The sequence below is a fragment of the Pseudomonas protegens genome, assembly GCF_013407925.2.
In the GTDB taxonomy this organism is placed as follows: Bacteria; Pseudomonadota; Gammaproteobacteria; order Pseudomonadales; family Pseudomonadaceae; genus Aquipseudomonas; species Aquipseudomonas fluorescens_AP.
This window is the reverse complement of the sequence record NZ_CP060201.1, coordinates 6349642-6464243: the sequence shown is the minus strand read 5'-3', so window position 1 is coordinate 6464243 and position 114602 is coordinate 6349642. Positions and strand designations below refer to the sequence as shown.

The window sequence follows — 114602 nt, the reverse complement described above, 5'->3', positions numbered from 1 at the left end:
GCACGCGTGCCCCAAAACAACAACAAGAGAGAAGCGCTCATGAGCCCGCAAGAAATAGACCGCATCACCCGCCACCCGGACTTTATCCAGCTGGTCCGGCGCAAGCAGCGACTCTACTGGTCCCTGACCCTGGTCATGCTGCTGGCCTACTACGGCTTCGTGTTGCTGGTGGCGTTCCATCCCGGTCTGCTGGGCCGCTCGCTGTCCGGCGGGGCCACCAGCGTTGGCATGCCGGTGGGGGTGGCAATGATCGTCCTGGCCTTTGCCCTGACCGGTTTCTATGTCTATCGGAGCAACCGGCTGCTGGACCCGCTGAACGACAAACTCAAGCGCGAGTGCCGGTCATGAAGCGCCTCGCAGGAGCCTTCCTGCTGCCCGGCCTGCTGGCCTGGGACCTGGCCCTGGCCGCCGACGACAGCGCCCGCCCGCTGAACTGGAACGCCATCGGCATGTTCCTGGCGTTCGTCCTGCTGACCCTGGGGATCACCCGCTGGGCCGCCCTGCGCACCCGCTCGGCCAAGGACTTCTACACCGCCGGCGGCGGCATGAGCGGCCTGCAGAACGGCCTGGCGATTGCCGGCGACATGATCTCCGCCGCGTCCTTCCTCGGCATCTCGGCGATGATGTTCCTCAATGGCTACGACGGCCTGCTGTATGCCCTGGGGGTTCTGGCCGGCTGGCCGATCATCCTGTTTCTGATCGCCGAGCGCCTGCGCAACCTGGGCACCTACACCTTCGCCGACGTGGTGTCCTATCGTCTGGCCCAGACCCCGGTGCGCCTGACCTCGGCCTTCGGCACCCTGACCGTGGCCCTGATGTACCTGGTGGCGCAGATGGTCGGCGCCGGCAAGCTGATCGAACTGCTGTTCGGCCTCAGCTACCTCCACGCGGTGATGCTGGTGGGCCTGCTGATGGTCTGCTACGTGACCTTCGGCGGCATGCTGGCCACCACCTGGGTGCAGATCATCAAGGCGGTGATGCTGCTCTCGGGCACCAGCTTCATGGCCTTCATGGTGCTCAAGCACTTCGGTTTCAGCACCGAGGCGCTGTTCGCCCGAGCCAGCCAGGTACACGCCAAAGGCAGCGCGATCATGGCCCCCGGCGGGCTGCTGTCAAACCCCATCGACGCCATTTCCCTGGGCCTGGGGATGATGTTCGGCACCGCCGGGCTGCCGCATATCCTCATGCGTTTCTTTACCGTCAGCGACGCCCGGGAAGCGCGCAAGAGCGTGCTCTATGCCACCGGGTTCATCGGCTACTTCTATCTGCTGCTGATCATTGTCGGCTTCGGCGCGATCGTCATGGTCGGCAGCGAGCCTGAGTATCGCGACGCCAGCGGCGCCATCATCGGCGGCGCCAACATGATCGCGGTGCACCTGGCCCAGGCGGTGGGCGGCAACCTGTTCCTGGGGTTCATCTCGGCCGTGGCCTTCGCCACCATCCTCGCGGTGGTCGCCGGGCTGGCGCTGTCCGGTGCCTCGGCGGTGTCCCACGACCTGTATGCCTGCGTGATGCGCCAAGGTCAGGCCAGCACCCAGCAGGAAATGCGCGTCTCGAAGATCGCCACCCTGTGCATCGGCGTCCTGGCGGTGCTGCTGGGGCTGTTGTTCGAGTCGCAGAACATCGCCTTTCTCTCGGGACTGGTACTGGCGATTGCCGCGTCGGTGAATTTCCCGGTGCTGTTTCTTTCCATGTTCTGGAAAGGCCTGACCACCCGGGGCGCGGTGGGCGGCAGCCTGGCCGGGCTGATTTCGGCGATTGTCCTGCTGATCCTCAGCCCGGCGGTCTGGGTCAATGTGCTGCACCACCCGCAGGCGCTGTTTCCCTACGCCAACCCGGCGCTGTTCTCCATGAGCCTGGCGTTCTTCACCGCCTGGGCCTTGTCCGTCAGCGACCGCTCGCCCCGGGCCGCCCTTGAGCGCGGCCGCTACCTGGCGCAGTTCATCCGTTCCATGACCGGCATCGGCGCTGGCGGCGCCAGCCATCACTGAGTCGCCTTCCGGCGCCCGGTACGGTGCGCCGGCCCTCAATTGACCCTTCGGAGCCTTTCTCCCATGCCACAGTCTTCTACCCTGCAAAGCTTTATCGGCGGCCGCTGGATCGGCCAGCACCCGGCCCAGGCCTTGCGCAGCGCCATCGACGGCCATGAAGTGGCGCGCACCCATGAAGAGCCCCTGGACTTTGCCGAGGCCCTGCAACATGGGCGCGTGAACGGTGCGCGGGCCCTGCTGGCCCTGGATTTCCAGGAGCGCGCCCGGCGCCTCAAGGCCCTGGCGCTGTACCTTGGCGAACGCAAGGAACAGCTGTACGCCCTGTCCCACCACAGCGGCGCGACCCGGGCCGACAGCTGGATCGACATAGAGGGCGGCAACAGCACCCTGTTCAGCTACGCCGGGCTTGGCGCCCGCGAGCTGCCCTCGGGCAACCTGCTGCACGAAGGCCCGGCGCAATCCCTGAGCAAGCTCGGCAGCTTTGCCGGCACCCATATCCTGGTGCCCCGGGGCGGCGTGGCGGTGCACATCAACGCCTTCAACTTTCCCATCTGGGGGATGCTGGAAAAGTTCGCCCCGTGCTTTCTCGCCGGCATGCCCTGCATCGTCAAACCGGCCAGCGCCACCAGCTACCTGACCGAGGCCGCGGTACGCCTGATGCATGAATCCGGCCTGTTGCCCGAAGGCAGCCTGCAACTGGTGATCGGCGGCACCGGCGACCTGCTGGATCGCCTGCAAGGCCAGGACCTGGTGACCTTCACCGGCTCGGCGGCCACCGCCGCCACGCTGCGGGCCAACCCCAACCTGATCCGCCACTCGGTGCCCTTCAACGCCGAGGCCGACTCGCTGAACTGCGCGATCCTGGCCCCGGACGTGACCCCGGACGACCCGGAATTCGAGCTGTTCATCAAGGAAGTGGTGCGGGAAATGACGGTCAAGGCCGGACAGAAATGCACCGCCATCCGCCGCGCCATCGTTCCGGCCAGACAGCTGGACGCGGTGACCACAAGCTTGCGCGAGCGCCTGGCGAAGGTGGTGGTCGGCGATCCCTCGGTGGAAGGCGTGCGCATGGGCGCCCTGGCCTCCCACGCGCAACAGCGCGATGTGGCCGAGCGCCTGGACAGCCTGCTGCACAGCAGCGACCTGCTGTTCGGCGCCCGGGACGGCTTCGAGCCCCGGGGCGACAACGTCAGCCAGGGCGCGTTCTTCGCCCCGACCCTGCTGCTGTGCCGTGATCCCCTGGCCCAGGGCGGCGCCCACGATATCGAGGCCTTTGGTCCGGTCAGCAGCCTGATGGCCTACGACGATCTGGATCAGGCCCTGGAGCTGGCCGCCCGTGGCAAGGGCAGCCTGGTGGCCAGCCTGGTGACCAAGGACCCGGGCATCGCCGCCCAGGTCATTCCCCGGGCCGCCAGCTGGCACGGCCGCCTGCTGGTCCTGGACCGCGAGTGCGCCGGCGAATCCACCGGCCACGGCTCGCCCCTGCCGCAACTCAAGCACGGCGGCCCGGGTCGCGCCGGTGGCGGTGAAGAGCTGGGTGGCCTGCGGGCGGTCAAGCACTACCTGCAGCGGGCCGCGGTGCAGGGTTCGCCCAGCATGCTGGCGGCAGTGACCGGTGAACACGTGCGTGGCGCCAAGGTCATCGAAACCGAGGTTCACCCGTTCCGCCGGCACTTCCAGGACCTGCGCATCGGCGAATCCCTGCTGACCCACCGGCGCACTGTGACCGAGGCCGACCTGGTGAACTTCGGCTGCCTGTCGGGGGACCACTTCTATATGCACTTCGACGAGATCGCCGCCAAGGAATCGCAGTTCGGCAAGCGCATTGCCCACGGCTACTTCGTGCTCTCGGCGGCGGCCGGCCTGTTCGTCTCCCCGGGCCCGGGGCCGGTCCTGGCCAACTACGGCCTGGACACCCTGCGCTTCATCAGCCCGGTGGGCATTGGCGACACCCTGCAGGCGCGCCTGACCTGCAAGCGCAAGATCGACCAGGGCAAACAGAGCCCCCAGGGCACGCCGCAAGGGGTGGTGGCCTGGGACGTGGAGGTGACCAACCAGCTGGGTGAACTGGTGGCCAGCTACGACATCCTGACCCTGGTCGCCAAGCGCACACACTGACCGCAGGCGCCGGCTTGCCGGCGAATGGCACCCGCGACGCAGTCGGACTTGGGAACGCCTTCGCCAGCGAGCTGGCTCCTACGAGAGGTGCCGGCGCCTTTGCGGAGGCTTGGGTCGGGCAGATTGTGGCAAAAGATTTCATCAATTCTTGATTCTCAATTCGCCATGCGGCAAGTTGCGCGCTTCTCAACACAAGGAGCAGCCCATGTCCGGCTCAATGGCCCAGGCGTTTGCGCACAATTTTCTCGGCCAGTCCCCACGTTGGTACAAGGCCAGCATCCTCGCCTTCCTGCTGCTCAATCCCCTGCTGTACTTCTGGGTCAGCCCGGCGGCGGCCGGCTGGTGCCTGGTGATCGAGTTCATCTTCACCCTGGCCATGGCCCTCAAATGCTACCCGCTGATGCCCGGGGGCCTGTTGCTGGTGGAGGCGCTGCTGCTGGGCATGGCCACGCCCCAGGCCCTGTATGACGAACTGGTGCACAACTTTCCGGTGATCCTGCTGCTGATGTTCATGGTGGCCGGCATCTATTTCATGAAGGAGTTGCTGCTGTTCCTGTTCTCCCGGCTGCTGCTGGGGGTGCGTTCCAAGGCGCTGCTGGGCTTGCTGTTCTGCTTTCTGTCGGCCTTTCTCTCGGCCTTTCTCGACGCCCTGACCGTCACCGCGGTGATCATCAGCGCCGCCGTGGGCTTCTACTCGGTGTATCACCGGGTGGCTTCCGGCAACGACCCGCGCCAGGACAGCGCCTTTGCCGATGACCAGCATCTGCCGACCCTGCATCACGACGACCTGCAGCAGTTCCGGGCCTTTTTGCGCAGCCTGCTGATGCACGGCGCCGTGGGCACGGCCCTGGGCGGCGTCTGCACCCTGGTGGGTGAACCGCAGAACCTGTTGATCGGCCATGAAATGGGCTGGCACTTCGCCGAGTTCTTCAGCCAGGTGGCGCCGGTGTCGATGCCGGTACTGGCCGCCGGCCTGGTGACCTGCGTGCTGCTGGAGAAACTGCGCTGGTTCGGCTACGGCACCCTGCTGCCGGACAACGTGCGCCGGGTGCTGGCCAACTACGCCGCCGAGGACGATGCCCAGCGCACCTCGCGCCAGCGCGCGGCGCTGCTGGTGCAGGGGCTCGCGGCCTTGATCCTGATTGTCGGCCTGGCCCTGCATGTGGCCGAAGTCGGCCTGATCGGGCTGCTGGTGATCGTGCTGATCACCGCCTTCACCGGGATTACCGATGAGCACCGGCTGGGCAACGCCTTCAAGGACGCCATGCCCTTTACCGCCCTGCTGGTGGTGTTCTTTGCCGTGGTGGCGGTGATTCACCAGCAGCAGCTGTTCGTGCCGCTGATCCAGTGGGTGCTGGCGCTGCCGGCGGAGCAGCAACCGGGCATGCTGTTCATTGCCAACGGCCTGCTGTCGGCCATCAGTGACAACGTGTTCGTCGCCACCATCTACATCACCGAGGTGAAACGGGCCTTCGTCGCCGGACAGATGAGCCGCGAACACTTCGAGACCCTGGCGATCGCCATCAACACCGGGACCAATCTGCCCAGCGTGGCCACGCCCAACGGCCAGGCGGCGTTCCTGTTCCTGCTGACGTCGGCGATTGCGCCGCTGGTGCGCCTGTCCTACGGCCGCATGGTGTGGATGGCCCTGCCCTACACCCTGGTCATGGGCCTGCTGGGCTGGTACGCGGTGAGCTACTGGCTGTAGGCAGCGCCGGCCACGCCCGGAACGGGACGTGGCCGCGCACTTGAATCAGCAAGCTGAGGGCCGTGGCCCGGCGCAACGCCGGCCATGGCCCTCAGCGCATGAGGATGTAGCGCTCGATGGCCTCGGCCGCGCCGTCTTCCTGGTTGCTGCCGGTGATCACGTCGGCCTCGCCCTTGACCTGCTCCGGCGCCTGGCCCATGGCAATCGACAAGCCGGCCCGGCGGAACATCGCCGAATCATTCCCGCCATCCCCCAGCGCCGCCGTGCGCTGCAGCGGCACGCCCAGGTACTCGGCCAGGGTGCTCAGGGCCTGGCCCTTGTCCGCCTCAAGGGCGGTGACATCAAGGAACCTGGGCTGCGAACGGGAAGCCTGGGCCTGCCCCGCGGTGCTGGCGTGCAGGCGCGCCTCCAGCTCCGCCAGCAAGCGATGGTCGCCACTGGCGGCAACGATCTTGTCGATGCGCGGCAGGTACTCCTCGAAACTGTCCACGACTTTCGGCGCATACCCCAGCGCCTGGCGTTCCTGGGGCATCAAGGCGCCATCGAGGTGGCGCAGCAGCCACTCGTTGTCGGCAAACACCCAGGTCTCGATCTGCGGCAACGCTTCGAACAGCAGCAAGGCGGTCACCGCCGCTTGCACGGGAACATGGTGGCGAGCCAGAAAACGGCCATCGGGCCCAACGATGCTGCCGCCGTTGAACCCCGCCGTCGGCAGGTCCACGCCCAGGGCTTCGATCTGCTGCTGCATGGCCCGCGGTGGCCGACCGGTGGCCAGGCTGAACGCCACTCCGGCCTCGCGCAGGGCACGAACCGCGTCGAGGGTACGGGGGCTGATGCTGTGGTCGGGACGCAACAGGGTGCCGTCCATGTCGCTGAGCAGGAACTGGATCGACGACGCCTTGGGCACGCTCATCCCAGGGGCCGCCAGACCCGCCCGTCCCGCGCCAGCAGCGCGTCGCCAGCTGCCGGGCCGTCGGTGCCGGCGGGATAAGGCTGGACACTGGCGTCCTGCTTCCAGGCATCGAGAAAGGGTTGCACCGCGCGCCAGCCGTTCTCGATGTTGTCGGCGCGCTGAAACAGGGTCTGGTCGCCGATCAGGCAGTCATAGATCAGGGTTTCGTAGCCGGTGGACGGCTGCATTTCGAAGAAGTCGCGGTAGGCAAAGCCCAGTTCGATGTTGGCCATGTCCAGGCTCGGCCCGGGCCGCTTGGCCAGCAGGTCGAACCATACGCCCTCGTTGGGCTGGATCTGGATCAGCAGGTAGGTCGGCGACAGGCGTTCGACCTCGGTGTCACGAAATTGCGCATAGGGCGCTGGCTTGAAACAGATGACGATCTCGGTGTCGCGCACGCTCATGCGCTTGCCGGTACGCAGGTAGAACGGCACCCCGACCCAGCGCCAGTTGTCGATCATCACCTTCAGCGCGACATAGGTTTCGGTGTTGCTGTCCGGCGCTACATTGGCCTCCTCGCGATAGCCCGGCACCGGCTTGCCGTCCACCATGGCGGCGCTGTACTGACCGCGCACCGAGTTGGCCCGAGCCTCTTCCACGGACCAGGGGCGGATCGCCCCCACCACCTTGGCCTTCTCGCCGCGCACCGCGTCGGCGCCAAAGGCCGCCGGGGGCTCCATCGCCACCATCGCCAACAGCTGGAACAGGTGATTGGGCACCATGTCCCGCAGGGCGCCGGTGTGTTCATAAAAGCTGCCACGGGTTTCGACCCCGACGGTTTCCGCCGCGGTGATCTGTACGTGGTCGATGTAATGATTGTTCCAGAACGCTTCGAACAGGCTGTTGGAGAACCGGCTGACCAGGATGTTCTGCACGGTTTCCTTGCCCAGGTAATGGTCGATGCGATAGATCTGCTTCTCGCTCATGACCTTGAGCAAACAGGCGTTGAGGGCTTCGGCGGTCTGCAGGTCGGAGCCGAAGGGCTTCTCGATCACCACCCGGCGAAAGCCGTCCTCGCGCTCTTCCAGCAGCCCCGCCGCCCCCAGCCGCCGCACCACTTCACTGAAGAAGCGCGGCGCGGTGGCCAGGTAGAACACCGCGTTGCCAGTGCCGCTGGCGGCAATCCGCGCTGCCAGCTCGACATAGGTGGCGTCGTCGAGGAAATCGCCCTGCACGTAGCTGATGCCACGGGTCAGGCGGGCCCAGACGGCGGCGTCCACGGACGCCCCCTGGCCTTGTTTGCTCAGCACTTCATCGCGAAGGAAGTCTTCCAGCAGGGTGGCGAACTCGGCGTCGCTCACCGCGTTGTGGTCGACGCCGACAATCCGCAGTCCCTCATCCAGCAAGCCGTCGCGGCTCAGGTTGTACAGCGCCGGGGTCAACAGGCGCTTGACCAGATCACCGCGGGCACCGAACAGGAACAGCGTGGTCGGCGGCGCCGGCAACGCCTTGGACTTCTTTCGCGTAGCGGTCATTTCTTACCAGTCTCCACATGGCCGCCAAAGCCGAAGCGCATGGCCGAGAGCAGTTTGTCGCCGTAGGTGCCCTGGCCGCGGGACCGGTAGCGGGAGAACAGCGAGTTGGACAACACCGGCACCGGCACCGCCTGCTCCATGGCCGCCTCGATGGTCCAGCGCCCTTCGCCGCTGTCGGCCACGGAACCGGAAAAGCCCTCGAGCTTCGGATCACCGGCCAGGGCATCGGCGGTCAGGTCCAGCAGCCAGGACGACACCACGCTGCCGCGACGCCAGACTTCGGCGATGTCCGCCACGTTGAGGTCGAAGCGCTGATCCTCCGGCAGGATCTCCGACGACTTGGTCTTGAGGATGTCGAAGCCCTCGGCGAAGGCCTGCATCATCCCGTACTCGATGCCGTTGTGGATCATCTTGACGAAGTGTCCGGCACCGGCGGGACCGGCATGGATGTAGCCGCGCTCGGCGCGGTCGTCCTCGGCGACCCGGTCCTTGGTCCGTGGAATCGAGCCCAGGCCCGGGGCCAGGGCCGCGAACAGCGGATCCAGGCGCAGCACTTCATCGGCATCGCCGCCGATCATCATGCAGTAGCCGCGCTCCAGGCCCCAGACACCGCCGGAGGTGCCGACGTCGATGTATTTCAGGCCCTTTTGCGCCAGATCCCGGGCGCGACGGATGTCGTCCTTATAGTAGGTGTTGCCGCCGTCGATGATCACATCACCCGGCTCCAGCAACTGGCTGAGGGTGTCGATGGTGTCTTCGGTGGGCGCGCCGGCGGGCAGCATGACCCAGACCGCGCGGGGTTTTTCCAGGCCGGCCACCAGGGCCGGCAGATCGGCGACGCCCTTGGCGCCTTCGGCGGCCAGGGTGCTGACGAACTCGGTGTTGCGGTCAAAGACTACGGTTTGGTGCCCATTGAGCATCAGGCGCCGTGCAATGTTACCGCCCATGCGGCCCAGTCCAATAATCCCCAGTTGCATGTGCTGATGCTCCTACTGCAAAAAATTCAGATCAAAAAATGTATAGCCCAATGGGCCGGTACCTACTTCAAGGGGCGCAACTATACAAGGCAAGACGCTCCAAGACAGCGCAATCTTCAGGCATCAGCGCAGTTTTTGCGGTCAACGGCGCCTGACACGTCCCGCCCGGCGCTGATCCGCGTCCCAGCGGGCAGGCAACGCGTGAAGATTAGTCCAGGCACCCGGGACGAAGTTTCGCAGAGACTGGGCGCATCACGACAGAAAACCCCAGGAAGACACGGCGACCGCGAAAAATAAAAAAGTTCCCATTGCCCGAAAAAGAAATAAAATCGCCGCCTGCGAGAGTGCTCCGCGTCAGGCATCGGCAGAGCACAGCATAGTTGAGGCACGCCATTTGCGAGGTGAAGCAATGGGCACAGTACAACCGGCACGACCTGCACAAACCCTTTATGTGACCATTCGTCGCGATGAATGGCGCGAGCTCAAGGAGCAACGCGATCAACTGCAACAAGAGGTCGCACAACTGCGCCGGATGTTGCAGGGCCAGGCTCAAGACGCCGTCGCCGCACTGGACCTTCCCTCCGCCAGCTGAACCCGCCCCTCGACGCAGGCCCGGCCTGCGTTTTTTGTCCGGCGGCGCATCCGCCCAAAGACCGCGCCAGCGGCGGCTAGCCGGACAAAAATCCCACGCCTGCCTCACAAACTTTTCACACTTGCCATTCGATACTCCAGGCCATTGTGGCCGTCTTGTGACAGACGGCCGGCTTCATTTGCGGCGCTTAACGGGCGACCAATGATCTTGGAACGGTGGGGAGCACTGAATGGCTTTGTTCAAACGCAGTAACACGTCTGCGGCAGGTTTCGACTGGATGGGCCTGCTCTGGCTGTTCCTGTTCTTCTGGTATTTCTCCGGCATCACTCAACTGCTGATCCAGCTGACCGACACGTCCGGCTTCGCCGGTTTCCGCCAGGCGTTCTTCATGAGTGCCATCTGGCTGGCGCCGATGCTGCTGTTCCCGGCCCGCACCAAAGTCTTGGCGGCGTTGATCGGCGTGGTGCTCTGGGCCTGTTCCATGGCCAGCCTGGGCTACTTCTTCATCTACCAGCAGGAGTTCTCGCAAAGCGTCATTTTCATCATGTTCGAGTCCAACCCCTCGGAAGCCGCTGAATACCTGACCCAGTACTTTGCCTGGTGGATGGTGGCGGCCTTCCTGGCCCACACCGCCTTCGCCATCTTCCTCTGGACCCGCCTGCGCCCGGTCTACCTGCCCCGGGGCCAGGCCCTGGTCGCCGCCGCGGCGATCCTGGTGGCGATTGTCGGCTACCCCCTGGTCAAGCAGATCTCCCGTGCGGACAACCTGGCCGACGGCCTGGAAAAATTCGAAACCCGCATCGAGCCGGCCGTGCCATGGCAGATGGTGGTCGCCTATCGCCGCTACCGTCAGCAGCTGGACGGCATGCAAGGCATGCTCGACAGCGTCAGCAAGATCCCGCCCCTGACCAACCTCAAGGACAGCATGGCCAACCAGCCGGCCACCCTGGTGCTGGTGATCGGCGAATCCACCAACCGCCAGCGCATGAGCCTCTACGGCTACCCGCGCCAGACCACTCCGGAGCTGGACAAGCTCAAGGACCAGCTGGCGGTGTTCAACAACGTCATCACCCCGCGCCCCTATACCATCGAGGCGTTGCAACAGGTGCTGACCTTCGCCGATGAAGAAAACCCCGATCTCTACCTCAAGACCCCATCCCTGGTCAGCGTGATGAAGCAGGCCGGCTACAAGACCTACTGGATCACCAACCAGCAGACCATGACCAAGCGCAACACCATGCTCACCACCTTCTCCGAACAGGCGGACGAGCAGGTGTACCTGAACAACAACCGCAACCAGAACGCCCGTCAGTACGACGGCGATGTACTGGAGCCCTTCTCCAAGGCCCTGGCCGACAGCGCCCCGCGCAAGTTCATCGTGGTGCACCTGCTGGGCACCCACATGAGCTACCAGTACCGCTACCCGCCGACCTTTGAAAAATTCACCGATCGCCAGGGCGTGCCGGCCGGCGTGCACGACGATCAGGTGCCGACCTACAACAGCTATGACAACGCCGTGCTGTACAACGACTTCGTGGTGTCCAGCCTGATCAAGGACTACGCCAAGACCGACCCCAACGGCTTCCTGCTGTACCTGTCGGACCACGGCGAAGACGTCTTCGACTCCGCCGGGCACGACACCCTGGGACGCAACGAGGGCAAGCCCACCGCGCCGATGTACACCATTCCGTTCCTGGCCTGGGCTTCGCCGAAATGGCGCGAAACCCATGACTGGAACTTTGCGTCCGACCTCAGCCGGCCTTACATCAGCTCCCAGCTGGTGCATACCTGGGCCGACCTGGCGGGCTTGAGCTTCGACCAACTGGACCACAGCCGCAGCCTGGTCAGCGACAGCTTCAAGCCGCGTCCCCTGCTGATTGGCAACCCCTACTCGCGCCAGAGCAAGCCGCTGATCGACTTCAGCCTGATGAAGCCCAAAGCCCCGGCCGACGCTGCCGTGGTGCAGCAGTAAGGCTCCGCCTCGGGGGCCGCCACGGCCCCCGTCCCGCAAGCTCCGGCTTACTGGCGCAAAGGCCATCGCGCCTTGCGCCAACCTCAGCCACGCCTTCTCCGACACGCCGCTACGCAATAGCCCCCTCCCCCGTAGCCGGCTTGCCGGCGAAAGCGCCATCGCCTCTTGCGCCGACCTGACCCACGCCTTGGCCACCGGTTCATGGCCGCCCGCACTTCGCCACGGACACATGTTGTCAAGAATGCAATTGTGCATTCAGGCTGACGTTAACCCTCACTTAATACACTTCGCTGAAACTTGCCCCATCACTTCTTGTACAGGGATGAAACAAGTGACCGAACACTCTTAAGTAGGAAACGCAGTATGAAACTTTCAACTTTGGTATTTAGCGGTTTGATTCTCGCCACTTCCAGCGCAGCCTTTGCCGAAGGCGGAGCCGAGCATATGCAACGCTTCTACGAGAACTTCCGGGTCAATCAGCAGCAAATTCACGGCGATAAAAACCAGAACCTCGCCAAGACCGAGCAAGACAAGGCCGGTACTCACTATTCCGCGCCGGACGCCAAGAAACAACAGCCCGACGCCTGATGCAAGTTCGACGCAGTACCCACTCTGGACATTGTGCTCCTGTGACAGAGATGGACGTTTGGCGCCCTATCGGGCGCCTTTTTTATATCCGCTGAAAAAGACTTCCTGTCACTGGCATGGCCCCTGCATTACAACTTTGTCATTTGCCAGCGTGCTTGTTGCAATTCAATTAGCATGCCTGCGCCCGATCACTCGGCGCTCATCGACTCAACGGCTAATCGTCTGAATCAATTGCATATTTTTATTGACCCTGTAGTGACTACAGGCTTCATCCTCCGCTCATTCGATACTTCCCAAGCACTCTGAAGAGAATCCGATAATGCGCATCCTGGTGGTTGAAGACGAACCCAAAACAGCGGACTACTTGCACCAAGGCCTGAGTGAAAGTGGTTATGTGGTCGACCGCGCCAACAATGGCGTGGACGGCCTGCACCTGATTCAACAACAGCCCTACGAGTTGGTCATCCTGGATATAAACCTGCCGGGCAAAGATGGCTGGCACGTGTTGCAGGATATGCGCGGACAATCTCAGGCACGGGTCATGATGTTGACCGCCCGCGGTCGCCTGGAAGACAAGGTCAAGGGACTGGATATGGGCGCCGATGATTATCTGGTCAAACCCTTTCAGTTTCCCGAGTTGTTGGCGCGAGTGCGTACCCTGATACGCCGTGCCGAACCGGCAGCCCCCTCGCAAGTATTGCAAGTGGCCGATCTGCAACTTGATCCGCGACGTCATCGGGCTTATCGCGGCGATCGGCGTATTGATCTGACCACCAAGGAATTCACCCTGCTGCATGTATTGATGCGCCACTCGGGGGAAGTACTGACCCGCACGCAAATCATTTCCCTGGTCTGGGACATGAACTTCGACTGCGACACCAATGTGGTGGAAGTGTCCATCAGCCGCCTGCGGGCCAAGATCGACGAGGCCCATGAAGTGCGGTTGATCCACACCCTGCGCGGTGTCGGTTATGTGCTGGAAGTGCGCCCATGAAAACCTCGCCCGCGCCCGCCACCCAGAGCAGCCTGTCCATGCGCCTGGGGCTGACCGTCAGCCTGATGGGCGCGGCGCTGGTGCTGCTGCTGGCGATCCTGGCCTACCTGGCCCTGAGCCACGAGCTGGACAACCTGGCGCGCAAGGGCCTGGACAGCAAGCTGGAGCAGATCCGCCACAGCCTGACCAGCGACCTCAAGAGCAGCGATCTGGCCGCCCGCCCCCACTCCCTGCTGGACCTGGTGCTGGGCCACGACAACCTGCAATTGAGCATCCTGGGCAGCGACCCGCTGGCCGAACCCTTGCTCAATGTCGGCGGCGATCTCCGGCAATCCCTGCCCGAAGCCCTGAAGAAGGTGCCCGACAGCGGCTACTTCGACTGGCGCGACCACCGCGGCACTCAGTTGCTGGGCGCCGCCCGAGCGATGAGCCTGCGCAACGGCGAACAGGTGCGGGTGATCCTCAGCCTGGACCGCAGCAACGATCAGGCCCTGCTCAGCGCTTACCTGCGCTCCACGGTGATTGCCCTGCCGCTGTTGTTGCTGCTGATCGGCATCGGCGCCTGGCGCCTGGTGCAGCGCGGCCTGCAGCCCCTGCAGCAGTTCACCCGGGTAGCCGCCAAGGTCACCACCCAGGACCTGACCCATCGCTTGAACCTGGAGCGCCTGCCCCGGGAGCTGGCGGAACTGGGCCAGGGCTTCAACGTCATGCTGCACCGCCTGGATGGCGGGGTGCAGCGCCTGTCGCAGTTCTCCGACGACCTGGCCCATGAACTGCGCTCGCCCATCAGCAACCTGATGGGCAAGGCCCAGGTGACCCTGTCCCGGGAACGTCCAGCGGAGCAATACAAGGCCGTGCTGGAGTCGAGCATCGAGGAACTGGAGCGGGTCACCCGGATCGTCGCCGACATGCTGTTTCTGGCCCAGGTCAGCCAGCCGGCCTCCCAGGCTCGCTTCACCCGGGTATCCCTGGCCGAAGAAGCACGCCGGGTCATGGACCTGTTCGCCCTCAGCGCCGAGGACAAGCAGCTGGCGCTGGAGTTGAGCGGCGACGCCTGGGTGCAGGGGGACCGCCTGATGATCCAGCGGGCGATCTCCAACCTGCTGTCCAACGCCATTCGCCATTGCCCGGAACAGGGACGGATCAGCCTGAGGATCGAACGCCAACTGCAAAACGTCAGCCTGACCGTGGGCAACCCGGGACCGGGCATCGCCGCCTGCCACCTGCCCCATCTGTTCGAGCGCTTCTACCGGGTCGACAGCAGCCGCACCCGGGCCGAAGGCGGGACCGGACTGGGCCTGGCGATCGTTCGCTCGATCATGAACCTGCATCAGGGACACACCGAGGTCACCAGCGATGCACAGCACCTCACCGAGTTCCGCCTGGTGTTTCCCAAGCCCGACCCCGCCTTGCACGAGGCCTAGAGCAGCCAGCCGCCCAGCGCCGCCCCCAGCAGCACCAGGGCCCAGGGCGGCACCCGGCCGCTGCGCAGCAACACCAGGGCCAGCAGCACCGCCAGCAACTCTGCCGGCCCGGTCACGCTGCTGGTCCACAGCGGCTGGTACAGCGCCGCCGCCAGCACCCCCACCACCGCGGCATTGACCCCGGCCAGCGCCGCCTGGATGCGCCGGCGTTGGCGCAAGGTCTGCCAGAACGGCAGCACACCGATCACCAGCAAAAAGCCCGGCAAGAAGATCGCCAGCAGACAGATCAAGGCCCCCGGCCAGCCGTCGATGGCCGCGCCGATGAACGCCGCGACACTGAACAACGGCCCCGGCACCGCCTGGGCGCTGGCATAGCCGGTCATGAACAGGGGATCGCTGATCCAGCCGGACGCCACGACCTGACTCTGCAACAGCGGCAACACCACGTGCCCGCCGCCAAAGACCAGGGCGCCGATGCGATAAAAGCCGTCGAACAGGCGCAGCCAGGTGTTTGGCCACAGCGCCGACAGCCAGGGCAGCACCAGCAACAACAGCGCAGCCAGCGCCAGTAGCAGCCCACCCAGGCGCCGGCTGCCCCAGGGCGCAAGGGCATCGACCTCGCTCCGGGCCGCCGGGGTGATCAGCCAGGTCCCGGCCAGCGCCGCCAGCAGCATCACCAGCAACTGGGCGCCCAGGCCCGGCCAGCGCAGCACCAGCCAGGCGGCCAGCAAGGCAATGGCGATGCGCAAGGCACCGCGACACAGGCTGCGGGCCATGCCCCACAGCGCCAGGGCGACCACGGCGACCGCCACCATTTGCAAGCCCTTGAGCACCCCGGGAGGCACGCCGCTGCCGATGCCCAGCGCCAGCAAGGCCAGCGCCAGCGCCGACGGCAGGGTGAAACCGAGCCAGGCGCACAAGGCACCCGGCAAGCCCGCCCGCGACAGCCCCAGGACAATCCCGACCTTGCTGCTGGCCGGTCCCGGCAGAAACTGGCACAGGGCAACCAGCTCGGCGTAGGCCGCCTCCCCCAGCCAGCGGCGGCGCTGGACGAACTCCTGACGGAAATACCCCAGATGCGCCACCGGCCCACCGAAGGACGTCAGCCCCAGGCGCAGGAACATCAGGAAAATCTGCCAGGGGCTGTCCCGGGTCGCGCTGGGGTCGGAGGCGGGGGTGAGATCGGCCATTACAAGGCTTTACTCCAGAACAGCATGCGGCCATGGGCCGGATCGAGCCTGGCATCGGTGAAACCGCAGGCCTGGTAGGCCGCCTGCGCCCGGGCATTGCCCTCCAGCACCTCGAGGGTGATCTTGCAGCAGCCCCGTTGCCGGGCGATGTCCTCGACCTTCTGCAGCATCCGCTTGCTCAGGCCCTGGCCGCGAAAGCCGTCGAGCACCAGCACATCATGGACATTCACCAGGGGCCGACAGGCAAAGGTGGAAAAGCCTTCGAAGCAGTTCACCAGCCCCACCGGCTGGCCGCCGGCAAAGGCCAGCACACTGAACGCCTGAGGTCGCTTGGCCAGCTCCGCCGGCAATTGCTGGAGCAGGTCCTGCGCCAGGGGCCGACCACCGCCCATGGGGTCCTCGGCATAGTGGTTGAGCAGTACACCTATGGCTTCGGCATGCACCGGATTGCTGTAACTGGCTTGCAGCACCACGACATCGGCAACGTCCATGTTCATCCTCGATCAAGGTATTGGAAGCGAGCGCTCAGGGCTCGGGCGGCCTGAATTGTAGGCCAATGGATTTGACCAAACGAAGAGAGCCCCGCCACTGGCGAGAGAAAAATCCTAAGCAATGGAAACCACTCGCATCAGCCGCAATCATTGCCCTTTCAAGCGCCTGGCTGCCGGGCAAAGCGCTGCAGCTGCATTTCCCGCAGGCGGCTGAGGGTGCGGCGGAAGGCAAACTCCAGGTAGCCCTCGGTGTACAGCTGCTCCATCGGCACCCGGGCCTCCAGGTACAGCGGCACTCCACGGTCGTAGCATTCGTCCACCAGGGCGATGAAGCGCCGCACGCTGTCGTCGTGGATCGACAGTTGCGGCAGCTCCCGATCTCCCGCCACCACCCGCTGGGCCCCGTCCTCGGTGCCCCGGGCAATGCGCCCCGGACGTTGCCGGGCACTGAGATTGGGCACCTCGCTGAGGAGGATGGCGCTGTAGCGGTCGCACAGGGCCATGAAATCCATGGCCGAGAACGGCTGCTCGCAAAGGTCGGCAAAGCGGCACCAGATCACCGTCGTGGCGGCCTTGACCACCCGTACCGGCCGATAGCCGATCAGCAGCGGCTCGCTGGACACCGCCTGCCCGGCACTCAACTGGCGAAACAGCGGTTCCAGGGCGCTGGGCTGGCCCTCGACACTCAGCCAGTAGCGCTGCGCGGCGGCGCCAGGGTGCAAGCGGTGGTCCTGCTCGCCGCCCACCGCCAGCACCTGCAGGTGCCGGCGGATGGCGTCGATGGCCGGCAGGAAGCGCTCGCGGTTGAAGCCATCGGCATACAACTGCTCGGGGGGCTGGTTGGAGGTACAGACCATGACCACCCCCTGTTCGAACATCACCTGGAACAGGCGCCCGAGAATGATCGCATCGCCGATATCGTTGACGTACAGCTCATCGAAACACAGCACCCGCACCTCTGCGGCAAGCTCCCGGGCCAGGGCCTGCAAGGGATCGGCGATGCCGGTGAGCTGGAACGAGCGCTGGTGCACCCAGCCCATGAAGTGATGAAAATGCTGACGCCGGGCCGGCACCCTGAGGCTCTGGTGGAACTGATCCATGAGCCAGGTCTTGCCACGCCCGACCGCGCCCCACAGATAGACCCCCTGCACCGGCTTGCGCCCCTGATGCAGCGCCTCGTGACACTCTTGCAAGGCCTGCACCGCACGCGCCTGGGCCGGATCGGCGACAAAGCCGTCCTGCTCCAGGGCATGCCGGTAGGCGCTCATGGGCGAATCGAATGGCATGGGCCGCAGGCCTCCTGGCAAAGAGCCGCAGTATGCCACCACCCGCCGCTCCAGGCCTGATCCGTGGCCGCCGCGCCCGCGAGGCTGCGCAATGACTGCCGGATCTTGCGGGCGTTCCCAGGACCCTTGCGCCCTGCGTGCCGTTCGCAGCCTGCGGCAGCGGCTAGATCAGCGCGAGATGTCCAGGCGCTCGATCCGGCCCTGGGCATCCAGGCGGAAGGTGTGACGCAAGACCTGGGGGCTGCCGGGGAAATCACCGCACACCCGGCTGTCGAGCAAGATTTTCCCGGTGCGCCGCTGAACCCCGAGGACTTCCAGGCGACGCGCGCCCGCGCCCATCCAGCGGGCAATCTGCTGCGGGCCCACGCAGTGCTCACGCTCATCGAAAATCTGCGCCCGGGCGGTGAAGATCGACGCCGCCACGCTGCTGTCGCCGCGGTTCACCGCGGCGACATAAGCGACGATGGCCAGGGCCAGGAAAGGGTCGGTGGTCGACATGACAAAAGCTCCTTGCTGTTGAACGAGGACGCCATGCTAAAGCGCCCTTGCGTCATTTCCTGTCAGCAGTGAATCGGCCCTGATCGTCTCCCTGCAGGCCCTTGCGCCAGGCCCGCAGCCAGTCGCTGCGCCGCCCCGGATACAACTGGCCCTGCTCCTGGGCCGCGGCGATGCGATCGGTGCGAAAGGTCCGGTAATCGCCCCGCAGCTCGCACCAGGCGACGATCACCCGGGCCTCATTGAGAAAGCCCAGGGCCAGCGGCCAGATCAGCCGCTGGCTGGGGTTGCGGTTGACGTCGGCATAGTCGATCAGCAGCTTGGCCTGATGGCGGATCGCCTGGCGGAACACGTTCAACGACACGCGGTTGTCGGGAAAGCCCCAGCCGGCGGGTCCCGGCAGCAAGGTCGGGTTGCGCAGCGCATCCTGGGCTGCCGGAGCCAGCACGGCGGCGATCTTGGCCATGGCATCGGCGGCCGCCTTGCTCAATACCTCGTCACCGCGCTGATCGACATAGCGCAAGCCCAGGACCACGGCCTCGGTTTCATCGGCATTGAGCATCAACGGCGGCAGGAACAGCCCGCTGCGCAACACATAGCCGATGCCGGCCTCGCCGTAGATCGGCGCGCCGAGGGAGGTCAGCTCGGCAATGTCGCGGTACAGGGTGCGCTCGGACACCTCCAGCTCCGCCGCCAGAGTGGCGGCGGTCACCGGACGGCTCTTGCCGCGCAGCATCTGCAACAGGGTGAGTAAACGACTGGCTCGCGACACGCAGGTGCACTCCGGAAAAAACACCGGCGCAGACTACCAGAGCCTCCTGACAGTTTCTGTCAGGAGGCTGAGTACTGGCGGGAGATTATGTAGCCGCTGCCGCAGGCTGCGAACGACCCGCAGGGTCGCAGAATCCTGGTGCCCTCCAAGGTGTCCGGCCGGGAATTGCCAAGCCTCGCCGGCGCTCGGCAGCGGCTACAGCAACATCAGTAGGCCATGGTCCAGGTCAGGGTGTAGGTGCGGCCCCGGCCCTGGTAGTCGTAGAGGTAGTCCGGGCCGTAGGTCGGCGAGTAGAACAGCTTGGCGCGCTGGCCCCAGACGGTGCTGTACTGTTTGTCCAGCAGGTTCTGGATACCGCCGCTGAAGGTGCCGAACGCGGTGTCGTGGCTGCCCAGCAGGTCGAAGGTGGTGTAGCCGTCGATGGTGTTGGGCGCGTCGACGCTGTGGGTGGCGTCGATCTGCTTGACCGCGTCGTCCTTAAGGGTAAAGGCATGGTTGCCCTGCAGGCGCACGCTGCTGCTGTCGCCCTTCCAGCCGACGAAGGCGGTGAGCTTGGACAGCGAGGCATACCGCGCATCACGCTTCTGCCAGCCGCCGTTCTTGCCCTCCTCCTCGGAACGCACCGCGTGCAGGGTGCCGCCCAACTCCCAGCCGCTCGGCAAATGCCGGGTCAGGGCGCTCTCGAAACCATAGTCGCGGCTCTTCTGGTCCTTGACGTCGATGGTCAGGGTGGCCTGGTCGGTGGTGATCACCTTGTCCGACCAGATGTAGTACAGCGCCGCCTGGGCGTCCCAGTCGCTATCAAAGAAGCGCCAGCCGGTTTCCACCTGGCGGCTCTTGATCCCGGCCAGCGGGTTGTCGTCCACGCTCAGCCCCGGCTTGCCGTAGAACTTGGCCGGGTCCGGCAGATCGAAGCCCTCGCCGTAGTTGACCCACAGCTGATGGCCGTTCTTGAAGTCGTAGATGCTGCCCAGGTTGTAGAGGTTGACCGCATAGTCGTTGCTGCCGCCGGGCACGTTCTTGAACTGGCCGACATCCACGTCCATCTGCTGGCGCCGGTAGCCGCCGGATACCGTCAGGTGGTCGGTGGCGTGCCAGTCCAGCTGGGCGTAGCCGGACAGGCCATCGACCCGGTAGCTGGGATAGCGCGGCGCCTTGCTCTGGGTCACCAGGTCGAGGCCGCCACTGCCCGAGGAAATGCCCTGGTCGAAAGTGCTCTGCTCGGCGTTGAAGCGCTCGCGGTCCAGGTCCACGCCGTAGGTCAGCTTGAACGCCTCGAACTCCTTGGCGAACAGCGCCTTGAGGCTGGTGACCTCGAAGTTCTGCTGCGAGGCGGCGAAGTACACGCCCTTGGAGCCGGCCGGGCTGCCGCTGTTGTAGTAAGGGAACGGGAAGAAGTTGTCGTCTTCCTTGCGGTACGAGGCCTGCAGGTAGAAATCCTGGCCGAGCACGTCGCTGTGGTGGTAGTTGGCGTTGAGCAGCAGGCGCTTGGTGCGCGGCTCCAGGTCGGTGGAATAGCCGCCGCGCAGCTCGGCGTCCTCCAGGTTGGACGGCGCCTTGTACCTGAGGTTGGGAAAGTAGATCCCGGTGCTGCCGTGGTTGCCGGAGTCGTAGTACTGGGCCAGCAGGTCCAGGCTCTGCTCCTCGTTGAACTGCAGGGCCAGGCTGCCCATCAGGTCCAGGGTACGGTTGTACTGCAGGTCGGTCTGGGTGTTGTCGATAAAGATCTGCTGGCCGGCACCGTCATAGAACGCCTGGTTCTGCTCCCCCGCCACTGCCAGCCGGCCGCTGATGGCCTCGTTGCCGCCACTCACCGATTGGGCGATGCGAGTGGTCAGGTCGTCGCTGTTGTTGAAGCCGCTGCTGGCCCCCAGCTGTGTCTCGAAGCGCGCCGGGCCCGGCTCGCCTTTCTTGGTGACGATGTTGATGATGCCGCCGGTGGCGCCGCCGCCGTAGATGGCGCTGGCCCCGGACAGCACTTCAACCCGCTCGACGTTGAACGGCGAAATACTGTCGAACTGCCGGGACAGGCCCCGGGAGCTGTTCTGGCTGACCCCGTCGATCATCACCAGGACGTTGCGCCCGCGCATGTTCTGGCCGTAGTTGGTGCGCCCTTCCGGGGCCAGGTCGAGGCCCGGCACCAGCTTGCCGATGGCCTCCTTGAGGCTGACCCCGGTGCTCAACTGTTCCCGTAGCTGGCTCTGCTCCACCACCCACACCGTGCCGGGAATCTCGCTGATGGCGGCGCTGGTGCGCGACGCCACGCTGACCTGGGTCGGCTTGAGATCCAGGCTCGCAGCCGGAGCCGCCGCGCGGCGCAGGATCACCGTGCGGCCGTCGCTGAACGACCAGCTCATGCCACTGCCGGCCAGCAGGCTCTGCAGGGCCTGGGCCACCGTGAGCTCGCCGTCGAGCGCGGTGGATCGCAGGCCCGCGACATCGCTGGTGGTGTACAGCAGGCGCAGCTCGGCCTGATCGGCGAAGCGGGTCAGCGCCTGATCCAGGGGCTGGGCCGGCAGGTTCAGCAAGACCCGCCGTTCCTCGGCACTGCCGGCCTGCGTGAGCGTGGCGGCCTCCTCGGCCAGCGCCAGAACCGGGCTCAAGGCCCCGGCGAACAGCGCCTGGGCCAGTAATGTGCGGCGCATGATCTGGTGGCCGCGCCCCAGTGTCGACAGCTTGAACATAGCTTTCACGTGTTCCTTCCCAGCCGGTTGAAATGACGTCAATGAGAATGATTGTCTTCTCAGTCTCACTACGACGATTTCCCGTCGAGGAACTTGCAATGCGTCGGGCAAAAAAATTTGCCTCAGTGCAAAAGCGCCAACCAGGGCAAGTAGGTCACTTGCAGCGGATAGCGCTGCTGCAAGGCCTTGAGCGAGCCTTGCGGGTCGTGCAGGTCGAACACCCCGCTGATCGCCAGGGCCGCCAACTGGCCGTCGGAAATCAGGATGCGCCCGTGCTGATAGCGCTCCAGCTCGGCGATCACCTCGCCCAGCGGGCGGCCGTTGAAGATCAGCTTGCCGCGCTGCCAGGCGGTCAGGCTGGCGGCGTCCACGCTCTGCTGGGCCAGCAGCGGCTGGCCGGGCTGGTACTGCAGGCGCTGGTCGGCCTGGAGCAGCACCGGTGCGTGGTCGCCACTGAACTGCACCTGGCCCTCGCGCACCACCACCGTCAGTTGGTCCTTGTCACGACGCACGCTGAAGGCACTGGCGGCGCTTTGCAGTTGCTGGGCCTGGGCCTGGACCACGAACGGCCGCTGCGGGTCGGCCAGTGGTTCGAACAACGCCTCGCCGGCGCGCAGGATCACCCGGCGCTCGTGCGCCGAATAAGCCACCGACAGCGCGCTGCCACTGTTGAGGGTGACCCGCGAGCCGTCCGCCAGGGTGATGCGCTGTTGCTGGCCGACCCCGGTGTGGTAGTCCGAGCTCAAGGCCGGCCATTGCTGCCAGCCGATGCCGCAACCCACCGCCAGCAGCAACGAAGCCGCCAGGGCCGGCCAGAAACGCCGTGGCCGGCGCCCCACGGCGGGCGGCGCCTGATGCGCCCGCGCGGTCTCGGTGTGCCCCAGGTCACCCCAGAGTTGCTGGGCCTCGGCGGCGGCGGCGGCATGCGCCGGGCTGCGCTGGCGCCACTGCTGGAAAGCCATGCGCTGGGCTGGCGTGGCGTGGCCGGAATGCAGCAGCACCAGCCAGTCGATGGCGGCGTCTTCGAGGTTTTCGCGGTGGTCGGTCATGGCGTCGGCAACCGGTGGCAAGGAATTATTCATGGTGGACCTTCAGCCAGTCGCGGCAATGGCGCAGGGCCTGGCCGATGTATTTTGCCACCATGCTTTCGGAAACCCCCAGGCGCACGGCGATCTGCGCCTGGGTCAAGCCTTCCAGGCGATTGAGCAGCAAGGCCTGGCGGGCGTTGTCCGAGAGTTGCGCCAGGGCCTGGTCGAGCAGCGCCAGGCGCTCCTTGGCCAGCAGCACCGCTTCCGGGGCCGGGCCCGGGTCCACCGCTTCGCGGTGTTCCTGGCCGTCGCTGAGGTTGGCCGCCAGGCGCTGCTCGCGGCGCAGGGTGTCGATGGCCAGGTTGCCGGCCACGCGGAAGATGAAACCGCGATCGTTGTGCACCTCCACCGTTTGCGGGTCGACCTTGAGCAGCTTGAGGTAGGTTTCCTGAGCCACGTCCGCCGCCCGCTGGCGGTCGCTCATGCGCCGGGTGAGAAACTTCAGCAGGTCGTCGTAGTGCTCTTGAAAGCTGCGCAGCAGGCTGGGAGTCGGCAGCATCGGGGGGCGGTCCGCAAATCGGGGAGGCGGATTATTCCACAAAGGCAAATGAGAAACAGTATCTTTCGTATCCTTTGCAACTTGGCTTTTTCCGCCTGTTTGCCCTTCTGACCGCGGCGCCTTTCTGGCATCCTGCGCCTCCTTTTTTCTGACCGGGTGCGCAAGTCTTGTCCATGCCATGGCTCTGCGGCCCAAGTCCCGTCCACTTTCCGACGTGTACCCCCGTTGTTTTCACACGTCACTGGCAGGCCTTTTCCCATGACCGCACCTGATCGCTCCCCGCCCCGCTACAAATCCGACCTGATCTACGGCCTCAATGACCGTCCGCATTTCAGCGCGGCGATCTTCGCCGCCCTGCAACATGTGCTGGCCAGCTTCGTCGGCATCATCAGCCCGACCCTGATCTTCGGCGGCGTGCTGGGGCTTGAGAGCGAACTGCCGTACCTGATCAGCATGGCGCTGTTCGTCTCCGGCCTGGGCACCTTCGTCCAGGCCCGGCGCCTGGGGCCCATTGGCTCCGGCCTGCTGTGCGTGCAGGGCACCAGCTTTTCCTTTATCAGCGTGCTGCTCAGCGCCGGGTTCATGGTCAAGGGCCGGGGTGGCAGCACCGACGACATTCTCTCGACCATCTTCGGCATCTGCTTTGTCGCGGCCTTTATCGAGATGTTCCTCAGCCAGTTCATCGGCAAGCTGCGCAAGCTGATCACCCCGGTGGTCACCGGCACCATCATTACCCTGATGGGCCTGTCGCTGATCAAGGTGGCGGTCACCGACATGGCCGGCGGCTACGGCGCCAGCGACCTGGGCGCGGCGAGCAACCTGGGCCTGGCGGCGCTGGTGCTGCTGACCATCGTGGTGCTCAACCGCTTCAACCACCCGATGCTGCGCCTGGGCTCGATCGTCATCGGCCTGACCCTGGGCTTCGTGGTGGCCTGGATGCTCGGCCGGGTGGACATGGCCGCCCTGCCCGAGGTGCCGCTGGTGAGCGTACCGGTGCCGTTCAAGTACGGCTTTTCCTTCGACCTGATCGCCTTTATTCCGCTGGCGGTGATCTTCCTGATCTCGCCCCTGGAAGCGGCCGGCGACCTGACCGCCAACTCGATGATTTCCCAGCAGCCGGTCAAGGGCCCGCTGTACATCAAGCGCATCAAGTCCGGGCTGCTGGCGGACGGTTTCAACTCGGCGGTGGCGGCGGTGTTCAACAGCCTGCCGATGGTGACCTTTGCCCAGAACAACGGGGTGATCCAGCTGACCGGCGTGGCCAGCCGCTACGTGGCCTACTTCATCGCCGGGCTGCTGGTGCTGCTGGGGCTGTTCCCGGTGATCGGCGCGGTGCTGCAACTGATGCCCAAGCCGGTGCTAGGCGGCGCCACGCTGATCATGTTCGGCACCGTGGCCGTGGCCGGGATCAAGATCCTCGCCGAAGCCGGGCTGCACCGGCGCAACGTGCTGATCGTGGCCATTTCCCTGGGCATGGGCCTGGGGGTGGCGGCGGTGCCGGAAGTGCTGCGCGAGCTGCCCAAGGCGCTGCACAACATCTTCGAGTCGCCGATCACCGTGGGTGCTTTCTGCGCGATCTTCCTCAATATCTTCCTGCCGGAGGAGTTCCTTGAGCTGGAAGAAGATGAGTTCGATCCGGAAGCGGCGACCCTCAAGGTCATGCAGGACCCGGACATGAGCGGCAAAGCGAACTCCTGAGGCTCGCGGGCGTCTATGCTGCGTGCGCTGGTGACCGGCCCTCGGCCTTGAGGTAGGTCGAGGGTTGGCCAGGCAAGGCCCTGCGGGCCTTGTCGCAGCCTCGCTGGCTCGGCAGCGGCTACAAGGTGCCGGGCAACCTTTCATTTCCCTTGCCGACAGGTATGCCATGCGTAGATTGATCGCCTTGACCCTGGTACTGCTCAGCCTCAGCGCCTGTGCGCTGTTGCCCAACCGCGACCCGCTGGCGATCAACGTGGTGGGCATCGAGCCGCTGCCGAGCCAGGACCTGGAAATGCGTTTCGCGGTGAAACTGCGCCTGCAGAACCCCAACGAAAGCCCCATCGACTACAACGGCGTGGCCCTGGACCTGGAAGTCAACGGTCGCCCGCTGGCCTCCGGGGTCAGCGACCAGCAAGGGCATATCGGCCGCTACTCGGAAGACATCCTGGTGATCCCGGTCAGCGTCTCGGCCTTCTCGGTGCTGCGCCAGACCCTGGGCCTGAGCCAGACCCAGAGCCTGGACAACCTGCCCTACGTGCTGCGCGGCAAGCTGGCCGGCGGCTTGTTCGGCACCCAGCGCTTTATCGATCGCGGGCAGATCAGCCTGAACAACCCGGGCGCCTGGTAAGTCCTAGAACACTGACCAGCCTATGCGCTGGCTGAGCAGCTCCAAGGCCGCCATGCCCACCAGCGAGTTGCCGGCGGTGTTGAGTTCCGGCGACCACACGCACACCGTGAACTGCCCCGGCACCACCGCGACAATCCCCCCACCGACCCCGCTCTTGCCCGGCAGGCCGACCCGATAGGCGAAGTTGCCGGCCTCGTCGTACAGGCCGCTGGTGGCCATGATCGAGTTGACCTGCTGGGTCTGGCGGCGGCTGAGGATCTGCTCGCCGCTGTGCTTGCAGAAGCCGTCGTTGGCCAGGAAGCAGAACGCCCGTGCCAGATCGACGCAGCTCATGCGCAGCGCGCAATGACTGAAATAGTTGCGCAGCACCGCTTCGACATCGTTATGGAAGTTGCCGAAGGACTGCATCAGGTAGGCCATGGCCGCATTGCGGGCCCGGTGCTGATATTCCGACTCCGCCACCCGGCCATCCACCAGCACCTGATGGTTGCCCGACAGGCGCCGGACGAAATCGCGCATGGACAAGGCCGGCGCGGCGAAGCGCGACTGGTTGATGTCGCAGATCACCAGGGCCCCGGCGTTGATAAAGGGATTGCGCGGACGGCCGCGCTCGAACTCCAGTTGCACCAGGGAGTTGAAGGGTTGTCCCGAGGGCTCGTGGCCCAGGCGTTCCCAGATCGCTTCGCCGGAATGGCCGATGGCCTGCACCAGGCTGAAGACCTTGGAAATACTTTGCACCGAGAATGGCGTGTCCGCGTCACCGGCGCTGAACACCTGGCCATCGTTGCCGTATACGGCAATCCCCAACTGGTTGGCCGGCACATCGGCCAGGGCCGGAATGTAGTTGGCGACCCGGCCTTGGCCGATCAGGGGGCGGACTTCATCGAGAATCTGGTTCAACAGGGCTTGCATGTTCAGGCTCATCATCACGGGCCCCGGTACGGCTGCGGGGCTATGGCTGCTAGACGCACGCCAGGGCCTGCGCAGCACACCCAAGTGCACATCTGCGCTACCAGCCGCGCCAACGCCATCCGTAGGAGCCAGCCGCACCCACGCCGTGCACAGGAAATCGAAATGCAATTGAGTTTCGATCATTTTCGTCAATCGCAAAATACCGAATCGGTGACCCGCATCAGCTTGAATTAAGGTTCAGGCGCTAGAATGGCCTCCGGTTACGCGCGAACAAAGCTGTCATATCCTGCTATGCCCCAGCGCCACACCACTCCACGCATCGCGCCTTTTGGCGTCGCCCCCATGACCACGGGGCCTGTGCGGCAATCGATGTTCATGCCATGACGGCATTTCCTGAGCGGAGTCATGCACCCTTGAAAACCTGGCACACGATAATCGGCGTTCTGCTGATCACCACCTTCACCCTCCTGCTGGAGATTCCTTCCGCCACCTGGCTGACCTCCGCCACCCTGAGCATGATCCTGGGCAGCACGGCCCTGGCCTACATGGCCCTGTCCTGCCTGCTGGCGGCCCGCTGGGGTTTTGTCGAGCGCCTGTTCGGTGGCCTCGACCGGGTCTACGAGGTGCATAAATGGCTGGGAATCTGGGCCCTGGCGTTCGCCAGCTATCACCTGGTGTTCAAGGCCAACCTGGACGAATGGAACAGCGTGCCGATCCTCGAACTGTCCAAATACTGGACCCGCCTGGTGCGCCAGTTGAGCTATGTGGCCCTGGGCCTGATCGTGCTCCTGGCGCTGAACCGCAACATCCCCTACAGCCAGTGGCGCTGGTGGCACAAGCTGTCCGGGCCGCTGTTCCTGATCGTCATCCTGCACGGCGTGAGCTTCAAGTCGCCGATCACCCTGGACTCGCCATCGGGCCTGTGGCTGGGCGCGCTGTGCGTCCTCGGGGTGCTGGGCGCCCTGTACAAACTGCTGCTCTACCCGTTCGTGGCCAAGGCCGGCGAATACCAGGTGAGCGCGGTCCGGGTGGAGAAGAACTCCCTGCACCTGGAACTGCGCCCCCTGGGCCGGGGTTTTCCGTTCAAGGCCGGGCAGTTCGCTTTTCTGTCGATGCAGGAAAAGGGCCTGCGCGAGCCGCACCCCTTCACCATCGCCAGCGCCCAGGCCGAGGATGGGCGCATCGAATTCGTGATCCGCGCCCTCGGCGACTACACCCAACGGCTGCGCAAACAGGTGAAGGTCGGCATGCGCGCTGACCTCTACGCGCCTTATGGCCGCTTCAAGCGGCCCCAGGAAGCGGCTCGGGAAATCTGGATCGGTGGTGGCGTGGGCATCTCGCCGTTCATTTCCTGGTTGCAGGACGCGGCCGCCGGAGAATTCGACAAGGCCACCCTGGTGTATTGCTACAACCCGTCCCGGGCCTTTCCCAGCGTCGACACCCTGCAAGGCATGGCCCAGGCCCGCGGCGTGGACTTCGTCGCCAACAGCGGCGGCACCGAGTCCCTGGCCCAGACCCTCAAACGCACGGCCACGGAAACCGACCCGCAGCAGATCCAGATCAGCTTCTGCGGACCCAAGGGCCTGCTGGCCCAGGTACGGGAACTGATGAACGAGTACCGGATTCCCGAAGCCAACCTGCACTACAAGTTCTTCGAGTTCCGCTGATCAGTTTCCAAGGCGGTGCGGGTGGCGCGGCTCATGCAGCGCCACCTTGACCACCAGGGCCGCCAGCAGGGTGATGAGCATCAACACCTGCAACAGCTGGCTGAAGGCCTGGGAGTAAAGGTGCAGCAACGCCTCCCGGGGCAAGGTCGGCAAGGACCCGGCACTGGCCGCCAGATCGCCACCGGCCAACTGCCGGGCCGCCAGCGCCAGGGATTCCCCCGGCGTCGCCTGAGGCCCAAGAGCGTGCTGCAACAGCCCCGCCAGCAACGCCACCACCAGGGCCAGGGCAATGCCCTCGCCCGCCACCCGGGTGGTACTGAAGATGCCACTGGCCATGCCGGCCCGCTCCTTGGGCACCACGCTCACCGACAGCCCATCCATCAAGCCCCAGGGCAATCCGCTGCCCAGGCCGATCACCAGCAATGGCCAGGCGCGCTGGACAGCGGCCTGCCCCGGCTCGATCCGACTGAGCCAGAACAGCCCGCCGGCGGCCACCAGCAACCCCAGGCTCGACAGGTTGCCGGCGCTGAACCAGCGGTTGAGCCAGCCCGCGGCAAAGGGCACCACCAGCATAGGGGCCGACAGGGCCATCATCAGGATTCCGGCGTCGATCTCGCTGTAGCCTTCGACACCGATAAAGCGGATCGGCAGCAGGATCAGCAGCACCACGTAGCAGTAGCAGGTGGCGATGGGCAGCACCTGCACCCCGACAAAACGCGGGTAGCGAAACAGCGACAGATCAAGCATCGGTCGCGCCGCCCGCCGCTCCACGACAATGAACAGCCCCAGCGCCAGCAGCGCCCCCGCCAGCAACGCCAGGACCCAGGGACTGCCCCAACCGCTTTGCGGCGCTTGCAGGATGCCCCAGGTCAGCAGCACCAGGGCCAGGGTGAAACTCAAGGTGCCGGGCCAGTCCACGCCCCGGGCCTCGGGATCCCTGGACTCCTGCATGCGCGGCACGCCAAAGGCCAGGGACAGGCCACCGATCAGCGCGCCGGAGACGAAGATCGCGCGCCAGCCGCTGTGTTCCACCAAGACCCCGGCGAGGATCGGGCCAAAGGCCAGGCCGACGCCAAAGGTGGTGCCCAGCAAGCTGAAGGCCCGAGTCCGCGTCGGGCCGTCGAAGGCCTGGGCCAGGGCCGCCGAACCACCGGCCAGGGCCGCAGCGCCGGCCAGGCCCTGGACCCCGCGCAGCAGGTTGAGCCACAGCAGCGACGGCACGAACACCAGGGCCAGGGAACTCAGGCCGAACAGCGCCACCCCCAGGCTGAACAGGCGCTTGCGACCGTACTCGTCGGCCAGGGTGCCGGCCGCCATCAGCACACTACCAAAGGCCAGCATGAAGGCATTGGTGGTCCAGCTCAGGGCCAGCGGGCTGCCCCCCAGCTCGCGGGCGATGGCCGGGGTCGCCACGGCCACGCCGACAAAGGTCAGGGGCAGCATCAGCGCCGCTAGGCACACCGCCGCCAATACACCGTAGGCACCCCGTTCGCGGGTGCGGGCCGGCAGCCCCAGGGACAGGTCGAGTTCAGGATTCACGGACACCTCTGCACGCCCTGGCAATCAGGGCCGATGGAAGAAAAACCCAGGATAGGCAGGCCGCAATCGATAAAAAACAGGGCATTATTCCGCTCTTTACCGACAAAAACGCTGCAATCGAGGTGCACCATGGACAACCTGAACGGCCTGCACGTGTTTGTCTGCGTGGTCCAGAGTGGCAGCCTGGTGGCCGCCGGCGAGCGCCTGGGGCTGTCCGCCTCGGCCGTGGGCAAGGCGTTGTCGCGCCTGGAACAGCGGCTCGGCGTGCGCCTGCTCAACCGCAGCACCCGGCGCCTCAGCCTGACCGACGAAGGCACGCTGTTCTACGAACGCGGCCAGCGCATCGTCGATCAGGTACAGGAAGCCGAGGCCGAACTGGCGCGGCTCAGCGATGCGCCCCGGGGGCGCTTGCGGGTCAGCCTGCCGGCCATCGGCTACCGCATGCTGCTGCCGATCCTCCCGGCGTTCTCCGCGCGCTACCCGGACATCGAACTGGACCTGGATTTCAACGACCGGCTGATCGACGTCATCGCCGAAGGGGTGGATGCGGTGATCCGCAGCGGCGAGTTGCCGGATTCCCAGCTCAAGTCCCGCAGCCTCGGGCCCTTCGGCTTCGTACTGGTGGGCGCGCCCGGCTACTTCGCCCGCCGCGGCACGCCCCAGACCCCCAGGGACCTGGAGCACCACGCCTGCCTGCGCTACAAGTTTCCCGGCGGCACCCAACTGCAACAGTGGCGCCTGCACCTGGCCGACAGCGCCGCGCCGCTGGTGCTGGGCAGCGCCTTGACCAGCAACAACCTGGAGTCGCTGATCCATGCCGCGACCCAGGGCCTGGGCATCGCCTACGTACCGGACTTCGTGGTTGGCGGCGCCCTGGCCGACGGCAGCCTGGTGTCGGTGCTGGACGACTACCAGCAAGAGCGCGGCAAGTTCTCTATCCTCTGGCCCAACAGCCGGCACCTGCTGCCCAAGCTGCGGGTGTTCGTCGACTTTCTCGGCGAGCACCTGCTGCTCGGCAAGCCGCACAAGGAGTCCTGATCATGATTGGCAGCCTGCCCACCCTGCACACCGAGCGGCTATTGCTGCGGCCCCTGGAACTGGCGGACGCCGAGGCCATCCAGCAACTGTTTCCACACTGGGAGGTGGTGCGCTACCTCAACGCCCTGGTGCCCTGGCCCTACCCGGCCGACGGCGCCTTGAGCTTCGTGCGGGACCTGGCGCTGCCGGCGATGGCCCGGGGCACGGAATGGCACTGGACCCTGCGCCTGCGCAGCAACCCCGGGCAGATGATCGGCAGCATCAGCCTGATGGATGAAACCGATAACCACCGCGGCTTTTGGCTGGCTCCGGCATGGCAGGGCCATGGCTACATGAGCGAGGCCTGCGAGGCGGTGGACCACTATTGGTTCGAGGTGCTGCAACAACCGCTGATGCGGGTGCCCAAGGCGGCGCCGAACCAGGGTTCGCGGCGGATTTCCGAGCGTGGCGGCATGCGCCTGATCCGCTCGGAAGCAGGCGAGTTCGTCAGCGGACGCTTCCCCGTGGACCTGTGGGAAATCACCCGCGAGGAATGGCGCCGGCTCAGGTAAAGCGCACCCCGGGACGGGGGCGCTGGTCCACGCTCAGTTCAAATACATCCGGGCGCGCGTAATGGCCGGCCACGTCGTAGTCATAACGCGCGCGCACCAGATCGGCGGTGTCGATCTCGGCGCTGATCAGCCCGGCACGGCCCACCAGCGGCCCGGCCAGCACATCGCCCATGGGCCCGACGATCACGCTGCCGCCGGCAATCAACGGCCGCTGCGCCGGCCAGTTGGCAATCTCCAGCCCCAGTTCCTCCGGCGAGGCCTGCACCTGACAGGCACTGACCACGAAGCAGCGACCTTCATGGGCAATGTGGCGCATGCTCACTTGCCACATTTCCCGCTCGTCCACCGTCGGCGCGCACCAGACTTCGATGCCCTGGGCATACATCGCGGTGCGCAGCAGCGGCATCATGTTTTCCCAGCAGATCACCGCGCCAAGCCGGCCGACCTGGGTGTCCAGCACCGGCAGGGTCGAGCCGTCGCCCTTGCCCCAGATCAGCCGCTCGGTGCCGGTGGGCATCAATTTGCGGTGCTTGCCCACCAGCCCCGCCTGCGGGTCGAAATACAGCGCCGTGCAATACAAGGTACTGCCGCTGCGCTCGATCACCCCCAGCACCAGGTTGGCCCCGGTCCGCGCCGACAGCCCGGCCAGGGCCTCGGTTTCGGCCCCGGGGACGTCGATGGCATTGGCAAAGTAGCGGGCGAAGGCCTCGCGCCCTTCCGGCAGGCGATAGCCCAGCTGGGTGCCGAAGCCTTCCCCCTTGGGGTAGCCCCCGAGCAGCGCTTCGGGCATCACCACCAGTTGCGCACCGGCCTCGATGATGGCGGCTTGGTAAGACAGGATCTGCTCCAGGGTGGCCGCCTTGCCTTCAGGCAGGGCACCGATTTGCAGGGCAGCGACGATGGACTTGGGCATGACGTGTTTCCTCGAAGGATCAGGTGTTGCGCATTCTGCGGGCGCCGCCGATCATCGATAAACCCCAACTCAGTGCTTAATGATATGAACCAGATGAATATCGCCAGCGTCGATCTCAACCTGCTCAAGGCCTTCGAAGCCTTGCATGACGAGTCCAGCGCCAGCCGCGCCGCCCTGCGCCTGGGGGTCACCCAATCGGCGATGAGCGCGGCCTTGCGCCGGCTGCGGGAGCTGTATGGCGACCCGCTGTTCGTGCGCACCGGGCGCGGGCTGGCACCGACCCTCAAGGCCAATCAGTTGAAGCCGGTGGTCAGCGATGCCCTGAACAAATGCCGCCAGAGCCTGGCCATGGTCGCCCCGGACACCGGCGATTATCAGGGGCGCTCGGTGACGCTCGGGCTGTCGGATGATTTCGAGATTGCCTATGGCCGGCAGATGATCGAGGCCGTGGCCCGGCGGGCGCCCAAGCTGCGGCTGATTTTCCGCCAGACCCACAGCCAGATCGTCGCCGAGGCGCTGTTGCAGCGCAGTGTCGACCTGGCCATCAGTGCCGGCGGTTTTGCCGAACGCCTGCTCAGCCGCCAGGTACTGGGGGAAGGGGCTTACCTGTGCCTGGCCGACCCGGCCAGCCTGGCTCCCGGGCAGCAAGGCATCAGCCTTGAAGAGTTCGTTGCGCGTGAGCACCTGCTGGTGTCGTCCCAGGGCTTTATCGGCATCACCGATGAAGGCCTGGCGAACCTGGGCCTCAGTCGCCGGGTGTGCGCCTCGACCACGCACTTTGCGGCGCTGCCCTTTCTGCTCAAGGGCAGCCAGGCGGTGGCGACCATTCCCGACCATGCCGCCCGGCGCATCGCCGAGCTCACCGGCCTGCAACTGCTGCCCTGCCCCCTGGCGCTGCCGCGTTATCCGATCGAGCTGGGCTGGCGCACCAGCCCGCAGACCGATCCGCTGCTGGTGAAGGTGCGCGAGGCGATCGTCGAGAGTTTCGCCCTTACTTGTTCGCCGCCATCAGGCGATTGACTTCGCTGCGCACCATGTTGGAGAACTCCGGCGGCGACATGCCGTCGAGTTCGGCACGGACCCACTCGGCCCACTTGCCCTTGCGCTTGCCGCGCTCGCCGAACAACCGCGCGCCCTCGCCCTTGGCCTTGCCCAGGTTGCTCTGCCACAGTTCGAACAGACGGGACTTCTCGTCCTCGATGGCGGCGCGTTCGGCCAGGGGCTTGTTAGCCAGATTGAAACTCATGGGAAATTCCTGCTGCGTAAAATAGGCGACATCTTACACTGTAGGGGCTGACGGGTTTACCCCGGGCTGGCGAGCAAGGGGCAAAATGGCTGCAACTTTTGCCCCGGCACCGGACTCCATTGCAGGTACCCGATCACTGCAGCCGCTGCCGCAGACTGCAATCGGCTTGAGCTGGCCTGGTGCTGCACAAGGCGCTCATGCACCACCGTTCACATTGTCCAAGGAAAAACTTCATGCCTCGTAAATCAGCCGCGCAAGCGGAAAACGATCAAATCAAGGATCAGGCCTTCAGCGAGTTGCAGGCGCTGATCGAAGAGTCGGAAAAACTACTCAAGGGCAGCGCCACCCTGGTGGGCGAAGAAGGTGAAAGCCTGCGCCGGCAGGTGAGCCTCAAGCTCAAGCAGGCGCTGGATTCGGTGAGCCATGTGCGCGAACGCAGCAAGCCGGTGGTGGATGCCACCGAGCAGTACATCGGTGGCCATCCGTGGCAGACCGTGGCCATCTCCGCCGGTGTCGGGCTGGTGGTCGGTCTGTTGCTCGGCCGTCGTTCCTGACCGCCCTGCAGGCCGGGCCCCTCGCCGGCCCGGCCTGCATTTCTGTGTCCTTCAGCCCCGCGCCAGATCCCGCAAGCGCTGCAGTTGCGCAGCGTCGATGGCAATCCCTTGTTGCAGCGAACGCTCGCGCTGCTGATGCCGGCGCTCCCCGGGCAGACGCTTGAGCCCCACCGCGTGCATCTGCCGCACCAGTTCCTGGCTGCGCTCGGCGAAGCTCTGCCCGGCGGCCTTGCTCGGATCGATGACGATCAGCAACTGCCCGGTCCAGGGCGTCTTGGCCCCGGGATGATTGGACCAGTCGAACTCGAAAGAGAAATGGCCGCCCGTCAGCGCCGCAGCGAGCAGTTCCACCATCATCGACAGCGCCGAGCCCTTGTGCCCACCAAAGGGCAGCAGCGCCCCGCCTTCGAGGATCGCCTTGGGGTCCTGGGTCGGCTGCCCCAGCCTGTCGACGCCAATGCCCAGGGGCAGGCGCTTGCCCTCGCGCGCGGCAATCTGCACATCGCCATGGGCAATGGCGCTGGTGGCCAGGTCGAAGACAATCGGCTGGCCCTGGGCCTGGGGCGCGGCGAAGGCGATCGGGTTGGTGCCGAACAATGGCCGGTCGGCCCCGTGGGGCACCACGCAGGTCATGCTGTTGACCACGCTCAAGGCCACCAGCCCTTGTTCGGCAAAGGGTTCGACATCCGGCCAGAGTGCGGCGAAATGGTGCGAGTTGCGGATCGCCAGGACGGCAATCCCGGCCTCGCGGGCCTTGTGCACCAGCAGCTCGCGGGCCGCCGCCAGGGCCGGCTGGGCAAACCCGTTGCCGGCATCGACCCGGACAAAGGCGGCGGCCACGTCTTCCACCACCGGTTGCGCCTGGCCATTGACCCAGCCACTGGCCAGGGTCGAGACGTAGCCGGGAATACGGAACACGCCGTGACTGTGGGCGCCGTCGCGCTCGGCGCCGGCGCAGTTCTCGGCCAGGCAACGGGCGACGTCGGCGCGACAGCCGTGGCCCAGGAAAATCGTCTCCAGCAACTGCACCAGCGCCGGAAAAGACAGGTATTCAGAGGGGGTATCAACAACCGGGGACGAGGCAGACATCTGAAGCTCCAGAGTAATTATTGGAGGGGGCAACAGCGCGTGACCCGCGATTAAACAACGCCGAGCCGCAACCCTGTCAACCACCGCCTGCAGCTTGCAGGGAAAGTGCCAGGATCCCCCCTTGCGGCGGTATCCGCAGCCCTGTCCGCAGCGCCGCCGAGGGCCGTCGCGGATGAAAATAACCCGAGGTTACTGGGCAATCGCCATCATGGTTGTTCTCCAAGGCTTGTCGCGAAGGGTAGAATGCGCGAAATCAGGAAGAGTCAATGAGCCAACAGATCCTCTCAGAAGCCGAGTACGACGCCATTACCCAGGCTGCGGCGCAATGGTGCATGCGCCTGCACGAAGCAGACTGCAGCGATGCCGAACGCCTGGCCTTTCAGCAATGGCATGATGCCGACCCACTGCACGCCTTCGAATACCAGGCCATGCGGGAAATCTGGGAAGTGGCCGATCAACTGCCGCCCTCCGCCCTGTCGACCCCGGCGCCCCAGCCTGCGCCACGGCGCAGTTGGCAGCGTTACGGCGTGGCCGCGGCCATTGCCCTGTGCGCCCTGCCCCTGGCCGCCTACAGCGGCTGGGAACTGGGCTGGCTGCCCTCGTCCTACGAACGCTTCGAAGCCGGCGACAGCCTGCGCAGCGTGACCCTGGCCGATGGCAGCCAGGTCGAGCTGAACCTGGGCAGCGCCCTGACCTACAGCAACTACAAGGACCAGCGCCGGGTCACCCTGAACAAGGGCGAGGCGTTCTTCAAGGTCAGCCACGACAGCGCCCACCCTTTCGTGGTCAAGGCCGCCCGCGGCCAGATCAAGGTCACCGGCACCCAGTTCAATGTGTGGATGTATGAAGACCAGGTGCGGGTCACCCTGCTGCAGGGCTCGGTGCTGGTCAACAGCAACACCGCCCAGCCTGGCGAGGGCTTCCGCCTGGAGCCCGGCATGCAGGCCCGCTATCAGGAAGGCGACTACGCGCCGCAGATCAGCCAGACCTACAGCAACGACAGTTCCCTGGCCTGGCGCAGCGGCAAGCTGGTGCTGGACAACCTGTCCCTCAGCGAGGCCCTGCCACTGATCAATCGCTATCTGGATACCCCGGTGCAACTGGCCGACAGCCAGACCGGCAGCATCCGTGTCGGCGGCATCTACAACACTCGGGAGGTCAAGAGCCTGCTGGCCTCGCTGCCCAAGGTGCTGCCGGTCTACCTGACGCGCAATCACCAAGGCAATCCGGTGATCAACTCGTTGCCCCAGTCCCCGCCAAAAAGCTGAAGGCCGCCCCGTTGCGGGGGCGGCCTCGATTCACTTCAACCTCTGACACCCACTACTTGGCCAACGGCTGGGAATCCTGTCGCGGCTCCTCGATCAGTTGCGACTGATACTGGCCATCGGCGCGGATCTGCGCCTCGGTAAAGGGCAGCACCTGCCACTGATGACGGGCGAACGCCTCGGTCTGGTCGCGAAAATGCGCCGAGGCCGGATCGCTGGACAGGGAGAACGCCAGCACCCCCAGGGCCCGCGGGCCCTGCTCGTCGAAGCTGACCACATTCAGGTAGCTGGTGCCGCTGACCACCTCGCGCTTGCCGTCCGCCCCCGGCACGCTCTGGATGGCGTTGTACACCCCCAGGCTTTCCGGACCGCCGGGCACCGGGGTCGGCCGTCCGCCCTGGCTCACCTGCTGGATATCGCCCCAACGCACATCGGCGCCCAGCCCGGCCTGCTCCACCTGCTGCGCCGAGGCCAGCATTGCCTCGCGCAGGGCCTGGGTCACCGGCGGACGACTGATGGCCAGTCCACGGGGCGTGTGCTGCGGGTCCTTGGGATCGAAGGCTACGCGCCAGATATCGGGACTCTGCAACAGCGGCTGCATGATGCCCTGGAAGTGCACGAGCCCCAGGCCCGCCTGCAATCCGGCGCTGCGGTCCCAGGACTTGAGGCTGGCGCACAGCGCGGCCAGTCGCTGGGCGTCGGGCCCCAGGTCCTGCGCGCAGAATTGCAGCAGGTCCGGCATCACCTGCCCGGCCAGGTACACCTGATCGTCCGTGACCATGTGCTGCAGATCGCTGACCTGGGCCTTGGGCATCCGGCTCAAGCGATCCAGGGCAAAACGCGCGCGCAGCTTCAGCGGCACGTCCTGCTGGCTGATCACCGGCGAGAAACCCCGCAGCGGCGCCGCCGGGTTGACCATCCAGGCCGAGTCATTGGAATGCTGCAGGTAGTCGTTGCGCGCCAGCTGCGGCAACTGGCTGGCGGCGAAGATCCCCGGCTGCGCCGCGGCCGGATCGATGTCCCAGGCACAGGCGCTGCGCGAGCCATCCAGAACGATCACCCGGGTCCCGGCCCGCGGGTCACTGCACTGCGCCAGCTTGGCCTGGGTCACGTTGGGCACCACCGACTGGTTCATGTACAGCGCACGGCCCTGGTCATCCACCGCCAGGGTGTTGACCCAGGGAATGCCCTGCAACCGGTGCACGCTGTCTTGCAGATCGCTGACGCTACCGGCCTGGTTCATCGCGTACCACTGGGCCAGCACCCGGCTGTTGTCGAGGTTGGCGTCGCGCAAGCTGTAGGCGTACTGGTGGTCCCAGTCCAACTCCCCCGGCCATTGCACGATGGGGCCAAACACCGAGCTGTAGAGGGTCCGCGACTGGGGTTGCAAGCGGCCGTCCGCGCCCTTGCCCTGCACCGTCACCACCTGACGCTGCAATGGCAGCGAGCGACCGTCCAGCAGGTAGCGGGTCGGCTCCTTGGGGTCCAGTTGCAGGCGGTACAGGGTGAAGTGCTTGGAGGTATCCACGGTGTGGGTCCAGGCCAGGTGCTGGTTGAAGCCGATATTGATCAGGGGCAGACCGGGCAAGGCGGCGCCCATCACATCCAGTTGGCCGGGAATGGTCAGGTGCATCTGATAGAAGCGCATGCCGCCGATCCAGGGAAAATGCGGATTGGCCAGCAGCAGGCCGCGACCGTTGAACGAACGCTCGCCGCCAATCGCCACGGCGTTGCTGCCCCGATCCAGGGCAAACCCCTGTTGCCGGGCCGCCGCCAGTTGCCACTGCTTGCCACTCAGCGCCGCCTGGGCAGGGGCTCCCGGGGGCGTGGCCGCGGCCAGGGCTTCGGCGAACTGGCCGGCGCCGCCCTCGACCAGCAGGCGCCGGGTCAGCTTCACCAGATCGGCGCTGGTCAGCGGCCGCACCCAATCGCCCTGACACTGCTCCGGCAAGCCCTGAGCGCGGCGCTCGAGCAACTGGCGGTTGAAGCCTTCGACATAGCCCTGCATGCGCTCGCGCAGCGCCGGAGTCTGCGCCTGCCAGAAAGCCGCCACCGCCTCGGGGGTATTCAGCCAGCTGAAAAACACATCGCTGGCCAGGTTGTCGCGCTGCTCCAGGGTCTGGCCCTCGGGACCGAAATACCGCGAGCGCTCGGCGTTGACCGTCAGCACTTCATTGGCCATCAGGCACAGATTGTCCTGGGCATAGGCGTAACCGATGCCATAGCCCAGTCCGCGCTCGTCGGCGGCACGGATATGTGGCACACCAAAGCTGGTGCGGCGGATCTCGGCCTGGACCGGGCCGGGCTGGGGCTGTGGATGGGGCTGGGCCTGAACGCCACCAGCGAGGCTCAGCAACACGGCGGCAAGGGCAACATGCGGGAACTGCCTGGAAATGATCACACCGACTCCTGATACAAAAAAATACAACCAGGACTGGTGCGCAGGCGGGGTTGGGCAATGCCGCCAGTCTGGGAATCCAGCCGCGCGCGGTTCAACCGGCGCATGCCTGCCCATAAAGACGAAGACCGCAAAAAAAATTTACTGCCACAGCGGCGGCCGCGGCGGCCATGACATGTCAGCGACTCGATACTGACAATTTTTCTACATCCAGGGCCTCATGATTGGGCGCGCTCGCTCGTCTAGTACTAGAGCACCCATCATTCTTTTCCTGATCAGGCTCTGATAAGGAGTTCTTGCATGTACAACCCGCAACTGCCAATGGATGGCACCACCGTGAACAACCCGCCCTCGCTGAATGCCGGCGCCGGCGTCTTCGGCCGCAGCGCCGAACGCAACAGCAACGAACGCATCAAGCAACTGCTCAAGAGCTTTGGCCTGCGCACCAGCCTGATTCGCCTGAAAGTCATCGACGCCCTGCTCACCGCCGCCCAGAGCGAGCGCTCCCTGGGCGTGCGCGGCATCCACAGCCACTTGCTGGAACTGGACATACCGCTGTCGTTTCTCAGTGTTCGGGAAGTGTTGAAACGCCTGTGCAGCGAGGGCGTGCTGACCCTCAATGCGGACAAGAGCTACAGCCTGCACCAGCGGGCCGCAGCGGTGCTCGACGGCCTCTCCTGAGGCCGCCGGCGGCTCAGGGCTTGACCTTGCGCCGCATCACGCCATTGATCACCACCACGACCACCGCCACGCCAATGGCGATGTACTGAAACAGTTTTTCGCTGATGACGCCGTGGTTCTGCAGGTAGGAAAGGCCAAGCATGATCCCCAGTACCACCAGGGAAATCAGAATCGAGTATTTCAAGCGTTGTGACTGAGTCATTGCGGGGTCCTGAAGCTGTAAATGTATCCGCTGTGTATCAAGGTCGATGCCAAGCACCTACCAGGTTTTGGGGATGGGCCGGGGAAATCGGGGTCACATGGTACAGGCGCCAAGGAGATTTGGCTTCCTTGCCGGCCTGTTGCGTTTTCCGTGCCCCTTGAGGATTGATCAATGTTCCGTCGAATCACACTGCTGATTCCCCTGCTGGCCATCCTGGCCCTGTCTGGTTGCATCATCATGCCCCGCGATGGCGGCCATCACCGTTACTACGACGGCGGTCCCGGCTACTACCACCGCTGAGGCGTGCGGCCAAGCCATCGGCCGCAACCCATCACCCACCAGCAACGCCCGCCCCGTCGCGGGCGTTCTGCTGTCAGGGCCCGGCGCTTTCAGGGGCGCGAGGTCAGATTGCCGGGGCGGGCGAACAGCTCCACCAACCAGTCGACCAGCACCCGCACCCGGGTCGACAGATGGCGCTGGGGCGGATACAGCGCGGTCAAGGGCAGCGTCGGCGCCGGGCAGTCCTGCAGCACCTCCTGCAGGAGGCCGGCCTGCAACTGCCGGGCAACGTTGTAGTACGGGGTCTGCACCAGCCCATAACCGGCCTCGCAGGCCGCCAGGTAACCGTCGGCGCTGTTGACCGCCACCTGCTTGGGCAACTGCAGCTGGCGCAACTGGCCATCGACGAAGAACTCCAGGCCGTAGCGCTTGCCGCTGACACTGGAGAAATACTCCACCATCTGATGCCCCGGCAGATCCGCCAGAGACCGTGGAATCCCCCGCTGGCGCAGGTAGCCGGGACTGGCGCACGTCACCTGCTGCAATTGCACCAGCGGCCGCGCCACCAGGCTGTCGTCCAGCGTCGGGCCGCCACGCAAGGCGCAATCGACGCCTTCGCGGATCAGGTCCACCGGACGGTCATTGAGGCCGATCTCCAGCTCGATCAACGGGTAGCGGGCAGAGAACTCCGGCAAGGCCGGAATCACCATCAGGCGACCAATGCCCACCGGCATGTCGATGCGCAACAGCCCCCGGGGATGGTGCCGGGTCAGGGAAAACGCCGCCTCGGTTTCCTCCAGGTCCGCCAGCAGCTGCAGGCAGCGCCGGTAATAGGCGGCGCCATCCAGGGTCGGACTGACCTGGCGGGTGGTGCGGTGCAGCAGTTGCACCCCCAGGTGGGCTTCCAGTTGCTTGATCAGGATGGTCACCGAGGCCCGGGGCATCTGCAGGTCGTCGGCGGCCCGGGCAAAGCCACCGAGCTCGACAATTCGGGTGAAGACGCGCATGGCGTTGAAACGATCCATGGAATACCGGCTCGCGATTATTTAGAAAATACCAATAGTGATAGCGTTTTTAGCCTGTTTATCGGTTTTTTGTCGAGTAGCAAACTGCACGCTCTTCCCCACTCACCGGAATAATCAGCGATGCACACTCGACAATTGGGTCACAACGGTCCGCAAGTTTCCGCCATCGGCCTGGGCTGCATGGGCATGAGCGACTTCTACACCCCCGACAGCGATCCCCGGGAAGCCATCGCCACCCTGCACCGCGCCCTGGAACTAGGGATCAACCTGTTGGACACCGCCGACATGTATGGCCCCCACAGCAACGAAGAACTGATCGGCCAGGCGATTCGCGGCAAGCGCCAGCAAGTGTTCCTGGCCAGCAAGTTCGGCATCGTCCGCGATCCGGGCGACGCCACGGCCCGAGGCGTCAACGGCCGCCCGGAATACGTGCGCGCCTCCATCGACGGCAGCCTGCGCCGCCTCGGCGTGGACACCCTGGACCTGTATTACCTGCACCGGGTCGATCCGCAAGTGGCCATCGAGGAAACCGTCAGCGCCATGGCCGAGCTGGTCCAGGCCGGCAAGGTGCGCTACCTGGGTCTGAGCGAAGCTTCGGCAGCGACCCTGGAACGGGCGCACAAGGTGCACCCCATCAGCGCCCTGCAAAGCGAATATTCGTTGTGGAGCCGGGATCAGGAAGACAACGGCTGTCTTGCAGCCTGCCAACGCCTGGGGATTGCCTTCGTGCCCTACAGCCCCCTGGGCCGGGGGTTTCTCACCGGCGCCCTGCAAAGCCCGGACGATTTCGCCGCTGACGACTACCGGCGCCAGAGCCCGCGTTTTCAGGGGCAGAACTTCCAGCGCAACCTGCAACTGGTGCAACAGGTGCAGCAACTGGCGGCGGACAAACAGGTCAGTGCCGGGCAACTGGCCCTGGCCTGGGTGCTGGCACAGGGCGACTACCTGATTCCGATTCCCGGAACCAAGCAACGGCGCTATCTGGAGGAAAACCTGGGGGCGCTGGAGGTGCGCTTGACTGCGCAGGAGCTGGCGTCGCTGGAGCAGATCTTCAGCCCGGGCAACACGGCGGGCAATCGTTATCCCGAAGAGGTCATGGCGCTGCTGACGCGCTGAAGCATGCGGTTTGCGCGCTCGCCGGGCGAGCGCGCAAGCATCCGCTCATCAGGCTTTGGCGGAAACGTTCTTGTCGGTCACCGTGGTGCCGTTGCCCTTGCCGTAGTTCTGCAGGCTCTGCAGCACGTAGATGGCCTTCTTGTACTCGGGCACCAGGTAGTTGGCGTACTTGTTGCCCTTGATGTTGTTGCTCTGGATGTCATCGAGCTTCATGGCGAAGTATTCCAGCGCATTGAAGGGCTCGTCCGGATTCTTCGGAATGCCGAAGCGGTCGAACTTGTCGCCGGCGTTGAGCAGATTCAGCGCGGTGACATCGGAAATCAGGCCGTTGTTCTTCAAAAAGGTGCTCATGCCGCCCAGGGACTTGGTGGTCACGTTGGTCGGATCAAAGCCCTTGATCTGCTTGTGCAGTTTCAACTGGTCCATCTTGCGGATGTCCAGCACCGTGGGGTTGCTGCCCACCAGGCTCAACATCTGCCGCACCTTGGCGCTCTGCGAAACCGGTTTGGAGGAACTGCCACCGCCGTCCTGCACCAACAGACCCGCCTTGCTGGTCCAGCCTCCAACGTATCCGATTGCCATGCTGACACTCCTGTAGTCCGGCTTGCCGATCCCCCTGTTTCGCCTATCGACCGCCAGAGCCTGAAAGCTCTGATGAGGGTCCTGAAACTGAGTGGAAGCCGTGTTGAATCATCTGAATGGGCGCCAGTATCAACGCCGGGGGAGCCCGGCAACAACGCTTTATTTCGACAATTTACAATTTTTGTACAAACTCGACACATTTCGCCCAAAGGCTTGATTTAAAGGGCGGGTGGAGAGTTACCCCTGCTCGAACCGTCATCTTTTCCTGGTTTTATAGCGCCTTTGCGCCCCCCCCCCAGCCCGGTGCCTTTGCGTACCCGTGCCGAGAAGGTTTTTTCGCCTCCGGCAACTTTTTTGCACGATCGTACTAAAGAGCTGAAAACCCGCGCCGACATCCTGTGGATGCCCTGACACGGCTCACCCCCCCGAATAATAAAAACGCTCGGTAAGGACAGGTCCCATGCCCGCTTTGCGCACCATTCAAGCCCGCTACACGCTGTTTCTGGTCCTGTTCATTGTCTTGATGCTGGTACTCACCGTCGTGGGCATCAGTCAGTTGGTCGCGCCCAAGCTGCGCCATACCGAAGAACAGGTGGCCCTGAACCGCATCGCCGAAGTGGCGGAACGCATCCAGGGCGAACTGAACAAGGTCCAGGCCCAGCAGCGCAGCATTACCCAGACCATTCCCCTGCTCGACAGCGACAGCATCGACAAGGTCCTGCCGGGGCTGGTGGACCAGTACGGCGAGCAGAAAGTCTTCGGTGGCGGCATCTGGCCCCTGCCGGGCCAGCGCACTCCGGGCCGCAACAAGCACAGCACCTTCTGGCACCGCGACGCCTCCGGCAAGCTGGTGGTCAATACCTTCTGGAACAGCGACCCGGCCCCCAACTACTACGACCAGTCCTGGTACAAGGGCGGCATGCAGACCGCTCCCGGCCAGTGCGCCTGGGCCGCGGCCTACAAGGACGACGCCAGCGCCGAGCCGCGGACCAACTGCGCCATGGCCATCCGCCGCGACGGCCAGCCCTGGGGCGTGGCCACCATCGACGTGACCCTGGGTTTCTTCAACGACCTGGTGGCCCGCCAGGAACAGGAACTCAACGCGCAGATGCTGATCGTCGAGGCCGACGGCAAGATCATCAGTAACAGCTCACGCATCAGTGGCCCGATCGTCCTCAAGAACATTCGCGAGCTGGCCGCCGCCTCGCCCTTCGCCGCCCAGGTCCAGGCCGCGCTGGGGCAGCGCGACAAGGGCGCCCAGCGCATCGAATTCGATAACGCCGGGGTGCCCAGCACCTTCTTCATGCGCGCCATCGAAGGCACCCCCTGGTTCCTCGCCAGCACCCTGCCCACCCAGCTGATCACCGCCCAGCGCGACGATGTCCTGAGCACCCTGAGCCTGTTGCAGATCCCCATGGTGATCCTGCTGGTGCTGTTGCAGGTCTATGCGATCCGCCAACTGGTGCAGCGGATGAAGATCCTCAAGGGCAACATCGATGCCCTGGCCACCGGTGACGCCGACCTGACCCGACGCATCGTGATCCGCGCCGAGGACGAGCTCGGCGCCATCGGCCATTCGGTCAACCGCTTCATCCAGTACCTGCAGCAGATGATCGGCGACGTGACCCAGGCCACCGACGCCATGGCCGGCAGCCTGGCGCAGTTGCAACAAAGCTCGGCCCACAGCCAGCAGATTCTCCTGCGTCACGCCTCGGAAACCGATCAGACCGTGACCGCCATCACGCAGATGAGCAGCACCGCCGACAGCGTCGCAGCCAACGCCGCGCAGACCGCGGACTTCACTCGCCGCGCCAACGAGCATGCCGAGCACTCGCGAGTGGTGGTGGGCCAGGCCTCCGGCAGCGTGATCGCCCTGATCGACGAAGTGGCCGATGCCACCCACAAGGTCGAAGCCATGCAGGCCGACGCCCAGCGCATCACCGAAATCCTCGGGGTGATCGGCGACATCGCCGGGCAGACCAACCTGCTGGCCCTCAACGCCGCCATCGAAGCGGCCCGGGCCGGAGAACAAGGGCGCGGCTTCGCGGTGGTCGCCGACGAAGTCCGGGCACTGGCGGCGCGGACCCAGGACAGCACCTCGCAGATCAACGAAATGCTCGGCCGCCTGAGCCAGGGCGTCAGCTCTTCGGTCAGCGCCATGGAAAACACCCAGGCCAGTTGCCAGTCGGCGGCGGACGCCACGGCGCGGGTCAACAGCGGCCTCGATCAGATGGCCGACTCGGTGAGCCAGATCAACAGCCTCAGCACCCAGATCGCCACCGCCGCCGAACAGCAGAGCGCGGTGACCGAGGAGATCAACCGCAGCATGGTGAGCATCCGACACATGGTCGAGGAACTGGTAGAGAGCGCCCGGGCTGGCGAAAGCAACACCCAGAGCCTGCTGCAAGCCAACGCCCAGGTCAGCCACCTGATGGGCCGCTTCAAAGTCCGCTGAACGGTCACCCGCCGTCGCTGGCAGCCCCGGGCGGCGGGACTATATTGGTGGCTCAGGTCACAAGGAAGTGGGGTGCGTCATGGGCCAGCGCCAAACACAGCTATTGCAGGAACAGATCCGCCACGAGCTGTACATCCGGGCCGGTATCGACACCGTCTACTACTACGTGACCCAGCCGGACCGCTGGCCGGAGTGGCACCCTTGCAGCCTGCGCGCCGACACCGGGCTCGGCGGCTCGCTGCCGGCCGGCCATCGCTTCAGTGAAACCATGGACCTGCTGGGGGTACAGATCCCCATGAGCTACCGGGTGCTGGTCGCGCAGTTTCCCAAGGAATTCAAGGCCGTGTTCAGCTCCGCCGCGCTGGATGGCTCGATTCACTACCAGTTGAGCAAACAGGGGGACGGTACGCTGCTGCAGCGCACCCTGGCGTTCTCCAGCGACCTGCATCTGAGTGGCCTGCGCCCGCGCATGGAGCAGCTGTCGGCCCAGGCCCTGGGCAATCTCAAGCAACGCCTGGAAGCCGCGGCCGGCTGATCAGAAGGCGCCGTTGGCATTGGCGGCCTTGTCCGGCAACACCTGGCTGGCGTCCCAATGCTCGACGATCTTGCCCTGCTCCAGGCGATAGATATCGATGATCGACTTGACCACCCCCGGCTCGCGGCCGGTGTTGCGCACCTGCACGATCACATAGTCGCCATCGACGAACAGGCGCTTGATCTCGCTGCGCGATTGCGGGTAGTGCTGCTTGAGAAACTCGATGAAGGTCCTGAATCCCTCGATGCCGTCCGCCACGGCCGGATTGTGCTGAATGTAGTGCGCGCCCAGGTAGGGTCGGGCAGCGGCGAAGTCCTTGTCGTTCAGCGCCAGTTGATAGAACGCCAGCACGTTGCGCCGGTTCTCCTGCTCCTGGGCGCTGTATCCGGCCAGCGCCGGAGTGGCCAATAACAGCAGGAGCAACAATGTCAGGTAGGGTTTCATGGAGCCTCGCTGGTGTGCTGCGGGCCATGCGTTCGGCCCTGTACAAGATTGTCCGCCCTGGCGCCCGCCACCTGACAGATCTGTCATCCAGGCCTCAGGTTGCTGACAGCCAGCGCCGCTTAGGCTGTGCCAAACCCACGGGACTCTATCGGCATGCCGGGCCCGCCCACAAGCCAGCGGGGCATCAAGCCCCGGACCGGTGGAACCCGGGCAGCGGTTTTGTATCACTTTGATACATACAGGCGCGCCAGAAACCGCGAAAAACCGCAAAAATGCGCGGCACCTGGCAATGGCCGGCGAATCCACACGAGATATTTCATGAAACACACTCTGCGTCTGGCGGCCCTGTCCGCCCTGTTCCTCACGTCCCTGGCCCAGGCCGCCGGCAGCCTCGACATCGATGTCCACCGGGACGCCAACTGCGGCTGCTGCAAGAAGTGGATCGAGCATTTGCAGGCCAACGGCTTCAACGTCCGCGATCATGTCGAGGCCGACATGAGCCCGGTCAAGCAGCGCCTGGGCGTGGCACCGCGCCTGCGCTCCTGCCACACCGCGGTGATCGACGGCAAGTTCGTCGAGGGCCACGTACCGGCCGAACAGGTGCTGGCCCTGCGCAAGCGCGACGACCTGCTGGGCATCGCCGCCCCCGGCATGCCCATGGGCTCGCCCGGCATGGAGATGGACGGTATGGGCGCCGACGCCTTCCAGGTCATCGGCCTGACCCGTGACGGTAAGGATGTGGTGGTTGCACACTACCCGGCCCGTTGATTCTCGGCGCCTACCTCGGCCTGTTCCTCGCGGCCTTCGCCGCCGCCACCCTGCTGCCCCTGCAATCGGAAGCGCTGCTGGTGGGCCTGCTGCATAACAGCCAACTGAGCGTGCTCGGGCTATGGCTGGTGGCGACCCTGGGCAATGTGCTGGGCTCCCTGGTCAACTGGTGGCTGGGGCGCCGTCTGCAACATTACAAGGATCGCCGCTGGTTCCCCGTCGGCCCACGGCACCTGGAGCGGGCCCGCCGGCACTATCAGCGCTACGGCCACTGGTCGCTGCTGCTGAGCTGGATGCCACTGATCGGCGACCCGCTGACCCTGGTGGCCGGCGTCATGGGCGAGCCACTCAAGCGTTTCCTGCTGCTGGTGAGCCTGGCCAAGGGCGCCCGCTACGCCGTATTGCTGTGGCTGACCCTGGGCTGGCTGGCCAGCCCGGGCACTTGACGGCCAGCCCCTAGCGGCCTGGCCATCCGCCTCCCGGAACCGGCTTGCCGACAGGCCGGCGCCGATGAATATCCGCGTGCGCATGGCCACAAATCTGCGCCATGATCGGCAACCTCAGCAGGCCCCGCCGGGCCGCTCGATCCCTCCCCGAATCAGGAGCCCGAACATGACGCTGCAGATTGCGGTAATCGACGATTGGCAAGACGTGGCCTGCGAGGTGGTGGACTGGTCGGTGCTGCAGGGCATCGGCCAGGTCAGCTTCCTGCATGACTATCCCGGCGACCGCGAGCTTCTGGTGCAGCGCCTGCTGCCGTTCCAGGTGATCTGCGTGATGCGCGAGCGCACGCTGTTCGACGCCGCTCTGCTGCAACGCCTGCCCCGACTCAAGTTGCTGCTGACCGGCGGCATGCGCAACGCCGCCATCGACCTGGAGGCCGCCAAGGCCCTGGGGATCCAGGTCTGCGGCAGTGACAGCTACCGGCAGGCCGCCCCGGAACTGACCTGGGCCCTGCTCATGGCCCTGACCCGCAACCTGCTCAACGAAGCCAATGCCCTGCGCGCCGGTCACTGGCAACAGGGCCTGGGCGGCGACCTGCACGGCAAGACCCTGGGCCTGCTCGGCCTGGGCAACATCGGCCAGCGGGTGGCGCAGTTCGGTCAGGTGTTCGGCATGCGGGTGATCGCCTGGAGCCAGAACCTCAGCGCCGAACGCGCGGCCGCCGCGGGGGTGACCCTCGTCGGCAAGCAGGCCCTGTTCGAACAGGCCGATGTGCTCTCGGTGCACCTGGTGCTCAGTGAACGCAGCCGCCACCTGGTGGACGCCCAGGCCCTGGCCTGGATGAAGCCCGACGCGCTGCTGGTCAACACCGCCCGGGGGCCGATCGTCGACGAAGCGGCGTTGATCGCCGCCCTGGAACAGGGCCGGCTGGCCGGCGCTGCCCTCGATGTGTTCGCCGAAGAGCCCTTGCCCGCCGAGCATCCGTTCCGGCGTCTGCCCAATGTCCTGGCCACGCCCCATATCGGTTATGTCAGTCGACAGAACTACCGAGTGTTCTTCAGCCAGATGATCGAGGACCTGCAGGCCTGGCACGCCGGCCGGCCCATCCGCCTGCTCAACTGACCCGCCTCCCCTGCCCATTTTCGGGCAAGGCGCCCCAGGCCCTGCACCAGCCGCTGGCAGGGCCCCGGCGTTTTCGCACCGCTAGCGCAGCGGCCACGCTCGCCGACGGTGCAGCCACGACCTTTCGTCGGCAGACGCCCATGCTCGCGCCAGCCCCCCCGAGGAAAACCCGGGGGGCCACGGCGACGCTCTAGGTTCTGTCCTAGACTGAAATTCGCCCCGTGACCGTTCGGTCACTTTGACACTGAAAAAGTCGAAACTTTTCGCTTCGGCCCAGGGTCAGGTTAAAGGTAGGGTCGCTGCCACTGGTGCATTCCTTGCAACGGCTCCTCCACCCTTTCTGCTTCAGCGCTCGAGCAGCTCAGGCTGATCGATGTGTGGCGCGTTTGCGTCCGGCCACAGGAATTGGCCGCCAGCACTTCAATAAAAACCGGAGAGACCTATGATCAGCGCCGTATTGAATACTCAGGGAGAGCATCCTCAACCGCAGGCCGGCGAACGCGCCGCCCAGCCGACTTCGGGGAGCAAGACGGTGCTGCCGCTGGCCCGGCACAATCCCAACCGCAAGCGGGTGCTGTTCGTCACCTCGGAAATCGCCGACCTGGTCAAGACCGGCGGCCTGGGCGATGTCTCCGCCGCCCTGCCCCGGGCCATGGCCCACCTGCACGATGTACGGGTGCTGATCCCCGGCTACCCCCAGGTGCTGCACAGCGAGAACCCGATCCACATCATCGGCGAGCTGGGCGGCCACGCGGCGCTGCCGGCGTGCAAGATCGGGCGCATGGACATGCCCGACGGCCTGGTGATCTACGTGCTGATCTGCCCGGAACTCTATGAGCGCGAAGGCACGCCCTACGGCGCCAACAATGGCCGCGACTGGCCCGACAACCACATTCGCTTCGCCCGCCTGGGACTGGCCGCCGCCGATATCGCCGCCAACCTGGCGCAGATCCACTGGTGCCCCGATCTGGTGCACGCCCACGACTGGCCCGCCGGTCTGGCCCCGGCCTACATGCACTGGCGCGGACAACGCACGCCGACCCTGTTCACCATCCACAACCTGGCCTACCAGGGCGTGGTCAGCCTGGCCTCTTGCCCGGAGCTGGGCATTCCCGAACACGCCCTGCAACAGGAAGGCATGGAGTTCTACGGCAAGCTGTCGTTCCTCAAGGCCGGCATGGCCTACGCCAGCCACATCACCACGGTCAGCGCCACCTATGCCCAGGAAATCACCACCCCGGCCTTCGGTTGCGGGCTGGACGGCTTCCTCGCCAGCAAGACCCAGCAGGGCCTGCTCAGCGGCATTCCCAACGGCATCGACGAGAGCTGGGACGCCGCCACCGACAGCCATCTGTTTCGCCCCTTCAGCATCGGCGACTGGGAAGGCAAGGCGGCCAATGCCGCCTATGTGCGGCAGATGTTCGGCCTCGACCCCAGCAGCGGCCCGCTGTTCGCCGTGGTTTCGCGGCTGGTCTACCAGAAGGGCCTGGACCTCACCGAGGCGGTGGCCGAGTTCATCGTGCAAGCCGGTGGCCAGATCGCCATCATCGGTCGCGGCGAACCGGAAGAGGAACAATCCATGCGCGCCCTGGCCCAGCGCTTCCCCGGGCGCATCGGGGTGCATATCGGCTTCAACGAAACCGACGCCCGACGCATGTTCGCCGGCAGCGACTTCCTGCTCATGCCGTCACGCTACGAGCCCTGTGGCCTGAGCCAGATGTACGCCCAGCGCTTCGGCTCGCTGCCGGTGGCGCGCAACACCGGCGGACTGGCGGACACCATCGACAATGGCGTCACCGGGTTCCTGTTCGACGAATCCACGGTCCCCAGCTACCAGCAGGCCCTGGCCCGGGCGTTCAAGGTGTTCGCCTACCCGGCACTGCTCAACGCCATGCGCTGCCGGGCCATGGCGGCACCGTTCAACTGGTGCAAGGCGGTGGAGCCCTACGCCGAGCTCTATGAGCAACTGGTGGCCAAATCCCTGGGGCAGGCCGTGAGGCCGTAAGGGGCCGGGGCCGATGTCACGCCATCACTCGGCGCGCCACGGCGCGCGTGTTCTGGACGCGGCGCGCACCCGCTTCGCCCTCTGGGCCCCGGATGCGCGCAGCGTCAGCCTGGAACTCGACGAGGGCCAGTCGCTGCCCATGCAGCCCCAGGCCGATGGCTGGTTCGAGCTTGAGGCGCCCTGCCCCCCGGGCAGCCGCTACCGCTTCAAGATCGACCAGCAACTGCTGGTGCCGGACCCGGCGTCCCGGGCCCAGGACGGCGACCTCAACGGCCCGAGCCTGGTGGTCGCCGCCGATGCCTATCAATGGCAGCACCCCACCTGGGCCGGCCGGCCCTGGCACGAAGCGGTGATCTACGAGCTGCATGTGGGCGTCATGGGCGGCTACCAGGCGGTGCAACAGGCCTTGCCGGGCCTGGTGGAACTGGGGGTGACCGCCATCGAGCTGATGCCCCTGGCGGAGTTCCCCGGCGCGCGCAACTGGGGTTACGACGGGGTGCTGCCCTACGCGCCGGAAGCCTCCTACGGTCCGCCCGAAGCGCTCAAGGCGCTGATCGACTGCGCCCACGGCCTGGGCCTGGCGGTCATTCTCGACGTGGTCTACAACCACTTCGGCCCCGACGGCAACTACCTGCCGCACTACGCCAAGGGCTTCTTTCGCCAGGACCTGCACACCCCCTGGGGCGCGGCCATCGACTTTCGCCGCCGCCCGGTCCGCGACTTCTTTATCGACAACGCCCTGATGTGGCTCCTGGACTACCGCTTCGACGGCTTGCGCCTGGATGCGGTGCACGCCATCGACGACCCGGACTTTCTCCTCGAACTGGCCCGGCGGGTGCGCCAGGCCGTGCCCCCCGGGCGCCATGTGTGGCTCAACCTGGAGAACGAACGCAATCAGGCCAGCCTGCTGCAACAGGGCTTCGACGCCCAGTGGAACGATGACGGCCACAACGCCCTGCACGTGCTGCTGACCGGCGAAACCGAAGCCTATTACGCCGACTTCGCGGACGATCCGACCGCGCAGCTGGCGCGCTGCCTGAGCCAGGGTTTTGCCTTCCAGGGGCATGCCGACCGCCACGGCAAGGCCCGCGGCGAACCCAGCGGCCACCTGCCCCCCAGCGCCTTCGTGCTGTTTCTGCAGAACCACGACCAGATCGGCAACCGGGCCTTTGGCGAGCGCCTCAACCAGCTGGCGGCGCCCCAGGCCCTGCACGCCGCGACGGCGCTGTTGCTGCTGTCACCGATGATTCCGCTGCTGTTCATGGGCGACGAGGTCGCCGCCCAGGAACCCTTCCTGTTCTTCACCAGTCACCAGGGGCCGCTGGCCGAGGCGGTGCGCGAGGGCCGGCGCAACGAGTTCGCCGCCTTCGGCGCCTTTGCCGATGCCCACCAGCGCCAGCGCATCCCCGATCCCAATGCCCTGTCGACCTTCCAGGCCTCGCGCCCGCAGCCCGACTCCGACCAGGGCGCCGCGACCCGGGCGCTGTACCGCAGCCTGCTGCAGATCCGCCATCGCCAGTTGATCCCGCGCCTGCCCGCAGCCCGGGCCCTGGACACCCGGGTACTGGCCGAGGGCGCCCTCAGCGCGCGCTGGCGCCTGGGCGATGGCAGCCGCCTGCGCATCGACCTCAATCTGAGCCCGCACCGGGTCGAGCTGGCCCCCGAGCCTGCGGGGCAACTCTGGTTCGAACACCCACCCCGCAGCCTCGACCACTGGCGCCAGGGCTGGCTGCCGGCCTACAGCGTGGTGGTGCAGCTGGACGACATACACGCCCCGACAGCCCCTGATGGAGAACGCCGATGAGCGATGCGCAACTGGAACTGCTGGCCAGCCGCGCCGGCCTGGCCGTGGATTGGGTCGATGCCAACGGCCGGGCGCAAAGGGTCGAACCCCGGGTCCTGCGGGCAGTGCTGGCGGGCCTGGGCCACCCTGCCGACAACGACCAGGAAATCCAGCACAGCCTGCGGCAATTGCAGGCACTGCAACAGAGTCGGCACCTGCCGCCGCTGCTCACCGCCGACGTCGGCCAGGGGCTGGACCTGTCCCGCTACTTTGCGGCGCAGACGCTCTGCGCCATCCATCTGGAAGACGGCAGCCAGCTGTCCCTGGCCCTGGATGAGGCCGGCGTGCTGCCCGGGGTGCTACCCCTGGGCTACCACGGGATACAGGTGGGCGACGAACACTTCGTCCTCGCCGTGGCCCCCGAACGCTGCTACAGCGTGGCCGACGCCGTGGACCAGGCCACGCCCCGCGCCTGGGGCCTGGCGGTACAGCTGTATGCCCTGCGGCGTCCCGGGGATGGCGGCTTTGGCGACACCCAGGCCCTGGAAGACCTGGCCCGCCAGGCCGCCGAGCGCGGCGCCGACGCCCTGGCCATCAGCCCGCTGCACGCCATGTTCGCCGCCGATCCCCAGCGCTACAGCCCCTATTCGCCCTCCAGCCGGCTGTTTCTCAACAGCCTGTATGCGGCGCCGGCGGCCATTCTCGGCGACCGGGCCTGGCGCAACGCCATCCAATCCTCGGGCCTCGGCGAACAGCTGCAGGCCCTGGAGCATCAGCCGCTGATCGACTGGCCCCAGGCCGCCAAGGCCAAGCAGCAGGCCTTGCGCGCCCTGTACGAGGGTTTCTGTCACGGCCAGCATCCGCTGCACGAGGACTTCGCCAGCTATCGCCGGACCGCCGGCGAAGCCCTGGAAAACCACTGCCGCTTCGAAGCCATCCAGGCCCAGCGGGCGGCCCGTGGCGAGGACCTGGACTGGCGCCACTGGCCAGAACAGTGGCGCAACCCGGCCAGCCCGGCCCTGGCCCGGTTTGCCGAGGAGCACGCCGAGGAAATCGGTTTTCACGCCTTCTGCCAGTGGCTGATCGCCCGCAGCCTGGAGCGGGCCCAGAGCGCGGCCCGCAGCGGCGGCATGGGCATCGGCCTGATCGCCGACCTGGCGGTGGGCGCCGACGGTGGCGGCAGTCAGGCCTGGAGCCGCCAGGAACAGCTGCTGGCGTCCCTGACCGTGGGCGCGCCACCGGACGTGCTCAATCGCCAGGGCCAGGGCTGGGGCATCTGCGCCTTCTCCCCCGAGGGTCTGCAGCGCCATGGCTTTCGCGCCTTCATCGAAATGCTGCGGGCCAACTTCGCCCACGCCGGCGGCCTGCGCATCGACCATGTGATGGGCCTGCAGCGCCTGTGGGTGATGCCCCTGGGCGCGCCACCCAGCGACGGCGCCTACCTCAATTACCCGGTGGACGACCTGCTGCGCCTGCTGACCCTGGAGTCCCATCGCCACCAGGCCATTGTCCTCGGCGAAGACCTGGGCACGGTGCCCGACGGCCTGCGCGACAAGCTGGCCGCCCGGGCCATGCTCGGCATGCGCGTGCTGCTGTTCGAACAGGAGCACGGCTGCCACTTCAAGCCGATCCTCGACTGGCCGGACAACGCCCTGGCCACCACCAGCACCCACGACCTGCCGACCCTCACGGGCTGGTGGCAGGGCCGCGACATCGACTGGAACCTGCGCCTGGGCCTGGTGGACGAACACGGCGCCCGGCAATGGGCCGAACACCGCCAGCGCGAGCGTGACGGCCTGCGCCAGGCCCTGGCCCGGGACCCGCAGAACTTTCGCCGGGACTGCCAGGAAACCGAGCAGGTGATCGACGCTGCCGTGCGCTTTCTCGGCCATACCCGGGCGCCGCTGGTGCTGCTGCCCCTGGAGGACGCCCTGGGCATCGACGAACAGGCCAACCTGCCCGGCACCCTCGACAGCCACCCCAACTGGCGCCGGCGCCTGGCCAGCGCGAGCCGCCGCCTGCTGGAAGACAGCGACGCCGCCCGGCGCCTGGAACTGCTGGCCTGCGCCCGCCAGCAAGCCCTTGAGCGTGACCGATGAGCCCCTGCCTGCCGCCGCTGCGGGCCAGCCTGCGCCTGCAGTTCCACCGGGGGTTCAGCCTCGACCACGCCGTGCCCCTGGTGCCCTACTTCGCGCGCCTGGGCATCAGCCACCTCTATGCCTCGCCGCTGCTGTGCGCCCGGGCGGGATCGATGCACGGCTACGACGTGGTGGACCCGACCCGGGTCAACCCGGAGCTGGGCGGCGAAGCGGCCCTCAGGCGCCTGGTGAGCGCCTTGCGCGCCCATGGCATGGGCCTGATCCTCGACATCGTCTCCAACCACATGGCGGTGGGTGGCAGCGACAACCCCTGGTGGCTGGACCTGTTGCAGTGGGGGCGCCTGAGCCCCTATGGCGAATTCTTCGATATCCAGTGGCACTCCCCCGACCCGCTGATGCACGGCCAGCTGTTGCTGCCCTTTCTGGCCAGTGACTACGGCGTGGCGCTGCAGCAAGGCAGCCTGCCCTTGCTGCTGGACGAGGATCTGGCGGGCTTCCATGTGCAGCACCACGCGCATCGCTTCCCCATCTGCCCCGCCGATTACGGCGAGCTGCTGCGGATCGACCCGACCCGGGCACCGGCGGCCGCGGCCGAGCTCAAGGCCCTGGCCGACGCCTTCGACGCCCTGCGCTCGGATGCCGCTGCCCACGCCCGGGCCCGGCCCCTGCAACAGGCCCTGGCGCGCCTGCTGCAACAGCCGGCGCTGCGCCAAGCGCTCACCCGGCGGTTGCAAGACTACGACGGGCGCCAGCCCGAAGGCCTGGAGCGCCTGCATCAGTTGCTGGAGCGCCAGAGCTACCGGCTGGCCAGCTGGCGCACCGCCGCCGACGACATCAACTGGCGGCGCTTCTTCGACGTCAACGAGCTGGGCGGCCTGCGGGTCGAGCGCCCGGCGGTGTTCGAAGCCACCCACGCCAAGATCTTCCAGCTGATCGAGGAACAACTGGTGGACGGCCTGCGCATCGACCATATCGACGGCCTGGCCGATCCCCGGGCCTACTGCCGCAAGCTGCGGCGCCGAGTCCAGCGCCTGCGCCCGGGCCAGCACCTGCCGATCTACGTCGAAAAGATCCTCGGCGCCGGAGAAAGCCTGGCCCGCGACTGGGGCGTGGACGGCAGCACCGGCTACGAATTCATGAACCAGCTGTCGCTGCTGCAGCAGGCCGCCACCGGCCAGCCACTGCTGGCCGAGCTGTGGAGCCGGCACAGCCAGCGGCCGGCGCAGTTTGCCCAGGAAGCGCAGTTGGCCCGTCAGCAAGTCCTCAATGGCTCTTTGGCCAGCGACTTTGAAAGCGTGGCCCAGGCCCTGCTGCAAGTGGCGCGCCTGGACCTGATGAGCCGCGACCTGACCCTGGGCGCCATTCGCCGGGCCCTGCAGGAGCTGATCGTGCACTTTCCGGTGTATCGCACCTACATCAGCGCCCGCGGCCGTGGCCCCCAGGACCAGCGGGTGTTCCAGCAGGCCATGCAGGGCGCCCGCGACAGCCTGGGCGAAACCGACTGGCCGGTGCTCGATTACCTGGAGCGCTGGCTCGGCGGCCAGGGCTGGCGGCAGCAGCCGGCGGGCCGCCCACGCAAACTGCTGCGCCACGCCGGCGTGCGCTTCCAGCAACTGACCTCGCCGACGGCGGCCAAGGCGGTGGAGGACACCGCCTTCTATCGCTCGGCGGTGCTCCTGGCGCGCAATGACGTGGGCTTCAATACCGAGCAGTTCAGCGCTGCGCCGGCGGCCTTCCACAGCGCCTGCGAACAGCGCCTGGAGCAGTTCCCCGACAACCTGCTGACCAGCGCCACCCACGACCACAAGCGCGGCGAGGACAGTCGCGCGCGCCTGGCGGTGCTCAGCGAGCGCGCGGCCTGGTACGTGCGCCAGGTGCAGGCCTGGCGGCCGCTGGCCGAGCCCTTGCGCCAAGGCCGCGCCGCGCCCTCGGCGGCGGATGAACTGATCCTCTACCAGACCCTCCTGGGCAGCTGGCCCCTGGACCTGTCGGCCGATGATCAACCGGCCCTGGCCGACTACGCCCGGCGGATCGGCCAGTGGCAACTCAAGGCCCTGCGCGAAGCCAAGCTGCACAGCAACTGGGCCGCGCCGAACCTGGAGTACGAAGAGGCCGTGCAAGGCTTTATCGAGCGCCTGCTGTGCGCGCCCGAGGGCCTGCCCTTGCGCCGCTCGATCGCCGACGCGGTGAACGCCATCGCCCCCGCCGGCGCCCTCAACAGCCTGGCGCAAACTTTGCTGCGCATGACGGTGCCGGGGGTGCCGGACCTGTATCAGGGCAACGAATTCTGGGACTTCAGCCTGGTGGATCCGGACAACCGCCGGCCAGTGGACTACGAGGCGCGGGAACAAGCACTCGACCGCCTGGGCGAGCCCCGCCAGTGGCTGGCCAGTTGGCGCGACGGGGGCATCAAGCAAGGCCTGATTGCCCGGACCCTGGGCCTGCGCCGCCAGTACCCGGAGCTGTTCCGGCGTGGCCGCTACCGGGCCTTGCCGGTGCTCGGCCAGGAGGCCGGACGGATCCTGGCCTTCATGCGTGAATACCAGGAGCAACGGCTGCTGGTGATCGTGCCGATCCGGGCCGCCGCGCTGCTGGAAGACAGCGCAGTGCCCAAGGTCGATGCACAACGATGGGGCGATACCCGGGTGCAACTACCGTTCACCGCCTCGCGCCGCAAACTGAATGGACTTTTTTCAAGCGCAGCAGTCACACCCCATGAGCAATTGCTGATCAGTGCCGTGTTGCAAGACTTTGCGCTCAACCTTTTGATTCAACATTGAAGCCAGCCCAGGAGCATTGCGATGAGTACCGACGACAAACGCATTCGTGAATTCGCCTATCAGATCTGGGAATCGGAAGGCAAACCCCAGGGCCAGGAGGCCCGGCACTGGGACATGGCGCGCAAGCTGGCCGAAGCCGAAGCCCTGGCGCCGCCGCCTCCGGCCAAGGTCGCCAAGCCCAAGGCCCGGACCGCCACCGCCAAACCCAAGGCCAAGCCGGCCGCCGCCGTGGTCCTGCCTCCGGGCGAGAAGCCGGCGGCGAAGAAACCCCGGGCCCCGCGCAAGCCGCCCGCCCACTGACGCCATTCCCCACCCGTTGATCGCCGTCGAACCGTGGCGCGTGTGGGCGCCACCCGGGGTTCCTGCGCCCGGAAAAAGTCGCGGGAGCACGGGTATCAGCCCCTTTCATCAGACCTGCAGGAGCAACCATGAGCCGATCCAAGCAGACTCCCGAGCACGAAGCCTCGCGCATCCGTGAAGGCCTGCCCTTCCCCCTGGGCGCCACCTGGGATGGCCTGGGGGTGAACTTCGCGCTGTTCTCGGCCAATGCCACACGGGTCGAACTGTGCCTGTTCGACGCCGCCGGCGAAGTGGAACTGGAGCGCATCGAACTTCCCGAATACACCGATGAGATCTTCCACGGCTACCTGCCCGATGCCCACCCGGGGCTGATCTACGGCTACCGGGTGCACGGCCCCTACGACCCGGTCAACGGCCATCGCTTCAACCCCAACAAACTGCTGATCGACCCTTATGCCAAGCAGTTGGTGGGGGAACTGAAATGGTCCGAGGCGCTGTTCGGCTACACCATCGGTCACCCGGACGCCGACCTGAGTTTCGATGAGCGCGACAGCGCGCCCTTCGTGCCCAAGTGCAAGGTCATCGATCCGGCCCACACCTGGGGCCACGACCAGCAGATCAAGGTGCCCTGGGACAAGACCATCATCTACGAGACTCATGTGCGCGGCTTCACCATGCGCCATCCGGCGGTGCCGGAGCACCTGCGGGGCAGCTTTGCCGGGCTGATGGTCGACGACGTGCTGGAGCACATCCGCAAGCTGGGGGTGTCGTCGGTGGAGCTGCTGCCGATCCACGCCTTCGTCAACGATCAGCACCTGCTGCACAAGGGCATGACCAACTACTGGGGCTACAACAGCATCGCCTTCTTCGCCCCGGACCCGCGCTACCTGGCCAGCGGCAAGATCGCCGAATTCAAGGAAATGGTCGCGCACCTGCACGAGGCCGGGCTGGAGGTGCTGCTGGACGTGGTCTACAACCACACCGCCGAAGGCAACGAGCAAGGCCCGACCCTGTCCATGCGCGGCATCGACAACGCCTCCTACTACCGCCTGATGCCCGACGACAAGCGCTTCTACATCAACGATTCCGGCACCGGCAACACCCTGGACCTGAGCCATCCGTGCGTGCTGCAGATGGTCACCGACTCCCTGCGCTACTGGGCCACGGAGATGCACGTGGACGGTTTCCGCTTCGACCTGGCGACCATCCTCGGCCGTTACCACGATGGTTTCGACGAGCGCCACAGCTTCCTCGTGGCCTGCCGCCAAGACCCGGTGCTGCGCCAGGTGAAGCTGATCGCCGAACCCTGGGACTGCGGCCCCGGCGGCTACCAGGTGGGGCGCTTTCCGCCGGGCTGGGTGGAATGGAACGATCGTTTTCGCGACACCGTGCGCGCCTTCTGGAAAGGCGACGACGGCCAGCTGGCGGACTTTGCCGGGCGCATGACCGCCTCCGGCGAGATGTTCAACCAGCGCGGCCGCCGCCCCTACGCTTCGGTCAACTTCGTCACCGCCCACGACGGTTTCACCCTGCGCGACCTGGTGTCCTACAACGACAAGCACAACCAGGCCAACGACGAGAACAACCAGGACGGCAGCGACAACAACCTGTCCTGGAACCACGGCGTCGAAGGCCCCACCGACGACCCCGAGATCAACGCCCTGCGCTTGCGCCAGATGCGCAACTTCTTCGCCACCCTGCTGCTGGCCCAGGGCACGCCGATGCTGGTGGCCGGCGACGAATTCGCCCGCACCCAGCACGGCAACAACAACGCCTACTGCCAGGACAGCGAGATCGGCTGGGTCAACTGGGCGCTGGACGCCGACGGCAAGGCGCTGCTCAAGTTCGTCAAGCGCCTGATCAAACTGCGCCTGAACTACCCGATCCTGCGTCGCGGACGCTTCCTGGTGGGTAGCTACAACGAGGACCTCGGGGTCAAGGACGTCACCTGGCTGGCCCCGGACGGCAACGAGATGAGCACCGAACAATGGCAAGACCCCCACGGCCGCTGCCTGGGCATGCTGCTGGACGGCCGCGCCCAGGAAACCGGGATCCTGCGCCCCGGGGCCGACGCCACGGTGCTGCTGGTGGTCAACGCCCATCACGACATCGTCAATTTCCGCCTGCCCGAGGTGCCGGCCGGCGAGTTCTGGAGCTGCATGCTCGACACCCACCAGCCGGCGGTGCGCGGCCAGGAGCGCTTCGCCTTCGGCCACGAGTACTCGGTGACCGGGCGTTCCCTGCTGCTGTTCGAGCTGCAACACGAACACCAGGAGTGATCCGCGCCCAGGCTTGCCGGGTGTTCGTCAGAAGCTCGGGCCCGGCGAGAAAATCCGACTACCCTGAGAAACGGGCCGCCGTCGACAAATTCACATGGATCCCCTGTGTCGGCGGCCTTGAGCTGAGTATGATTGCGCTCGGCTCACGGAGGGCCAAAGGTTGGCCACACCGGTACTTCACGCTGAGGCGGATGCCATGGAATCAGCGTGCGGCGAACCCAGGGGCGCCACTCGACGGCTGTTCAGCCACCCGAGCCGCGCCCCGGCAAACAAGGACGTGATACCCCATGAAAGCCATACCCGCAGTAGACAACAGCTGGCCCAGCCAGATATGGAACAGCGCCCGCCAACTGGCCGATGTCCCGGCCATCAACCTGAGCAATCTGGTTCCACCGGGCTCACGGGCGGTGATCGTCGCCCCCCATCCCGGTGACGAGGTGGTCGCCAGCGGCGGACTGCTGCAAGTGCTGGCCCACCACGGCCACCCCTTGCAGTTGATCTCCATCAGCGACGGCAGCGCCAGCCACCCGGGTTCGGAACGCTGGCCCAAGCGCCGCCTCAGTGTCTTCCGCCCCCAGGAAAGCGCCGAGGCCCTGCGGCGCCTGGGCTTGCCGCTGCACAGCCTGAAGTGGATTCGCGGCGGCTTTGCCGACAACGCCCTGAGCGAGCGCGAGCAGCAACTGGTGCCTTTCATCAGCCGCTACCTGCGCGACAGCGATGTGGTGTTCAGCACCTGGCGCGCCGACGGCAACCTCGATCACGAGGCGGTCGGCCGGGCGACCGCCAAGGCCGCGGCCCAGGTCGGCGCGCGCTTTTACGAAATTCCGCTGTGGGCCTGGCACTGGTCGCCCCGGGAGGAGCACCAGATCCCCTGGCAACGGGCGCGCAAACTGCGCCTGGACACCTGGACCGTGGCCCGCAAGCGGCATGCCGCCCACGCCTACGCCAGCCAGCTGCAGGGCGAGCCGGAGATCGGCCTGCAGCCTTCGCTGTCGCCGGTGCTGCTGGAGCGCATGCGCCTGCCCTACGAGATCATCCTGATGTAGACCGGGGCCGTTGCACATTCAGCTGAACGCGAGCGCCTGCCGTCAGTCCCATCAGTAACCGCCACGGATTCACAGGAGCCCGCGTGAGCAGCGATCGCCCCCTTCAGCCCGACCCGCCGAGCATCCAGCGCCTGCGGGTGCTGACCGTCAACACTCACAAGGGCTTCACCGCCCTCAATCGGCGTTTCATTCTTCCGGAGCTGCGCGAGGCGGTGCGCAGCACCCGCGCCGATCTGGTGTTTCTGCAGGAAGTGCTGGGGGAGCATGAGCGCCACGCCTCACGCCTGCACAACTGGCCCGAGCAGTCGCAATACGAGTTTCTCGCCGACAGCATGTGGAGCGACTACGCCTACGGGCGCAATGCGGTGTACCCCGACGGCCACCACGGCAATGCCCTGCTGTCGAAATTCCCCATCCGCCAGTACCGCAACCTTGACGTCTCGATCACCGGCCCCGAGCGCCGGGGCCTGCTGCACTGCGTACTGGAGGTGCCGGGCCACGCCGAAGTGCATGCCATCTGCGTGCACCTGAGCCTGCTGGAAAGCCACCGGCAACAGCAGTTGGCCCTGCTGTGCCAGTTGCTCGAATCCCTGCCCGCCGAGGCGCCGGTGATCATCGCCGGCGACTTCAACGACTGGCAGATGCACGGCAACGCCACCCTGGGGCGACGGGACGACCTGCACGAAGCCTTCGAGCGCCATCACGGGCGTCCAGCCAAGACCTACCCGGCGCGCTGGCCATTGCTGCGCCTGGACCGCATCTACCTGCGCAACGCCAGCAGCCATCGACCGCAGATCCTCGGCAACAAACCCTGGACCCACCTCTCCGACCACCTGCCCCTGGCGGTGGAAGTGCACCTCTAGCCGGGGCCGCGGGCCGGCCAGCGAGGGCCTGCGCCGTGGCCGCAGCAGGCTCAGCGCACGGCAAGCCGACGACTAAGGGATATCGCCGCTGTCGGGGCGCAGCACCAGCACCGCCAGGGGCGGCAGGTTGAGCACCAGGGACAGGGCCTGGCCATGGCTGCCCTGCTCCTGGCTGAAGGCCTCGCCGCCGTTGCCGTAGTTGGACCCGGCATACAGCTGCGAATCGCTGTTGAGCAGTTCGCTCCAGCGCCCGGCCAGGGGCACGCCGACCCGGTAGGCCGGGCGCGGCACCGGGGTGAAGTTGGCCACCACCAGCAACGGCTCGCCGCTGCGGCTCCAGCGCAGCCAGGCATACACGCTGTTGATCGCGTCATCGCCAATCAGCCATTGGAAGCCCTGGGGCACGTCGTCCTGGTCATGCAGCGCCGGGTACTGGCGATACAGCTGGTTGAGGTCGCTCACCAGCTTTTGCACCCCGCGGTGCTCGGGGTACTGCAGCAGGTACCAGTCCAGTTGCTGATCGTGGTTCCACTCGCGCCACTGGCCGAACTCGCAGCCCATGAACAGCAGCTTCTTGCCCGGATGGGTCCACATGAAGCTCAGGTAGGCCCGCAGGTTGGCGAACTTCTGCCAGCGGTCCCCGGGCATCTTGTCGATCAGCGAATGCTTGCCGTGCACCACCTCGTCATGGGAGATCGGCAGGATGAAGCGTTCGGACCAGGCGTACACCAGGCCGAAACTCAGCTCGTTGTGGTGATGGCCGCGGTACACCGGGTCCTGCTGGATGTAGTGCAACGAATCGTGCATCCAGCCCATGTTCCATTTGTAGGCAAAGCCCAGGCCGCCCTGGTCGGTGGGTCGGCTGACCCCGGGCCAGGCGGTGGACTCCTCGGCGATCACCAGGGCACCCGGGGCTTCCAGGGCCACCACGTCGTTGAGGTGGCGCAGAAAGTCGATGGCCTCCAGGTTCTCGCGACCGCCATGGCGGTTGGGCACCCATTGCCCGGCCTTGCGCGAATAGTCGCGATAGAGCATCGAGGCCACGGCGTCCACCCGCAGGCCGTCGACATGGAAATGCTTGAGCCAGTGCAGCGCCGAAGCCAGCATGAAACCGTGCACTTCGGTGCGCCCGAGGTTGTAGATCAGGGTGTCCCAGTCCTGATGGAAGCCTTCCAGGGGGTTGCCGTATTCATACAGCGCGGTGCCGTCGAACTGCGCCAGGCCGTGGGCGTCGGTGGGAAAATGCGCCGGCACCCAATCGAGGATCACCCCGAGCTGGGCCCGGTGGCAGGCATCGACAAAGGCGGCAAAATCCCGCGGGCTGCCATAGCGGGCGCTGGGGGCGAACTGCGACAGCGGCTGGTAGCCCCAGGAGCCGCCAAAGGGATGCTCCATGATCGGCATCAGTTCGATATGGGTGAAGCCCAGGTCCTTGACGTAGGGAATCAGGCGCTCGGCCAGTTCGGCCCAGCTGTACTGGCGGGCCACCTCCCCCAGGTCGTCCACCTCGCACTGCCAGGAGCCGGCGTGCAGCTCGTAGATCGACAGCGCCGCGTCGGGCCGCTGCAACTGGCCGCGTTGCGCCATCCACGCCTGGTCCTGCCAGTTGAAATCCAGCGGTTCGGCGACCCGCGAGGCGGTATCCGGCGGCAGTTGCGTGGCCAGGGCCATGGGATCGGCCTTGAGCGGCAGGATGCCCTGGGGCCCGAGAATCTCGTACTTGTAGGCCTCGCCGGGCTGCAACCGCGGGATGAACAGTTCCCAGACCCCGGACGGATGACGCAGGCGCATCGGGTGGCGGCGCCCGTCCCAGACATTGAAATCCCCGACCACCGAGACGCGCCGGGCATTGGGCGCCCAGACCGCGAAGCGCACCCCGGCGACGCCGTCGATGCAAGTCACCTGGGCGCCCAGGCAAGCACTCAGATCGCGGTGATTGCCTTCTGCGAACAGGTACAGATCCATGTCCCCCAGCAACGGGCCGAAGCTGTAGGGGTCCTCGCTGATCTGTTCGCCTCCGGCCCACTGCACCCGCAAAAGATAGGCCTGGCAGGTGTCGAAATGCCCGACAAACAGCCCCGGCGCCTCGGCGGCCTGCAGGCTGCCCAGCACCTGCTGCTGGTCCCGGTCCAGCACCTGCACGCTCAGCGCCCCGGGCACAAAGGCGCGGATGAACTGGCCGCCCGCGCCGTCCCCGTGGGGACCGAGAATGGCGAACGGGTCGTGATGTTCCGCCCGTACCAGGGCGTCGATGGCCTTGGCCGGGGGCAGCAATGCCGCTGTGGGCTTTCCCTGTTCCTTGTTCGAGACACTCATGACTGCTCTCCACCACGCTCAAGTTCGGAAAAAGCTTGCAGCTCACTCAACAACCGCACCAGGCCGTGCAAGGGCACGTGCAACCAGGTCGGTCGGTTTTGCGCTTCATAGGCCAACTCATAGGCGGCCTTCTCCAGGCTGAACAGGGCCAGGGCGGCGTCAGCGGCGCCGGGTTCCTGCCAGCCATGGGCAAGCGTAGCCGTCGCCAGCCGATACGCCTGGACAAAGGCCTGCCGCGCTTGGTCGAGGTAACGCCGCAGCACCCGCTCCCGCGCCGCCACGGCCGCAGGCGACCCATCGACCACCGGCGCCTCGCGGGCCATGGCCGCGGCATAGTCGAAGGAACGTAGCACCCCGCTGACGTCCTTGTACGGGCTGTGCTTGCCCCGGCGCTCGGCCAGGGACCGCGCCGGCTCGCCCTCGAAGTCGATCAGGTAGGCATCGCCCTGGACCACCAGCACCTGGCCCAGGTGCAGATCGCCGTGAACCCGGATGCGCAGGCCACCCACCAGCTGATTGGCCAGTTGCTGGATATGACCGAGGATCTGCGCCTTGTGCTGCAACAATCGACTCACCCATTGTCGGTCCTGTGTGCTCAGTTGGCCTTGATGCTGCTTGAGCAACTGCAACCCCCGTTCCAGTTGCCCGGCCACCTGCCGATTCCAGGCCTGGGTGTCCTTGCGGGTGCTCACTTGCGGTGCAAAGTCCGGGCCGCTGCCCGGGGCCGCCAGCAACCGGTGCATTTCGCCCAGGCGCTGGCCCAGCAGCCCGGCGAACTCGCGCAGTTCGCCAAGGGCGTTGTAATGCTGCTCCTGCTCGGACATGGCGTCCGCCAGCTCATCGTGGATGGCCCGTTGCAGCGTGTTCTGCGTCCACTCCCAGGCGTCGCCCTGATTGCTCAGGTAGCCCTGGGCGATCATCAGCAGGTGGTCCTCGCCCTGGGCATCGCGACGCAGCACCGCACCCAGCAGGGGCGAGATATGGGCAAAGCCCGCGGCGGTGAGGAAGGCGCCCATTTCCAGTTCCGGGTGCACCCCGGCGGACACCCGGCGCAGCAGCTTGAGCACCAGCCTGCCGCCGACCACCACCGAACTGTTGGACTGCTCCGCCGACAGGTAGCGCACCTCGGACTCGGCCCCCGGGCCCAGCCCGTCCAGGGCCGGGCTGCCCTCGAAGCGGATCTGCCCGGCCTCGCACTCCAGCCGGGTACGGGCCTGCAGGGCCTGGAGCACGTCGCGCACGAAACTGTCGAGAACGAAGGCATCGGTGATCAGCCCGACCTGGCGCCCGCGACGCACCCGGGCCATCGCCAGTTGCTGGGCCAAGGCACTGCCGGACGGTTCTTCGCCGAGCAGGCCGAAAGGCAACTGATAGCGCTCGGACTGGCCGTCGCGGCTGACCTCGATCTCGCTGAGCAGCACCGGATGCCGAGGATCACCAAAGCGCACGGCATAGGCGATATGCGGCGCTTGCAGGGCGCTGTCCTTGCCGGCGAACCAGCGGCGCTTGGGCAGCCAGAGGGGCAGCACCTCGTGCTCCAAGGTGGTGCGCGACGGCGCTTCGAGCAATTCTTCGAGGCGCTTTTTCAGGACCAGGGTGCGAAAGTCCGGCAGGCTCTGCGCCGGTTCCACGTGCCAGCTGGGCATCTGCTGCTCGGCGGCCAGGACGAACCAGTAGAAACCGTAGGGCGCCAGGGTCAGCAGAAAGTGCAACTGGCCGATGGGCGGGAAAGCATTGCCGCCGAGCATTTCCACCGGGACCCTGCCGGCGAAGGCCGACAGGTCCAGTTCCGCGGCCTGGGCACTGCGCGAGACGTTGGCCACGCACAGGATGATTTCCTGATGGCCGTCGGCGTCGGTGTATTCCCGGGTGTAGGCCAGGATCCGCCGGTTGCTCGGCGACAGCATCTTCAGGCTGCCGCGGCCAAAAGCCTTGGATTGCTTGCGCACCGCCAGCATGCGCCGGGTCCAGTTGAGCAGGGAGTGAGGGTCGCCGGACTGGGTCTCGACATTGACCGACTGATAGCCATACAGCGGGTCCATGATCGGCGGCAGCACCAGGCGGGCCGGGTCGGCCCGGGAAAAACCGCCATTGCGGTCGATGGACCACTGCATCGGCGTGCGCACGCCATCACGGTCCCCCAGGTAGATGTTGTCGCCCATGCCGATCTCGTCGCCGTAATACAGGGTCGGGGTGCCGGGCATCGACAGCAGCAGGCTGTTGAGCAGCTCGATGCGCCGCCGGTCGCGTTCCATCAGCGGCGCCAGGCGCCGACGAATGCCCAGGTTGATCCGCGCCCGGCGGTCGGCGGCGTAGTAGTTCCACAGGTAGTCGCGCTCCTTGTCGGTGACCATTTCCAGGGTCAGCTCATCGTGGTTGCGCAGAAAGATCGCCCACTGGCAGTGGGTCGGGATCTCCGGGGTCTGGCGCAGGATATCGCTGATCGGGAAGCGATCCTCCTGGGCCAGGGCCATGTACATGCGCGGCATCAGCGGGAAGTGGAAGGCCATGTGGCACTCGTCGCCGTCGGCGCCATTGGTTGACTGACCAAAGTACAGCTGGGTGTCTTCCGGCCACTGGTTGGCCTCGGCCAGGAGCATGCGGTCCGGGTAGTGGGCGTCGATCTCGGCGCGAATGCGCTTGAGCACGTCGTGGGTCTCGGGCAGGTTCTCGTTGTGGGTGCCATCGCGCTCGATCAGGTAGGGAATGGCGTCCAGGCGCAGGCCGTCGATGCCCATGTCCAGCCAGTAGCGCATCACCGAGAGCACCGCCTTCATCACCTGGGGGTTGTCGAAGTTGAGGTCCGGCTGGTGGGAATAGAAGCGGTGCCAGAAGTACTGGCCGGCCACCGGGTCCCAGGTCCAGTTGGACGTTTCGGTATCGAGGAAGATGATCCGGGTGCCGGCGTATTTCTGGTCGTCGTCGGACCATACATAGAAATTGCGCGCCGCCGAGCCCGGTTTGGCCTTGCGCGCCCGCTGGAACCAGGGGTGCTGGTCCGAGGTGTGGTTGATCACCAGCTCGCTGATCACACGCAGCTCGCGCTTGTGGGCCTCGGCGATAAAGCGCCGGACGTCGGCCAGGGTGCCGTAGTCGGGGCTGACCCCGCGGTATTCGGCGATGTCGTAGCCATCGTCGCGCCGCGGCGAGGGGTAGAACGGCAACAGCCAGAGGGTGTTGACCCCCAGGTCCTTGATGTAGTCGAGCTTGGCGATCAGCCCCGGAAAATCGCCGATTCCGTCGTTGTTGGAATCGAAAAACGACTTCACATGCACCTGATAGATCACCGCGTCCTTGTACCAGAGCGGGTCCTTGATAAAGGTCGCTGAGCGGGGTTTCTTGGCCATGTCGGACTCCTGAAAAAAATCAATTCGTACCGGCGCACCCGGCGATGCGCCACGACCACCGCAGGCGCTGGCTTGCCAGCGAAGGCGTCGGCCAGCCCGGCGCAAGGCTCAGGGGCCTCTTCGCCGGCAAGCCGGCTCCTACAGGGGGCTGATGCGCCAGATGCCGAAGGGTTGCGCCGGTTCCAGGCGCATGAACTGGGTCTTGCCGTACCAGGTCCAGCGGTGGCCGTTCATCAGGTCTTCACCCTGGGTCGGGGCGTCGTCGGGCAGGCTCATTTCCCACAGCGGCAGCTCGAAATGGGCCTCCTGCGGGTTGAACGGATCGAGGCTGACCGCCACCAGCACGAAGTTGCCGCCGTCGCTGCTGCGCTTGCCGAAATACAGGATCTGGTCGTTCCAGGCGTTGTACAGCTTGAGCCCCAGGTGACTGTGCAGCGCCGGGTTCTGCCGGCGGATGCGGTTGAGCTGGGCGATCTCGGCAATGATGTTGCCCGGGGCGCTGAAGTCCCGGGGGCGGATCTGGTATTTCTCCGAATCCAGGTATTCCTCCTTGCCCGGCAACGGTGCCGATTCACACAGTTCAAACCCGGAGTACAGGCCCCACAGCCCCGAGCCCATGCTGGCCAGCACCGCGCGGATCAGAAACCCCGGGCGCCCCGAGTCATGCAGAAACGCCGGGTTGATGTCCGGGGTGTTGACGAAGAAGTTCGGCCGGAAACACTCGCGCCACGGCGACTGGTTGAGCTCGCTGAAGTAGCTGGCCAGTTCGCTCTTGGTGTTGCGCCAGGTGAAGTAGGTGTAGCTCTGGGAGTAACCGATCTTGCCCAGGCGCGCCATCATCGCCGGGGTGGTGAAGGCTTCGGCGAGGAAGATCACCTCCGGGTGCCGGCCGCGCACCTCGGCGATCAGCCACTGCCAGAACGGCAGCGGCTTGGTGTGGGGGTTGTCCACGCGAAACAGCTTGACCCCCTCCTCGACCCAGCCGAGGACGATGTCGCGCAATTCCAGCCACAGGCTGGGGATGGCTTCGGCGGCATAGAAGTCGACATTGACGATGTCCTGGTACTTCTTCGGCGGGTTCTCGGCGTATTTGATGGTGCCGTCCGGGCGCCAGTTGAACCAGCCCGGATGCTGGGTCAGCCAGGGGTGGTCCTGGGAACACTGGATGGCGAAGTCCAGGGCGATTTCCAGACCGTGGTCGGCGGCGGCGGCCACCAGCCGGCGAAAGTCCTCCAGGCTGCCCAGTTGCGGATGGATGGCCTCGTGGCCACCCTCCTCGCTGCCAATCGCGTATGGGCTGCCGGGGTCGTCCGGGGCCGCCGTCAACGAGTTGTTGCGGCCCTTGCGGTGGCGGCGGCCGATGGGATGGATCGGCGGGAAGTACAGCACGTCGAAGCCCATGTCATGGATCATCGACAGCCGCCCATGGACATCGTCGAAGGTGCCGTGGCGCTGGGGATCATCGGTGATCGAGCGGGGAAACAGCTCGTACCAGCTGGCAAATTGCGCGCGCTCGCGCTCCACATCCACCGGGTACTCGAGGCTCAGGCTCAGGTAGGGACGGTGATCGGCCTCGGCCATCAGCCGGGCGCTGTGCTCAGCGAGAAACAACGCCACCTGCTCGGCCTCCAGCAAGCCGGCCAGTTGCTGCCGCAACGCCAGCAATTGCTCGCGCAACGCCCCCTCGCTGCGTTCGGCGGCCTGTTGCACCTGATTGCGCCCCTCCTGCAGTTCCAGGCTCACCGGCACCCCGGCCTGGTGCTTTTTCTGCAGTTCGTGACAGAAGCTGGCGAACTGATCGATCCAGGCTTCGATGCAGAAGCGGTAGCGGCCCACGGCCGGCACCGGGAAACGCCCCAGCCAGGCGTCGTTGCCCTGATCCTCCAGAGCCTGGCTGTACCAACGGTCCTGGCACTCGTTGCGCCAGCGCAGGCGCACCGCCAGTTGATCGTGGCCGTCGGTGAAGACCTTGCACGTCACCTCGACCTCCTGCCCCGCCACGGCCTTGACCGCGAACTGCCCGCCATCGAGCACCGGACGGGTGTTCTCGATGGCGATCCGCGGCAGCAGCAAGGCCTGGGACAAGGGCAGCGGCGACGGCTGGTCGTGCTGTTCTGTCGGTTTCTCTGCAGTCATCGAGCATCACCCCTCTTACACGTCCAAGACGCTCTGGTTGTGGAGCCGGCAGCCCCCGGTGAATCCGTGCACCTAGTGTCCGAGCCACAGGCCGCGGTGAAAGTTCAGCGCGATTGCTCGGCCAGGCGACGGGAATCAATTCCGCCCGGGCAGGGTCCACCGCAAGAGCCCGTGCATCGACAAGCACAAAGGAGGCCATAGCGATGAATATCCCGATCCCGGCAGAAACCCCCGACCCGAACCTCGACCAGCCGCCCCTGCCCCCCAGCGATCCGCCAGTGCCCGAGCAGGAACCGCCCGCCACCCCCGCGCCGCCCAAGGGCGACCCGCCCGCCAATCGGCCGCCGCTGGAGCTCCAAGCATAGCCAGCGGCCCCGCTACGCCGGCGGACGCTGCCGGCGGTCGGCGTCATCTGCACGCCACCGAAGGTGATTCGGTGATTTGCCTGACCTGGATCAGGGCCTCTGGCACAGGCCTGTGCCAGAGGCCCTGACGGCTATCCCCGGGGGTGCTGGAGGGGGTGCAGCAAGTTGTCGCAGGGGCCCGGAAAAGCTCATCTGATACGGTTTTTTATCAAATACCTGAGCCTGTTATGCAAACAGATCCGTGGTCATAGTTGCGCGGCCTGATGGAGGCTGATGAGCGAACGACCATGAGCGAAAGAATCCCCGTCCGATTAGTAGAGACCTTCGAACCTTCACAACCCAAACAGATGAAGTCGAAGACCACCGACAAACACGTTTACACCCGCAGCTTCACCGGTTTGTTCCGTACCCTGCGCATGACCGGCGCGGGTTTTCTGTTCCTGCTGTTCTTCGGCACGGTGTGGTTGAACTGGGGCGGCCGCCAGGCGGTGCTCTGGGACCTGGCCGAGAGCAAGTTCCACATTTTTGGCGCGACCTTCTGGCCCCAGGACTTCATTCTGCTCTCGGCGCTGCTGATCATCTGCGCCTTCGGCCTGTTCGCCATCACGGTGTTCGCCGGCCGGGTCTGGTGCGGCTACACCTGCCCGCAAAGCTCGTGGACCTGGCTGTTCATGTGGTGCGAGAAGGTCACCGAGGGCGAGCGCAACCAGCGCATCAAGCTGCAAGCCGCGCCCTGGGGCCTGAACAAGCTGGCGCGCCGGGCCATGAAGCACACCCTGTGGCTGGGCATCAGCCTGCTCACCGGCCTGACCTTCGTCGGCTACTTCACCCCGATCCGCCCCCTGGCCCACGAACTGCTGACCCTGCAGATCGGCGGCCTGAGCCTGTTCTGGGTGCTGTTCTTCGCCGCGGCCACCTATATCAACGCCGGCTGGCTGCGCGAAGCGGTGTGCATGCACATGTGCCCCTATGCCCGCTTCCAGAGCGTGATGTTCGACAAGGACACCCTGACCATCTCCTACAACCCGGTGCGCGGCGAAAGCCGTGGCCCGCGCAAGCGTGATGTGAAGCCCGCCGATGTCGGCCTGGGCGATTGCATCGACTGCCAGCTGTGCGTGCAGGTCTGCCCCACCGGCATCGACATCCGCGACGGCCTGCAGATGGAGTGCATCGGCTGCGCGGCGTGCATCGACGCCTGCGACTCGATCATGGACAAGATGGGCTATGCCCGGGGGCTGATCGCCTACACCTCCGAACACGAGCTGCAAGGGGGCAAGACCCACCTGCTGCGGCCGCGCCTGGTGGGCTACAGCGCGGTGCTGCTGGTGATGATCGGCGCCCTGGTGCTGGCCCTGGTGCAACGGCCTATGGTGTCCCTGGACGTGAGCAAGGACCGTGGCCTGTTCCGCGAGAACGCCATGGGCCAGATCGAGAACATCTACAGCCTGAAGATCATCAACAAGACCCAGGAACGGCAGAACTACCGCCTGGCCCTGGTGGACGGCGATGGCTTCGAACTGCAGGGCAAGACCGAACTGAGCCTGGCCCCCGGGGAAATCACCGACCTGCCGGTCTCGGTGGCCATGACCCAGGACCGTGCGCAAAGCAGCTCCCAGGCCATCAGCTTCAAGGTCGCCGACAGCGATGACCCAAGCGTCTACGCCGTGGCCAAGAGTCGTTTTGTCGCGCCGATCAACCGCTGAGCCTCTAGAATGCCGTGGCCGGGGAGCCTGCTGGCTTCCCCGGACCACGGGAACGCTGTACTCGACGCTGCCATGGGCCCGCCCTGGCCGTCGAGTCCCCCGACTCCCTCGCCACCGAACACCTAGACCCGATGACCAGACTGGATCTTGCCCCGCAGATGAAACGCTACGAAAAATTCGCCGATGACATCGCCGAACTGATCCGCTCCGGGGTCCTGGGCCCGGGACAGCGCGTGCCTTCGGTACGCTACGCCAGCCAGACCTACGGGGTCAGCCCGTCAACGGTGTTCCAGGCCTACTACCTGCTGGAGCGCCGCGGCCTGATCCGCGCCCGTCCGCGTTCCGGCTACTTCGTCAACGCCCACGCGCCGAGCCCGTTCTCCGAGCCGGTGATCAGCAGCGAAGTCAACGAATCCACTGAAGTCGATGTCAGCGAACTGGTGTTCTCGGTGCTCGACTCGATCAAGGACCCGAGCACCGTGCCCTTCGGCTCGGCGTTTCCCAGCCCGACCCTGTTCCCCCTGCAACGCCTGTCCCGCTCCCTGGCCAGCGCCAGCCGCGAGATGGACCCGCGGGTGGTGGTCACCGACATGTCCCCGGGCAACCCGCAACTACGCCGGCAGATCGCCCTGCGCTACATGGTGGCCGGGCTGATGCTGCCCATGGAGGAGCTGCTGATCACCAACGGCGCCCTGGAGGCCCTGAACCTGTGCCTGCAAGCGGTGACCGAACCCGGCGACCTGGTGGCGATCGAGGCCCCGGCCTTCTATGCCAGCCTGCAAGTGCTGGAACGGCTCAAGCTCAAGGCGGTGGAAATTCCCGTGCACCCGCGGGACGGCATCGACCTCGGGGTCCTGGCCCAGACCCTGGAACGCCACCCGATCAAGGCCTGCTGGTGCATGACCAGCTTCCAGAACCCCATGGGCGCGAGCATGCCCGAGGCCAAGAAGCAGGAACTGGTGGAACTGCTGCGCCAGCATCAAGTGCCACTGATCGAAGACGACGTCTACGCCGAGCTGTACTACGGCCAGCAGGCGCCGAAACCGGCCAAGGCCTTCGACACCGAGGGCCTGGTGATGCACTGCGGCTCCTTCGCCAAAAGCCTGGCCCCCGGCTACCGCATCGGCTGGGTGGCGGCCGGGCGTTATGCGCAGAAAATCGAACGGCTGAAACTGATGACCTCGCTGTGCGCCTCGATGCCGGCCCAGGCGGCGATTGCCGACTACCTGCAGCACGGCGGCTACGACCGCCACCTGCGCAAACTGCGCTACGCCCTGGAAGAACAGCAGAGCGCCATGCTGGCGGCGATTGCCCGCTACTTCCCGGCGCAGACCCGGGTCAGCCAGCCGGCGGGTGGCTACTTCCTGTGGCTGGAACTGCCGCCGCAGATGGACTCGCTGAAACTGTTCCAGATGGCCCTGGCCCAAGGCATCAGCATTGCTCCCGGGCCGATCTTTTCCCCGACCCAGCGCTTTCGCAACTGCATCCGCCTGAACTACGGCAGCCCCTGGAACGACGCCGCGGAACAGGCCATGGAAACCCTGGGCCGCATCATCCGCTCCTTTTGAGTGGTGCTTAGCGTCTACGGCGTCGGAATGCCGCCCAAGCCGTTCGCAGCCTGCGGCAGCGTCTACACAAATCCCCGATCGGCATTGGCCCTGTAGCCGCTGCTGAGCCAGGGCGAAGCTGCGCAAAGGTCCGCAGGACCTTGCTTGGCGATCTCCTGTCGAACGCGCAGCAACCTAAAGATCGTGGCGTCTCCTGCGGAGCCGTTCGCAGCCTGCGGCAGCGGCTACAGAGTATGTGCGTTCTGTAGCCGCTGCTGAGCCTGCGAAGCTGCGAAAAGGTCCACAGGACCTTCGGCCCTGCCAAAAGCAACGTCGCCCTGTAAAGGACAAATGAAACAAGGCCGGCCGGTAGGCCGCCGTCACGCTCTTGATCTTGATCTGACGGAGTGGAGGGGCAGAAGCGTTTTGCTCACTTTAGTCTGGGCCGGCATTCCGGCTTTTCCAAAGTGAGTCGCTGTAAGAGCGAAACCGCCAACCGCCCCACCCGCAGCAACGGATATGCCCCCACAACCACAACAATGCACACCTCCCAACATAAAAAAACCGCCAAGGCGCCTTGCCCCACCCCCTCAATTCATTCAGCATCCGCGCTCCATTTTTCCAGGGAAAGGAACACGTCATGGTCGAAGACCTGTATTACGACGACTACCCAGAGGCCAAGGCCGAACTGATCAAGGCCATCGAACGCGGCCGCCTGCCCCTGCTGACCCAGGAACTCAACGCCTACGACTGCATCCAGGCGATCTTCGAACTGGACGCCATCAACAACCCCAAGGACGAGGAAGACGCCTTCTTCGACCTGGCCCTGGCCCTGATCGGCTGGATCCCCGGCCCCGGGCACGGCCTGAAGATCCTTTTGCGCCTGATCAACCGCGCCCACCAGCGCCACGCCGAAAAACTCTTCGACCTGATCCGCCACACCCTGCTGGCCTGCCGCCTGAAAACCAGCCCCGAACAGCTGCTGGAAAAGTGCCTGGACCCCGTGCGCCTGGCCGAAGAACTGCCCGAGATCATCCGCGGCGTGAGCGCCTCCAGCACCTTCAACGGCCTCACGCCCGAGCAGCAGCGCCTGGTGCTGCACAACCTCAACGAAGCCTGCGAACACACCGAATTTCTCATGGTGACGGTGCAAGAACGCATCGCCCCGTGGATCGCCGAACAGCGCAACAACTCGGCCGCCGCCCACAGCCGCGGCCCGGCCCTGGCGCCCAAGCCGCAGTCGTCCCTGGAACCGCGGCCAACGACCATCAGCGCCGCGCCACAACCCGGCGCCCCCGATGCCGCAAGCCTCGCCCAGGACGTCAACCAGGGCCTGGAACACCTCAGCGGTGAGGGCCACTGGCTGGAACTGAACCTGCACTACCCGAACCTGGAGCCGGTGTCCGGCGCCGCCTACCGAGCGGTGTTCAGTGACGGCTCGCAAGCCGAGGGCAACCTCGACCAGGAAGGTTTTGCCCGCCTGGAAGGCATCCCCGAGGGCCCGGTGCAGGTCTACTACGGCGAAGACCCACGGCCCTACCTGCGTCGGCCAATCGTTGCCCTGCCCGCGGATGCACAGCAGTTGGAGGAAGAGCTGGAGCAGCTCGACCTGGAGCCCGCCGAAGTCGACCTGGCGACCCTGCTGCTGGAAACCTCGCAGCGCAAGGCGCCCTTCACCCTGATTCCCGTCTACTGAGACAAGGCACCGACATGAACCGCAGACAAGTGTTTCTCAGCCACAAGCAGTACCACGACTTCCTCGAAAGCCTGGCCGGCGAAGAGGCGCACTGGCAGACCCACTCGATGATGGCCGACAGCCCCGAGCAGGAAGCCTCCCTCAAGGCCTCCAATGTGCGCAGCGCGCGCCTGCACCACCTGATCCTGGGCTACACCGGCGGTGCACCCATGGAGCAACTGGCCCGGGAGCTGGATGGGGTGATCGAAGGCTACGAGGACTACCAGCGCAAGATGGGGGTTTACGAAGAACGGCCGGATATCGCACCGCTGAACATCCAGGACTACCCCGACGAGTACGAGGAATATGTCCAGGTCATCAGCCTGTGCATCCTGCTGCAACGCAGCGACCTGCTACCGCGTCTGGTGCTGCTGCAGGACCGTGCCGGCTTTAGCGGCCAGGACACCCTGATCGAGGACCTGCTCAAGGCCTACCTGCCGGATCGTGAAGACGTTGATCAGTGGTTCCACGACGTCTCCACGCCCCTGATCCGGGCCATCTACACCGAAGATCCGGATGAACCCCGGGAACTGCTGGTGGAGTACTGCAACCAGTGGTACGAGGCGTTCGAACAGGCCCCATGGCACGACAGCCACCTGGACGGCGACGAAGGTTCCTACTTCGGCTACTGGGCCTTTGAAGCCGCGGCAGTGGCCTACCTCTACGGCCTGGACGACAGCGCGGTCAAGCACATGGTCTTCCCCCGGGAGATGCTCGAATACGCCCGGCGCTTTACCCCGCCGCCGATGCCCCAATAGCTGGCGCAGCACTGATAGACCCCGTTTACCACCCCTTCTTAAAGGTTATGCATTGCCCATGAAATCCTGGATCAAGACCCTGCTGATCACCCTGCTCGCGGCCGCCCTGTGCCTGCTGTTCTCCCGCGTTGTGCTGCCCCCGCTGATGGTGCAGCTGATACCGCCGAGCTGGGAAGGCCTCCCGTGGTTCGGGGTCAATCTGCTGCTATCGGGTTTCCTGGCCGGGCTGGTGGTGGCGCCCCTGCTGCGGAGCCGGCGTTATTACCCGGTGCCGCTGCTGCTTGTGCTGTCCGTCCTGGTGGTGGTCGGCAATTGGGCGCATAACCGCTGCAACGACGCTCAGCTGCAGGCCATCGAACAGCTGGAAAGGCGCAGCGCGAGTCATTCGAACCTGGGGTTCTCCAATGAGGAACCCGTGCCTTCGGCGCCCGTGGACCTGAGCGCCACACCAGGCGTCTGGGCCGATGAACAAGGCTACGGATATGGCTACAGCTGCAACCGCCCGGGGGAAACCCTGGGGTTCCTGATGCCACAGTTGATGAGCTTTGGCATCAGCGTGCTGGGGCTGTTGCTGGCCCTGCTGTTCGGCCCCGGCCGCCGCCGCGCCCGCGGAGGAAACCGTAGGAGCTGGCTTGCCAGCGAAGGCGTTGGCAAGCCCGGCGCAAGGCTTGAGGGCCCCTTCGCCGGCAAGCCGGCTCCTGTGGGATAGGCTGCAGACTTGCGGGGGCTCAGCGGCCGCCGCCCAGGTCGATGAAGCTGCCGGTGGTGTAGGAGGCCTTGTCCGACAGCAGCCAGAGAATGGCCTCGGCCACTTCGTCGGGACGTCCGCCGCGGCCCATGGGAATCGCCGATTCCAGTTTGCTGACCCGGTCGGCGTCGCCGCTCAGGGCATGAACGTCGGTGTAGATGTAGCCCGGGCGCACCGCATTGACGCGGATGCCCTCGCCCGCCACTTCCTTGGACAGGCCGATGGTGAAGCTGTCCAGGGCGCCCTTGGACGCGGCGTAGTCGACGTATTCGCCGGGAGAACCCAGGCGCGCCGCCACCGACGACACGTTGACGATGCTGCCGCCCTGCCCGCCATGGCGCGGCGACATGCGCAGCACGGCGTGCTTGGCGCAGAGGATCGGCCCCATGACATTGGTCTTCATGATCTTCTGGATGCGGAATTCGGACATTTCATCGAGGCGGGACTGGTGCCCCACGGTCCCGGCGTTGTTGACCAGGGCGGTGACCCGGCCCAGCTCGCTGTCGACCCGCTGGAACAGGCCAATGACTTCATCTTCGATGCTGACGTCGGCCCGGACGGTGATGGCCTGGACGCCCAGGGCGCGGACCTGCTCCAGCACCTGATGCGCCGCCTGCTCGTCGGCCTGGTAATTGATGCACACCTTGAAACCCTGCTGCGCGGCCAGCAATGCCGTGGCCGCACCGATTCCCCGCCCGCCACCGGTGATAACGATGACTTTGTCCATACTGCCGACCCCCTGACTGATCATTTCAACGCCCGCCATTAAACACCCCACGGGCAGCGAAGAAAACCGCAGTGACATCAAACAGCCTCTATTCCGGGATCACAGGACCTCGCCTCTGGCGATAATCGGCCGAGGCCGGTCTCAGGCGTCGTGCCGGGCCTTTTGTTCCGCCTGGTGGATGCCCTGCATGAAGCTCTCGGGCGGTAGCGGGTGGCCCAGGTAATAGCCTTGCAGCGAGTCGCAGCCCAGCTGGGTGAGGAAGCTCTGCTGCACCCCGCTCTCCACCCCCTCGGCAACGATGCGCAGGCCCAGGGCCTGGCCCAGGGCGACGATCGCCGAGACGATGGCCGCGTCGTCGCTGTCGTGCTCCAGGTCGCGGACAAAACCACGGTCGATCTTCAGCTCGTTGGCCGGCAGACGCTTGAGGTACATCAGGCTCGAATAGCCAGTGCCGAAGTCGTCGATGGACAGGTCCACCCCCATGTCCGACAGCTGCTGCAGGACGATCATGCTGACATCGGCGTCGTTCATCGCCGTGGTCTCGGTGATTTCCAGGGTCAGGTTGTTGGCCGGCAGCTGATTGCGCTCCAGGGCCTGGGCCACGCTCTTGACCAGCCCCACATGGCAGAACTGCAAGGCCGAGAGGTTCACCGCGATGCGCCAGTCGGTGTAGCCCTGGACATACCACTGGCGCATCTGCCGGCAGGCCTCGTGCAGCACCCAGTCGCCGATGGCGATGATCAGCCCGCTCTTCTCCGCCAGTTCGATGAACTTGTCCGGCAGCAACAGGCCGTGCTGCGGGTGCTCCCAGCGCAACAGCGCCTCGGCGCCCACCGGACGACCGTCGCCGGCGTCGAACTTGGGCTGGTAGTACAGGCGCAACTGATTGTGTTCCAGGGCATTGCGCAGGTCCTGAAGCAACTGCAGTTGGCGCCGGGCATTGCTGTTCATCGAAGCGTCGAAAAAGCTGTAGCCGTTCTTGCCGGTGGCCTTGGCGTGATACATCGCCGCGTCGGCATTCATCAGCAGTTCCTGGGCGGTCAGGCCATTGCCGGGGTACACCGCGATGCCGATGCTGGCGGAAATCTGCAACTCGTGGTCGGCCACGCGAAACGAGCGGGACACCAGGCCCACCTGCCGCGCCGCCAGGCGCAGGGCATCATCCGGCTCGGCGAGCTGCACCAGCAGTACGAATTCGTCGCCGCCGATCCGCGCCAGGGTGTCTTCGCTGCGCAGGTCCTCGCGCAGGCGCAAGGCCACTTCCCGCAGCAACTGGTCGCCCATGTGATGGCCAAACGCGTCGTTAACCGGCTTGAAGCCATCCAGATCGATGAACATCAGCGCAAAGCAGCCACCATGGGCGGTGACCCGGTGCATGGCCTGGTCGATGCGGTCCGCCAGCAGAATGCGGTTCGGCAAACCGGTCAGGGTGTCGTGCAGCGCCAGCTGGGTCAGCTCCTTGTTGGCTTCGGTCAAGGATTGCGCCAGCACCGCGGTACGGGCTTCCAGGCGCGCGTCCAGCACCGAGGTCAGCAAGGCGATGATCAGCACCGCCAGGGTGGTGATCAGCACCAGATTGTCCAGGCCCCTGCCGCTCAGGCCGTTGCCCAGGGCCCCACAGAAACTGCCGTCACTGAAACGCGCCGCGGCCATGCCGGTGTAGTGCATGCCGACGATGGCAAAGCCCATCACAATCGCCGCGCCGGCGCGGGCCAGACGCACATGGGGGGTGTTCTGGCGCAGGCGAAAGGCGATCCACAGCGCCGCCAGCGAAGCACCAAAGGCGATCAGCAACGAGGCGCTGAACAGGCTCGGGTCGTAGTCGATACCCGGCTGCATGCGCATGGCCGCCATGCCGGTGTAATGCATGCCACTGATACCGACGCCCATGATCAAGGCGCCAAACAGCAGTTGCCACAGCGGCAGGCGCGGCTGGCTCACCAGCCACAGGGCGAAGCCGCAGGACAGGATCGAGATCAGCAGCGACAAGGCGGTCAGCGCAACGTCGTAGCCCAGCTCGATGGGCAGCTCGAAGGCGAGCATGCCGATAAAGTGCATGGACCACACGCCAATGCCCATGGCCAGCCCGCCGCCGCACATCCACAGGTAGGCCGCGCGGCCTTTGGTGGTGGTGATGCGTCCGGTGAGATCGAGGGCGGTATAGGAAGCGAGGATCGCCACGAAAATGGAGATCACGACCAGGGCGGGTGAATAACTACCGATGAGCATGGGGCATCTCTTGGCCGTTGTGCCGATGTTTGCCCGGCGGGCAAAAGCGCAGATTGTACTGATTGCGCAGAAGAACGCATCTACAAAGTGAGCAAAAAGCCAGTAGTCAGACAGAACGTCTGGCCCGGGCCTTTGATGCCCCTACAGCCCTTGTGGGCATGGGCTTTGCGCGGCGTGATCGAGGGCCTCGCGCGCCCCTGCGCGAGGCCCTGATGGCGGCCTATTTCTGCTCGCCGACCTGCAATTGGCCGTCCCAGCCGCCGCCCAGCGCGGCGATCAATTGCACGCTGGCAATCAGCCGGCTCTGCAGCAGGCTGAGGACGCTGCGTTCGTTGCTCAGGGCCGTGGTCTGGCTGGTGACCACGTCCAGATAACCGATGAGTCCGGCCTTGTACTGGTTCTCGGTCAGGCGCAGGGCCTCGCGGGCCGAATCCAGGGCCTGCTGACGCACCCCCGCCTCGTCCTCCAGGACCTTGAGCTGGATCATGTAGTTCTCCACCTCGCGAAAACCGTCGAGCACGGTCTGCCGGTACTTGGCCACGGTCTGGTCATAGGCGGCTTCAGTGCGATCCACTTCCGCCGAGCGCTGGCCACCGTCGAACAGGGTCATGGCCAGTTTCGGCCCCACCGACCAGAAGCGGTTCGGCAGGCTGATCCAGTTGGCGTAGGTACTGCTGCTGTAGCCGCCGGCCAGGCTCAGGGTCAGGTCCGGGTAATAGGCGGCCTTGGCCACGCCGATATTGGCGTTGGCGGCCATCACCGAACGCTCCGCCGAGGCGATATCCGGACGCCGCTCCAGCAACTGCGAGGGCACAGCCAGGGGCACCTGGGGCAGCGCCGGAATCCGCGGGGTTTCTGCCAGGTTGAATTCGGCCGGCGGCACGCCCATCAGCACCGCGATGGCGTTTTCGAACTGCGCCCGCTGCCAGATCAGGTCGATCAGGTCGGCCTGGGTGCTTTTGAGCTGGGTCTGGGCCTGGGCCACCGCATCCTTGCCGGACACCCCGGCCTGATACTGGTTCTGGGTCATGGTCAGGGAGCGCTGATAGGCCGCCACCGTGGCTTCCAACAAGCGCTTCTGTTCATCGATCACCCGCAGTTGCAGGTAGTTCTGCACCAGCTCCGACTGCTGGCTCAGGCGCATGGCCGCCAGATCGGCGAAGCTCGCCTCGGCGCTGGCTTCGTTGGCTTCCAGGCCACGGCGCAGCTTGCCCCAGACATCCGCCTCCCAGCTCACCCCCAACTGGGTGTTGTAGGTGTCGCGAATGCCGCTGCTGGAACTGCTCAGCCCCGAACTGCTGCTGCCGGTGCCCTGGCTGGCGCGGGTCTTGCCGGCGCTGAGGTCGACACTGGGGAAGAACGCCCCGCGGGAGCTGCGCACCAGGGCCTGGGCCTGACGGTACTGGGCCTCGGACTGGGCCACGCTCTGGTTGGAACTGTTGAGGCGCTCGATCAGGCCGTTGAGCTGGGCGTCACCGTACAGCTCCCACCAGGCGCCCCGGGCCAGGGCATCGCTGGGATTGGCCTGGCGCCAGCCCTCGGCCGCCTTGTACTGCACAGGCTCGGCCACTGGCGGGCGCTGGTAATCGGGCCCGATGGCGCAAGCACTGAGCAGCGCCACGCACAGGCCCAGGCTCAAGGCCCGCGAACCCCGGGCCATGGCCAGGCGCTGGGCGGACAGCAGAGTAACGGGACGGGACGATTGGTCGTTCATAGCGGCGTTTCCAGAGCGGCATCGGTACGGACCCCACGCCAGTGGTTGAACTTGTGGCGCAGGCGATCGAGGTAGAGGTAGACCACCGGGGTGGTGTAAAGGGTCAGCACCTGGCTGAAGACCAGGCCGCCAATGATGGTCAGGCCCAGGGGCTGGCGCATTTCCGAGCCCTCGGCGCCCCCCAGCAGCAAGGGCAAGGCGCCGAGAATCGCCGCCAGGGTGGTCATCAGGATCGGCCGCAGACGCTGCAGGCAGGCGCTGCGGATCGATTGCAGCGGGTCCAGGCCCTGGTGGCGCTCCAGTTGCAGCGCCAGGTCGATCATCAGGATGGCGTTCTTCTTCACCACGCCGATCAGCAGGAACAGCCCCAGCAGCGAGATCAGGCTGAACTCGCCGCCCAGCACGTAGATCGAGAGCAAGGCACCGACCCCGGCCGAGGGCAAGGTGGAGAGGATGGTCAGCGGGTGGATGTAGCTTTCATAGAGCACCCCGAGCACCAGGTACACCGCCAGCAAGGCGCCGAGGATCATGAACGGCTGGCTCTTCTGGGTGGCGGCGAAGGCGTCGGCGGTGCCGGCCATCTTGACGATCACGTCCTCGGGCATGCCCAGCTTGGCGATTGCCCGCTCGATGGCCGCGGTGCCCTGCTCCACCGTCACGCCTTCGGCCATGTCGAAGGAAATGCTCTCCGAGGCGAACTGCCCTTCGTGACTGACCCGGTCGTCTTCCAGGCTGTTTTCATAATGGGCGATGGTCGACAGCGGAATCCGCGCCCCGGTACTGGTGATGACCTGCACCTGATTCAGGGTGATCGGGTCCTGGGCGTATTTCGGGTTGACCTCCATCACCACCTGATACTGGTTGAGGCTGTCGTAGATGGTGGAAATCTGCCGCTGACTGTAGGCGTTGTTGAGCACCGCGGTGACCATGTCCATGTCCACCCCCAGGCGCTTGGCCTGGTCGCGATCGACCACCAGGGTCACCTGCTGGGCGCCACGGCCTTCGCGGGCGTCGATGGCGGTCAGTTCGGGCAAGGCGCGCAGCGCGCTGACCACTTTCGGGTACCACTGGCGCAGCTCGCCCAGGTCGCCGCTTTGCAGGATGTAGGAATACTGCGAGGTGGTCTGTTCGCGGCCGCCACCGAACTGCAGGTCCTGGTCGGCCATCAGCATCAGTTGCGCGCCGGGCACCTTGGGCATTTCCTTGCGCAGGCGCTCGATGACCTTCTGCGCCGAGATGTCGCGCTCCTTGATCGGCTTCAGGCGCACCAGCATGAAGGCGTTGTTGGTGCCGTTGTTGCCGCCGATAAAGCCGGCCACGCTTTCCACCGCGGTGTCCTTGAGCACGGCGCGGCGGAAGATCTCCATCTTCGGCTGCATCACGCTGAAGGACAGGCCGTCGTCGCCGCGCACGAAGCCGATCAACTGGCCGGTGTCCTGCTGCGGCATGAAGGTCTTGGGCACCACCACGTACAGGGCCACGTTGACGCCGATGGTCACCAGCAGGCTGAACAGGGTCAGGCGCTTGTGCCGCAGCACCCAATCCAGGCTGGTGGCGTACTTGCCCACCATCCACTCGTTGCTGCGTCGGCTCCAGCGTTGCAGGGCGTTTTCCTGGCCCGGGACATGGGGCTTGAGCCAGCGCGCACAGAGCATCGGGGTCAGGGTCAGGGACACCACCAGGGACACCACGATGGCCGCCGCCAGGGTGATGGAGAATTCACGAAACAGGCTCTCGATGATCCCGCCCATGAACAGGATCGACAGGAACACCGCCACCAGCGAAACGTTCATCGACAGCAGGGTGAAGCCCACTTCCTTGGCCCCCAGGTACGCCGCCTTCATTGGCGCGATGCCTTCGTCGATGTGCCGGGAAATGTTCTCCAGGACCACGATGGCGTCGTCCACCACCAGCCCGGTGGCGAGGATCAGCGCCATCAGCGACAGGTTGTTCAGGGAAAAGCCATAGAGGTACATGACGGCGAAAGTGCCCACCAGCGACACCGGCACCGCCAGGGTCGGGATCACCGACGCGCGGAAATTGCCGAGGAACAGGAACACCACCAGGATCACCAGGGCCACGGCGATCAGCAGGGTCATCTCCGCCTCGTGCAAGGTGGCCTTGATCACCGGCGAGCGGTCCATGGCCAGGTTGAGCTTGACGCTGGCCGGCAGCACCGCCTGCAACGCCGGCAACTGGGCCTTGATCTCGTTCACCGTCTCGATGATGTTGGCCCCGGCCTGACGGTTGATCACCAGCAGCACCGCTGCGTCATCGTTGAAGAAGCCGCTGTTGTAGCGGTCTTCCACGCCGTCGCTGACCTTGGCCACGTCTTTCAGGCGCAGGGCCGCACCGTCCTTGTAGTGGATGATCAGCGGCTCGTAGTCACGGGCCTTTTCCAGCTGGTCGTTGGCCTGGATCTGCCACAGCCGCTGGTCATCTTCCACCGAGCCTTTGGGCCGGCGCTGGTTGGCGTTGGCGATGGCATTGCGCACATCATCCAGGGCCACGCCGTACTGGTTGAGCAGTTGCGGCTCCAGCTCGATGCGCACCGCCGGCAAGGAGCTGCCGCCGACCTGCACCTCGCCCACGCCCTGCACCTGGGACAGGCTCTGGGACAGGATGGTCGAGGCCAGGTCGTACAACTGGCCCTTCTCCAGCACATCGGAGGTCAGCGACAGGACCATGATCGGCGCCTGGGACGGGTTGACCTTCTTGTAGGTGGGCATGCTGCGCATGCCGCTGGGCAACAGGTTGCGCGAGGCGTTGATGGCCGCCTGCACTTCCCGCGCCGCGCCATTGATGTCCCGGTCCAGATCGAACTGCAGGATCACCCGGGTCGAGCCCTGGCTGGAGCGGCTGCTCATGGTGTTGACCCCGGCAATCGCGCCGAACGAGCGTTCCAGCGGCGTGGCCACGGTGGACGCCATGACCTCGGGGCTGGCCCCCGGCAGGCTGGCCTGGACCACGATCACCGGGAAATCCATCTGCGGCAACGGCGCCACCGGCAGCAGGCCGAAGCTCACACCGCCCAGCAGCATGATCGCCAGCGACAGCAGCATGGTCGCCACCGGGCGCTTGATGAAAGGACCCGAAAGGTTCATGGGCGACCGCTCCAAGCTTCAAGCCTCAAGCTGCAAGAGAAAAGCGGGATCGGTGCGCACTCTTGCTTCTGCTTTAACTTGCAGCTTGCGGCTTGCAGCTTGCCGCTGCGCCGCTTCATACCCGCTCCTCCTGGAGGACTTCGTGCTTGCCGAAGCGCCGACCCAGGCGGTCGAAGTACAGGTAGATCACCGGCGTGGTGAACAGGGTCAGCACCTGGCTGACCAGCAGGCCGCCGACCATCACCAGGCCCAGGGGCTGGCGCAGCTCGGCGCCGGAGCCGGTGGCCAGCATCAGCGGCACGGCGCCGAACAGCGCCGCCAGGGTGGTCATCAGGATCGGCCGGAAGCGCAGCAGCGCCGCCTGATAGATCGCCTGCTCCGGGGCCATGCCCTGGTGGCGTTCGGCGTCGAGGGCGAAGTCGATCATCATGATCGCGTTCTTCTTGACGATGCCGATCAGCAGGATGATGCCGATGATGGCGATCATGCCCAGGTCGTTGCCGCTGAGGATCAGCGCCAGCAAGGCGCCCACCGCCGCCGAAGGCAGGGTGGAGAGGATGGTGATCGGGTGGATGTAACTCTCGTAGAGCACGCCGAGCACGATGTACATGGTCACCACCGCCGCCAGGATCAGCAGCAAGGTGCTCGACAGCGAGGCCTGGAAGGCTTCCGCCGCGCCCTGGAAGCGGGTCTGCACCCCCACCGGCATGCCGATCTCCTGCTGCACCTGCTCGATGACGTTCACCGCCTTGCCCAGGGCCACGCCCGGAGCCAGGTTGAAGGACATCATCACCGCCGGGAACTGGCCGATATGGGCGATGGCCAGTTGCGCCTGACGCTCTTCGACATGGGCCAGGCTCGACAACCGCACCTGCCCGCCGTCGGTGGTCTTGACGTGGATCTGCTCCAGGGCCTGGGGCCCGATGCGCTCGCCGGCCTGGGCCTGGAGCACCACCCGGTACTGGCTGGCCTGGGTATAGATGGTGGAGATCTGGCGCTGGCCGAAGGCGTCGTACAGGGCGTCGGTGATGTTGGACACCGAAACCCCGACCCGGGACGCGGCATCGCGGTCGATCACCAGGTACACCTGCAGCCCCTTGTCCTGCAGGTCGCTGGCCACGTCGGTGAGTTCCGGGCGCTGGGCCAGGGCTTCCACCAGGCGAGTGCTCCACAGGCTCAGCAGCTCGGCATCCGGCGACGACAGGCTGAACTGGTACTGGGTGCGGCTGACCCGGTCTTCGATGGTCAGGTCCTGCACCGGCTGCATGAACAGGCGGATGCCCAGCAGTTTGTCGACCTCGGGCTGGATCCGCGCGATCACCTGGGCCGCGCTCAGGTCGCGCTCGTTGTGGGGCTTGAGGTTGATCAGCAGGCGGCCGCTGTTGAGGGTGGCGTTGTCGCCGTCGACACCGATGTAGGACGACAGGCTTTGCACCGCCGGGTCCTGCAGGATGATCTTGGCCAGTTCCTGCTGGCGCTGGCTCATGGCGGCGAAGGACACCGACTGCGGCGCCTCGGAAATGCCCTGGATGACCCCGGTGTCCTGCACCGGGAAGAAGCCCTTGGGCACCACCAGGTACAGGAACACGGTCAGGCCCAGGGTGCCGACGGCGACCATCAGGGTCAGGAACTGGTGCTTGAGCACCCACTGCAACCTGCGCCCGTAGCTTGCGATCAGCCAGTCGATCCAGGCCCCGCTGGCGCGGTAGAAGCGCCCCTGCTCTTCAGGCTTGGGCTCACGCTTGAGCAGCCGCGCGCACATCATCGGGGTCAGGGTCAGGGACACCACCAGGGAAATCAGGATCGCCACCGCCAGGGTGATGGCGAACTCGCGAAACAGCCGCCCGACCACGTCGGCCATGAACAGCAGCGGGATCAGTACCGCGATCAGCGACAGGGTCAGGGAGATCAGGGTGAAGCCGATCTGCCTGGCGCCCTTGAGCGCCGCCTGCAGCGGGCTGTCGCCCTCCTCGATGAAGCGCGCGATGTTCTCCAGCATGACGATGGCGTCGTCCACCACGAAACCGGTGGCGATGGTCAGGGCCATCAGGGTCAGGTTGTTCACCGAGAAACCGGCCAGGTACATCACGCCGAAGGTGCCGATCAGCGACAGCGGCACGGCAATCGACGGAATGAGGGTGGCGCTGGCCCGACGCAGGAAGAGGAAGGTCACCATCACCACCAGGGCGATGGCGATGAACAGTTCGTGCTGCACATCCTTGACCGAGGCGCGGATGGTCTGGGTGCGGTCGGTGAGCACGGTCACGTCCAGGCCCGCCGGCAGGTTGTCGGTGATGCTTGGCAGCAGCGCCTTGATCCGGTCCACCACCTCGATCACGTTGGCCCCGGGCTGGCGCTGGATGTTCAGCAGCACCGCCTGGTTTTCGTTGGCCCAGGCCGCCAGGCGCTCGTTCTCGGCGCCGTCGACGATCTCGGCCACGTCCTTCAGGCGCAGGGGCGCGCCATTTTTATAGGCCAGGATCAGCTCGGCGTAGTCCTTGGGCGAAGTCAGCTGGTCGTTGGCATCGAGCATCGACACCCGGGTCGGGCCGTCGAAGTTGCCCTTGGGCTGGTTGACGTTGGACGCGCCGATCAGGGTGCGCACGTCCGCCAGGTTCAGGCCGTTGGCCGCCAGGGCCTCGGGGTTGACCTTGATCCGCACCGCCTGGCGCTGGCCGCCGGCGATGCTGACCATGCCGACGCCGCTGATCTGGGCGATCTTCTGCGCCATGCGCGTATCCACCAGGTCGTTGAGCTTGGGCAGCAGCATGGTCTTGGAGGTAATGGCCAGGGTCAGCACCGGGGTGTCCGCCGGGTTGACCTTGTTGTACACCGGCGGCGCCGGCAGGTCCTTGGGCAGCAGGTTGGTGGCAGCGTTGATCGCCGCCTGCACTTGCTGCTCGGCCACGTCCATATTGATGTCGAGGCTGAAGCGCAGGGTCAGCACCGAGGCGCCACCGGAGCTGGTGGAGGCCATCTGGGTCAGGCCCGGCATCTGCCCGAACTGACGCTCAAGGGGCGCGGTGACCGCGCTGGTCATCACGTCCGGGCTGGCCCCGGGGTACAGGGTCATGACCCGGATGGTCGGGTAGTCCACCTGGGGCAAGGCCGACACCGGCAACAGGCGATAGGCGATCAGGCCGGCCAGGACAATGGCCAGCATGCTAAGGGTGGTGGCTACCGGGCGAAGGATGAACAGCCGCGAGAAATTCATGCGCCGACCTTTTGCGCCTTGCCATCAGCCGGCTTGCCATCCGCGGCCGGCGCCCCGGCGGGCTTGCCCTGCAGGTGTTCGGTGGGGGTGGTGGGCACGGCCGCGCTGTCGTTGACCACTTCCACCTCGCTGCCGTCCTTGAGGCGGTCGGTGCCTTCCATCACCACCCGGTCACCGGCCTTGAGGCCGTCCTTGATCACCGTCGACTCGCCGTTGCTGTCGCCCACCTTGAGCTGACGGATCTTCACCTTGTTGTCGCCATCCAGGGCGTAGACGAAGGTGCCATTGGTGCCGAACTGGATCGCCGCCGAAGGCGCCAGCACCACGTTCTTCAGGGTGTCGGCCAGCAGCCGCACATTGACGAACTGGTTGGGGAACAGGCCCTGGTCGCGGTTATCGAAGCGCGCCTTGAACTTCAGGGTGCCGGTGGTGGTGTCGATCTGGTTGTCCAGGCTCTGCAGCACGCCGCTGGCCTGCAGCTTCACATCGCCCCGGTCCCAGGCTTCCACCGGCAGCTTGGCGCCGCTGTGGTAGCGCTTGAGCACGGTGTCCAGGCTGTTTTCCGGCAAGGTGAAGGCCACGCTGATCGGCTGGGTCTGGGTGATGATCACCAGCGCCGTGGTGTCATTGGCCGACACCAGGTTGCCCACGTCCAGCTGGCGCAGGCCCACGCGCCCGGCGATCGGCGCGCGGATATTGGTGAATTCCAGGTTGAGCTTGGCGTCGTTGACCGCCGCCTGATTGGTCTTGACCGTGCCCTGGTACTGGCCCACCAGCGCCGCGGCGGTGTCCAGGGTCTGCTTGGCGATGCTGTCCTGGGCATACAGGCCGCGGTAGCGCTCAAGGTCGACCTGGGCGTTCTTCAGCTGGGCCTGGTTCTGCAGCAAGGTGCCTTCGGCCTGGAGCAAGGCGTTCTGGTAGGGACGCGGATCGATCTGCGCCAGCAGGTCGCCGGCCTTGACCATCTGCCCTTCCTCGAAATTGACCTTGACCAGCTCCCCCGCTACCCGGCTACGCACATTGATGGTGTTCAACGCAGTCACCGTGCCCAGGGCCTTGAAGTACACCGCGAAATCTCCCTGGGTCACCGGCGCCACGCGCACCGGGATCGGCCCGCTGGCACTGCCGAAGCCAGGGCGCAGGCTGCCGCTGCGTCCGGTATGCCCGGCCGCGGCCTTCGCCTGTGCAGCCTCTTTGGGGGCGCTGCCGGCGGGCCAGAACTTCCAGCACAAGCCGGCCACCAGCAGCAGGACAAACAGGCCGAACAGCCAGCGACGAGAGTTGCGGGGAGCAGAGGATTGCATGGAGTGATCAACCATTGGGCGCGTGGGAGTCTTCTTTGGGGAAGGCTGAAAGATAAGCACTAGAGCGGTTTTAGCAAAGCGCCTTTACCGGCAATTTACCTTTGACTGACGTTTTAAGGTGCGGCGCTAAGCCACTGAAGCACAAATAAAAACGGCCTGGACAGAGCCAGGCCGTGAATAATTGTAAAAGCTGTTACTTGAGCACAGCCAGGGCCGCGTCGTAGTTCGGCTCCTCGGCGATTTCCTTGACCAGCTCGCTGTGCAGCACGGTGTCGTTTTCATCCAGCACCACCACCGCGCGGGCGGTCAGGCCGGCCAGCGGGCCGTCGGCGATGGCCACGCCGTAGTTTTCGATGAACTCACGACCGCGCAGGGTCGACAGGTTCTGCACGTTTTCCAGGCCTTCGGCGCCGCAGAAGCGCGCCTGGGCGAACGGCAGGTCGGCGGAGATGCACAGCACCACGGTGTTGGCCAGTTCGTTGGCCTGGGCGTTGAACTTGCGCACCGAGGTGGCGCAGGTCGGGGTGTCGACGCTTGGGAAGATGTTCAGCACTTTGCGCTTGCCGGCGAGGCTGCTCAGGGAAACGTCGGCCAGACCGGCGCCCACCAGGGTGAACGCAGGCGCTTTGGAGCCGACTTGCGGCAGTTGGCCATTAACCTGTACCGGGTTGCCTTTGAGAGTGACTTGAGCCATGAACGGAGTCCTTATTGAACAGTGATGATGGAACAGCAATGGGAAATTCTTGAGAGGCCGAAGTTAAGCATGAAACGGCGCGAGCACCTATTGCCCCACGGATAAATTGTCCAACAACCAGGCCGATTGCAGGCGCGGGCTTGCCAGCCAAGACGGTTTCCAAGCTTGCATCCGGCTCACGGCCGTCTTCGCCGGCAAGCCGGCTCCTACAGGTGCGCCAGCAGCAGGTCCGCTACGGGGCCGCCGGAGGCCGGGTTCTGCCCGGTGATCACCCGTTGATCTTCCACGGCGAACGGCGCCCAGGGCGCGGCGGCCTTCTGGTACAGGGCACCGCGCTTGAGCAGTTCGGTTTCGGTCAGGAAGGGCACGTACTGGTCAAGCTCGACCAGCTTCTCCTCCTCATTGGAGAACCCGGTGACCTGCTTGCCAGCGATCAGCAACGAACCGTCCGCCAGCTTGATGTTGAGCAAACCCACCGCGCCATGGCAGACCGAGCTGACGTAACCGCCCTGCTCGTAGATGTCCCGGCTCAGGGCCTGCAACTCGGGGTTGTCGGGGAAATCCCAAACCACGCCATGACCACCGGCGTAATAGATGGCCACATAGTCCCGGGCCTGGACCTGCGAGGGTTTCAAGGTGGCGCCCAGGCGGCTCATGAAGGCGCTGTCCTGGTACCACTGCCAATCGGTGTCGTCGGCCATGGCCAGGCTGTGGGGATCGATGGGCACGTAGCCGCCCTTGGGGCTGACGTAATCCACCGCGAAGCCCGCCGCCTCGACCTTCTTCACAAAATGCACCGCCTCGCCCAGCCACAGGCCGGTGGCTCGGTTCAGGTTGGGGTATTTGGCCACGCTGGTCAGGACCACCAGTATCTTCTTGCTCATGGGCATGCTCCTTGGAGTCGGAAAACAGAACACAGCAATGCAGCGACGCGATCAGCCCAGCAAGCGCAACATGTTGCGGTGCCGGGCATCGAAAATCCGCGCCATGTAGGCGTTGACCACCAACCATTCCAAAGGTGCGCCACCGATGGCCCGATAAGTCACCCGGTCGGTGTACAGGGTGCCCCCTTCGGCGGCCTCGACCCGATGTTCATGACGAAAGGCGCGCAGCGGTCCCTTGAGCATTTCATCGACAAAATGCCGCTCGCCGACCTCACGTATAACCACCGTCCATTTCGCCGGTATGACACCGAACATCCAGTGCAGGAAGCTGAACTGGCGCCCGACACTGATGCGCAGGTCATTGATGTCGATGCCGCCCAAGGGCGTCACGCGCTCGGGAAAGATTTTCGGAAAATTGACCCCTTCAAGGCAGAAATCCAGGACCTGGGCCGGACTGCGGCCCGGCAGAAAAGTCGTGCGTTCCACTACAGGCATAGCTGACAGCTCCTTGCTCAACCAGCATTAATTTCATATTCGACATTACAAACAATCTGTAAGCCTATGTTTTTATTTGATTTTTATAATCAATAAATCACTTTAACTAAACCATGTAAAAAACATGGAAATAGTTACAAATCACTTGAGCAATCATCTCCGCTTGCGGGCACGTCGCTGCGACTTGCCCTGCCTGCGTCCGGCGCAGAAGACTAGAACGCGCGCCCCCATGCCACCCGCACTGAATGGCCCAGCCCCCTCCCGCTGTTCAATAGACGGATTGGAGTCGGGGGACTTTTACCCTGGAAACCGGTAGGGTGCGCCCTTTCCTCCAGTCATGTCTGGATGTTGCCACGGGTCGCATGGAGTTCTATCGCCCAATGAGTTGCTGGACCCTACTCGGCCTGCCGGTCACCGCTGACACCCGCACCATCAAGCGCCACTACGCCAAGCTGCTGAAACAGACCCGCCCGGACGAAGATCCGCAAGGTTTCCAGCGCTTGCGCGAGGCCTATGAACAAGCCCTGGCCCACAAGGACTGGGAGCAGGACCCGCCCCTGGAAACCGACGCCGGCCACAGCCCGACCGCCAGCGAGCCGCTGATCCGGGCGCTGTCGCCGGTGCAAAGGGTGGCCGTCCTGCTCAAGGAGCTGCACGTCGAGCAGCTCGACCAGCGTTATCAGCAGGCCCAGGAGCAGGACTGCGCCTATGAGTTCGAACTGGCCCTGCTGCGCCATTGCGTCGAACGCCCGACACAGGCCGACGCGGTTCTGCGCTGGGGCTTGGAGCATCTGCGCTGGATGAGCGCCTGGCAACGCCTGGACCTGCCGGAATACCTGGTGCTGGAACTGCAGCAACAGCTGTATCAACAGGTCCAGGCACCGCTGGCCGCGGCCCTGCAGGCCAGGGATGAAACCGCATTCCTGCAGGCCTATGCCCAGCGCTCGGCGCATCCTTGGCTGCTGCACCTGCAACATCGACAATGGTTCAACCACTGGCTGGCGCAATTGCTGGCGGACAGCCCCTATTGGTCGGTGGCGATCTTCCAGGCGCTGTGCGCCGGCCAGGGTTGGCGATCCGCGGGCGACAACAGCTGCCCGGACCTGTTGTGGCCGCGCCTGCTCAAACGCCATCAGGCCCCGCTGTACCTGGCCCGCCAGCAACAACTGGCGAGCGAACCGCCCATGACCCCGCAACACCGCGCCGCGCGCTTGTTGCTGGCGCCCCTGAGCTTCAGTCAGCGCCGCGCCTGGGCCCGGCACCTGGGCAGCCAGGACTGGGAGGCCTGCCACAAGCTGGCGGCGAGCCTGTCCGCCGACTACCCGGACATCGCCGCCGGCATGCCGGCCGGCAATCCCTACTTCTGGCGTGACTGGGAGCACGCCATCGACAGCTGGCCGATGCTCCTGGGCGTGGTCCTGGCCTGCCTGGTCGGCGCCGTGAGCACGTACAGCGGGCAAGACACCAGCCCCTGGGAGATGATCGGGGTGACGCTGGTCTGGTCCTTGTGCTTCTGCGCCGCGGGCGAAGGGCTGCAGCGGCTCTGGCAACCCCTGAGCCAGCGCCTGTCGCTGTGGGACGAACGCCTCAGCCGGCGCCTGCCGTGGCGCCACGCGCCCTATCACTCCATGCAACTGATCCGCGACCTGTTGCCCGTCGCGCTGCTCGGCGGCCTGCTGGGCGCGGTGATCCACCCGGCGGCGGCCCCGGCTTATCTCGCGGTCCAGCTACTGGTCGCCCTGGGCCGCCAACGGCAGATCGACCCGCTGAGCGCCTGGCAACGCATCAACCCCTGGCCGCGCCGCCTGCTGCTGGGCACGGCGCTGATACTGCTGGTGGCCGCCCTTGCCACCTTCAAATGGTTCGACGAACGCCACACCGCCGGGCGCTATCAGGGCCTGCAGCCCTGGACCGAGCGCCTGTGCGCACGCATGCCGGCCCAGGTCGCCGAGTGCGCGGCGCCAGCCACAAAAGCCCAGTGGTACCTCCAGGAGGGCCAGCCATGAGCCAGCGTCCTTTGCTGATTTTCGGCTGCGCGCTGATTTTCGGCTTGTTTGCCCTCCTGGGCGCCGGCGCCCCGATCGCCCGCTTCGAACTCTGGCTGGCCGGCCTGGACAGCCGCGCCAGCGCCGAGGCCGCGGCCCGAGCGCCACTGATCGACTGCGTCAACCAGTACGACGTGCCCTGGCGCCTGGGCTATTACACCTACGGCGCGCAATCGGCCTGGCGCCTGGCATTCGACGACCTGATGAACAATGCCCGGGACTTCGCCGACAGCGCGAAAACCAACATGGACGCCCTGCCCGCGCGCGAATGCGAACCGCGCATGCTCTATCGCCTGCGCCACCTGCAACCCGATTCGCCGCTGATCGGCCTGGCCGAGCGCTACATAGACGCCCTGCACCAGGCCAACCTGGCCCGCCGCGCCCATTCCAGCGCGGTGCCCGGCGCCTACATGCCGGCCGAGGAAGATCCGGCCACCGTGGCCCGGCTCCAGCCCGACTTCGACCGCTACCTGCAAGCCTCCGCCGACCTGCGCGCCGCCCTGGCCAGCGCCGACATCGGCGCCCGCCGCGAACAACAGCGCTTGCTTGAGCAACGCCTGGGACAGGACATCCACTGGCACCTGCTCAACTACATGATCCAGGCGCGGCTCACGGTGGAGCAGCTCAGTCAGGGCGTGCGCGAGAAAACCCTGACCCCGCTGCAACTGGCCAAGGCCAGCGAGGATCTGCAGCAGGCCTGGGAGGCCGGGCAGCCCTTGCGCAACCGACCGCAGAACGGCCGCACCCAGCCAGCCCATTACCTGTGGAGCCAGATCACCCGGCCGGCCCTGCACTACCAGCGGGCCTTGCGCACTTTGCACGAGGACTGGCAGGAGCAGGCCGCGCCCGAGCGCCTGAGCGAGGACTATCACGCCGTGGTGCGGGCCTACGACTCGCTGCTCAGCTACTACAACAAGCAGGCCCAGGTGGATTACTGAACGGGGCGGCGGTGCGCTGGACCGCCGCCGGATGAACCGCGGCTAGCGCGCCTTGAGCTTGGCGAACGACTGGTGAAAGTCCGCCGCCCAGCCGTCGATGACGTTTTTCACGTCCTCGGCCTTCATCACCTGGCTGTCATTCGCCAGGGGCTTGCCGGTGCCCTTGCGCACCACCTGGGCAATCACCTGGCCGCTGCTGCCATCGAGAAACACCGCCTCGGTGCCGAGGGTGGTCTGCTGGTCGCGAATCCCGGTGGCGGTGCTCACCGCCGCCGCCACCAGCGCCACGGGAATCACTTCATAGGGTTTCAGGCCTTCGGTCTTGCTGCTGACCGCAGTGATTGCCGCCCGGACCACCACCACGCCCGGCCCGGGGCCCTGGGCCAGGGGCAGACTGCGGGCCGCCTCGCGCCTGAGGGCCTGGTCGTAGTACTGATTGATCGCGTTGAGGGTGCCCTGGGGAATCTTCGTCGTGGCCTGGGGCCGAGGGTAGAACTGGGTGGGTTCGATATAGATGGCCCGGTACCGGCTGACATCCAGCTTGGGATCGATCCAGCGCATCACCTCAACCCCGGAGGGCGACTTGGCCTCCTTGAGCCGGCTGTAATCCTGGAGAAACCCGGAATACTCGTCGGGCTGAGTCAGGTTGCTGGAGCAGCCGACCAGTGCCAGGGAGGCCAGGCACGCCGTGCCAATCATCAGTACAAGCTTCATGGGTAACTCCTGTAGGTGAAGCAGCCAGGAACTGGCCAGGGGGAGTTACAGGTATAGCCAAGGCCGATCGGCGAAGGCGTGTTTTTTATCGGCCACTGCCCCGGGCGACCTGGAGCGCCCTCGCGCCTTCAAGGACGTCAGCCAGGCGCGGGACTCGCAGGCCCTTTCGCCGGCAAGCCGGCTCCTGCAGGGCAAACCGCTCGGCGTAAAACCCGCAGGAGCGGGTGCTACTCAGGCCGGTGCGAGGTTCGCCGGCCCCTTGGCCGGCAAGCCGGCTCCTGCGCCAGGGCGGTCAGCGGCGGCGGAACAAGGGGCGCGGCTCGATCACCGAGCGGCCATACAGCACGCTCATGCCCGCCAACCCTTTGAGGGCATCCAGGGCGCATTTGTCTTCGCGCACGGCAAAGCTGTCGAAGCCGCATTGGCGCATGTGGCTGAGCTGGTCGCGCAGCACGTCGCCGATGGCGCGCAACTCGCCCATCCAGCCCAGCCGCGTGCGCAGCAGGTAAGCCTGGCTGTAGCCCCGGCCATCGCGAAAGCTCGGGAAGTCCACGGCAATCAGCGGGATCAGCTTGAGCCAGGGCTTGAGGCTCTCCACCTCGTCGTCCGGCCCGATCCACACCCCGTCCCGGGCCGGGTGATGCTCGATGCGGCGGATCAGCCACAGGGCCAGGGGCAGGATCAACGGCCCCTCGGGCAGCGCCTCGTCGACTTCGCGCACCAGGCTCCAGGCATCGTCCTCCACCAACTGGGCTTCACCTTCATGCAGACGCAGCAGATTGTTCATGCCAGCGCCTCCGCAGCCTTGGGATAGACCCGCTCCTTGAACGGCTCCAGGCCGATGCGCTGCAGGGTGTCGACGAAGGGTTCGTCGCTTTCGCGGTAACGCACGAAGGTGGCGATGATGCGTTCGATCACCTCGGGAATTTCCTCGGCGCTGAAGGACGGGCCGATCACCTTGCCCAGGGCGCTGTCCGTGCCCTTGGCGCCGCCCAGGGTGACCTGGAACCACTCGCTGCCGTTCTTGTCGACCCCGAGGATGCCGATATTGCCGATGTGGTGGTGGCCGCAGGCATTCATGCAGCCGGAAATGTTCAGGCTGATGTCCCCCAGGTCGTGGAGGTAGTCCAGGTCGTCGAAACGCTGCTGGATGGCCAGGGTAATCGGCAGCGAGCGGGCGTTGGCCAGGGCGCAGAAGTCGCCGCCCGGGCAGGCGATGATGTCGGTCAGCAGGCCGACGTTGGCGGTGCCCAGGCCGTGCTCAGAGGCCCGCTGCCACAGTTCGAACAACTGCGACTTGGGCACATCCGGGAGGACGATGTTCTGTTCATGGGCGATGCGGATCTCGCCGAAACCGAAGCGCTCGGACCAGTCGGCCACCGCTTCCATCTGCTGCCCGGTGACGTCCCCCGGCGGCGAGCTGGGCCCCGGTTTGGTCGACAGCACCACGCAGGTGTAGCCCGGCACCTTGTGCGGGTGCACATTGCGCGCCACCCAGCGGGCGAAGGCCGGCGACTCGGCCAGGTGACTGCCGTAGTCCAGGTCGGTGTCCGCCAGGCGCTCGTAGATCGGCGGCACAAAGGCGCTGGCCACCCGCTGGTACTCCTCGTCGGTGAGCTGCGCCGGACCGTCCTTGAGGTGCTGCCACTCCTCCTCCACTTCCTTGGCGAAGGCCTCGATGCCCAGGGCCTTGACCAGGATCTTGATCCGCGCCTTGTACTTGTTGTCGCGCCGGCCGTAGCGGTTGTAGACCCGCAGCACCGCCTCGACATAAGACAGCAGATGCTGCCAGGGCAAGCCGTCACGGATCTGCAGGCCGAGGATCGGCGTGCGCCCCAGGCCGCCACCGACGATCACCCGCAGCAGCATCTGGCCACGGCGGTCGCGGTACAGGTACAGACCGATGTCATGCATCATGATCGCCGCGCGGTCCTGCCTGGCCGAGCAGATGGCGATCTTGAACTTGCGCGGCAGGAACAGGAATTCCGGGTTGATGGTGGACCACTGCCGGAGGATCTCGGCAAGCGGGCGCGGGTCCAGGTATTCATCGGCGGCGACCCCGGCGAAGGCCTCGGTGGTGATGTTGCGCACGCAGTTGCCGGAAGTCTGGATGGCGTGCATCTCGACCTCGGCCAGACGCTGCAGGATGTCCGGCACCTGGGCCAGCTCGATCCAGTTGAACTGCAGGTTCTGCCGGGTGGTGAAATGGCCGTAGCCGCGGTCGAAGTCCCGGGCGATGCTGGCCAGGGTGCGCATCTGCCGGGCACTCAGGGTGCCGTAGGGAATCGCCACCCGCAGCATGAACGCATGCTTCTGCATATAGAGGCCGTTCTGCAGGCGCAGGGGCAGGAACTCCTCCTCGCTCAGCTGGCCGCCCATGAAGCGCTCGACCTGATCGCGAAACTGTGCCACCCGCTCAAAGACCAGGGCCCGGTCATATTCGTCGTACTGATACATATCCCTACCTCATCGAAACTGGTCGTGCTCTAACGGCGCGTGCTGTGAGGGGGCGACTATGCGCGTGCGGCGCAGAACGTTACAGATTCAGGTCAAAACTAAAAAACCATATCAGCCGTGACGGCGACGCCGTGGACACGAGATAAATCTGATCCGTATTAATGCGTTTTTTCTGAGCCTGTTTTGTTTCCTCGCTGATTCCTACAGTGCACCCCGTGCCAGACCGGGTGGCCTGGCAAGACTTTGCAACCGTGGAAGCATTGACCATGAACTCAGCAACAATCGGACAGGCCTACAACTACAAGGTGGTTCGCCAATTCGTCGTCGCAACCGTGGTATGGGGCGTGATCGGCATGGCCATGGGGGTGTGGATCGCCTCGCAACTGGTGTGGCCGGAGATGAACCTCGATCTGCCCTGGAGCACCTTCGGCCGCCTGCGGCCGCTGCACACCAGCCTGGTGATCTTCGGCTTCGCCGGCAGCGCCCAGTTCGCCGCCAGCTACTACGCCGTACAGCGCACCTGCCAGGTACGGCTGTACTCCGACACCCTGGCCGCCTTCACGTTCTGGGGCTGGCAGTCGGTGATCGTGATCATGCTGATCACCCTGCCCCTGGGCTACACCACCACCAAGGAATACGCCGAGATCGAATTCGCCGGCGCGGTGTGGATGGCGGTGGTCTGGGTGGCCTACGCCATCGTCTTCTTCACCACCGTGGTGCGGCGCAAGAGCCAGCACATCTATGTCGGTAACTGGTTCTTTGGGGCCTTCATCCTGGTGATCGCCATGCTCCACGTGGTCAACCACCTGTCGATCCCGGTGGACTGGTTCAAGTCCTACCCGGTGTATTCCGGGGCCACCGACGCCATGGTCCAGTGGTGGTACGGGCACAACGCCGTGGGCTTTTTCCTGACCACCGGCTTTCTCGGGATGATGTACTACTTCGTGCCCAAGCAAGTGGGACGCCCGGTGTACTCCTATCGCCTGTCCATCGTGCACTTCTGGGCGCTGATCACCCTGTACATCTGGGCCGGCCCGCACCACTTGCACTACACCGCCCTGCCGGACTGGGCCCAGTCCCTGGGCATGGCCATGTCGCTGATTCTCCTGGCCCCCAGCTGGGGCGGCATGATCAACGGCATGATGACCCTCTCCGGGGCCTGGCATAAGCTGCGCACCGACCCGATCCTGCGGTTCCTGGTGCTGTCCCTGGCGTTCTACGGCATGTCCACCTTTGAAGGCCCGATGATGGCGATCAAGACCGTCAACGCCCTCTCCCACTACACCGACTGGACCATCGGCCATGTGCATGCCGGGGCCCTGGGCTGGGTGGCAATGATCACCTTCGGTGCGATCTACCACATGGTGCCCAAGGTCTTCGGCCGCGAGCAGATGTACAGCGTGCCGCTGATCAACCTGCACTTCTGGCTGGCCACCATCGGCACCGTGCTCTACATCGCTTCAATGTGGGTCAACGGCATCACCCAGGGCCTGATGTGGCGCGCGGTCAACGAAGACGGCACCCTCACCTACTCCTTCGTCGAGGCCCTGGTGGCCAGCCATCCGGGGTTCGTGGTGCGTTTTGCCGGTGGTGTGTTCTTCCTCAGCGGCATGCTGCTGATGGCCTACAACACCTGGCGCACCGTACGCGTGGCCGATGAAAAACTGGCCCTGAGCGACGCGCAGGTCGCCTGACCCAACCAGTCCACGCCGGTCCCAGTGACCGGCGCTTTTTTTCAGGGAGCCGGATGACCGATGGATATTCTGTTCAACCTGCTGGGGGTGGCGTTTCTCTACCTCTGCATCGAGTACTGCCTACGCCACCAGAGCGCCAAGAGCCTGGATGACGCCAGCCTGATTCCCTTTGCCGATGATCCCGAGGTGGCCCGCCGGGTGGAGTTGGCCACGGGCAAGAAGATCAATGCCGTCGCGCCGGAAGAGCCCAAGCCGGGATGGATCAACCTGGACATGTAACGCACTCCGTAGGAGCCGGCTTGCCGGCGAAGAGGCCCGCAAGACGTGCACATGGCCGGCGGCCGCTTTCGCTGGCAAGCCAGCTCCTACAGTTGCCGGCGCTGCGTGTTGCCCCGTAGGAGCCGGCTTGCCGGCGAAGAGGCCCGCAAGACGTGCACATGACCGGTGGCCGCTTTCGCTGGCAAGCCAGCTCCTACAGTTGCCGGCGCCTACATCAGGCGCGCTCGCGGGGGATCAGGCTCTGCAATTGGGCGGCCAGGAAGTTGCCGTCGAAAACGAAGGTGTCAGGGTCCTTGAGGCCATTGGTCTTGCGCCATTGCCAACTGCCGGAGGCCTCGCCCACCAGGGAAACACTGCCCAGGCGCGCCGCCGTCAGGCCGATCACCGCCAGGGATATCTGTCCATTGGCCCCCATCACATCCGGGACGAACTCCACCGGCTTGCCCGCAATGGTGATGGTCAGTTTCTCGCTGTTGAAGGTGGAGCTTTGCACCGGCAATGCCGCACTGAAGGCCACATAGGGCTCGCGATGCAGCTCCAGCAGGTCCGGCTGCAGCACCGGTGCCAGCCACTCTTCAATCTGCCCGAACAGCTCATGAATACGCCGGGCCCAGACCAATGACTGGCTGTCGAACAGCTGCTTCTTGTGGGCTTCGCTGGCGGCATAGTGCCGGAGCATCTCGCCCAATTGCTGGATATCGTCCATTGCGGTGTGTCCCTGGCATCGACCCTTGGGAACTGCAGGTCGCCGGTATTGATCATGGCAGATGCCGGTGCCGGGCGTTGGGGTGTTTACCCCAGGGCCGGCCCATTCCTCTAGCCGCTGGCACCGGCCTTGCCCTGCCATGTCGCTGCGGGCCGTTTACTGCCCGCGGCTGGGATACCGGACAGGTGCAGGGAGACACAAGTGAAAACGCAGCCGGTACTGGCGCGGGGTCAGGCCGAGGCTTTTGCGCAAGGCGCTGCCCAGGTGCGATTGGTGGGCAAAGCCGCTGTCGTGGGCAATCGCTGCCAAGGGCAGGTCCGTGCGTTCCAGCAAGCGCCGGGCTGCCTGCAGCCGCACCTCGGTGATCCAGGCATGGGGCGTCATGCCGACGGCGCGGCGAAAGTCCCGCAGCAGTCGCAGTTCGTTGTGACCGTAAGTGAGTGCCAATTGCGCCAGGGACAAGGGCTGGGCGTACTGGTCGGCCATCTGCTCCAGCACCTGCCCCAACCGTGGTAACGGCGCCGTGGGAATGTGGCGAGACTGGGACAGACCGACAAAGGCCAGGGCACAGTGCTCCAGGGCCAACTCATCGGTGGCAGGCGCCAGCAACAGGCGCCGGGCTTCACGCCCCAGGGCCAGGGCCTGGGCATGCCCCGAACTCTGCAGACGGCGCTCGCCGGGGATCAGCGGCGTCTGCTCCTGCCAGCGCGCCAGCAGGTATTCACCGCCACAGGCAGATTCGGAGAACACTTCCACGCCCTTGGGCGTCAAGGCCAGGGTGCCGGGCCAGGTGTCGAAATCCTCACGCCGGTCGGAGTCGATGGCATGCACCCCGCGCTGGCGTTCCAGGGTCACGCCCAGGGTCTGCCACTGCGCCGGATCGCGCGCGCTGTAGGCGGCTGCGGGCAACAGTTGCAGAAGCAGCCGACCGCCCAGCAGACGGTGTTCGAGGACCTCGGGCATGTGAAATTTCCTGATAGATCACCAGCGCAGGCGAGACGAAACTGAAGCTCACTCACCCACACCACAGAGGAGTTGCCCATGCGCACCATCGGCCTGATCGGCGGCATGAGCTGGGAGTCCAGCGCCGAATACTATCGCCTGATCAATCAGCAGGTTCGCGATCAATTGGGGCCGCTGCGCTCGGCGCGGTTGCTAATGTACAGCGTCGACTTCGGGCCTGTCGAACAGGCCCAGCACGCCGGGCGCTGGGATGAAGCGGCGCGGATTCTGATAGACGCCGCCCAGCGTTTACAGGACGGCGGCGCCGAGTGCCTGGTGCTCTGTACAAACACCATGCACAAGGTGGCCGAGCAGATCCAGGCGGCCACTACCGTGCCCTTCCTGCACATCGCCGACCCCACGGCCCAGGCCGCGCTGGCGGCCGGCACCCTGAACGTCGGGCTGCTGGGCACCGCCTTCACCATGGAGCAGGAGTTCCTCAAGAGCCGCCTGAGCCAACAAGGACTGAATGTGCTGGTGCCCGATGCGCAGGAGCGCCAGGCGGTGCACCGGATCATCTATGAGGAATTGTGCGTGGGGATCATCAGCGACGCGTCGCGCCGGGTATACCAACAGGTGATCGAATCACTCAGGGCCCGTGGTGCCCAGGCCATCATCCTCGGCTGCACGGAAATCGGCCTGCTGCTCAAGCCAGAGCACAGCCCCCTGCCCCTGCTCGACACCACCGAACTGCATGCCCGGGCGGCGGTGGATTTCGCTTTGCGGGAGTGAACGTCAAGGCCCGTGAGGCCTTGCTTGGCGATCGCCTGTCGAACCTCGGGCGGCCTGAAGATCCCTGCGTCTCCTGCGTCGGAATGCCGCCCAAGCCGATCGCAGCCTGCGGCAGCGGCTACACGAACCCGGCATCAACGACGCAAGCGCGCCATGCTCAGCACATCGACATAACCGCCGTCGCGTACGGCGTAGTCGCGCAGTTGGCCTTCGGTCTCGAAGCCGAATTTCTGGTACAGCGCAATGGCGGCCTGGTTGTCGGCATACACCGTCAACTCCACCCGGCGCAGGTTCATCCAGTTGTCGGCCACCTCCAGCACCGCCGCCAGCAGCCGGCTGCCGACGCCCTGGCGTTGCCAGGCCGGGGACACGCCCATGGCCACGTCCGCGCAATGGGCGCGACGCACCCGCGCCACCTGGCTCAGGCTGCAACTGCCGATCACCGAGCCCTGGTGCAGCGCCACCAGGGCCACCAGCCCTTCATTTTCCTGCCCCAGTCCGACCCGCTTGCGCCACAACTCGCGGGACTGATAAGGCAGTAACAGAGTCTGGGCGGCCACGCTGGGTTCGCTGTACAGCGCGGCGAGGCCATCGATATGGGCTTCGGTGCAACGCTCGATAACGATGGAGGGCTGGGCGTCGGGCATGGCGAGATCGTCCTTGAAGTCGAAGTGACCGTGGAGTGTAAGACCATGAACCACTGCATGACGAGGGATGGCGCGGGTTCGCCGACCAGGCGTCGCGGTGGCTGCCCGTAGGCGCCGGCGTGCCACCCAAGGCGAGGCCGAGTCCGGCGCAAGGCTGGTGGGGCCTTCGCCGGCCAGCCGGCGCCTACAGGGTCGCGGCGTCGCGGGCGGGTCCGTTCAGACAAACCAGTCCTGGCGCTCGCTGAAGGTATTGAGGATCAGCTCCACCAGTTGCTGCACCTGTTCCTCATGTTCCACCCGGGCATTCACCGCCAGCCAGGCGCGGCGCTGCATGCTGTCCTGGAACAGCCCCGGCAAGGCGGTCAGGCCGCGGTCGAAGTGGCTCATGTACCGCGGCAGCAAGCCAATGCAGGCGCTGCAACGGATCATCTCCAGCATCAGTTCATAGGAGTGCACCTGCACCACCCCGCCCAGGCGCTGTTCCACCAGGCTGTTCCAGGGCCGGAACGGCTCTACCTGACGGTCGTGCTGCCACTGCACCAGCATGTAGTCGCTGAGGTCGTCGAGGCTGTCGGGACGCGCCGCCACCCGTGAGTAGCGCTTGGCGATGTGCGGCAGGTAGTCGATGCGCGCCAGGGGCACGGGTTCGCCAGTGGCGAAGCTGGGACCCGGCAGCGGCGAGTCTTCGGCCGCCAGCCACAGCACCAGGTCGGCGCTCAGGGCCTGCAGGGACAGGTCGCTGTCGATGGAGATGATCTCCAGACGCGCGCTGGCGTTGCGCCGCAGCAAGGCGATCAGGTCGCGGCCGAGGATGTCGTGGAGGATGGTTTGCGCCACGGCCAGGCGAATCAACGGCTGCTCCACCACCGGCAGCCGACGCTGGTGCGCCAGGGCCAGTAACTGGCCCTGCAGTTGCAGGCCTTCGCGGCTCAGGCTCAGGACATTGCCCTGATAACAGAACAGCGAACGGCGCAGGTGCTCTTCCAAAAGCGCCAGTTGCTTGCGCAACAGCGTGGCCTTGATGTTCAGGCTGCGCGCCGCCTGCATGAAGCAGCCGCAGCGGGCACTGACCAGAAAATACTGGGCAACCTCCGGATCGATCCCGGCGGCCAGGGCCAGCCAGGCCTCGCGGGGTTCCTGAGGTGCGATGTAGGGGGCTACCCCCTGAAGTGGAGCGGGTTCGAGAAATGCCATCGGTGACTCCCTGTCTTGTTGACTGTTGCTTCCTTGACTGGCGGGCGGTGGGGCCAGTGAGATCGCCTTCGCTGGCCAGCCAGCGCCTACAGTTTGTCCTCCAGGACCTGATTCAACACGGCGCCATCGATGCTCAGGGTCGCGGTGTTGAGCATGCCTTCCAGGTAGGCCTTGGCGATCTGCTCCTGGCGCTGGGCGCGCAGGGCCTGGGTCAGGCGCTCGCGCAACTCGTCCAGGGTCGCGGTGCGCGCCGGCTGCTGTTCGGTGAGCTTGAGCACGTGGAATCCCGCCGCGCTCTGCACCACGTCGGAGACGCCACCGACCTTGAGCCGGGCCACGGCGCTGCGCACTTCCGGCACCAGTTGCTGCAAGGGTTGCAGCCCCGAGTCGCCGCCGCGCTGGGCGCTATCGCGGTCCTGGGAGTACTGCGCCGCCAGCGCGGCAAACTCCCCCGGCGCGGCCTGGGCCTTGCGGCTCAGTTCCTGCGCCTGGCGGCGTACCTGCTCGACAGCCTGCGGGTCGGCGACGCTCAGGAAGATCTGGCTGACCCGGTACAGCGGCGGGGTCAGCCACGCCGCCTTGCCGCTGTCATAGGCCTGCTGCAATTCCGCCGCGCTGGGGTAGTCCGCCGGGACCTGGCTGACCGACTGCAGGTAGTCGCGAAACACGATCTGCTCGGTGGCGGCGCGGGTCTGCTGCTCCACCTCCGGGCGCTGGCGCCAGCCCTGGGCATCGGCCTGTTCCAGCACGACCTTTTCCGCCAAGCGCGAACGTATCCAGGCTTCCAGGGCCGGGCGGTTGCCGCGCAATTGCCCCCGGGACTCCTCGGGCAGGCTGGCGAACAGCGCCTTGAGTTCCTCGGCCGCCACCTGCTGGTTGCCCAGGCGCGCCACCGCCGGCGTGCTCGCCGATTGCTGCAACACGGCCGGTGCCGGCTGCTGCGCTGCCACCGGATCGTTGCCCGGGCGCAGGGCCAGCCCCAGCGCCAGGCCGAGCAAGGTCAGTGCCCCGGCACCGACCACCAGGGTCGGCTTTTTCACAGGCTCACCGCCTCTTCACGGGGTTGCTCCACCGACGTCTGAGGCTGCTCGACCTGCTCCTGCAAGCGCGCCGCCTGCTGGCTGTATTCGCGCAGGTAAACGATGAACTCCTGCAACAGCCGGTCCCACAGTTCCAGTTGGCTGCGCAGGTGAGTCTCGCCGACCCCGGCCACCACCACGTCCATCTCCATCACCAGGAATTCGCCCTGCAGCGACAGCCGGGCAAAGCGCCGCGATGCGTTCCACAATTGCGCCAGCCCCGCCGGCAGCTCACCCTGCACCCGCAAGGCGCAGCTGTAGGTGAAGTCCACGTAGTGCCCGGCCTCGCTGCCCGGGTTGCCGAAACGCACGGCGTAGCCGATGCCCTGGCTGGCGCTGAGCAGTTGCACGATGCCGTTCTGTTCGGTCTGGTTGACCCGGTAGCCGGCGCCTTGCAGCAGGTCGGTGAGGCTGTCGGTGGTGACGCTGGTAATCAAAGTCATGGTCATCTCTTCCCTGGTGATCAGTGGGCGCTCGCCGCCTGCGGGGCGTCGAACTGGGTCTGGTAAAGCTCGTCGCCAAAGCCCTGGGCCAGTTCCTCGAACTTGACCCGGGCGCTGCCGGCGAAGGGCTGACGGATTTTCACCAGCTCAGCCACATCGATCTTTTCGTAGGCCGCCAGAATCTGTTTGGCGACGCCGTACATCTGTTGATTCTTGACCGCGCATTGCTGCACTTGTGTGTCACGTTCGCTCAATTGCGCCTGCAATTTCGCCCGCTCGGCTTCCTTGCCCCGGGCCAGCACCAACAGGTCCTCGTAGGCTTTCTTGAACTTGCCCAACTGCTCGCTGCTGGCTGCGGCCTGGGCTTGGGCCTGGCTTTGCAGGTTCTGTTGCTGGCCGGCCAGTTGCTCGGCCACGCCGCGGGTCTTGGCCAGCTCGGCGCTCAGTTGCTTGACCTCGGCCTGGGCTTGCTTGGCCGCGTTCTCGGCGGCGATCCGCGCCGCCGCGGCCTGGGCCTGCTCGCTTTGCAGGGCCTGCAACTGCTGGGTGGTGCTGCGCAACTGGGTGCGCAGGCGCTCCTCCATGCCTTCGGCGCTAGCGCTGGCGCTGGCCAGCACGCCCCAGGCCACTAACAGGCTGACCGCCCCTGCCCTCGCTCGGCTGTTCATAACCTTCCTCCTGATGCTTAGAAGCGCGTGTTGAGTTCAAGCTGCATGACGTCGACTTCATAACGCGGCCCGTAGACTTCCGAGGCGCTCATGTAGCGGGCCGTGGCGTAGATGTTCTTGTCGATGCCGTAGTTGCCGCCGACGAAATAGCCCTTGGCGTTGGTGCCCCCCAGATGGAACGAGGAATCGTTGAAACCGTCCGGCAAGGCATCGGGCTGGATGTACTTGTAACCGGCCAGCAGGTTCCAATCGCCGGACTTCTTCATCTCCAGGGCGTTGCCCAGGGTGAACTGCACCAGCAGCGCGTTGCCGCCACTTTCGAACTGGCCGTTGCGGTTGATGTTGTTGACGATCTCGCCCTCGCTGCGCTTGAGCATCTCGCCCTTGTCGTAGGCCAGGTTGCGGATGAAGTTGGTCTGGCTGCGCAGGCGCAGGTCGTCCGGCAGCTCGGTGTCCCAGGCCAGGTTCAGGTCGAGCACGTCGAACTTCGAGGCCAGGCCGACGAACTGCGGCTGCGGGGTCAGGCCCGGCGTGGCCGGGTTGGGGGTGATGTCGCGCAGCAGGAACACGCTGTTGCCCTTCTGCATGAAGGCCACGCGTGAGCCGTCGGTGTCGCAGCCCGGAGCCCCGGCCCAGGGCGCGCAGGGACTGGAGCGCTGGCCTTCGATGTCGTCGAAGCGGTAGTAGGCCAAGGCGCCCTTGAGGCTGTTGCTGCGGTTGATCTTCCAGTTGGCGCCGATCTGCCCGCCGAACAGCCACTTGGTGTCGCTCTCGTTCTTGTCGAATCCGTTGCTGGTGGCGGTGTCGTTGGTGTACTCCACCGGGAACACGCCGAGGGTGCCAAACAGACCCCAGTCGCTGCTGAGCTTGTGGTTGAACAGCGCCGCCACGCCGTCGAAGTTCAGGTCGTTGGAATACAGCATGTCGGTGGAATAGAACGGGTTGGCGAAACGCCCGCCGGTCAGGGTCAGGTCCTGCCTGGCCTTCCAGGTCAGGTAGCCCTGGTCGAGCCAGATGTCCTTCTTGCCAAAGCCGCCGCCCAGGGTCTGGGTGGTGGACACCGGGTTGTTGTCCGAGCCGGTGCCGATGCGGATGCCGGCGGTCCATTCCGGCGAGATCACCGCCTTCATCCCCAGGCGCGCGCGCAGGCGGAACAGGTTGTCGCGGTCTTCGCGGCTGTTGAGCAGCGGCGGCAGCTTGCTGTTGGTGTCCTTGTTGACGTCGTAGGGGCCGCTGTCGTTGAGCTTGGCGTAGTCGACGATCTCGTTGCTGTTGTTGTCGGCAAAGAACCGCGATTCCTCGCGCAGGCGGATGTCGCCGTCAAAGCTGATGCGCGACACCCAGTCCGGAAAGGTGTTGGGCTGGGCCCAGTTCTCCTGCTTGGCGGTGGCCATGACCTCGGCCTTGACCTGATCGCGGATCTGCTCGCGAACGATCGCCGGCACGTATTGCACCCGCACATCCCCCGGCGCCGCCGTGGGGCCAGGGGCCGCCACGACGGTAGCGGCGCTGGCCTGCCGGGCCTGTTGGGCCTCCTGCTCGGCCTGGGCAATCAGCGCCTCGGCCTTGGCCTGCGGCAGTACCCCCTGCTGCACCAACAGACGGATCAGGTTGATCGTGGCGTTCTCCGAAGGCGCGGCCGCGGCGGCCGAGGCCTGTCCGGCCAGGGTCAGGGCGACCATGCCGAGCGCCAGGGTCAATCGATTCACGGTGGAAATCATCTGCACACAACTCCTGTAGAAACTGCAAATAGGGGTTCGCTCATTCCGGGCGCCGGCCCTTGAGGGACAGGCGCACCGGCAAGGTCAGGGACGCCGGCATACGTTCTTTCAGGCGCGGCGTGGCCCGCAGCGCCGCCAGCACCTGCTGGTCGGTCTCGGGGTTGCCGCTGGAGCCGGCCAGTTCGGCACGGGTCACTTGGCCGTCGGCGCCGAGCCACAGGTCCACCTGCAGCGCATAGGCCTTCTTGCGCAGCTCCGGGTCCTCGCGCAGCACCCGTTGAAAGGTCGCCGCCAGGTACTGTTTGTAGGTGCCGGTGCCCAGCCCGCCGCCACCGGCGCCAGCCATGCCGCCACCCTTGCCGGCGCCGACATTGAAGCCGTCGTTGCCGGACTGGGCGTCGCCGTCGATCTGCATCGGGTTGGCCAGATCGTCCGCCGGCGATGGCGGGGCCTCCTCCTCCGGCTTGACCTCCTCGGGGGTCGGCGTGGGCTCGGGCTCCGGCACCTTTTCTTCCACGGGCTCCGGCTCCTTGGGCTTCTCCGGAGGCGGCGGTGGGGGTGGCGGCGGAGGCGGCAGCGGGATGATGGTCGGCACCTTCGGCGCTTCGCGGCGCACCCCGGCCATGTCATTGGCCCACTGCCACAGCAGCCAGGCGGCCACGGCCCCCAGCAGCAGCCCGGCGCCCCACTTCAGCAGGCGCACGGCGCGCGGCTTGTGCTGCACCGGCGGCAGTTCGATCGGTTGTTGTGCGGTCATGGCTCAGCCCTGGCTCGATTTGCCGGTGACCAGGCCGACCTGGGACAACTCCAGGCGGCGCAGCAGGTCGAGGACTTCGATGACCTTCTGGTACTGCACCGTGGCATCGCCACGGACGATGATCGGGAAGTCCGGGTTCTGCGCCTTCTCGATGCGCAGACGCTCTTCCAGCTCGCCCAGGGTCACCGGGTAGGCATCGAGGAACACCTGGCCGCCGTCGTTCACCGAAATGGCCTTGGTCTTGGCCTCGGACAGCGACACCGAGGCGCTGGCCTTGGGCAGGTGGATCTGGATGCCCGAGACCTGGGCGGTGGCGGTGAGGATGAACATCACCAGCACCACCATCAGCACGTCCACCAGGGGCGTGATGTTGATGCTGTCGACAGCGGCGTCGTCTTCGTCGTCATGGGAGGCGTTTACGGAAGCCATGGCAGTTCTCCTCAGGCCGGAACCGACGCGTTGCTGTGACTGACCCGCCAGTGGGCGTTCTCGCTGTGCTGGCTCTCGCCATGCAGCTCCGCCAGCCGGGTGATGAACTCGTCGACGAACACCCGCATGTCGGCGCCGACTTCCTTGTTGCGGGTGATCAGGCGGTTGTAGCCAAACAGCGCCGGAATCGCGACGAACAGGCCCATGGCGGTGGCCATCAAGGCCGCGGCCATGCCCGGGGCGATCGCATTGATGTTGACGTCACCGGCCATGGCGGTGCCGAGGAACACCACCATGATCCCCAGCACCGTGCCCAACAGGCCGATGTAGGGGCCGCCGGCGATGGCGTTGGACAGGGTCGAGAGCTTGGAACTCAGTTGCTGGTTTTCCCGGGTGCGCACCCCGTCCATGGAGCAGCGGATGGCCTCAATGGTGGCCGCCGACACCGAGGAGGTATCGGCGCCCTGCTCGCGGCGGGTGCGGATCTCCTTCACCGCCACCAGGTACAGGCGCCACAGCGAGGAATGCTCCAGGCGACTGGCCAGGACCTGATCGTCGGCGAACATCTCCAGGCGCGTGCCGACCTTGGCGAACTGCTCGCGGAACAGCGCATTGGCAGCGCTGACCCGGCCGACCATGCGGTTCTTGCGCAGCATGATCACCCAGGACTGGATCATCATCCCCACCAGCACCAGGATGATCACCCAGGCATCCACCGGCACCGCCTTGAGCAGGAAGCCCAGGCTGCCGAAACCAAAACCCGACTGCTCTTCATCGACGCCATAGACCACCAGCTTCGACTCGGCGCCCTGGGCGCTGGCATCGGCCAGGATCAATGCCGCCGGACGCGCCACCTTGGACAGGCGCAGCTCGTCCAGGGCGCCGGTGAATGGCAGGAAGTGGCTGGCCTCGGCCCCGGCGACCGCGGGCAAATCGGCACCGATGGCCATGACCGAATTGAAGGTCGGAATGGCCTGGGCCAGGCTCGCGGTTTCCCGGCCATTGACGTACAGCGCCAGCCGGCTGCCCTCGCCGCTCAGGGCCAGGTGCTGCCACTGCCCCGGGTTCAGCGGCTGGGTGGAGGCGGCGCGCTGGCCGTCCACTTCGACGAAGGGCATGCCCTGGTTGATGCCGATCAGCAAGCTGCCGGCGCCTTCGCGGCGGGCCAGCAGCAGTTGTTCGCCGCTGGCCTGATCCAGGCGCACCCAGGCGCTGAAGCTGAAGGCGCCGCCGGCGTTGTGCTGCAGCGACGGGCTGGCCGGCAGCAGCAGCGGCTGGCCGCTGAACTGCAAGGCGCGGCCGATGACCCCGTCAATCGCCGCGCCGGTGGCGTTCTGCGCGGTGTTGCCGTAGGCCGTGGTGTCTTTGGCCGGCGTGCCGTTGCTACCGTCGAAGTGGTAGATCGCGGTGTAGCTGGGGTCGAAGGTCAGCTGGCCATTGGCGGTGCTCGGGGCCTTCTGGTTGCCGTAGTACATCCAGATGTCCTGGCGCTGGCCGCCTTCGACCTTGGGCACATCGACCCAGATCAGCGCCATGCCCATCAGCGGGTCGAAGCTTTCGATCTGGTGATTGAGCACGGTCTTGTCATCGGCGGCGACAAAGCGCAGGTCGGCGCCGTCTTCCTTGACCCCGTCGAAGGTGAAGTTGCCGGTGTGCAGGCGCACCAGCAGCGCGGTACGGCCCAGGGCCTCGTTGATGGCGGCGCCTTGGGGCGTGGTGTCCACGCTGATCTGCTTGCGGTAATGCCAGTCGTCCTGCCACCAGGCATGGGCCGTGGCCGGGAGCACGAAGCCCAGGCAGATCAACAGGCTCAGGAATAAGCGTTGCATGGGAAGGGTCTCCGTAAAGTCAGAACGTCGCTTGCACACTGAAGTGCAGGCGCGGGTCGTATTTCTGGGTGTTGGGGCCGTCTTTGAGCGGGTAGCCCCAGTCGAGGCTGCCGGACAGCCACTTGCTCAAACTGGCGCGGGTGCCGAGGCCAACGCTGGCCAGGCTGTATTGGTCTTCCTGCTCGGGCAGCGGCTCGTGCAGCGACAGGTGCGCGCCTTCGGCAAAGGCGTAGAAACGCCACTCCTGCACATAGCTGCCGAGGAACTTGGCCAAAGACGGCGTGCGCAGCTCCTGGGAAAACAGGTAGCCCTCGTCCCCGGTGCGCTCGGCGGCCAGATAGCCGCGCACCGACGTAGCGCCACCGGCGGAATACTGCTCGTTGGACACCAAAGGCCCCGAGGCCAGCTGGAAGGCGGTCTTGGACGCCGACTGCCAGTCGTTGGCGAAGGTGTAGGTGAAATTCAGGTCGCCCTTGAGCACCGAGAAACTGGCGCTGGCCTCGTCGCGCTTGTAGTGGAACTCCTCGGCGTCGCTGCCGTAGCCGAAGAAGCGCCGGGTGCCGACGATCAGGTTCAGGCCCAGGCCGAGCTGGGATTTTTCGCTGTAGCGGTAGCCGTTGTAGCCAAAGGTCACTGGCGCGTACTTCAGCGGAATCTGGTCGCTGCTGCGGCCAAAGCGCATCTCTTCGTCGAAGTCCTTGAAGTCCACGCCCACCGACAGCGAGTTGGCCCAGTTGCCGGCCGCGGGCAAGGTGTAGATCGCCGACACCCCGTAGGAATGGCCCTTGCCCAGCACATTGCTGCCACCGATGGTGGCGATGTTGCTGTCGGACTGGTAACCGGAGAACTGCAGGGCCCAGCGCTCGCTCAGCGGCGCGGTGTAGGAACCGGACCAGACCTTAGCGTTGTCGGTGTCCTGGGGCGCGGTGAAATAGGTCAGGGAAATGCTGTGGCCCAACTGCCAGAGGTTGTCGTAGCCGACATTGACCACCGTGCGCAGCTTCTCGGTGTCGGCGCTGTAATCGTTGTTCAGGCCGACGCTGGCGTGCCAGGGGTTCTGGTCTTCCACTTGCAGGTCCACATCCATGGTCCCCGGGCGCTGGCCTTCGCGCACCAGCGGCATGACCTGGCGCCCGGCGCCGCGATTGAGCACGGCCAGCTGGCTTTGCACCGTGGCAAAGTCCGGCACCTGGCCTTCTTGCAGCGCCGGCACCTGATCGCGAATCTCCACCGGCGAGTAATGCTTGGCCCCCACCACCCGCACCCGGCCGACCTTGGTTTCACTGACCTGCAGATAGACGATGCCGTCCTCGACCTTCTGCTCCGGCAGCTCGACGAACACCGACTGGTAGCCGCGCTCCTGATAGACCTTCTGCAGCGCATCGCGGGCGCCTTCGATATCGGCCAGAGCCTTCTGCGGCCCGAGGAATGGGTACACCGCCTCCTCGATGGCCCGGGCATCGAGCACGGTATTGCCGCGCACAAAGTATTCGTTGACGTCCACCAAGCGCGGTGCGGCCGTGGCTTCGACCGGCACCGGCTCACCCTCCTCGGCCTGCACCGCTGGCGCCAGCGCCAGCAACGTCAACCAGCCGCACAACGGCCACCAGCGCCCGCCACTGCCGGGTCGCCCTGATTTACCCAGATGCTCCACACCGCCCCCTAGAAATCTGAAAATTGGCGCGCACACGCGCATTGCCGTCGCCGTCTGCACAGCGTTTGGCCGCTTCAATTGCTGCTGATCGAGGTGTTTTCGTGGCGCGCCAGCCAGGTGTGCAACAGCGCAAAATTCAGCGAGAACTCGGGCATTTGCAGCAGAGCGCCGCAGAACACTTCACCGATGATTTTCTGGATCAGGCGCACCGCCCGCGGATCGTTCAACAAGGTGGCGATGTCACGACTCAGGACATTGAAGGCCCAGACCTTCTGGTTCAGATCCAGACCGACGAACCAGCGAAACAGCAGGTTGTAGCTGAGCTGCTCATACAACTGCTGCTCGCTTGGCACCGAGTACAGCAACTGCAACAACAGAATCTGCACCACCGTGCGCGGCGCAATCAGCAGCCCCGGCTCGGCATTGAGGCCCTGCAACAGATCGCCGTGCTGATCGAGCAACTCATCGATCTGCGGACGCAGCAGCACCAGCGAATGACCGGGCGGGATATAGCTCGACACCTCCTTCAAGGCGCCCTGCCAATCATCCTGGGACACGATCCAGACCCACGGCGCCCCATAGCGATAGACCGACACCGGCTTCTTGCGCGCGGCCTCGACAATCTTCGACAGCCGTTGATCCAGCTCCTGCATGCCCACTTTCGAGTAGCGTTCCATAGTCCCCATAGCCTCACTCCCGGCGTCCCGCCTCGGCTTAAAAAAGTGGCCTGGCGGCCCCCTCAAGCGCGTTACATACCCAAGACATGCGTGGCCATGTGCTACCGAACTTTTGTCATAAAAGCTTCATTCACAAGAGGAACGCGCAAACGTTGTAGGAGCCGGCTTGCCGGCGAAGACAGCCGGCCGGACAGCGCTGACCTGTCTTTACTCCGCGCACGACCAGACCGCCCTCTTCGCCGGCAAGCCGGCTCCTACGGAGGAGAAACTGATTGCTCTAACAAGACTGAAAAATGCGCCGCCCGGACGGGCGCGCCGTTTGCCGTGGCTTTGGCTCTGGCTTTTGATCTTGATCTTCAAGCCCCTTCCCAGCAGGCCGAGCGCAGGCGTTGCGCAGGGGGCAGCTCGGCAAGGATGCCGAGCTAGCCGCCACCCGGCCATGGATGGCCGGTTGGCGGCGTGCCCCCGGAGCAATGCCGGAGCTCGGGCACCCCGAGCCCCAGCGAGGGGCCGTATGGAGGGGCAAGCCCTTTTGGTTACTTTTACGGCGTTTGGTAAAAGTGACTCGCTGTAAGAGCGAAACCGCCAGCGGCCGCACCCGCAGGAATGGATATGTACCCCCAACAACCCAGAAAAACTGGCCGGCTCTCAGGCCGCCAAGTCCCCCTCCGCAATCCTACAAAACTTGCAGACGCGTCTGACTTGTCCCCCCAAGACCCACCGTCCATAGTCCCCACTCGCCCCAATGGCGACCGGGTTTGGCGACCTGGCAACTCACCCACAGGCACTTCCGCTTGCAAGCTTTGCCGAGGACCCTTTATGTTCACGGCGATCTTTCATGGCGGCTGTACGCGGGAGATCCTCGGATCTGCCGATTATTGTGGGATGAGTCGGCTCGCCAACCCGCGTATAGCTGCCACCTATTCGACTGGCGACGACAGGACAGCTCCCTTACCCACAAGCGGAGGTTCCCATGACTCAGCAATACATCCCCATCACCGGCATCGACTGCCTGATTCCCTGCCTGTTTATAGACAAGACCGCACCATTGGACGTGCTGCATGCCAACGGCACCGCACGTTTACTGGCAGTGACTCAACTGCTGGAAAGCCTCTCCCGCGCAGAGTTCAAGAGTGCTGACGACACCGATCTGCAACATATCTCCAACGCAGCGGCGATTCTGCTGCGTGACAGTTGCGATCTGTTGGGAGTGATGGGCTGGCGCCTTCAAGCCTGACGCCTGAGCGCTCCGCGCTGCTGGGTAGCGCGGAGCGTTTTAAATGGAGCCTTGGACTTTTTAGGGGGAAAAAGTCTTTTAAAAGTGGCTGCAATCGGCCAGAAGCGGACGCTCAGCAATGGCCGCACCATAGTGATCAATCCTCAGGCTGGCCAGCTGTCTATGTCGGAGCGAAGGATGCCCGGCACCGTGAGTGCAAAGTTAGCTCAAACTGATTTGCCATCCACGAGCCATCCTCCGCTTTCTTCGGAGACGAAAGCCGGTTCCTGGATCGAGTCTTGGAGCACATCAAGTGCTGGGAAGCTCAGCTGGCTGATCAGGCTGGGCAAGCTTTATGATGTCAGTTTGTGCAACTGGGCCCTGCGGGCCCCTTTCTGGAGGAAGGAATGTTCAGGTGGTGGTGGAAAGATCGCTGGGAAAGAAAGCTGTTTTATGGTTTTTTGGCAAGCCTTACCTTGCTCTTGATGGTGAAGATTAAGTTTCCCGTCCCTGCCTTCATGGCATCGCCTGACTGGGCATGCTTGATTTCAGCTCTCCAGTCCAAAGCCTTCGAGGACATCGTCGGCGACCTTATGACCGGTATCGCTGCGGCTTACATCTTCTACATCTTCATTGAAATTTTTCCGAGGCATCACCGGGAAAAAAACTCACTGCGCGCCCTGAATTACATTCTGGCATCTGTAGTGGACTCGTATGTAAATATCAGGACGTTCGGCCACGAAGATCTTATTAGCCATAATGATCTGGCGCTGCTTGAATCTCAGAGCACAAATAAACTGATTGACGAGCTACAAAGAAAGCGTGAAAGGCGGAAATTCAGCGTTCAAGATTTTGCTCGGCTCAGGGTGATGCTGGGGTGTGTGGACTCACGAATCCAAGACATCCGCTTAGCTCTCCCAATAGCTGCAAGCCTCTCTCCAGAGCATGCTCTTCAGTGGCTGCAACTGACAGACAGAGCCCGATTAATCCATGAGCAATTCGGCAAGGAGCCTGTTGGAATGGATGGCTGCTTTGAGCCCGAGCATGTCTTTGGAACCCCTAGTAAGGGAATGAATGACAGCAATGACTTGTATGTTGC

94 protein-coding genes and 2 pseudogenes (1 of these 96 running past the window's edge) are annotated in these 114602 nt (G+C 65.5%); 47 read left to right on the top strand and 49 right to left on the bottom strand.

Translation table 11 applies throughout. The features are described 5' to 3' along the window. Positions 1-39 precede the first annotated feature (39 nt). From GGI48_RS29775 to nhaB, 4 genes are all read left to right on the top strand, one after another. On the top strand, positions 40-348 hold the full coding sequence (locus GGI48_RS29775; RefSeq protein ID WP_016963258.1) for a DUF485 domain-containing protein: 309 nt from the start codon (positions 40-42) through the stop codon (positions 346-348). Next, positions 345-1991 (top strand): cation acetate symporter, encoded by a 1647-nt coding sequence (locus tag GGI48_RS29770; RefSeq protein ID WP_179601555.1) that lies wholly within the window; start codon positions 345-347, stop codon positions 1989-1991. The genes GGI48_RS29775 and GGI48_RS29770 overlap by 4 nt, the downstream gene beginning before the upstream one ends. A gap of 63 nt (positions 1992-2054) precedes the next feature. Then, on the top strand, positions 2055-4109 hold the full coding sequence (paaZ, locus tag GGI48_RS29765; protein ID WP_179601553.1) for a phenylacetic acid degradation bifunctional protein PaaZ: 2055 nt from the start codon (positions 2055-2057) through the stop codon (positions 4107-4109). A gap of 205 nt (positions 4110-4314) precedes the next feature. Next, positions 4315-5817, top strand: a complete 1503-nt coding sequence (nhaB, locus tag GGI48_RS29760; protein WP_016963256.1) for a sodium/proton antiporter NhaB — start codon at positions 4315-4317, stop codon at positions 5815-5817. Between the two features lie 91 nt (positions 5818-5908). On the opposite strand, the gene GGI48_RS29755 is transcribed toward nhaB, so the two are convergent. From GGI48_RS29755 to gnd, 3 genes are read right to left on the bottom strand one after another with little or no spacing between them, the layout of a single operon-like run. Next, the gene (locus tag GGI48_RS29755) at positions 5909-6730 is read right to left on the bottom strand and encodes a Cof-type HAD-IIB family hydrolase (RefSeq protein WP_179601551.1); all 822 of its coding nucleotides are present in this window, start codon (positions 6728-6730) and stop codon (positions 5909-5911) included. Further along, positions 6727-8244 carry a glucose-6-phosphate dehydrogenase gene (zwf, locus tag GGI48_RS29750; protein WP_016963254.1) on the bottom strand — a complete coding sequence of 506 codons (1518 nt, stop codon included), beginning with the start codon at positions 8242-8244 and terminating at the stop codon, positions 6727-6729. The genes GGI48_RS29755 and zwf overlap by 4 nt, the downstream gene beginning before the upstream one ends. Beyond that, entirely contained in the window at positions 8241-9221 is a 981-nt protein-coding gene (gene gnd, locus GGI48_RS29745; RefSeq protein WP_179601548.1) for a phosphogluconate dehydrogenase (NAD(+)-dependent, decarboxylating), read from the bottom strand. The genes zwf and gnd overlap by 4 nt, the downstream gene beginning before the upstream one ends. Before the next feature lie 409 nt (positions 9222-9630). On the opposite strand from gnd, the gene GGI48_RS29740 reads away from it, so the two are divergent. The 5 genes from GGI48_RS29740 (at position 9631) to GGI48_RS29720 (ending at position 14791) form a co-directional block, all read left to right on the top strand. Next, on the top strand, positions 9631-9813 hold the full coding sequence (locus GGI48_RS29740; protein ID WP_103740442.1) for a DUF6026 family protein: 183 nt from the start codon (positions 9631-9633) through the stop codon (positions 9811-9813). Between the two features lie 229 nt (positions 9814-10042). Beyond that, the gene (locus GGI48_RS29735; protein ID WP_179601546.1) at positions 10043-11785 is read left to right on the top strand and encodes a phosphoethanolamine transferase CptA; all 1743 of its coding nucleotides are present in this window, start codon (positions 10043-10045) and stop codon (positions 11783-11785) included. A gap of 363 nt (positions 11786-12148) precedes the next feature. Then, complete coding sequence (locus tag GGI48_RS29730) at positions 12149-12373, top strand: hypothetical protein (protein WP_016963250.1); 225 nt, start codon at positions 12149-12151, stop codon at positions 12371-12373. A 319-nt stretch (positions 12374-12692) separates the two neighbouring features. After that, positions 12693-13367 (top strand): heavy metal response regulator transcription factor, encoded by a 675-nt coding sequence (locus tag GGI48_RS29725; RefSeq protein ID WP_179601544.1) that lies wholly within the window; start codon positions 12693-12695, stop codon positions 13365-13367. Beyond that, entirely contained in the window at positions 13364-14791 is a 1428-nt protein-coding gene (locus GGI48_RS29720; protein ID WP_179601542.1) for a heavy metal sensor histidine kinase, read from the top strand. Before GGI48_RS29725 ends, GGI48_RS29720 begins: the two co-directional genes overlap by 4 nt. Here the strand turns inward: GGI48_RS29720 and chrA are convergent. From chrA to GGI48_RS29680, 8 genes and pseudogenes are all read right to left on the bottom strand, one after another. After that, positions 14788-15981 carry a chromate efflux transporter gene (chrA, locus tag GGI48_RS29715; protein ID WP_179601540.1) on the bottom strand — a complete coding sequence of 398 codons (1194 nt, stop codon included), beginning with the start codon at positions 15979-15981 and terminating at the stop codon, positions 14788-14790. The genes GGI48_RS29720 and chrA overlap by 4 nt on opposite strands. Beyond that, on the bottom strand, positions 15981-16472 hold the full coding sequence (locus GGI48_RS29710; protein WP_179601538.1) for a GNAT family N-acetyltransferase: 492 nt from the start codon (positions 16470-16472) through the stop codon (positions 15981-15983). Before GGI48_RS29710 ends, chrA begins: the two co-directional genes overlap by 1 nt. 158 nt (positions 16473-16630) lie before the next feature. Next, a complete protein-coding gene (gene zapE, locus GGI48_RS29705; RefSeq protein ID WP_179601536.1) occupies positions 16631-17758 on the bottom strand; it encodes a cell division protein ZapE in 1128 nt (375 codons plus the stop codon). Between the two features lie 168 nt (positions 17759-17926). Then, a complete protein-coding gene (locus GGI48_RS29700; RefSeq protein ID WP_179601534.1) occupies positions 17927-18256 on the bottom strand; it encodes a nuclear transport factor 2 family protein in 330 nt (109 codons plus the stop codon). A 52-nt stretch (positions 18257-18308) separates the two neighbouring features. Further along, the gene (locus GGI48_RS29695; RefSeq protein ID WP_179601532.1) at positions 18309-19025 is read right to left on the bottom strand and encodes a YafY family protein; all 717 of its coding nucleotides are present in this window, start codon (positions 19023-19025) and stop codon (positions 18309-18311) included. Between the two features lie 206 nt (positions 19026-19231). Next, positions 19232-21709, bottom strand: a complete 2478-nt coding sequence (locus GGI48_RS29690) for a TonB-dependent receptor (protein WP_179602188.1) — start codon at positions 21707-21709, stop codon at positions 19232-19234. 122 nt (positions 21710-21831) lie between these two features. Further along, a complete protein-coding gene (locus GGI48_RS29685) occupies positions 21832-22791 on the bottom strand; it encodes a FecR family protein (protein ID WP_179601530.1) in 960 nt (319 codons plus the stop codon). A gap of 7 nt (positions 22792-22798) precedes the next feature. Further along, positions 22799-23296, bottom strand: a pseudogene (locus tag GGI48_RS29680) (RNA polymerase sigma factor); the annotation flags it as partial. Positions 23297-23554: 258 nt separating this feature from the next. On the opposite strand from GGI48_RS29680, the gene GGI48_RS29675 reads away from it, so the two are divergent. Further along, positions 23555-24994 (top strand): nucleobase:cation symporter-2 family protein, encoded by a 1440-nt coding sequence (locus GGI48_RS29675; RefSeq protein ID WP_179601528.1) that lies wholly within the window; start codon positions 23555-23557, stop codon positions 24992-24994. Positions 24995-25160: 166 nt separating this feature from the next. After that, a complete protein-coding gene (locus GGI48_RS29670; RefSeq protein WP_016965208.1) occupies positions 25161-25622 on the top strand; it encodes an LEA type 2 family protein in 462 nt (153 codons plus the stop codon). Positions 25623-25625: 3 nt separating this feature from the next. Here the strand turns inward: GGI48_RS29670 and glsB are convergent, their stop codons facing one another. Further along, positions 25626-26534: a glutaminase B gene (gene glsB, locus GGI48_RS29665; protein WP_179601526.1), complete on the bottom strand. Its 909-nt coding sequence runs from the start codon at positions 26532-26534 to the stop codon at positions 25626-25628. A 413-nt stretch (positions 26535-26947) separates the two neighbouring features. Between glsB and GGI48_RS29660 the strand changes: the two genes are divergently transcribed. Beyond that, entirely contained in the window at positions 26948-28201 is a 1254-nt protein-coding gene (locus tag GGI48_RS29660) for a ferric reductase-like transmembrane domain-containing protein (protein WP_179601524.1), read from the top strand. Here GGI48_RS29660 and GGI48_RS29655 read toward each other — a convergent pair whose 3' ends face one another. Continuing rightward, positions 28202-29740: an MFS transporter gene (locus tag GGI48_RS29655; protein WP_179601522.1), complete on the bottom strand. Its 1539-nt coding sequence runs from the start codon at positions 29738-29740 to the stop codon at positions 28202-28204. A 129-nt stretch (positions 29741-29869) separates the two neighbouring features. Here GGI48_RS29655 and GGI48_RS29650 point away from each other — a divergent pair, with 129 nt between their 5' ends. Further along, positions 29870-30778 carry a LysR family transcriptional regulator gene (locus GGI48_RS29650; protein WP_179601519.1) on the top strand — a complete coding sequence of 303 codons (909 nt, stop codon included), beginning with the start codon at positions 29870-29872 and terminating at the stop codon, positions 30776-30778. Between the two features lie 2 nt (positions 30779-30780). Beyond that, on the top strand, positions 30781-31329 hold the full coding sequence (locus tag GGI48_RS29645) for a GNAT family N-acetyltransferase (RefSeq protein WP_181957016.1): 549 nt from the start codon (positions 30781-30783) through the stop codon (positions 31327-31329). On the opposite strand, the gene GGI48_RS29640 is transcribed toward GGI48_RS29645, so the two are convergent. Further along, the gene (locus GGI48_RS29640) at positions 31322-32242 is read right to left on the bottom strand and encodes a carbon-nitrogen hydrolase family protein (RefSeq protein ID WP_179601517.1); all 921 of its coding nucleotides are present in this window, start codon (positions 32240-32242) and stop codon (positions 31322-31324) included. The genes GGI48_RS29645 and GGI48_RS29640 overlap by 8 nt on opposite strands. 84 nt (positions 32243-32326) lie before the next feature. Between GGI48_RS29640 and GGI48_RS29635 the strand changes: the two genes are divergently transcribed. Continuing rightward, entirely contained in the window at positions 32327-33262 is a 936-nt protein-coding gene (locus GGI48_RS29635) for a LysR family transcriptional regulator (protein WP_103740453.1), read from the top strand. Here the strand turns inward: GGI48_RS29635 and GGI48_RS29630 are convergent. Beyond that, positions 33234-33488 (bottom strand): hypothetical protein, encoded by a 255-nt coding sequence (locus GGI48_RS29630; RefSeq protein ID WP_179601516.1) that lies wholly within the window; start codon positions 33486-33488, stop codon positions 33234-33236. The two genes, GGI48_RS29635 and GGI48_RS29630, sit on opposite strands and share 29 nt — an antisense overlap. A gap of 233 nt (positions 33489-33721) precedes the next feature. On the opposite strand from GGI48_RS29630, the gene GGI48_RS29625 reads away from it, so the two are divergent. Beyond that, entirely contained in the window at positions 33722-34042 is a 321-nt protein-coding gene (locus GGI48_RS29625; protein WP_016962600.1) for a YqjD family protein, read from the top strand. A 51-nt stretch (positions 34043-34093) separates the two neighbouring features. Here the strand turns inward: GGI48_RS29625 and GGI48_RS29620 are convergent, their stop codons facing one another. Then, complete coding sequence (locus tag GGI48_RS29620; protein WP_179601514.1) at positions 34094-35131, bottom strand: Ldh family oxidoreductase; 1038 nt, start codon at positions 35129-35131, stop codon at positions 34094-34096. Between the two features lie 266 nt (positions 35132-35397). Here GGI48_RS29620 and GGI48_RS29615 point away from each other — a divergent pair, with 266 nt between their 5' ends. Continuing rightward, a complete protein-coding gene (locus GGI48_RS29615) occupies positions 35398-36399 on the top strand; it encodes a FecR family protein (RefSeq protein WP_016966334.1) in 1002 nt (333 codons plus the stop codon). Between the two features lie 52 nt (positions 36400-36451). On the opposite strand, the gene GGI48_RS29610 is transcribed toward GGI48_RS29615, so the two are convergent. Beyond that, positions 36452-38797 (bottom strand): acylase, encoded by a 2346-nt coding sequence (locus GGI48_RS29610; RefSeq protein ID WP_179601512.1) that lies wholly within the window; start codon positions 38795-38797, stop codon positions 36452-36454. 297 nt (positions 38798-39094) lie between these two features. Between GGI48_RS29610 and GGI48_RS29605 the strand changes: the two genes are divergently transcribed. Then, the gene (locus tag GGI48_RS29605) at positions 39095-39475 is read left to right on the top strand and encodes a fe2+ zn2+ uptake regulation protein (protein WP_016966336.1); all 381 of its coding nucleotides are present in this window, start codon (positions 39095-39097) and stop codon (positions 39473-39475) included. 13 nt (positions 39476-39488) lie between these two features. Here the strand turns inward: GGI48_RS29605 and GGI48_RS29600 are convergent, their stop codons facing one another. After that, positions 39489-39677: a hypothetical protein gene (locus tag GGI48_RS29600; protein ID WP_042941707.1), complete on the bottom strand. Its 189-nt coding sequence runs from the start codon at positions 39675-39677 to the stop codon at positions 39489-39491. 171 nt (positions 39678-39848) lie between these two features. On the opposite strand from GGI48_RS29600, the gene GGI48_RS31255 reads away from it, so the two are divergent. Then, complete coding sequence (locus GGI48_RS31255; protein WP_016966338.1) at positions 39849-39977, top strand: hypothetical protein; 129 nt, start codon at positions 39849-39851, stop codon at positions 39975-39977. An 89-nt stretch (positions 39978-40066) separates the two neighbouring features. Here the strand turns inward: GGI48_RS31255 and GGI48_RS29595 are convergent, their stop codons facing one another. Further along, a complete protein-coding gene (locus GGI48_RS29595) occupies positions 40067-40981 on the bottom strand; it encodes a LysR family transcriptional regulator (protein WP_103740458.1) in 915 nt (304 codons plus the stop codon). 120 nt (positions 40982-41101) lie between these two features. Between GGI48_RS29595 and GGI48_RS29590 the strand changes: the two genes are divergently transcribed. Continuing rightward, positions 41102-42097, top strand: coding sequence for an aldo/keto reductase (locus tag GGI48_RS29590; protein ID WP_179601510.1), 996 nt, complete (start codon positions 41102-41104; stop codon positions 42095-42097). Between the two features lie 48 nt (positions 42098-42145). On the opposite strand, the gene GGI48_RS29585 is transcribed toward GGI48_RS29590, so the two are convergent. Further along, positions 42146-42679, bottom strand: a complete 534-nt coding sequence (locus GGI48_RS29585) for a hypothetical protein (RefSeq protein WP_016963803.1) — start codon at positions 42677-42679, stop codon at positions 42146-42148. Between the two features lie 460 nt (positions 42680-43139). On the opposite strand from GGI48_RS29585, the pseudogene GGI48_RS31710 reads away from it, so the two are divergent. The 3 genes and pseudogenes from GGI48_RS31710 to GGI48_RS29575 all read left to right on the top strand — a co-directional run. Next, a pseudogene (locus GGI48_RS31710) lies at positions 43140-44228 on the top strand (cache domain-containing protein); the annotation flags it as partial. A gap of 60 nt (positions 44229-44288) precedes the next feature. Continuing rightward, positions 44289-45134: a methyl-accepting chemotaxis protein gene (locus GGI48_RS31705; protein WP_409285529.1), complete on the top strand. Its 846-nt coding sequence runs from the start codon at positions 44289-44291 to the stop codon at positions 45132-45134. 79 nt (positions 45135-45213) lie between these two features. Beyond that, on the top strand, positions 45214-45669 hold the full coding sequence (locus GGI48_RS29575; RefSeq protein ID WP_179601508.1) for an SRPBCC family protein: 456 nt from the start codon (positions 45214-45216) through the stop codon (positions 45667-45669). Here GGI48_RS29575 and GGI48_RS29570 read toward each other — a convergent pair whose 3' ends face one another. Next, on the bottom strand, positions 45670-46113 hold the full coding sequence (locus GGI48_RS29570) for a nuclear transport factor 2 family protein (RefSeq protein WP_016966716.1): 444 nt from the start codon (positions 46111-46113) through the stop codon (positions 45670-45672). Positions 46114-46431: 318 nt separating this feature from the next. On the opposite strand from GGI48_RS29570, the gene GGI48_RS29565 reads away from it, so the two are divergent. The 11 genes from GGI48_RS29565 to GGI48_RS29515 all read left to right on the top strand — a co-directional run bounded on the left by GGI48_RS29565 (position 46432) and on the right by GGI48_RS29515 (position 61602). Then, positions 46432-46881 carry a DUF411 domain-containing protein gene (locus tag GGI48_RS29565; protein ID WP_016966717.1) on the top strand — a complete coding sequence of 150 codons (450 nt, stop codon included), beginning with the start codon at positions 46432-46434 and terminating at the stop codon, positions 46879-46881. Beyond that, entirely contained in the window at positions 46878-47327 is a 450-nt protein-coding gene (locus GGI48_RS29560) for a YqaA family protein (RefSeq protein ID WP_179601506.1), read from the top strand. Before GGI48_RS29565 ends, GGI48_RS29560 begins: the two co-directional genes overlap by 4 nt. A 166-nt stretch (positions 47328-47493) precedes the next feature. Continuing rightward, positions 47494-48447, top strand: coding sequence for a D-2-hydroxyacid dehydrogenase family protein (locus GGI48_RS29555; protein ID WP_179601504.1), 954 nt, complete (start codon positions 47494-47496; stop codon positions 48445-48447). Between the two features lie 442 nt (positions 48448-48889). After that, positions 48890-50452 (top strand): glycogen synthase GlgA, encoded by a 1563-nt coding sequence (glgA, locus tag GGI48_RS29550; RefSeq protein WP_016966720.1) that lies wholly within the window; start codon positions 48890-48892, stop codon positions 50450-50452. Positions 50453-50465: 13 nt separating this feature from the next. After that, complete coding sequence (treZ, locus tag GGI48_RS29545) at positions 50466-52256, top strand: malto-oligosyltrehalose trehalohydrolase (protein WP_179601502.1); 1791 nt, start codon at positions 50466-50468, stop codon at positions 52254-52256. After that, positions 52253-54334, top strand: a complete 2082-nt coding sequence (gene malQ / locus GGI48_RS29540) for a 4-alpha-glucanotransferase (protein ID WP_179601500.1) — start codon at positions 52253-52255, stop codon at positions 54332-54334. The genes treZ and malQ overlap by 4 nt, the downstream gene beginning before the upstream one ends. Then, on the top strand, positions 54331-57114 hold the full coding sequence (locus tag GGI48_RS29535) for a malto-oligosyltrehalose synthase (RefSeq protein WP_179601498.1): 2784 nt from the start codon (positions 54331-54333) through the stop codon (positions 57112-57114). The genes malQ and GGI48_RS29535 overlap by 4 nt, the downstream gene beginning before the upstream one ends. Before the next feature lie 21 nt (positions 57115-57135). Then, a complete protein-coding gene (locus tag GGI48_RS29530; RefSeq protein ID WP_179601496.1) occupies positions 57136-57414 on the top strand; it encodes a DUF2934 domain-containing protein in 279 nt (92 codons plus the stop codon). A 128-nt stretch (positions 57415-57542) separates the two neighbouring features. Continuing rightward, on the top strand, positions 57543-59693 hold the full coding sequence (gene glgX / locus GGI48_RS29525; RefSeq protein WP_047304567.1) for a glycogen debranching protein GlgX: 2151 nt from the start codon (positions 57543-57545) through the stop codon (positions 59691-59693). Between the two features lie 287 nt (positions 59694-59980). Next, entirely contained in the window at positions 59981-60739 is a 759-nt protein-coding gene (locus GGI48_RS29520) for a PIG-L deacetylase family protein (RefSeq protein WP_016965830.1), read from the top strand. Positions 60740-60822: 83 nt separating this feature from the next. Then, positions 60823-61602 carry an endonuclease/exonuclease/phosphatase family protein gene (locus tag GGI48_RS29515; protein WP_047304568.1) on the top strand — a complete coding sequence of 260 codons (780 nt, stop codon included), beginning with the start codon at positions 60823-60825 and terminating at the stop codon, positions 61600-61602. A gap of 72 nt (positions 61603-61674) precedes the next feature. Here the strand turns inward: GGI48_RS29515 and glgB are convergent, their stop codons facing one another. The 3 genes from glgB to GGI48_RS29500 form a co-directional block, all read right to left on the bottom strand. Continuing rightward, on the bottom strand, positions 61675-63918 hold the full coding sequence (glgB, locus tag GGI48_RS29510) for a 1,4-alpha-glucan branching protein GlgB (protein WP_179601494.1): 2244 nt from the start codon (positions 63916-63918) through the stop codon (positions 61675-61677). Continuing rightward, on the bottom strand, positions 63915-67265 hold the full coding sequence (gene treS / locus GGI48_RS29505) for a maltose alpha-D-glucosyltransferase (protein ID WP_179601492.1): 3351 nt from the start codon (positions 67263-67265) through the stop codon (positions 63915-63917). The genes glgB and treS overlap by 4 nt, the downstream gene beginning before the upstream one ends. Positions 67266-67403: 138 nt before the next feature. Continuing rightward, positions 67404-69401 carry an alpha-1,4-glucan--maltose-1-phosphate maltosyltransferase gene (locus tag GGI48_RS29500; RefSeq protein WP_179601490.1) on the bottom strand — a complete coding sequence of 666 codons (1998 nt, stop codon included), beginning with the start codon at positions 69399-69401 and terminating at the stop codon, positions 67404-67406. 203 nt (positions 69402-69604) lie between these two features. Between GGI48_RS29500 and GGI48_RS29495 the strand changes: the two genes are divergently transcribed. From GGI48_RS29495 to GGI48_RS29470, 6 genes are all read left to right on the top strand, one after another. Further along, positions 69605-69766 carry a hypothetical protein gene (locus GGI48_RS29495; protein WP_179601488.1) on the top strand — a complete coding sequence of 54 codons (162 nt, stop codon included), beginning with the start codon at positions 69605-69607 and terminating at the stop codon, positions 69764-69766. Positions 69767-70053: 287 nt separating this feature from the next. After that, a complete protein-coding gene (gene ccoG, locus GGI48_RS29490; protein WP_047304572.1) occupies positions 70054-71469 on the top strand; it encodes a cytochrome c oxidase accessory protein CcoG in 1416 nt (471 codons plus the stop codon). A gap of 158 nt (positions 71470-71627) precedes the next feature. Continuing rightward, entirely contained in the window at positions 71628-73037 is a 1410-nt protein-coding gene (gene mapR, locus GGI48_RS29485) for a GntR family transcriptional regulator MpaR (RefSeq protein WP_047304573.1), read from the top strand. A 619-nt stretch (positions 73038-73656) separates the two neighbouring features. Further along, the gene (locus tag GGI48_RS29480; protein ID WP_179601487.1) at positions 73657-74712 is read left to right on the top strand and encodes a hypothetical protein; all 1056 of its coding nucleotides are present in this window, start codon (positions 73657-73659) and stop codon (positions 74710-74712) included. 14 nt (positions 74713-74726) lie between these two features. Next, positions 74727-75509 (top strand): PoNe immunity protein domain-containing protein, encoded by a 783-nt coding sequence (locus GGI48_RS29475; RefSeq protein WP_179601484.1) that lies wholly within the window; start codon positions 74727-74729, stop codon positions 75507-75509. A 58-nt stretch (positions 75510-75567) separates the two neighbouring features. Next, the gene (locus GGI48_RS29470; RefSeq protein WP_260620564.1) at positions 75568-76218 is read left to right on the top strand and encodes a hypothetical protein; all 651 of its coding nucleotides are present in this window, start codon (positions 75568-75570) and stop codon (positions 76216-76218) included. Positions 76219-76237: 19 nt separating this feature from the next. On the opposite strand, the gene GGI48_RS29465 is transcribed toward GGI48_RS29470, so the two are convergent. From GGI48_RS29465 to GGI48_RS29425, 9 genes are all read right to left on the bottom strand, one after another. Next, entirely contained in the window at positions 76238-76984 is a 747-nt protein-coding gene (locus GGI48_RS29465; RefSeq protein WP_179601482.1) for an SDR family oxidoreductase, read from the bottom strand. Between the two features lie 141 nt (positions 76985-77125). Then, complete coding sequence (locus GGI48_RS29460) at positions 77126-79213, bottom strand: bifunctional diguanylate cyclase/phosphodiesterase (RefSeq protein ID WP_179601480.1); 2088 nt, start codon at positions 79211-79213, stop codon at positions 77126-77128. Between the two features lie 220 nt (positions 79214-79433). Then, positions 79434-80927, bottom strand: coding sequence for an efflux transporter outer membrane subunit (locus tag GGI48_RS29455; RefSeq protein ID WP_179601478.1), 1494 nt, complete (start codon positions 80925-80927; stop codon positions 79434-79436). Further along, the gene (locus GGI48_RS29450) at positions 80924-84031 is read right to left on the bottom strand and encodes an efflux RND transporter permease subunit (protein WP_179601476.1); all 3108 of its coding nucleotides are present in this window, start codon (positions 84029-84031) and stop codon (positions 80924-80926) included. Before GGI48_RS29450 ends, GGI48_RS29455 begins: the two co-directional genes overlap by 4 nt. Positions 84032-84146: 115 nt before the next feature. Next, positions 84147-87245, bottom strand: coding sequence for an MdtB/MuxB family multidrug efflux RND transporter permease subunit (locus GGI48_RS29445; RefSeq protein WP_179601474.1), 3099 nt, complete (start codon positions 87243-87245; stop codon positions 84147-84149). Next, complete coding sequence (locus tag GGI48_RS29440) at positions 87242-88564, bottom strand: MdtA/MuxA family multidrug efflux RND transporter periplasmic adaptor subunit (RefSeq protein WP_179601472.1); 1323 nt, start codon at positions 88562-88564, stop codon at positions 87242-87244. The genes GGI48_RS29445 and GGI48_RS29440 overlap by 4 nt, the downstream gene beginning before the upstream one ends. A gap of 178 nt (positions 88565-88742) precedes the next feature. Further along, positions 88743-89243 carry a thiol peroxidase gene (tpx, locus tag GGI48_RS29435; protein ID WP_016963124.1) on the bottom strand — a complete coding sequence of 167 codons (501 nt, stop codon included), beginning with the start codon at positions 89241-89243 and terminating at the stop codon, positions 88743-88745. Positions 89244-89449: 206 nt separating this feature from the next. Continuing rightward, complete coding sequence (locus tag GGI48_RS29430) at positions 89450-90127, bottom strand: type 1 glutamine amidotransferase domain-containing protein (RefSeq protein ID WP_179601470.1); 678 nt, start codon at positions 90125-90127, stop codon at positions 89450-89452. Between the two features lie 51 nt (positions 90128-90178). Continuing rightward, on the bottom strand, positions 90179-90622 hold the full coding sequence (locus GGI48_RS29425; protein WP_016963122.1) for a polyketide cyclase: 444 nt from the start codon (positions 90620-90622) through the stop codon (positions 90179-90181). Positions 90623-91002: 380 nt separating this feature from the next. Between GGI48_RS29425 and GGI48_RS29420 the strand changes: the two genes are divergently transcribed. Together GGI48_RS29420 and GGI48_RS29415 are read left to right on the top strand one after the other, a co-directional pair. Then, a complete protein-coding gene (locus tag GGI48_RS29420) occupies positions 91003-92628 on the top strand; it encodes a J domain-containing protein (RefSeq protein WP_179601468.1) in 1626 nt (541 codons plus the stop codon). Continuing rightward, on the top strand, positions 92625-93605 hold the full coding sequence (locus GGI48_RS29415; protein ID WP_179601466.1) for a DUF3829 domain-containing protein: 981 nt from the start codon (positions 92625-92627) through the stop codon (positions 93603-93605). Before GGI48_RS29420 ends, GGI48_RS29415 begins: the two co-directional genes overlap by 4 nt. A gap of 42 nt (positions 93606-93647) precedes the next feature. Here the strand turns inward: GGI48_RS29415 and GGI48_RS29410 are convergent, their stop codons facing one another. The 3 genes from GGI48_RS29410 to GGI48_RS29400 form a co-directional block, all read right to left on the bottom strand. Then, positions 93648-94319, bottom strand: coding sequence for a DUF3313 domain-containing protein (locus GGI48_RS29410; RefSeq protein ID WP_179601464.1), 672 nt, complete (start codon positions 94317-94319; stop codon positions 93648-93650). A 292-nt stretch (positions 94320-94611) separates the two neighbouring features. Further along, complete coding sequence (locus tag GGI48_RS29405; protein WP_103742335.1) at positions 94612-95106, bottom strand: DUF934 domain-containing protein; 495 nt, start codon at positions 95104-95106, stop codon at positions 94612-94614. After that, complete coding sequence (locus GGI48_RS29400; protein WP_103742336.1) at positions 95103-96776, bottom strand: nitrite/sulfite reductase; 1674 nt, start codon at positions 96774-96776, stop codon at positions 95103-95105. The genes GGI48_RS29405 and GGI48_RS29400 overlap by 4 nt, the downstream gene beginning before the upstream one ends. Before the next feature lie 266 nt (positions 96777-97042). Here GGI48_RS29400 and ccoN point away from each other — a divergent pair, with 266 nt between their 5' ends. Both ccoN and GGI48_RS29390 read left to right on the top strand, forming a co-directional pair. Beyond that, complete coding sequence (gene ccoN, locus GGI48_RS29395; RefSeq protein ID WP_179601462.1) at positions 97043-98470, top strand: cytochrome-c oxidase, cbb3-type subunit I; 1428 nt, start codon at positions 97043-97045, stop codon at positions 98468-98470. Between the two features lie 60 nt (positions 98471-98530). Beyond that, complete coding sequence (locus GGI48_RS29390) at positions 98531-98749, top strand: cbb3-type cytochrome c oxidase subunit 3 (RefSeq protein WP_179601460.1); 219 nt, start codon at positions 98531-98533, stop codon at positions 98747-98749. 214 nt (positions 98750-98963) lie between these two features. Here GGI48_RS29390 and GGI48_RS29385 read toward each other — a convergent pair whose 3' ends face one another. Together GGI48_RS29385 and GGI48_RS29380 are read right to left on the bottom strand one after the other, a co-directional pair. Beyond that, positions 98964-99455: a hypothetical protein gene (locus tag GGI48_RS29385; RefSeq protein WP_179601458.1), complete on the bottom strand. Its 492-nt coding sequence runs from the start codon at positions 99453-99455 to the stop codon at positions 98964-98966. A gap of 156 nt (positions 99456-99611) precedes the next feature. Beyond that, positions 99612-100418 (bottom strand): helix-turn-helix domain-containing protein, encoded by an 807-nt coding sequence (locus GGI48_RS29380; RefSeq protein WP_179601456.1) that lies wholly within the window; start codon positions 100416-100418, stop codon positions 99612-99614. Positions 100419-100496: 78 nt separating this feature from the next. Between GGI48_RS29380 and GGI48_RS29375 the strand changes: the two genes are divergently transcribed. After that, complete coding sequence (locus GGI48_RS29375) at positions 100497-101189, top strand: aspartate/glutamate racemase family protein (RefSeq protein ID WP_179601454.1); 693 nt, start codon at positions 100497-100499, stop codon at positions 101187-101189. Positions 101190-101323: 134 nt separating this feature from the next. On the opposite strand, the gene GGI48_RS29370 is transcribed toward GGI48_RS29375, so the two are convergent. The 11 genes from GGI48_RS29370 to GGI48_RS29320 all read right to left on the bottom strand — a co-directional run bounded on the left by GGI48_RS29370 (position 101324) and on the right by GGI48_RS29320 (position 112287). Further along, the gene (locus GGI48_RS29370; RefSeq protein ID WP_016963112.1) at positions 101324-101836 is read right to left on the bottom strand and encodes a GNAT family N-acetyltransferase; all 513 of its coding nucleotides are present in this window, start codon (positions 101834-101836) and stop codon (positions 101324-101326) included. Positions 101837-102052: 216 nt separating this feature from the next. Further along, a complete protein-coding gene (locus GGI48_RS29365; RefSeq protein WP_016965944.1) occupies positions 102053-103030 on the bottom strand; it encodes a LysR family transcriptional regulator in 978 nt (325 codons plus the stop codon). An 86-nt stretch (positions 103031-103116) separates the two neighbouring features. Continuing rightward, on the bottom strand, positions 103117-104070 hold the full coding sequence (locus tag GGI48_RS29360; RefSeq protein WP_179601452.1) for a peptidylprolyl isomerase: 954 nt from the start codon (positions 104068-104070) through the stop codon (positions 103117-103119). Next, the gene (locus tag GGI48_RS29355) at positions 104067-104552 is read right to left on the bottom strand and encodes a YbjN domain-containing protein (protein WP_123390598.1); all 486 of its coding nucleotides are present in this window, start codon (positions 104550-104552) and stop codon (positions 104067-104069) included. The genes GGI48_RS29360 and GGI48_RS29355 overlap by 4 nt, the downstream gene beginning before the upstream one ends. 20 nt (positions 104553-104572) lie before the next feature. Next, positions 104573-105220 (bottom strand): DNA repair protein, encoded by a 648-nt coding sequence (locus GGI48_RS29350; RefSeq protein WP_102879161.1) that lies wholly within the window; start codon positions 105218-105220, stop codon positions 104573-104575. 17 nt (positions 105221-105237) lie between these two features. Next, the gene (locus GGI48_RS29345; protein WP_179601450.1) at positions 105238-106941 is read right to left on the bottom strand and encodes a putative porin; all 1704 of its coding nucleotides are present in this window, start codon (positions 106939-106941) and stop codon (positions 105238-105240) included. Between the two features lie 40 nt (positions 106942-106981). After that, positions 106982-107698, bottom strand: coding sequence for an energy transducer TonB (locus tag GGI48_RS29340; protein WP_047304609.1), 717 nt, complete (start codon positions 107696-107698; stop codon positions 106982-106984). 3 nt (positions 107699-107701) lie between these two features. Further along, complete coding sequence (locus GGI48_RS29335; RefSeq protein ID WP_179601448.1) at positions 107702-108127, bottom strand: biopolymer transporter ExbD; 426 nt, start codon at positions 108125-108127, stop codon at positions 107702-107704. 11 nt (positions 108128-108138) lie between these two features. After that, positions 108139-109956, bottom strand: coding sequence for a DUF2341 domain-containing protein (locus tag GGI48_RS29330; RefSeq protein WP_179601446.1), 1818 nt, complete (start codon positions 109954-109956; stop codon positions 108139-108141). Positions 109957-109975: 19 nt separating this feature from the next. Beyond that, complete coding sequence (locus tag GGI48_RS29325; protein WP_409565333.1) at positions 109976-111652, bottom strand: ShlB/FhaC/HecB family hemolysin secretion/activation protein; 1677 nt, start codon at positions 111650-111652, stop codon at positions 109976-109978. Positions 111653-111684: 32 nt separating this feature from the next. After that, a complete protein-coding gene (locus tag GGI48_RS29320) occupies positions 111685-112287 on the bottom strand; it encodes a transposase (RefSeq protein ID WP_047304612.1) in 603 nt (200 codons plus the stop codon). Positions 112288-113260: 973 nt separating this feature from the next. On the opposite strand from GGI48_RS29320, the gene GGI48_RS29315 reads away from it, so the two are divergent. Together GGI48_RS29315 and GGI48_RS29310 are read left to right on the top strand one after the other, a co-directional pair. Beyond that, positions 113261-113524 (top strand): hypothetical protein, encoded by a 264-nt coding sequence (locus GGI48_RS29315; protein WP_060843717.1) that lies wholly within the window; start codon positions 113261-113263, stop codon positions 113522-113524. A 386-nt stretch (positions 113525-113910) separates the two neighbouring features. Then, positions 113911-114602 carry the 5' portion of a hypothetical protein gene (locus tag GGI48_RS29310; RefSeq protein WP_179601442.1) on the top strand. It continues 136 nt past the right edge of the window, so only the first 692 of its 828 coding nucleotides appear in the window; it begins with the start codon at positions 113911-113913; its stop codon lies off the right edge, out of view.

Bases quoted from the DNA above. Each gene is read 5' to 3' on its own strand.
- nhaB (WP_016963256.1), top strand. From the start codon at position 4,315: ATGTCCGGCTCAATGGCCCAGGCGTTTGCGCACAATTTTCTCGGCCAG.
- GGI48_RS29755 (WP_179601551.1), bottom strand. From the start codon at position 6,730: ATGAGCGTGCCCAAGGCGTCGTCGATCCAGTTCCTGCTCAGCGACATG.
- GGI48_RS29440 (WP_179601472.1), bottom strand. From the start codon at position 88,564: ATGGTTGATCACTCCATGCAATCCTCTGCTCCCCGCAACTCTCGTCGC.
- GGI48_RS29465 (WP_179601482.1), bottom strand. From the start codon at position 76,984: ATGGACAAAGTCATCGTTATCACCGGTGGCGGGCGGGGAATCGGTGCG.
- glgB (WP_179601494.1), bottom strand. From the start codon at position 63,918: ATGAGTGTCTCGAACAAGGAACAGGGAAAGCCCACAGCGGCATTGCTG.
- GGI48_RS29615 (WP_016966334.1), top strand. From the start codon at position 35,398: ATGAGCCAACAGATCCTCTCAGAAGCCGAGTACGACGCCATTACCCAG.
- glsB (WP_179601526.1), bottom strand. From the start codon at position 26,534: ATGCAAGCCCTGTTGAACCAGATTCTCGATGAAGTCCGCCCCCTGATC.
- GGI48_RS29350 (WP_102879161.1), bottom strand. From the start codon at position 105,220: ATGAACAGCCGAGCGAGGGCAGGGGCGGTCAGCCTGTTAGTGGCCTGG.
- GGI48_RS29620 (WP_179601514.1), bottom strand. From the start codon at position 35,131: ATGTCTGCCTCGTCCCCGGTTGTTGATACCCCCTCTGAATACCTGTCT.
- GGI48_RS29720 (WP_179601542.1), top strand. From the start codon at position 13,364: ATGAAAACCTCGCCCGCGCCCGCCACCCAGAGCAGCCTGTCCATGCGC.
- GGI48_RS29420 (WP_179601468.1), top strand. From the start codon at position 91,003: ATGAGTTGCTGGACCCTACTCGGCCTGCCGGTCACCGCTGACACCCGC.
- GGI48_RS29570 (WP_016966716.1), bottom strand. From the start codon at position 46,113: ATGAAACCCTACCTGACATTGTTGCTCCTGCTGTTATTGGCCACTCCG.
- GGI48_RS29355 (WP_123390598.1), bottom strand. From the start codon at position 104,552: ATGACTTTGATTACCAGCGTCACCACCGACAGCCTCACCGACCTGCTG.
- GGI48_RS29470 (WP_260620564.1), top strand. From the start codon at position 75,568: ATGAAATCCTGGATCAAGACCCTGCTGATCACCCTGCTCGCGGCCGCC.
- GGI48_RS31705 (WP_409285529.1), top strand. From the start codon at position 44,289: ATGATCGGCGACGTGACCCAGGCCACCGACGCCATGGCCGGCAGCCTG.
- GGI48_RS29555 (WP_179601504.1), top strand. From the start codon at position 47,494: ATGACGCTGCAGATTGCGGTAATCGACGATTGGCAAGACGTGGCCTGC.
- tpx (WP_016963124.1), bottom strand. From the start codon at position 89,243: ATGGCTCAAGTCACTCTCAAAGGCAACCCGGTACAGGTTAATGGCCAA.
- GGI48_RS29630 (WP_179601516.1), bottom strand. From the start codon at position 33,488: ATGAGTTTCAATCTGGCTAACAAGCCCCTGGCCGAACGCGCCGCCATC.
- GGI48_RS29725 (WP_179601544.1), top strand. From the start codon at position 12,693: ATGCGCATCCTGGTGGTTGAAGACGAACCCAAAACAGCGGACTACTTG.
- GGI48_RS29330 (WP_179601446.1), bottom strand. From the start codon at position 109,956: ATGCAACGCTTATTCCTGAGCCTGTTGATCTGCCTGGGCTTCGTGCTC.
- paaZ (WP_179601553.1), top strand. From the start codon at position 2,055: ATGCCACAGTCTTCTACCCTGCAAAGCTTTATCGGCGGCCGCTGGATC.
- zwf (WP_016963254.1), bottom strand. From the start codon at position 8,244: ATGACCGCTACGCGAAAGAAGTCCAAGGCGTTGCCGGCGCCGCCGACC.
- GGI48_RS29690 (WP_179602188.1), bottom strand. From the start codon at position 21,709: ATGTTCAAGCTGTCGACACTGGGGCGCGGCCACCAGATCATGCGCCGC.
- GGI48_RS29740 (WP_103740442.1), top strand. From the start codon at position 9,631: ATGGGCACAGTACAACCGGCACGACCTGCACAAACCCTTTATGTGACC.
- ccoN (WP_179601462.1), top strand. From the start codon at position 97,043: ATGAACTCAGCAACAATCGGACAGGCCTACAACTACAAGGTGGTTCGC.
- malQ (WP_179601500.1), top strand. From the start codon at position 52,253: ATGAGCGATGCGCAACTGGAACTGCTGGCCAGCCGCGCCGGCCTGGCC.
- GGI48_RS29640 (WP_179601517.1), bottom strand. From the start codon at position 32,242: ATGCCCAAGTCCATCGTCGCTGCCCTGCAAATCGGTGCCCTGCCTGAA.
- GGI48_RS29380 (WP_179601456.1), bottom strand. From the start codon at position 100,418: ATGCCCGAGGTCCTCGAACACCGTCTGCTGGGCGGTCGGCTGCTTCTG.
- GGI48_RS29700 (WP_179601534.1), bottom strand. From the start codon at position 18,256: ATGTCGACCACCGACCCTTTCCTGGCCCTGGCCATCGTCGCTTATGTC.
- GGI48_RS29520 (WP_016965830.1), top strand. From the start codon at position 59,981: ATGAAAGCCATACCCGCAGTAGACAACAGCTGGCCCAGCCAGATATGG.
- chrA (WP_179601540.1), bottom strand. From the start codon at position 15,981: ATGGCCGATCTCACCCCCGCCTCCGACCCCAGCGCGACCCGGGACAGC.
- GGI48_RS29590 (WP_179601510.1), top strand. From the start codon at position 41,102: ATGCACACTCGACAATTGGGTCACAACGGTCCGCAAGTTTCCGCCATC.
- GGI48_RS29635 (WP_103740453.1), top strand. From the start codon at position 32,327: ATGAACCAGATGAATATCGCCAGCGTCGATCTCAACCTGCTCAAGGCC.
- GGI48_RS29645 (WP_181957016.1), top strand. From the start codon at position 30,781: ATGATTGGCAGCCTGCCCACCCTGCACACCGAGCGGCTATTGCTGCGG.
- GGI48_RS29585 (WP_016963803.1), bottom strand. From the start codon at position 42,679: ATGGCAATCGGATACGTTGGAGGCTGGACCAGCAAGGCGGGTCTGTTG.
- GGI48_RS29670 (WP_016965208.1), top strand. From the start codon at position 25,161: ATGCGTAGATTGATCGCCTTGACCCTGGTACTGCTCAGCCTCAGCGCC.
- GGI48_RS29315 (WP_060843717.1), top strand. From the start codon at position 113,261: ATGACTCAGCAATACATCCCCATCACCGGCATCGACTGCCTGATTCCC.
- mapR (WP_047304573.1), top strand. From the start codon at position 71,628: ATGAAACGCTACGAAAAATTCGCCGATGACATCGCCGAACTGATCCGC.
- GGI48_RS29400 (WP_103742336.1), bottom strand. From the start codon at position 96,776: ATGTATCAGTACGACGAATATGACCGGGCCCTGGTCTTTGAGCGGGTG.
- GGI48_RS29425 (WP_016963122.1), bottom strand. From the start codon at position 90,622: ATGCCTGTAGTGGAACGCACGACTTTTCTGCCGGGCCGCAGTCCGGCC.
- GGI48_RS29575 (WP_179601508.1), top strand. From the start codon at position 45,214: ATGGGCCAGCGCCAAACACAGCTATTGCAGGAACAGATCCGCCACGAG.
- GGI48_RS29450 (WP_179601476.1), bottom strand. From the start codon at position 84,031: ATGAACCTTTCGGGTCCTTTCATCAAGCGCCCGGTGGCGACCATGCTG.
- GGI48_RS29455 (WP_179601478.1), bottom strand. From the start codon at position 80,927: ATGAACGACCAATCGTCCCGTCCCGTTACTCTGCTGTCCGCCCAGCGC.
- GGI48_RS29775 (WP_016963258.1), top strand. From the start codon at position 40: ATGAGCCCGCAAGAAATAGACCGCATCACCCGCCACCCGGACTTTATC.
- GGI48_RS29340 (WP_047304609.1), bottom strand. From the start codon at position 107,698: ATGACCGCACAACAACCGATCGAACTGCCGCCGGTGCAGCACAAGCCG.
- ccoG (WP_047304572.1), top strand. From the start codon at position 70,054: ATGAGCGAAAGAATCCCCGTCCGATTAGTAGAGACCTTCGAACCTTCA.
- glgA (WP_016966720.1), top strand. From the start codon at position 48,890: ATGATCAGCGCCGTATTGAATACTCAGGGAGAGCATCCTCAACCGCAG.
- GGI48_RS29730 (WP_016963250.1), top strand. From the start codon at position 12,149: ATGAAACTTTCAACTTTGGTATTTAGCGGTTTGATTCTCGCCACTTCC.
- GGI48_RS29460 (WP_179601480.1), bottom strand. From the start codon at position 79,213: ATGCTCATCGGTAGTTATTCACCCGCCCTGGTCGTGATCTCCATTTTC.
- GGI48_RS29320 (WP_047304612.1), bottom strand. From the start codon at position 112,287: ATGGAACGCTACTCGAAAGTGGGCATGCAGGAGCTGGATCAACGGCTG.
- GGI48_RS29770 (WP_179601555.1), top strand. From the start codon at position 345: ATGAAGCGCCTCGCAGGAGCCTTCCTGCTGCCCGGCCTGCTGGCCTGG.
- GGI48_RS29605 (WP_016966336.1), top strand. From the start codon at position 39,095: ATGTACAACCCGCAACTGCCAATGGATGGCACCACCGTGAACAACCCG.
- GGI48_RS29410 (WP_179601464.1), bottom strand. From the start codon at position 94,319: ATGAAGCTTGTACTGATGATTGGCACGGCGTGCCTGGCCTCCCTGGCA.
- GGI48_RS29480 (WP_179601487.1), top strand. From the start codon at position 73,657: ATGGTCGAAGACCTGTATTACGACGACTACCCAGAGGCCAAGGCCGAA.
- GGI48_RS29710 (WP_179601538.1), bottom strand. From the start codon at position 16,472: ATGGACGTTGCCGATGTCGTGGTGCTGCAAGCCAGTTACAGCAATCCG.
- GGI48_RS29685 (WP_179601530.1), bottom strand. From the start codon at position 22,791: ATGAATAATTCCTTGCCACCGGTTGCCGACGCCATGACCGACCACCGC.
- treS (WP_179601492.1), bottom strand. From the start codon at position 67,265: ATGGCCAAGAAACCCCGCTCAGCGACCTTTATCAAGGACCCGCTCTGG.
- GGI48_RS29565 (WP_016966717.1), top strand. From the start codon at position 46,432: ATGAAACACACTCTGCGTCTGGCGGCCCTGTCCGCCCTGTTCCTCACG.
- GGI48_RS29475 (WP_179601484.1), top strand. From the start codon at position 74,727: ATGAACCGCAGACAAGTGTTTCTCAGCCACAAGCAGTACCACGACTTC.
- GGI48_RS29325 (WP_409565333.1), bottom strand. From the start codon at position 111,652: ATGCGCGTGTGCGCGCCAATTTTCAGATTTCTAGGGGGCGGTGTGGAG.
- treZ (WP_179601502.1), top strand. From the start codon at position 50,466: ATGTCACGCCATCACTCGGCGCGCCACGGCGCGCGTGTTCTGGACGCG.
- GGI48_RS29385 (WP_179601458.1), bottom strand. From the start codon at position 99,455: ATGGACGATATCCAGCAATTGGGCGAGATGCTCCGGCACTATGCCGCC.
- GGI48_RS29365 (WP_016965944.1), bottom strand. From the start codon at position 103,030: ATGGCATTTCTCGAACCCGCTCCACTTCAGGGGGTAGCCCCCTACATC.
- GGI48_RS29500 (WP_179601490.1), bottom strand. From the start codon at position 69,401: ATGACTGCAGAGAAACCGACAGAACAGCACGACCAGCCGTCGCCGCTG.
- GGI48_RS29675 (WP_179601528.1), top strand. From the start codon at position 23,555: ATGACCGCACCTGATCGCTCCCCGCCCCGCTACAAATCCGACCTGATC.
- GGI48_RS29530 (WP_179601496.1), top strand. From the start codon at position 57,136: ATGAGTACCGACGACAAACGCATTCGTGAATTCGCCTATCAGATCTGG.
- GGI48_RS29390 (WP_179601460.1), top strand. From the start codon at position 98,531: ATGGATATTCTGTTCAACCTGCTGGGGGTGGCGTTTCTCTACCTCTGC.
- GGI48_RS29445 (WP_179601474.1), bottom strand. From the start codon at position 87,245: ATGAATTTCTCGCGGCTGTTCATCCTTCGCCCGGTAGCCACCACCCTT.
- GGI48_RS29345 (WP_179601450.1), bottom strand. From the start codon at position 106,941: ATGATTTCCACCGTGAATCGATTGACCCTGGCGCTCGGCATGGTCGCC.
- GGI48_RS29595 (WP_103740458.1), bottom strand. From the start codon at position 40,981: ATGGATCGTTTCAACGCCATGCGCGTCTTCACCCGAATTGTCGAGCTC.
- gnd (WP_179601548.1), bottom strand. From the start codon at position 9,221: ATGCAACTGGGGATTATTGGACTGGGCCGCATGGGCGGTAACATTGCA.
- GGI48_RS29535 (WP_179601498.1), top strand. From the start codon at position 54,331: ATGAGCCCCTGCCTGCCGCCGCTGCGGGCCAGCCTGCGCCTGCAGTTC.
- GGI48_RS29335 (WP_179601448.1), bottom strand. From the start codon at position 108,127: ATGGCTTCCGTAAACGCCTCCCATGACGACGAAGACGACGCCGCTGTC.
- GGI48_RS29370 (WP_016963112.1), bottom strand. From the start codon at position 101,836: ATGCCCGACGCCCAGCCCTCCATCGTTATCGAGCGTTGCACCGAAGCC.
- GGI48_RS29375 (WP_179601454.1), top strand. From the start codon at position 100,497: ATGCGCACCATCGGCCTGATCGGCGGCATGAGCTGGGAGTCCAGCGCC.
- zapE (WP_179601536.1), bottom strand. From the start codon at position 17,758: ATGCCATTCGATTCGCCCATGAGCGCCTACCGGCATGCCCTGGAGCAG.
- GGI48_RS29650 (WP_179601519.1), top strand. From the start codon at position 29,870: ATGGACAACCTGAACGGCCTGCACGTGTTTGTCTGCGTGGTCCAGAGT.
- GGI48_RS31255 (WP_016966338.1), top strand. From the start codon at position 39,849: ATGTTCCGTCGAATCACACTGCTGATTCCCCTGCTGGCCATCCTGGCC.
- GGI48_RS29415 (WP_179601466.1), top strand. From the start codon at position 92,625: ATGAGCCAGCGTCCTTTGCTGATTTTCGGCTGCGCGCTGATTTTCGGC.
- glgX (WP_047304567.1), top strand. From the start codon at position 57,543: ATGAGCCGATCCAAGCAGACTCCCGAGCACGAAGCCTCGCGCATCCGT.
- GGI48_RS29735 (WP_179601546.1), top strand. From the start codon at position 10,043: ATGGCTTTGTTCAAACGCAGTAACACGTCTGCGGCAGGTTTCGACTGG.
- GGI48_RS29430 (WP_179601470.1), bottom strand. From the start codon at position 90,127: ATGAGCAAGAAGATACTGGTGGTCCTGACCAGCGTGGCCAAATACCCC.
- GGI48_RS29600 (WP_042941707.1), bottom strand. From the start codon at position 39,677: ATGACTCAGTCACAACGCTTGAAATACTCGATTCTGATTTCCCTGGTG.
- GGI48_RS29625 (WP_016962600.1), top strand. From the start codon at position 33,722: ATGCCTCGTAAATCAGCCGCGCAAGCGGAAAACGATCAAATCAAGGAT.
- GGI48_RS29405 (WP_103742335.1), bottom strand. From the start codon at position 95,106: ATGAACAATCTGCTGCGTCTGCATGAAGGTGAAGCCCAGTTGGTGGAG.
- GGI48_RS29495 (WP_179601488.1), top strand. From the start codon at position 69,605: ATGAATATCCCGATCCCGGCAGAAACCCCCGACCCGAACCTCGACCAG.